The sequence below is a fragment of the Bradyrhizobium diazoefficiens genome, from assembly GCF_016612535.1.
Taxonomy (GTDB): Bacteria; Pseudomonadota; Alphaproteobacteria; order Rhizobiales; family Xanthobacteraceae; genus Bradyrhizobium; species Bradyrhizobium diazoefficiens_C.
In genome coordinates this window covers 3254005-3369347 of the sequence record NZ_JAENXS010000001.1, presented here as the reverse complement: position 1 = coordinate 3369347, position 115343 = coordinate 3254005, and the positions used below count along the sequence as shown (strand labels likewise).

The 115343-nt window shown below is 59.7% G+C and carries 102 protein-coding genes and 5 pseudogenes (1 of these 107 running past the window's edge); 31 read left to right on the top strand and 76 right to left on the bottom strand.

The features are described from left to right. Positions 1-242, bottom strand: the 5' end (the start) of a protein-coding gene (gene nifD / locus JJE66_RS15920) for a nitrogenase molybdenum-iron protein alpha chain (RefSeq protein WP_200515134.1). Its footprint begins 1258 nt before the window's first position; the window shows 242 of its 1500 coding nt (coding positions 1-242); it begins with the start codon at positions 240-242; its stop codon lies off the left edge, out of view. A 475-nt stretch (positions 243-717) separates the two neighbouring features. Here nifD and JJE66_RS15915 point away from each other — a divergent pair, with 475 nt between their 5' ends. After that, the gene (locus JJE66_RS15915) at positions 718-1521 is read left to right on the top strand and encodes a calcium-binding protein (RefSeq protein WP_200515133.1); all 804 of its coding nucleotides are present in this window, start codon (positions 718-720) and stop codon (positions 1519-1521) included. A gap of 1024 nt (positions 1522-2545) precedes the next feature. On the opposite strand, the gene JJE66_RS15910 is transcribed toward JJE66_RS15915, so the two are convergent. From JJE66_RS15910 to JJE66_RS15900, 3 genes are all read right to left on the bottom strand, one after another. Beyond that, a complete protein-coding gene (locus JJE66_RS15910; RefSeq protein WP_200515132.1) occupies positions 2546-2818 on the bottom strand; it encodes a hypothetical protein in 273 nt (90 codons plus the stop codon). A gap of 268 nt (positions 2819-3086) precedes the next feature. Then, a complete protein-coding gene (locus JJE66_RS15905; RefSeq protein ID WP_200515131.1) occupies positions 3087-4289 on the bottom strand; it encodes a methyl-accepting chemotaxis protein in 1203 nt (400 codons plus the stop codon). Between the two features lie 357 nt (positions 4290-4646). Continuing rightward, positions 4647-5084: a NolY gene (locus tag JJE66_RS15900; RefSeq protein WP_200515130.1), complete on the bottom strand. Its 438-nt coding sequence runs from the start codon at positions 5082-5084 to the stop codon at positions 4647-4649. A gap of 734 nt (positions 5085-5818) precedes the next feature. Here JJE66_RS15900 and JJE66_RS15895 point away from each other — a divergent pair. The 3 genes from JJE66_RS15895 to cysN all read left to right on the top strand — a co-directional run bounded on the left by JJE66_RS15895 (position 5819) and on the right by cysN (position 9743). Then, positions 5819-6217, top strand: a complete 399-nt coding sequence (locus JJE66_RS15895) for a hypothetical protein (protein WP_200515129.1) — start codon at positions 5819-5821, stop codon at positions 6215-6217. Positions 6218-6905: 688 nt separating this feature from the next. Then, a complete protein-coding gene (gene cysD, locus JJE66_RS15890; RefSeq protein ID WP_200515387.1) occupies positions 6906-7841 on the top strand; it encodes a sulfate adenylyltransferase subunit CysD in 936 nt (311 codons plus the stop codon). Next, positions 7842-9743 carry a sulfate adenylyltransferase subunit CysN gene (gene cysN, locus JJE66_RS15885; RefSeq protein WP_200515128.1) on the top strand — a complete coding sequence of 634 codons (1902 nt, stop codon included), beginning with the start codon at positions 7842-7844 and terminating at the stop codon, positions 9741-9743. Positions 9744-11628: 1885 nt separating this feature from the next. Here the strand turns inward: cysN and JJE66_RS15880 are convergent. The 14 genes from JJE66_RS15880 to JJE66_RS38040 all read right to left on the bottom strand — a co-directional run bounded on the left by JJE66_RS15880 (position 11629) and on the right by JJE66_RS38040 (position 29845). Beyond that, a complete protein-coding gene (locus tag JJE66_RS15880) occupies positions 11629-16134 on the bottom strand; it encodes a hypothetical protein (protein WP_200515127.1) in 4506 nt (1501 codons plus the stop codon). Between the two features lie 476 nt (positions 16135-16610). Continuing rightward, positions 16611-16793, bottom strand: coding sequence for a hypothetical protein (locus tag JJE66_RS15875; RefSeq protein ID WP_200515126.1), 183 nt, complete (start codon positions 16791-16793; stop codon positions 16611-16613). A gap of 272 nt (positions 16794-17065) precedes the next feature. Then, the gene (locus JJE66_RS15870) at positions 17066-18061 is read right to left on the bottom strand and encodes a hypothetical protein (RefSeq protein ID WP_200515125.1); all 996 of its coding nucleotides are present in this window, start codon (positions 18059-18061) and stop codon (positions 17066-17068) included. Between the two features lie 348 nt (positions 18062-18409). Continuing rightward, the gene (locus tag JJE66_RS15865; RefSeq protein ID WP_200515124.1) at positions 18410-18643 is read right to left on the bottom strand and encodes a hypothetical protein; all 234 of its coding nucleotides are present in this window, start codon (positions 18641-18643) and stop codon (positions 18410-18412) included. Positions 18644-19482: 839 nt separating this feature from the next. After that, positions 19483-21402 carry a methyl-accepting chemotaxis protein gene (locus JJE66_RS15860; RefSeq protein WP_200515123.1) on the bottom strand — a complete coding sequence of 640 codons (1920 nt, stop codon included), beginning with the start codon at positions 21400-21402 and terminating at the stop codon, positions 19483-19485. 393 nt (positions 21403-21795) lie between these two features. Continuing rightward, positions 21796-22077, bottom strand: coding sequence for a hypothetical protein (locus JJE66_RS15855; protein WP_200515122.1), 282 nt, complete (start codon positions 22075-22077; stop codon positions 21796-21798). Positions 22078-22299: 222 nt separating this feature from the next. Then, positions 22300-23151 carry a pantoate--beta-alanine ligase gene (panC, locus tag JJE66_RS15850; RefSeq protein ID WP_200515121.1) on the bottom strand — a complete coding sequence of 284 codons (852 nt, stop codon included), beginning with the start codon at positions 23149-23151 and terminating at the stop codon, positions 22300-22302. 19 nt (positions 23152-23170) lie between these two features. Beyond that, positions 23171-24034 carry a 3-methyl-2-oxobutanoate hydroxymethyltransferase gene (gene panB / locus JJE66_RS15845; RefSeq protein ID WP_200515120.1) on the bottom strand — a complete coding sequence of 288 codons (864 nt, stop codon included), beginning with the start codon at positions 24032-24034 and terminating at the stop codon, positions 23171-23173. A 398-nt stretch (positions 24035-24432) separates the two neighbouring features. After that, on the bottom strand, positions 24433-25635 hold the full coding sequence (locus JJE66_RS15840) for an adenosylmethionine--8-amino-7-oxononanoate transaminase (RefSeq protein ID WP_246756405.1): 1203 nt from the start codon (positions 25633-25635) through the stop codon (positions 24433-24435). A 648-nt stretch (positions 25636-26283) separates the two neighbouring features. Beyond that, positions 26284-26916 carry a dethiobiotin synthase gene (bioD, locus tag JJE66_RS15835; protein WP_200515118.1) on the bottom strand — a complete coding sequence of 211 codons (633 nt, stop codon included), beginning with the start codon at positions 26914-26916 and terminating at the stop codon, positions 26284-26286. Further along, entirely contained in the window at positions 26913-28067 is a 1155-nt protein-coding gene (locus JJE66_RS15830) for an 8-amino-7-oxononanoate synthase (RefSeq protein WP_200515117.1), read from the bottom strand. The genes bioD and JJE66_RS15830 overlap by 4 nt, the downstream gene beginning before the upstream one ends. 82 nt (positions 28068-28149) lie before the next feature. Further along, entirely contained in the window at positions 28150-28503 is a 354-nt protein-coding gene (panD, locus tag JJE66_RS15825) for an aspartate 1-decarboxylase (protein WP_200515116.1), read from the bottom strand. A 49-nt stretch (positions 28504-28552) separates the two neighbouring features. Beyond that, on the bottom strand, positions 28553-29536 hold the full coding sequence (gene bioB / locus JJE66_RS15820) for a biotin synthase BioB (RefSeq protein ID WP_409362813.1): 984 nt from the start codon (positions 29534-29536) through the stop codon (positions 28553-28555). A gap of 99 nt (positions 29537-29635) precedes the next feature. Beyond that, positions 29636-29845, bottom strand: a complete 210-nt coding sequence (locus JJE66_RS38040) for a hypothetical protein (RefSeq protein ID WP_246756434.1) — start codon at positions 29843-29845, stop codon at positions 29636-29638. Here JJE66_RS38040 and JJE66_RS15815 point away from each other — a divergent pair. Further along, entirely contained in the window at positions 29747-30307 is a 561-nt protein-coding gene (locus tag JJE66_RS15815) for a GntR family transcriptional regulator (RefSeq protein ID WP_246756403.1), read from the top strand. The two genes, JJE66_RS38040 and JJE66_RS15815, sit on opposite strands and share 99 nt — an antisense overlap. 154 nt (positions 30308-30461) lie before the next feature. Here the strand turns inward: JJE66_RS15815 and JJE66_RS15810 are convergent, their stop codons facing one another. After that, positions 30462-30896, bottom strand: coding sequence for a nuclear transport factor 2 family protein (locus JJE66_RS15810; protein ID WP_200515386.1), 435 nt, complete (start codon positions 30894-30896; stop codon positions 30462-30464). 1685 nt (positions 30897-32581) lie between these two features. On the opposite strand from JJE66_RS15810, the gene JJE66_RS15805 reads away from it, so the two are divergent. From JJE66_RS15805 to JJE66_RS15790, 4 genes are all read left to right on the top strand, one after another. Then, positions 32582-32941: a Dabb family protein gene (locus JJE66_RS15805; RefSeq protein ID WP_200515114.1), complete on the top strand. Its 360-nt coding sequence runs from the start codon at positions 32582-32584 to the stop codon at positions 32939-32941. Positions 32942-33055: 114 nt separating this feature from the next. After that, on the top strand, positions 33056-34450 hold the full coding sequence (gene pabB, locus JJE66_RS15800; protein ID WP_311979895.1) for an aminodeoxychorismate synthase component I: 1395 nt from the start codon (positions 33056-33058) through the stop codon (positions 34448-34450). Then, a complete protein-coding gene (locus tag JJE66_RS15795) occupies positions 34447-35058 on the top strand; it encodes an aminodeoxychorismate/anthranilate synthase component II (RefSeq protein ID WP_200515112.1) in 612 nt (203 codons plus the stop codon). Before pabB ends, JJE66_RS15795 begins: the two co-directional genes overlap by 4 nt. Positions 35059-35365: 307 nt before the next feature. Further along, positions 35366-35776 (top strand): hypothetical protein, encoded by a 411-nt coding sequence (locus JJE66_RS15790; RefSeq protein ID WP_200515111.1) that lies wholly within the window; start codon positions 35366-35368, stop codon positions 35774-35776. A 163-nt stretch (positions 35777-35939) separates the two neighbouring features. On the opposite strand, the gene JJE66_RS15785 is transcribed toward JJE66_RS15790, so the two are convergent. The 5 genes from JJE66_RS15785 to JJE66_RS15765 are packed head-to-tail and all read right to left on the bottom strand — an operon-like array spanning position 35940 to position 41188. Beyond that, positions 35940-37301, bottom strand: coding sequence for a hypothetical protein (locus JJE66_RS15785; protein WP_200515110.1), 1362 nt, complete (start codon positions 37299-37301; stop codon positions 35940-35942). 22 nt (positions 37302-37323) lie between these two features. Beyond that, positions 37324-38607: a hypothetical protein gene (locus tag JJE66_RS15780; RefSeq protein ID WP_200515109.1), complete on the bottom strand. Its 1284-nt coding sequence runs from the start codon at positions 38605-38607 to the stop codon at positions 37324-37326. 2 nt (positions 38608-38609) lie between these two features. Beyond that, positions 38610-39830, bottom strand: a complete 1221-nt coding sequence (locus tag JJE66_RS15775) for an ATP-binding cassette domain-containing protein (protein WP_200515108.1) — start codon at positions 39828-39830, stop codon at positions 38610-38612. Between the two features lie 3 nt (positions 39831-39833). Next, on the bottom strand, positions 39834-40541 hold the full coding sequence (locus JJE66_RS15770) for a hypothetical protein (RefSeq protein WP_200515107.1): 708 nt from the start codon (positions 40539-40541) through the stop codon (positions 39834-39836). Between the two features lie 8 nt (positions 40542-40549). Then, positions 40550-41188, bottom strand: a complete 639-nt coding sequence (locus JJE66_RS15765) for a hypothetical protein (RefSeq protein WP_200515106.1) — start codon at positions 41186-41188, stop codon at positions 40550-40552. A gap of 291 nt (positions 41189-41479) precedes the next feature. Here JJE66_RS15765 and JJE66_RS15760 point away from each other — a divergent pair, with 291 nt between their 5' ends. The 4 genes from JJE66_RS15760 (at position 41480) to JJE66_RS15745 (ending at position 44764) form a co-directional block, all read left to right on the top strand. Further along, entirely contained in the window at positions 41480-42067 is a 588-nt protein-coding gene (locus JJE66_RS15760; protein ID WP_200515105.1) for an NYN domain-containing protein, read from the top strand. Between the two features lie 71 nt (positions 42068-42138). Next, a complete protein-coding gene (locus JJE66_RS15755; RefSeq protein ID WP_200515104.1) occupies positions 42139-42519 on the top strand; it encodes a hypothetical protein in 381 nt (126 codons plus the stop codon). A gap of 76 nt (positions 42520-42595) precedes the next feature. Continuing rightward, positions 42596-43252 (top strand): hypothetical protein, encoded by a 657-nt coding sequence (locus JJE66_RS15750; protein ID WP_200515103.1) that lies wholly within the window; start codon positions 42596-42598, stop codon positions 43250-43252. A gap of 72 nt (positions 43253-43324) precedes the next feature. Then, positions 43325-44764, top strand: a complete 1440-nt coding sequence (locus JJE66_RS15745; RefSeq protein WP_200515102.1) for a DUF4407 domain-containing protein — start codon at positions 43325-43327, stop codon at positions 44762-44764. Between the two features lie 782 nt (positions 44765-45546). Here JJE66_RS15745 and ald read toward each other — a convergent pair. Continuing rightward, on the bottom strand, positions 45547-46659 hold the full coding sequence (ald, locus tag JJE66_RS15740) for an alanine dehydrogenase (protein ID WP_200515101.1): 1113 nt from the start codon (positions 46657-46659) through the stop codon (positions 45547-45549). A 453-nt stretch (positions 46660-47112) separates the two neighbouring features. Between ald and JJE66_RS15735 the strand changes: the two genes are divergently transcribed. The 3 genes from JJE66_RS15735 to JJE66_RS15725 all read left to right on the top strand — a co-directional run bounded on the left by JJE66_RS15735 (position 47113) and on the right by JJE66_RS15725 (position 50250). Then, positions 47113-47835 carry a LuxR family transcriptional regulator gene (locus JJE66_RS15735; RefSeq protein WP_200515100.1) on the top strand — a complete coding sequence of 241 codons (723 nt, stop codon included), beginning with the start codon at positions 47113-47115 and terminating at the stop codon, positions 47833-47835. A gap of 785 nt (positions 47836-48620) precedes the next feature. Next, positions 48621-49250 (top strand): acyl-homoserine-lactone synthase, encoded by a 630-nt coding sequence (locus JJE66_RS15730; RefSeq protein WP_200515099.1) that lies wholly within the window; start codon positions 48621-48623, stop codon positions 49248-49250. A 10-nt stretch (positions 49251-49260) separates the two neighbouring features. Further along, a complete protein-coding gene (locus JJE66_RS15725; RefSeq protein WP_311979894.1) occupies positions 49261-50250 on the top strand; it encodes a LysR family transcriptional regulator in 990 nt (329 codons plus the stop codon). Here JJE66_RS15725 and JJE66_RS15720 read toward each other — a convergent pair. From JJE66_RS15720 to JJE66_RS15645, 16 genes are all read right to left on the bottom strand, one after another. Beyond that, on the bottom strand, positions 50217-50462 hold the full coding sequence (locus JJE66_RS15720; protein WP_200298289.1) for a DUF2274 domain-containing protein: 246 nt from the start codon (positions 50460-50462) through the stop codon (positions 50217-50219). The genes JJE66_RS15725 and JJE66_RS15720 overlap by 34 nt on opposite strands. A 5-nt stretch (positions 50463-50467) precedes the next feature. Beyond that, positions 50468-51682, bottom strand: a complete 1215-nt coding sequence (locus tag JJE66_RS15715) for a TrbI/VirB10 family protein (RefSeq protein ID WP_200515098.1) — start codon at positions 51680-51682, stop codon at positions 50468-50470. Next, positions 51679-52584 carry a P-type conjugative transfer protein TrbG gene (gene trbG / locus JJE66_RS15710; RefSeq protein ID WP_246756402.1) on the bottom strand — a complete coding sequence of 302 codons (906 nt, stop codon included), beginning with the start codon at positions 52582-52584 and terminating at the stop codon, positions 51679-51681. Before trbG ends, JJE66_RS15715 begins: the two co-directional genes overlap by 4 nt. Positions 52585-52670: 86 nt before the next feature. Then, complete coding sequence (gene trbF / locus JJE66_RS15705; protein ID WP_200515096.1) at positions 52671-53354, bottom strand: conjugal transfer protein TrbF; 684 nt, start codon at positions 53352-53354, stop codon at positions 52671-52673. A gap of 484 nt (positions 53355-53838) precedes the next feature. Continuing rightward, positions 53839-55068, bottom strand: coding sequence for a P-type conjugative transfer protein TrbL (trbL, locus tag JJE66_RS15700; protein WP_200515095.1), 1230 nt, complete (start codon positions 55066-55068; stop codon positions 53839-53841). Continuing rightward, the gene (trbK-alt, locus tag JJE66_RS15695) at positions 55065-55448 is read right to left on the bottom strand and encodes a putative entry exclusion protein TrbK-alt (RefSeq protein ID WP_200515094.1); all 384 of its coding nucleotides are present in this window, start codon (positions 55446-55448) and stop codon (positions 55065-55067) included. The genes trbL and trbK-alt overlap by 4 nt, the downstream gene beginning before the upstream one ends. Beyond that, a complete protein-coding gene (trbJ, locus tag JJE66_RS15690; protein ID WP_200515093.1) occupies positions 55448-56179 on the bottom strand; it encodes a P-type conjugative transfer protein TrbJ in 732 nt (243 codons plus the stop codon). Before trbJ ends, trbK-alt begins: the two co-directional genes overlap by 1 nt. Continuing rightward, on the bottom strand, positions 56176-58617 hold the full coding sequence (gene trbE / locus JJE66_RS15685) for a conjugal transfer protein TrbE (protein ID WP_200515092.1): 2442 nt from the start codon (positions 58615-58617) through the stop codon (positions 56176-56178). Before trbE ends, trbJ begins: the two co-directional genes overlap by 4 nt. A gap of 9 nt (positions 58618-58626) precedes the next feature. Further along, the gene (locus tag JJE66_RS15680; RefSeq protein ID WP_027534830.1) at positions 58627-58890 is read right to left on the bottom strand and encodes a VirB3 family type IV secretion system protein; all 264 of its coding nucleotides are present in this window, start codon (positions 58888-58890) and stop codon (positions 58627-58629) included. Then, complete coding sequence (locus JJE66_RS15675) at positions 58890-59231, bottom strand: TrbC/VirB2 family protein (RefSeq protein ID WP_409362812.1); 342 nt, start codon at positions 59229-59231, stop codon at positions 58890-58892. The genes JJE66_RS15680 and JJE66_RS15675 overlap by 1 nt, the downstream gene beginning before the upstream one ends. Further along, a complete protein-coding gene (trbB, locus tag JJE66_RS15670; protein ID WP_210349681.1) occupies positions 59228-60148 on the bottom strand; it encodes a P-type conjugative transfer ATPase TrbB in 921 nt (306 codons plus the stop codon). The genes JJE66_RS15675 and trbB overlap by 4 nt, the downstream gene beginning before the upstream one ends. Before the next feature lie 199 nt (positions 60149-60347). Continuing rightward, on the bottom strand, positions 60348-60776 hold the full coding sequence (locus JJE66_RS15665; protein ID WP_200515091.1) for a CopG family transcriptional regulator: 429 nt from the start codon (positions 60774-60776) through the stop codon (positions 60348-60350). 6 nt (positions 60777-60782) lie between these two features. Next, positions 60783-62765, bottom strand: coding sequence for a conjugal transfer protein TraG (locus tag JJE66_RS15660; protein WP_200515090.1), 1983 nt, complete (start codon positions 62763-62765; stop codon positions 60783-60785). Between the two features lie 1037 nt (positions 62766-63802). Then, a complete protein-coding gene (locus tag JJE66_RS15655) occupies positions 63803-65650 on the bottom strand; it encodes an NEL-type E3 ubiquitin ligase domain-containing protein (RefSeq protein ID WP_200515089.1) in 1848 nt (615 codons plus the stop codon). 578 nt (positions 65651-66228) lie between these two features. After that, complete coding sequence (locus tag JJE66_RS15650; RefSeq protein WP_200515088.1) at positions 66229-66405, bottom strand: hypothetical protein; 177 nt, start codon at positions 66403-66405, stop codon at positions 66229-66231. A gap of 75 nt (positions 66406-66480) precedes the next feature. Then, positions 66481-68244, bottom strand: coding sequence for a DUF3363 domain-containing protein (locus JJE66_RS15645; RefSeq protein ID WP_200515087.1), 1764 nt, complete (start codon positions 68242-68244; stop codon positions 66481-66483). Positions 68245-68873: 629 nt separating this feature from the next. Between JJE66_RS15645 and tnpA the strand changes: the two genes are divergently transcribed. Both tnpA and JJE66_RS15640 read left to right on the top strand, forming a co-directional pair. Next, positions 68874-69125, top strand: a complete 252-nt coding sequence (gene tnpA / locus JJE66_RS38895; RefSeq protein ID WP_409362811.1) for an IS66 family insertion sequence element accessory protein TnpA — start codon at positions 68874-68876, stop codon at positions 69123-69125. Positions 69126-69130: 5 nt separating this feature from the next. After that, a complete protein-coding gene (locus tag JJE66_RS15640) occupies positions 69131-69439 on the top strand; it encodes a hypothetical protein (protein ID WP_246756401.1) in 309 nt (102 codons plus the stop codon). 162 nt (positions 69440-69601) lie between these two features. On the opposite strand, the gene JJE66_RS15635 is transcribed toward JJE66_RS15640, so the two are convergent. The 8 genes from JJE66_RS15635 to JJE66_RS15600 all read right to left on the bottom strand — a co-directional run bounded on the left by JJE66_RS15635 (position 69602) and on the right by JJE66_RS15600 (position 74312). Then, complete coding sequence (locus JJE66_RS15635; RefSeq protein ID WP_200515086.1) at positions 69602-70378, bottom strand: lytic transglycosylase domain-containing protein; 777 nt, start codon at positions 70376-70378, stop codon at positions 69602-69604. Positions 70379-70520: 142 nt separating this feature from the next. Then, a complete protein-coding gene (locus tag JJE66_RS15630; protein ID WP_200515085.1) occupies positions 70521-71033 on the bottom strand; it encodes a S26 family signal peptidase in 513 nt (170 codons plus the stop codon). Beyond that, complete coding sequence (locus JJE66_RS15625) at positions 71030-71494, bottom strand: DUF2840 domain-containing protein (RefSeq protein ID WP_200515084.1); 465 nt, start codon at positions 71492-71494, stop codon at positions 71030-71032. The genes JJE66_RS15630 and JJE66_RS15625 overlap by 4 nt, the downstream gene beginning before the upstream one ends. A 289-nt stretch (positions 71495-71783) precedes the next feature. Continuing rightward, entirely contained in the window at positions 71784-72665 is an 882-nt protein-coding gene (locus JJE66_RS15620) for a replication initiator protein A (protein WP_200515083.1), read from the bottom strand. A gap of 22 nt (positions 72666-72687) precedes the next feature. Then, positions 72688-72969, bottom strand: coding sequence for an AlpA family transcriptional regulator (locus JJE66_RS15615; RefSeq protein ID WP_008561544.1), 282 nt, complete (start codon positions 72967-72969; stop codon positions 72688-72690). Positions 72970-73100: 131 nt separating this feature from the next. Further along, complete coding sequence (locus JJE66_RS15610) at positions 73101-73610, bottom strand: DUF2285 domain-containing protein (protein WP_311979892.1); 510 nt, start codon at positions 73608-73610, stop codon at positions 73101-73103. 67 nt (positions 73611-73677) lie between these two features. Beyond that, a complete protein-coding gene (locus tag JJE66_RS15605) occupies positions 73678-73872 on the bottom strand; it encodes a transcriptional regulator domain-containing protein (protein ID WP_200515082.1) in 195 nt (64 codons plus the stop codon). A gap of 167 nt (positions 73873-74039) precedes the next feature. After that, a complete protein-coding gene (locus JJE66_RS15600; protein ID WP_200496188.1) occupies positions 74040-74312 on the bottom strand; it encodes a DUF2285 domain-containing protein in 273 nt (90 codons plus the stop codon). A gap of 161 nt (positions 74313-74473) precedes the next feature. Between JJE66_RS15600 and JJE66_RS15595 the strand changes: the two genes are divergently transcribed. Next, positions 74474-74725 (top strand): helix-turn-helix domain-containing protein, encoded by a 252-nt coding sequence (locus tag JJE66_RS15595; RefSeq protein WP_200515081.1) that lies wholly within the window; start codon positions 74474-74476, stop codon positions 74723-74725. Positions 74726-74918: 193 nt separating this feature from the next. On the opposite strand, the gene JJE66_RS38035 is transcribed toward JJE66_RS15595, so the two are convergent. Next, positions 74919-75041 (bottom strand): hypothetical protein, encoded by a 123-nt coding sequence (locus JJE66_RS38035; protein WP_409362810.1) that lies wholly within the window; start codon positions 75039-75041, stop codon positions 74919-74921. A gap of 175 nt (positions 75042-75216) precedes the next feature. Between JJE66_RS38035 and JJE66_RS15590 the strand changes: the two genes are divergently transcribed. Both JJE66_RS15590 and JJE66_RS15585 read left to right on the top strand, forming a co-directional pair. Next, positions 75217-75552 carry a helix-turn-helix domain-containing protein gene (locus JJE66_RS15590; protein WP_200515080.1) on the top strand — a complete coding sequence of 112 codons (336 nt, stop codon included), beginning with the start codon at positions 75217-75219 and terminating at the stop codon, positions 75550-75552. Further along, a pseudogene (locus JJE66_RS15585) lies at positions 75545-76303 on the top strand (type II toxin-antitoxin system HipA family toxin); the annotation flags it as partial. The gene JJE66_RS15590 and the pseudogene JJE66_RS15585, both read left to right, overlap by 8 nt. A 763-nt stretch (positions 76304-77066) precedes the next feature. Here JJE66_RS15585 and JJE66_RS15580 read toward each other — a convergent pair. Both JJE66_RS15580 and JJE66_RS15575 read right to left on the bottom strand, forming a co-directional pair. Beyond that, on the bottom strand, positions 77067-77312 hold the full coding sequence (locus JJE66_RS15580) for a DUF6894 family protein (protein ID WP_200515079.1): 246 nt from the start codon (positions 77310-77312) through the stop codon (positions 77067-77069). 542 nt (positions 77313-77854) lie between these two features. Further along, entirely contained in the window at positions 77855-78130 is a 276-nt protein-coding gene (locus JJE66_RS15575) for a DUF2285 domain-containing protein (protein ID WP_200298268.1), read from the bottom strand. 110 nt (positions 78131-78240) lie between these two features. Here JJE66_RS15575 and JJE66_RS15570 point away from each other — a divergent pair, with 110 nt between their 5' ends. The 3 genes from JJE66_RS15570 (at position 78241) to JJE66_RS15560 (ending at position 81225) form a co-directional block, all read left to right on the top strand. Next, positions 78241-78531 carry a helix-turn-helix domain-containing protein gene (locus JJE66_RS15570; protein ID WP_200298267.1) on the top strand — a complete coding sequence of 97 codons (291 nt, stop codon included), beginning with the start codon at positions 78241-78243 and terminating at the stop codon, positions 78529-78531. Between the two features lie 463 nt (positions 78532-78994). Beyond that, positions 78995-79768, top strand: coding sequence for a class II aldolase/adducin family protein (locus JJE66_RS15565; protein ID WP_200515078.1), 774 nt, complete (start codon positions 78995-78997; stop codon positions 79766-79768). A gap of 290 nt (positions 79769-80058) precedes the next feature. After that, on the top strand, positions 80059-81225 hold the full coding sequence (locus JJE66_RS15560; protein ID WP_200515077.1) for a flavin-dependent monooxygenase: 1167 nt from the start codon (positions 80059-80061) through the stop codon (positions 81223-81225). A gap of 181 nt (positions 81226-81406) precedes the next feature. Here the strand turns inward: JJE66_RS15560 and JJE66_RS15555 are convergent, their stop codons facing one another. The 3 genes from JJE66_RS15555 to JJE66_RS15545 all read right to left on the bottom strand — a co-directional run bounded on the left by JJE66_RS15555 (position 81407) and on the right by JJE66_RS15545 (position 84667). Next, positions 81407-81901 carry a GNAT family N-acetyltransferase gene (locus JJE66_RS15555; protein ID WP_200515076.1) on the bottom strand — a complete coding sequence of 165 codons (495 nt, stop codon included), beginning with the start codon at positions 81899-81901 and terminating at the stop codon, positions 81407-81409. Between the two features lie 79 nt (positions 81902-81980). Further along, positions 81981-83171, bottom strand: a complete 1191-nt coding sequence (locus tag JJE66_RS15550; RefSeq protein ID WP_200515075.1) for a hypothetical protein — start codon at positions 83169-83171, stop codon at positions 81981-81983. Between the two features lie 20 nt (positions 83172-83191). Then, positions 83192-84667 (bottom strand): coproporphyrinogen-III oxidase family protein, encoded by a 1476-nt coding sequence (locus tag JJE66_RS15545; RefSeq protein ID WP_200515074.1) that lies wholly within the window; start codon positions 84665-84667, stop codon positions 83192-83194. Positions 84668-85954: 1287 nt separating this feature from the next. Between JJE66_RS15545 and JJE66_RS15540 the strand changes: the two genes are divergently transcribed. Continuing rightward, entirely contained in the window at positions 85955-86386 is a 432-nt protein-coding gene (locus JJE66_RS15540) for an antitoxin Xre/MbcA/ParS toxin-binding domain-containing protein (protein WP_311979890.1), read from the top strand. Next, the gene (locus JJE66_RS15535; protein WP_200515073.1) at positions 86386-86847 is read left to right on the top strand and encodes an RES family NAD+ phosphorylase; all 462 of its coding nucleotides are present in this window, start codon (positions 86386-86388) and stop codon (positions 86845-86847) included. The genes JJE66_RS15540 and JJE66_RS15535 overlap by 1 nt, the downstream gene beginning before the upstream one ends. A gap of 235 nt (positions 86848-87082) precedes the next feature. Here the strand turns inward: JJE66_RS15535 and JJE66_RS15530 are convergent, their stop codons facing one another. Continuing rightward, positions 87083-87403, bottom strand: coding sequence for a DUF736 domain-containing protein (locus JJE66_RS15530; RefSeq protein ID WP_200515069.1), 321 nt, complete (start codon positions 87401-87403; stop codon positions 87083-87085). Positions 87404-87787: 384 nt separating this feature from the next. Here JJE66_RS15530 and JJE66_RS38655 point away from each other — a divergent pair, with 384 nt between their 5' ends. Together JJE66_RS38655 and JJE66_RS15520 are read left to right on the top strand one after the other, a co-directional pair. Further along, positions 87788-87994, top strand: coding sequence for a type II toxin-antitoxin system ParD family antitoxin (locus JJE66_RS38655; RefSeq protein WP_200515072.1), 207 nt, complete (start codon positions 87788-87790; stop codon positions 87992-87994). Positions 87995-88334: 340 nt separating this feature from the next. Beyond that, positions 88335-89459, top strand: coding sequence for a Fic family protein (locus tag JJE66_RS15520; RefSeq protein WP_200515071.1), 1125 nt, complete (start codon positions 88335-88337; stop codon positions 89457-89459). Positions 89460-89546: 87 nt separating this feature from the next. On the opposite strand, the gene JJE66_RS38650 is transcribed toward JJE66_RS15520, so the two are convergent. The 4 genes and pseudogenes from JJE66_RS38650 to JJE66_RS15505 all read right to left on the bottom strand — a co-directional run. Beyond that, entirely contained in the window at positions 89547-90011 is a 465-nt protein-coding gene (locus JJE66_RS38650; RefSeq protein WP_311979889.1) for a nucleotidyl transferase AbiEii/AbiGii toxin family protein, read from the bottom strand. Then, positions 89956-90414, bottom strand: coding sequence for a nucleotidyl transferase AbiEii/AbiGii toxin family protein (locus JJE66_RS38645; RefSeq protein ID WP_311979888.1), 459 nt, complete (start codon positions 90412-90414; stop codon positions 89956-89958). The genes JJE66_RS38650 and JJE66_RS38645 overlap by 56 nt, the downstream gene beginning before the upstream one ends. Then, complete coding sequence (locus tag JJE66_RS15510; protein WP_246756214.1) at positions 90407-90994, bottom strand: type IV toxin-antitoxin system AbiEi family antitoxin domain-containing protein; 588 nt, start codon at positions 90992-90994, stop codon at positions 90407-90409. Before JJE66_RS15510 ends, JJE66_RS38645 begins: the two co-directional genes overlap by 8 nt. 527 nt (positions 90995-91521) lie before the next feature. Further along, positions 91522-91740: pseudogene (locus tag JJE66_RS15505) on the bottom strand (DUF736 domain-containing protein); the annotation flags it as partial. A gap of 299 nt (positions 91741-92039) precedes the next feature. On the opposite strand from JJE66_RS15505, the gene JJE66_RS15500 reads away from it, so the two are divergent. After that, complete coding sequence (locus JJE66_RS15500; RefSeq protein ID WP_246756212.1) at positions 92040-92489, top strand: hypothetical protein; 450 nt, start codon at positions 92040-92042, stop codon at positions 92487-92489. Positions 92490-92587: 98 nt separating this feature from the next. Beyond that, positions 92588-93664, top strand: a complete 1077-nt coding sequence (ftsZ, locus tag JJE66_RS15495; RefSeq protein ID WP_200515070.1) for a cell division protein FtsZ — start codon at positions 92588-92590, stop codon at positions 93662-93664. Positions 93665-94135: 471 nt separating this feature from the next. Here the strand turns inward: ftsZ and JJE66_RS15490 are convergent, their stop codons facing one another. The 14 genes and pseudogenes from JJE66_RS15490 to JJE66_RS15430 all read right to left on the bottom strand — a co-directional run bounded on the left by JJE66_RS15490 (position 94136) and on the right by JJE66_RS15430 (position 112191). Further along, positions 94136-94456, bottom strand: coding sequence for a DUF736 domain-containing protein (locus JJE66_RS15490; protein WP_200515069.1), 321 nt, complete (start codon positions 94454-94456; stop codon positions 94136-94138). A 568-nt stretch (positions 94457-95024) separates the two neighbouring features. Beyond that, the gene (locus JJE66_RS15485) at positions 95025-95471 is read right to left on the bottom strand and encodes a hypothetical protein (RefSeq protein WP_200515068.1); all 447 of its coding nucleotides are present in this window, start codon (positions 95469-95471) and stop codon (positions 95025-95027) included. A gap of 232 nt (positions 95472-95703) precedes the next feature. Further along, a complete protein-coding gene (locus tag JJE66_RS15480) occupies positions 95704-96633 on the bottom strand; it encodes a DUF2493 domain-containing protein (protein WP_200515380.1) in 930 nt (309 codons plus the stop codon). A gap of 798 nt (positions 96634-97431) precedes the next feature. Beyond that, entirely contained in the window at positions 97432-97749 is a 318-nt protein-coding gene (locus tag JJE66_RS15475) for a multidrug efflux SMR transporter (RefSeq protein WP_200515067.1), read from the bottom strand. Between the two features lie 260 nt (positions 97750-98009). Then, entirely contained in the window at positions 98010-99062 is a 1053-nt protein-coding gene (locus JJE66_RS15470; RefSeq protein ID WP_200515066.1) for a toprim domain-containing protein, read from the bottom strand. Positions 99063-99172: 110 nt separating this feature from the next. Continuing rightward, positions 99173-99361, bottom strand: a pseudogene (locus tag JJE66_RS38025) (DNA primase); the annotation flags it as partial. Beyond that, the gene (locus JJE66_RS15465) at positions 99361-103656 is read right to left on the bottom strand and encodes a bifunctional class I SAM-dependent methyltransferase/DEAD/DEAH box helicase (RefSeq protein ID WP_200515065.1); all 4296 of its coding nucleotides are present in this window, start codon (positions 103654-103656) and stop codon (positions 99361-99363) included. The pseudogene JJE66_RS38025 and the gene JJE66_RS15465, both read right to left, overlap by 1 nt. A 906-nt stretch (positions 103657-104562) precedes the next feature. Further along, complete coding sequence (locus tag JJE66_RS15460; RefSeq protein ID WP_200515064.1) at positions 104563-106674, bottom strand: ParB/RepB/Spo0J family partition protein; 2112 nt, start codon at positions 106672-106674, stop codon at positions 104563-104565. A 101-nt stretch (positions 106675-106775) separates the two neighbouring features. Next, positions 106776-107735 (bottom strand): ArdC family protein, encoded by a 960-nt coding sequence (locus tag JJE66_RS15455; RefSeq protein WP_200515063.1) that lies wholly within the window; start codon positions 107733-107735, stop codon positions 106776-106778. Positions 107736-108152: 417 nt separating this feature from the next. Beyond that, the gene (locus JJE66_RS15450) at positions 108153-108335 is read right to left on the bottom strand and encodes a hypothetical protein (protein WP_200298255.1); all 183 of its coding nucleotides are present in this window, start codon (positions 108333-108335) and stop codon (positions 108153-108155) included. 223 nt (positions 108336-108558) lie between these two features. Next, a pseudogene (locus JJE66_RS15445) lies at positions 108559-109083 on the bottom strand (thermonuclease family protein). Positions 109084-109550: 467 nt separating this feature from the next. After that, positions 109551-110225, bottom strand: coding sequence for a helix-turn-helix domain-containing protein (locus tag JJE66_RS15440; RefSeq protein ID WP_200515062.1), 675 nt, complete (start codon positions 110223-110225; stop codon positions 109551-109553). A gap of 594 nt (positions 110226-110819) precedes the next feature. Beyond that, positions 110820-111161, bottom strand: a pseudogene (locus JJE66_RS38890) (IS5 family transposase); the annotation flags it as partial. A 244-nt stretch (positions 111162-111405) separates the two neighbouring features. Further along, the gene (locus JJE66_RS15430) at positions 111406-112191 is read right to left on the bottom strand and encodes a helix-turn-helix transcriptional regulator (protein WP_200515061.1); all 786 of its coding nucleotides are present in this window, start codon (positions 112189-112191) and stop codon (positions 111406-111408) included. Positions 112192-112346: 155 nt separating this feature from the next. Between JJE66_RS15430 and JJE66_RS15425 the strand changes: the two genes are divergently transcribed. Further along, on the top strand, positions 112347-112538 hold the full coding sequence (locus JJE66_RS15425) for a hypothetical protein (RefSeq protein ID WP_200515060.1): 192 nt from the start codon (positions 112347-112349) through the stop codon (positions 112536-112538). A 436-nt stretch (positions 112539-112974) separates the two neighbouring features. Here JJE66_RS15425 and JJE66_RS15420 read toward each other — a convergent pair whose 3' ends face one another. Together JJE66_RS15420 and JJE66_RS15415 are read right to left on the bottom strand one after the other, a co-directional pair. Continuing rightward, positions 112975-114174, bottom strand: coding sequence for an IS91 family transposase (locus tag JJE66_RS15420; protein ID WP_200515059.1), 1200 nt, complete (start codon positions 114172-114174; stop codon positions 112975-112977). Positions 114175-114184: 10 nt separating this feature from the next. Beyond that, positions 114185-115060, bottom strand: a complete 876-nt coding sequence (locus tag JJE66_RS15415) for a tyrosine-type recombinase/integrase (RefSeq protein WP_200515058.1) — start codon at positions 115058-115060, stop codon at positions 114185-114187. Positions 115061-115343: the final 283 nt, after the last annotated feature.

Here is a 115343-nt window from a genome sequence, read left to right as displayed (position 1 = left end):
TTGATCGGCCCCCAGACCACGCCCTTGGAGCCTGCATAGGCGCAGCCGCGGATCGTCATCACGCCGGGGATGGATTTGAGATTGGACTTAACGCCGCAATCCGCCTTCCCTGCCTCGTGAACGTTCAGGTGCTTGGCGCGCCGTTTTGCCGTCTTCTCGGGATAGACCGTCAGCACCTCCTGGATGAGGTCCTTATTGCGGGCCTTGATCTCCTCGATGCTTTCGGTCCTAACGAAGCTCATGCTGATATCCTTTGAGAGTTAGCGCGACGCGTGCTCAGCGAAGAGTTTAGCAACGAGCGTGCCAGCCGCGCGCAAGCGCAAAAACTAGCGGAATTGGAAGCACATAGCTTTGTGGGCAAGCCCGGCCTGACTGTGTTGCAAACCCGACATCGGAAGCTTCCCATAGACGGCTTCGTTTGCGCCTGTTCGATAGAAAACAAGGACCAGCGCGTGTCATTGACCGCGGCTACTCGAATGCAACGCGTTAGCCTTGGGTGGGCTTGGCGCCCGCTCGCGACTCATCATAGCCCGGCGGGCACCAGCTCAAACCGGTTGCATCAGCTGATGCGCTGAGCTGTTAGGCCAGAGAAGCGTCCTGGATGTATCCGCCAGGTCGATGCGTTCTATCAAAACAATGAATTATTCTATTTGGCTGATGAGCAATATGAACGAGCCAGGTGGCATGGTGGGGGCTGTCTAACAAGGAGTATTCGCGATGGACAAACCAATTGTTGGCGGTCCGGGCAGCAATAGTCTCTTTGGCGGCGACGGTAACGATATCATCATCGACCCCAAGGGCGACGACTGGATCGACGGTCGTGCCGGAAACGACGTCATCTCGGCCGGCGAGGGCAATGACCGAGTCTTCGGCGGCCAGGGCAACGACAACGTCTTCGGCGACGAGGGTAACGACTTCCTCTATGGCGACAACGGCCCCGACAAACCGCGAATTGTCAATGAGGGCAATGATAAGCTCTTCGGCGGCGCCGGCGACGACGTCCTCTTCGCTGGTGACGGCAGGGATTCCCTGACGGGAGGCACCGGCAACGACACCTTTGCGTTCCAGTTCCACGACCCGCACCCCGGATTCGACCAACAGTACGGGCCGGCCCCCGACCACACCACGATCGTGGATTTCGACCCGGCACAGGACACCTTCACGTTCGACGCGGTCGGCTTTGGCAGCGACGGGCTCAACGCGAACTTCCTCAATCACGTCAGCCAGCAGTCTGGCAATCAGGTGGACACCTTCTACAGTGGCCCGGCCTCAGGTGCTCACGGGGAACATGTCGTGGTGATCACCGATCGGGGTTTCTCCAACGGCTCTGACGCAGCCAGCGCCATTTCCGCGGCCCCCGGCGACATTATCGCCTACTTTGGGTACAACAGCATGACTGCGAATCTGGCCTACGTCACCTCCGCGAACCACGTAGACGAGTTCGCCCACCTGAGCAATGTGCACAGCGTGGACGGCCTGGCCAGCTTGGGCCTGAGCGCATCGGACTTCACATTCCACTGACCCGCAACCCATGCCGAACCGCGCCCGCCCTGTTCGGGCGGGCGCTTTCGTTTTCCGCTGCTTGCCAGGGCAATGGGCCCGCAGCGTGTTCAGGATGAAGCTGTGTGCCGCGCGCTGGCCGCGGACCCGAGCCTCCTGAAGCTCGTCGGGCAAACACCCCAAAGTTCAATCAATGAGTTTGCTGGCACCATGTGATCTCGCGGCACGGGCTTGATCTCGAATGGCAGCACGCTCCGACCCTCCGGAAGGTCCGTCCCGAACGACGCATCTCTACCGCTTCTTTGATTTGCTCCTGCTGGAGCGCAGCCTCGACCTCGAGGCCTGTTATCCTGATAACCAACGCAGAGGCGACTCTGGCGCTCCAGGCCAATTCTGCCGACGCGCGACGCCTTGCGCCCGCCACGGTCTTGTTCTCGCTGCTTAAACGGTCCTGTGAATGTCAAGAAATTGCTGAATCTGGGCCGGCGACGGACTTGAATCGTATGTAGCGTCAGATTGTAAGTTTTCCGACACGGCCGCGCGACTCTTCGGTCCCGCCAAAACATCCCGACAGCTAGCAAGAATTGCGAATGTCTCAAGCTCTTAAGGTTGCCTCGCAACCTGGTCACGCGCCTCGCGACAGCCGGCAATTTATCGTTTGCGCGGACATTTGCGGCGGTCCGCCGCCACGCTACGGATCAGGTCCGCGCGCAGCATCCGCTACTCTCTTGAAGAATGGCGCGCATCCGCCCCGCCACGGGTAGAACCTGAAAACAAGACTTCCATCGTTTCTTGAAAATCGCTGGTCAGTTCCTTTTCCCCCGGGGCGTCGTTCGTTCTCGCCTGCCCGATCCTTCTTCCCTCTTTCCGGTCCTTCTGGAAGGTCCACTTACTGCCGCAGCAAGGATCAAGCGAGTTGATCGACTGGCGTAGCCGACCGGCGCCGTGTTCGTTCAAGAGCTTGATGAGCTGCTCTTCCGGGAACTGGCTTTACGCATCGTCTTTCTCTCTCGAGAACAGAAGCCCTACCTTAAAGTCGGGTGGTTCAGGGCAGCAGGTCGCCTAGTTTATCCAGAATGCCGTGCCGGCGCGCGAGGCGATCCATGTCGAGGCGGCATTTTTTCCGCATCCAGCTTCTCGGACCCGCCTTGATGGATGACGAAGGCACTGAATTCGCCAGACCGTTGTGGCCGCACAACCGCGGAACTCGGATCGCGAGTGACATCCGTATGGACGAATGGCACTCGCGCGACGCCGACGTATTGGCGCGGATGCGGGCCGCGTGATCGCACGCCATCCCGGTCATCGCAAACTGCAAAGCAAATTCCCCAACCGGTCGTGCCTCAGAACGAGACCATCAAGATCCGTACCGCCCGCTGGCTGCCAGCTTAGGTGCTTGCAACAGCATCGCCTCGACCGCAAGTCTGTCGAAACAGCATCCGACCTGGCCTACGAACCGCGCCATGCTGAACCAACACGCGTTATCGATCCGACTGATTGAGTTGCGCCTGGCTAACCGACGTCACAGTCGGCAGATCTCATGGTGAGTTGGTTGCTTGACCTGTACTTGAACTGAGGGCGCTGTATTACGCCCTGATCTTGATCAAGAAATCGCTGACCTGCCCCTGCAACGATGCGACATTGTTGCTCAAATACTTCATCTTCCCGACGGCCTGGGCTGCCGATGAGCCAGAGGCTCGCGAAACATCGTTGAGTTGGTCAATATCGCGAGACGCGTCGCGCATATCAGCACTGATGTTGGTAATGCTTCTTGAGATGTCGTTCGTCACGATCGACTGCTCCTCTATCGCCGCCGATATGCTGCTCGATATCTCCTGCAACTTGTCGATTATGCCGGCGATGTCACTCATCGCCGCCGTCGCAAGTTCCGTCCTTTGTTGAATGGCAACAATTTGAGCATCAACCTCGCTCGTCGCTTTTGCTGCCTGCGCGGCAAGATTCTTCACTTCACCCGCCACCACTGCAAAGCCTCGCCCGGCCTCGCCGGCGCGTGCTGCCTCGATGGTTGCGTTGAGCGCCAGCAAATTGGTTTGCGAGGCTATGCTCTCGATCATTTGGACGACAGTGCTGATCTTCGTCACCGAAGCGACGAGCTCACCTAATGTGGCCTCAGCGTGCCCGGTCTTGTCGCGCGCAACCTGCGAAATGTTCGCTGCCGTCGAAACCTGTCGGCTGATTTCCGAAATCGAGGCCGAGAACTCCTGAGCGGCCGAAGAGACCGCGGTCGAGTTTCCTTCGGTCTTTTTCACCATTTCGGTCATGGCTTCGGTGCGAAGACAGACATCGTCCGTTGAAGCTGTAATTTCCGATGCGGCCGCTTGCATGTCGTGCATTGAGCTCACCACAACATCGACGACCCGCGACACGTCGCTATCAAATCTTGTCGCAAGACTTAGCCGCTCTTCTCGCATGCGAACCAGGTCGGTTATATCCTGCCAAACACACACCACGACCGGACGGCCGCTGAATTCCGAAACAACAAGACTTATCCTGACCGGAATTGAGGACTGGTCTTTGCGCCGAAGCCACCATTCGATCGCGACGTGGCCTGACCGGGTCACTGCCTCGTTGGTCTGCTCGAACATCTGCGCAACAGTCTTGCCGTTCGGTTGAGGATCCAGCGAGAGCGAGGCGATACTCAACCCTTTCAGCTCTTCTCCACTGGAAAGCCCGAGCATGTGAGCTGCAGCGTCGTTGCCGAGCACGCATTTGTCAGCATCATAGACGGTGATACCGTCCTTGATCGACTCGAAAGCCTTGATGGCCATCGCTTCGTCCAAGGTCACTGCTGATGGCTTCTGCCCTCTCCTCGACGTCACGATGGAAAGGACCAACATAGATCCGCCAAGTACGAGTCCGCCCCAGAAGTGAAGTGATAGGACGCCTGCATTAGCCGCGGCTGTCGCTGCGGGGACAGACAATGCGAGGGCGAGACTTGATATCCGAGTGTGCCACATGTTTCAAACTGCCGGTTAAATCAAACGAAAGTGGTCGTATCGAACCTCGATTAAGACTTCCCTTACGCAAGTGTCCTGTCGGCAGCATTTGCGCGTTCGTACATTTGTCATCTTCTAAACACCGAAACCGACTTCGATCCAACCCAAAGGGGACGAGACAATATTTGATCAAACGGCAGAGGCGACGGCGACGACAAACCTGATGAGTAAGCCCAGCTCGAACTCAGCTATGATTGCTCGTCCTAGAATGAGTTTGGCGATCTGCTTTCGGTTACGATGCGTTCGCATCTCTTCCGGCAATGCTGCAACGGCATGATCATAAATTCGTCCCAGGACCGACAGCTGTTCCGGATCGCATAGGCTGCGGTAGTCCTGTATGACTGGCTCATCTCCACTACCTATGACCTCGCCGCCGGGTCGCTCGTCGCGTTTTGCCCAGAGAGCGAGCGCTGCGGCTATCAGCTCGATTGTGAGCTCATTCAGCAGTTCGGTGGCCTGGCGTACGTTCTTGCCATCGTCAATCAGGCTCCTGATCTCTTCGATTTGTAGCCCAATCCTCTGCTTGAGCTGCCGGACGCTCGAATTGCAGCGATGAAACTGCGCCATGCGCTCTATAGGGTGAGGATCGGCTGGACTGTGCTGCGGACGTGTCCTCACCGGGACCACGAAAAACGCTTGACGCGCCTGTGCGGGTGAATCGCGGTTAGTCGAAGGGTCGGCGCTCAAAGCGTCTTCACTCGATACGCTCGTTTCAGGCGCTCTACTGGCCGATTCCGTAGACCCGTCCCCACTCATAGTCATGACTGCCTCATGCACCCTTCTTGCACGCGAATTTGGAGATTGAGACCTGCCGGCCCGATTGCGCAGGGCTGCCCGACCGCCTGATCAATCGACAAGCGATCTTGACGACCTGCGGTGTCTCAGATCTAAATTCACCGGCGCGCTGACTATCCAGCGTTTAGGTCGATCGGTAAAATCGATTGTTATGATCGAATGTATCCACGCCGTGGATGGACGACAGGAGTTTCGTTCTTCAACTCCAGCGGCGACCCGTGTGGCCGCTTGTCTCTTGATTGACGGCGGACGAATACCACCGCTCACTCCGACATAGTCTGTTTTGACGGGCCGCCCACGAGGATGCTTCCGCGCGCGAACATTCAACGACGAGCCCCGATCAAAGCGCCGATCCTGACGTGGCATAATCGCCTGGCTCTCTTGCTCAACATGTCTGTTGCTGACGATCATCCGCCGCGCGACAGCCGGTTCGGACAATTTCGAAACCGGCCAATGGCCGCCGTCCGCGACGGCCCACTTTTGAGCGTTTGACACCACGAGCCGACATGAAACGTCTCTTATGTCGGGAATACCTCACGCTGGAGCCAGTGAGTCTGGTGATCTTTCCGGACGATCAGCTTTTGCCTGTGCAGGACATCATCTGCTGGACCGATTTGAGCGGTCCCAACAACATCCTGCGCCATCGGAGTCAATCCGGATCAACGGGCAGGCCCAGGCAGAATGGACAGAAGCGTCCCAAGGGTGTGCTGAAAGACGTTGAGCTCGCTTGCGAACCCTGGCCCGCTAATGCGGATGGATCCGGCCACAGTAAAAAGCGCCCGACCCCTTTGGGGCCGGGCGAAGTTCAGTCTGGGAGGAGCGATGCTACAAAACATCGCACCAGCTTCCGTCGGCAGATGGAGGGCTGCCGGCGGTTCATGTACGGCGAGGGCATTCGCCGCTAACTTTGGCGACGAGCAGGCCGATATCCATTAAGAATACAAAGCGCTGTCGCTTCCGACCTTTCCATTGATGGCGCGAGTCGAACAATTCTTCCGAACACTCGCGCGTAGACAAGTCGACACCGACGTTCATGAGACCTTCAACACGTCAAAATGAAGGCCATTGCCGAATGGCGCCCGCCGCAAAGATGCATGATAAGCCAATCAAGAACCGACAATCGGCATCTGAGACGGCCCTCACATGAAACGAGGCAACCCGGCCTGATGATCTATTTCTCCAACTGAGCTTTTCTATCTGCCATTCCGCACAATTGGTAAAATCGATTCTGTCGATGGCGCACATCCAGACAATGAATAGAGAGAACCGCTCCAGGGTCTCGGTCTTGAAATGGAGTTGATCTTGATCTCCTCATCTCATAACAAACGGCCTTCAAGCACGGGAGTGAGGTGGTCATTGCAGATGCGATCTGTTCCCATCTCTCTGCGTTCTCAACCGTTGCGCTGGCGGGATACGGAAACGAAAGCTGCACGTCCGCAAGGAACGCGGCCTGGATGACTTTCGAGAAGCCCGCGCGAATATTCGCGCGTGATTTCTGTTCACCGTGACGGACTCTGAAAGCGGCTCATGCGCTATGGCAAGCTAGATTATCGAAACGGCGACTTGCCGCGCGGGGACCCGCAGTTGGTTAAAATGAACGCACAAGAGATCACCAAGCCACAGACTCGCACGCTGCCGCGGCACCTGCGGCGGCTCGAGGCCGAGTCCATCGAGATTATGCGCGAAGTCGTTGCCGCATTTCGAAAGCCCGTAATGCTTTATTCGAGCGGCAAGGATTCGAGCGTCATGCTGCACCTGGCGCAGAAGGCCTTCTATCCGGCGAAGGTCCCGTTTCCGCTGTTGCATGTCGACACAACCTGGAAGTTTCGCGAGATGATCAGCTTTCGCGACGAGACGGCCCAACGTCTCGGCATCGACCTGATCGTTCATGTGAACCGGGACGGGATCAAGCGCGGCATCAACCCGATCGATTCCGGATCGACGCTGCATACCCAGGTGATGAAGACAGACGCACTCAAGCAGGCGCTCGACCTCTACGGCTTCGACGCAGCGTTCGGTGGCGCCCGGCGCGACGAGGAAAGGAGCCGGGCGAAGGAGCGCATCTTCTCCTTCCGTTCGCATGGACATGTCTGGGACCCGCGCAACCAGAGGCCGGAGCTGTGGAATCTCTTCAACACCCGCAGCCGCAAAGGCGAGACAATGCGCGTGTTTGCCATTTCAAATTGGACGGAGCTCGATGTCTGGGAATACATCATGCTGGAAAACATTCCCGTAGTTCCGCTTTATTTCGCAAAAATGCGCTGGGTGGTCCATCGCAATGGCGCGCTGATCATGGTGGATGACGAGCGCCTGCCTTTGGCTCCGAACGAGACACCGGAGCTTAAGATGATGCGTTTCCGCACACTTGGTTGCTATCCGCTGAGCGGCGCCATCGAGTCCGACGCCGCCACCATCAAAGACATCGTTGCGGAAATGCAGGTTGCGACACGTTCCGAGCGTCAGGGGCGGCTGATCGATACCGATGAAGCGGCCTCGATGGAGAAAAAGAAGCGGGAAGGCTACTTCTGAATGGATACTGATGCGCTGCGAGAGCTCCCCTTCACCAGCAGCAAGGATCAGCTGTGCTTCATCACCTGCGGCTCGGTGGACGATGGAAAGTCGACGCTAATCGGCCGGCTTCTGCACGACGGCAGGGGGATCTATGAGGATCAGCTGCAGGCGCTTGCGCGCGACAGCGTCAAGCACGGCACAACTGGGGATGCTATCGACTTGGCCCTGCTGGTCGATGGACTTGAGGCTGAACGCGAACAGGGCATCACCATCGATGTCGGCTATCGCTTCTTCACCACGCTGCGCCGATCCTTCATGGTGGCCGATACGCCCGGTCACGAACGATATACGCGTAACATGGCGACCGGCGCTTCCAACGCCCAGCTCGCGGTCATCCTCATCGATGCGCGCAAAGGCGTCCTGGTGCAGACAAAGCGCCACTCCTACATTTGCGCGCTCTTGGGCATCCGGCACGTGGTCGTGGCCCTGAACAAGATGGATCTGGTCGATTACCGCAAGGAGGTTTTTGATCGCATCATGGCCGACTATGTCAGGTTCGCTTCGAACCTTGGCTTTACGTCGATCGCGGCTGTCCCGATCTCCGCGCGATACGGCGACAACATCATCAACCGGTCCCGCAATACCGACTGGTTTCACGGCCCTTGCCTGTTGGACTATCTCGAAAGCATCGACATCCAGTCCAACACGGCTGGCTTGCCCTTCCGTTTTCCGGTACAATGGGTGAGCCGGCCAAATTTGGATTTCCGCGGCTACGCTGGAACCGTGGTCTCTGGCAGCATTGCCGTTGGCGACGAAATCGTCGTTCCAGCATCGGGACGCAATTCGCGCGTCAAGCAGATCGTGACGTACGATGGCGAGCTTGTGCGTGCCGAAGCCGGCGATGCGGTGACCATTACGCTGACCGACGAAATCGACATCGGCCGCGGGGATGTCATCGCCAAGCCCAGGGAACGACCGGAGGTCGCTGATCAGTTTGCCGCCCACGTGATCTGGATGGATCAGGAGGACATAGTGCCAGGCCGGTCCTATGCCTTCCGGATCGGCACGCAATCGATTGCGTCCGGCAGCATCACCGCGATGAAATACAGGATCGACGTCAACACGGGCGCGCATGTGGCGGCCCGAACTTTGCGCCTCAATGAAATCGGCTTCTGCAAGATTGCAACCGTACTGCCGGCAACCTTCGACGCCTATGAAGCGAACCGGCGTACCGGCTCCTTCATCGTGATCGATCGCGACACCAACAGGACCGTCGGCGCCGGCATGATTGCGTTTCCCTTGCGGCGTGCCGCAAAGGCCTGCCAGCCGCTCTCACTCGGGAAGAAGGAGCGCGCCGCTCTCAAGCACCAAAGACCCTGCATCATCTGGCTTACCGGGCTTCCCGGCGCGGGCAAGTCGACCATCGCCAACGTCGTCGACCAGAAGTTATTTGTGATGTCATATCACACCATGCTCTTGGACGGCGACAATCTCAGGCACGGTGTCAATCGAGATCTCGGCTTCACCGAATCCGATCGGATTGAAAACATCCCCCGCGCCGGCGAAGTTGCCAAACTGATGGTCGATAGTGGCTTGCTCGTGATCTGCTCATTCATCTCGCCCTACAAGGCTGAACGAGACATGGTGCGCGATCTCGTGGGCGACGGCGAATTCATCGAGGTCTTTGTCGATACGCCGATCGGCGAATGCGTGCGGCGCGATCCGAAGGGGCTCTACGCCAAGGCGAAATCGGGCATGATCAAGAATTTCACCGGCATCGATGCGCCATACGAGGCGCCGAGCGCGCCGGAGATCCATTTGACAACACTGAACCAGCAGCCGGAACGGTTGGCCGATACGGTGCTAAACTGCCTGGCCGCACGAGGGATCATCGTGCCGACGAACCGGACGGAGAATTAGCCGGCTCGGCTGTGAGAGCTGTTTGCCGTCGGACTGACATTTCTCACCTCCAACCTGACCTGGCTGATCGGACCAAACACCACGCCGTCACATGATGCCAAGCTGCTGCACCATCGGCCGACGTCGAGCTTTGCGGGCTTTACATCGCTAGCGAGCCTGGATCGGTCTAGGCTGGCCCGACATTCTCCAGCATGAAAGGCGCGGTCGGAGGCGGCGCGCTCGCTTTGGCTTCTCTGGTAACGTCATGCCTTTCCTGCGCCAGTCGGCACATTGACCAACAGCTGACTACCGTCGCTGTTGTAAAGGGCGCCTTGGTGTTGTGGTAGAGCTCGTCTCCGGCACTAGCTTTAGCCACACATGCTCGTGTCTCCGGTTCAGACGGCGTTGTGGATCAATCGCGCGGCCTGCGAGCCCGGCTCGCTACATCGGGCCGCGTGGGATAGGTACGCCTTGGCCTTTGCTGCTGAAGTGCGACAAGGTTCTGAGCAGTTCTTGGCAAACGACTCTGCTGCCGAATTAAGCGTCCGCGTGATGTCGCACCTACCAAAACGAGCTGCTTGCATTCGGCGTTACTCCGCCCGTTCGGGTACTTTAGGCGGAACAATGTCGCCGCAGAAAGATTGATTGATCACCTCTAGCACGCGCTCTTGGACGGAGCTGCAGGCCCCACGATCTACGGGGACTCGGTCGGTCGTTACACAACTCCTCTCGACTTCGTTCTGGACAACGCGAACCCACCAAAGAAATCGCATTCCAAGCTTCAGTGTCACCTCCGCTAAACATGTTTCCTATATGTGTCGGGCGTGACGGCAAACAAGCCGATTGCACCAATCACTAGACGAAACGGGCTTATCGAACGATGGGTTTCGGCGGATCTTCTCAGGAACACTGGGTGAGAGCCGAAGCCAACGCGCACAGATTTGATCCGTTGGATGAGCCTCATGACAGCTGCGAATTCAGATGCTCACCTGCGTGCCGTGTTGAGGCGCGTCCTGGACAATGCTGTCCAAATGATGCCGGAACCGGCGCGGACGTCTTCCTTAAAAGCATGCCTTGCCGAAAAGATTTTAAATCTAGCCGCGGCCGGCGAAACAAATCCAAAAACTCTAACGCGGCTTGCCGTTCGGCTGATTCACGACTCATGTCCGAGCTGTTCGGGATGTGAAGGCTGGCGACCGGCCGTCACCGCGACGGAGCGAACCGACCACCCACATGCCACACATCCAGTCTCATCAGACTAGCGCGAGCCGAGGCGAACGACGTATGCACGCTGTGGCCTTCATAGATGGCGTCGTCTTTCCTAGGGCACCGATCGCTTGCCAGTATTTGTTCTCACCGGACTTGGTGACCGCGAAGATGCGGTGCATCGGACGCGACTTGGTTTCGGTTTTCATGATCTTATTCTTTCGCCAATGAGCCCGCCGGGATGGCGGCCTCGATGCGCGTTTCCGGCCGAGGCGCACAATCGGGGCTGTCAAAACGCCCGTAGGGCACCGTCAGGCGCGCTGCTGCACAAGCGCAGCGCGGAAGCGAGCGGCTTTGACGGCGCCGCGCGTCTCGGCAGAAGTCGCGCACTTGGAGAGGCCGACATTCCCGCGGACCCGAAAAGATAAGATCCTCAAAGCCGAAACCCCGGGAATCGCGGCCGATGCATCGCACGCGGTCAGCAAGTCCGGCGCGAGAAACTTGCGGTAGGCAAGTGAGCGTTGCCCTTTGGGTGTGCCGGGTGGCAGATTCATTCCGTCAAGGGGACTAGCCGCTGACCGGCGCCGAAATTGCACTCGCAGGGTGCGACGAAGACGGGGACGAAAACGGGTCTAGCGCCTGCGCGCCCTCTTGTGCTATCGCCGGGCCTTCTTGCCTGTGGGCGACGCTTTCCGGGTTCTCATCGAGGCGTTCTTCTGGTCTTCTTGGTCTTCTTGGTCTTCTTGGTCTTCTTGGTCTTCTTGGTCTTCTTGGTCTTCTTGGTCTTCTTCGTAGTTTTCTTAGCCGCGGTGGTCCGCTTGGCGGGCGCCTTGGGTTTCGGTGCCGATAGCTTTCGCGGGCTCGGTTCGGCCTTCCAGGCATCGAGCCCGACGCACTTTGCCGCTATTTGGCCTACGGCGTTCTCGGTGATCGTCGCGGCGATCCCGGAGAGCCAGTCGATGAGATCTGCGAACGGGATCGACTTATTGTCGCTGATGCGCAGCCAGCGGCGGTTCCTATGATGAGTGACAACAAGGACGCCGTGCCGCCGGTTGTCAGGCTTCAGGTAGTCTTCGGCAAGCTGAGTCTTCAATGCGTTTTCAAGGTCGCGTGCGCTCCAGTCTTTACCGCCGTGTTTGACCTCGATCGAGACCTGGGCGGGCGAAGACGTGGACGCAATAATGATGTCAGGCTTATCGCGAATGGCGACCTCTGGCTCCCGGAACGCATGGAAGCGGCCACGTGCGCGGGAGTTCATCTGCTCGGCGAGCCATTGTTGCACTTCTTCCTCGTCTTTCGCACGCTCGAGCAGCGCGCGGGAATTGAAGTCACCTTTCGTCAGATTTAGGGCAATGTCGGCAAGCACGCCGAGGACGATACGCAAGAGATCCGCCCCGGTCTTGGCTGGAGCGGTGGCTTCACGTTCAAATGTGAGCACTTCGGAAGCGGTCCAGGCGGGAATCTCCGCGTCGCGTTCGGCCTTACCGCGCGCAAGCTCAAGGAACCGATGTGCGCGGAGAGCGAAGATAGGATCATTCGCCAGCCGCTTCATGGCTTCGTAGGCATCGCCGCCGGGCTTCTCAAGCAAGACAGACAAGATGACGTTGCGCGCAGACTCGGCATTGTCCCTTGGTCCGGGCGAATACATCCCGTGATGAACGAGATCGTTCTTCGGGTGAATGTGGCTATAGGCAAGATGCAAAAGCGCCTCTAGGCCTTTCGTGGAGGTGGCGGCAAGCGCATCAGAAGTGAGCGGATCATGCCGATCGAACAGCATGCTGAACGTCGTTTCCGCACGCGCCTTTCGGTCCGCCCTGGAAGACGGAGCATCGAGCCATTGCCGCAGTATCGGCAAGGACGCATCGGGATCAAGCATCACAAGCACCAGCAAATAGGACGATGCGAAATCGTCACGATTGGCCTTTGTGTGCGCATTGAAGCGTGCGATAGCCGTCTTGAAAAGTTCTGCGCGCTGCGTGGTGTCTAGAGAGAGATTGCGAATGATCCGGATGCCCGTATGGAGAACCGCAACCGTCTTGGCCTCCGTTTGCAGGAATGCCGCACGCAGGAGCGGCTGAACAGACTGCTGGATCGAATGAGCTGAGGCGCCGTAGCGGTGCAGGAAGCTTGTGATACCGTCAGGCAGCAATGTCCATTCGCGAATGATCTGGTCCTTGAGAACCGGCAGGACAGCTTTTGGCCATGACATTGTCAGGCCGTCAATCCAATCGGGACAGCCTTCTTCGGCGCGGCAACCATGCCGAGCCGCAATAACTGCTTCCTTTTCGGTAAGACGAAGTGCCCAGTCGGCATCTTCCGCAGCTTCGAGTCCGATGCCTGCAAAAGCAAGAATCGATGGCGACTTCTTGGTGATCGTCCCGTCGCGATTTCGACGTGGCCGCACAGGCGCAATGGAGCGCCAAAGCCGCCTCATACCGTCGCGGTAGGCTTCTGCAATGGTGCGATTGAAGCCTTCTTCCAGAAGCCGCCATTCGAGAACCGCTCGCGGTATGTCTGAACCGGTACGCCTCCGAAGCCAATTTGTAAGATAGTGGAGGCGGAAAACGCCTGTCTTCCAGGACTTGAGATTTTTGGGATCGGATAGGACGGTTGGGTCCTTCAGGAGATCGTTCTGGAACTTGATCCAGGATTTCCGATCAGCCTTGGTTTGGGCTTCGGCCTCACGATCATGCGCCTCGCGCCTTAAGCGATGTGCGCGTATCGTGACGCCCTCGGCCGGCGGTTCAAGCGCTTTTTGCAGCGCGTCGAGCAGCACTGCTTCCTTCCCGATTGCAGCGCGTATGGTGCCTGCCTCCGCCGCCAAGCGACCGGCACGATGGAGGAGGTTCAATATTACGCTGAGGGCGACTTGCTTGTCTTCGATGTTGGGGCGCGATTTCAGGTCGTCGTAAAGCCACGAAATGTCGGCCTCTGTGAAGCCCCACAAGGCTTCGCTGCCGCTGCCGAAATGCACGTGCCAATAATCGACAATTGGGCCCTTCGTATTCGCGCGATGCTCGGCAACGTCTGCCCAGAAGAGAGCACGATTCAAGGGTGGATTTTTTCGCACCAGTTCGTGAAGCGATGGCTTTGCTTCGCTGCTGTAGCTATCGCGGCCGCCGCGTTCAGCGGCGACGAGCAGACGCACAATGTGGGTCGGCGGTTCGACTTTGGCTAACCCGGCGACTTCGCGGCGCGCGACGTTGTACAGATGTTTGGCAATTTCGCCGAAGTTCTTCGCGATGCGATGATGCTCGTCCACGAAAGGTTTGGACAGGCAGAGATCGGCGAGACCGCCAAGGAGGGCGACACGGGCTGCGGCGTTCGGAGCCTTGTCATACAGCTTTTCAAGTTCGTAGCCGAAATCCTCGGCCGCATGTTCCGCTGGATTCTTTGATTTGGCAATGATTTTCAGCAAGTCCGCTGTGGAAAGAAAGCTGGGATAGAGGATCAGCGACAACGATGCGGCCAGGCCAGGGCTCGCTTTCGCCGCATCCCTAACGAGCTCGTTGGATAGCGCAGTTAACGTCGCTCGATCATCGCAGGCTTCGGCTGCTTTCGCGGCGACAATGCGGTGGTTGTCATCGGCCTTCTTGTCCAGCGCAACCGCGCGCGCCAGGCTGGAGGCACCTTTAATTCCGCCCTCGCGAATAAGCCGTAACAAGTCGTAGCGGAACTGTTCCCGCGTGTTAGCCTGCCAAGCCTTCACCACCGTTGGTGCGAGCTGCTCATCGGCGAACATCCAGAGCTCGCGAGCATCGAGGCGGTCATCGGAAATGTCGCCCGTGGCCTGCTTGGAGGCGTATTGCATCAGGAGCTGCTCCCGAACCGGCAAGGGGAGCGAGCCGGGATCGCCCTGCGTTACGAGGATCAACGGTTCTCGGCGAATAACTTCATCGCGAATATCAGGCTGCCGGAGTGATAACCAAGCCGCTTCGGCTCGCAGCGAAGGCACGACAGTTTCGACACCGTAGCGCTCTGTAAAGAGAAGATTGAATATCTCAGTACGCGGGCAGTTATTGCGGATCAGGCGATCGAGCCAGCCTGCGGCAAGATATTCTTGGGTCGAACGGTGATGAAATCGTACGCGGCCATAGGTGGCTGGCGCAAAGATGGCGCGCCGCAGCAAAGCGTTCCGCTTGGCGTCGGTCCACTCGGGAAGAATCTCCCTCGGGTTGAGTGCGCCCGACGCGAGGCTCGGGTCGGAGTCGTCTCCTGGCGCTCGTAGCGTGAAGGACTTGCCCAGGGTTAGGGCTGCTGCCAAGCGTTCGGCGCCTTCACGCGCCTCTTCCGGTGAAAGGGCTTCGTTGTCCGCGCGATGTGGATTTGGTTCGCCGAGTTTGCCGGTGATGCCGTGTTCCAGCATTTTGGCAAACGTGCCGAACTTCTTATATGTTTTCCAGTAGTCGGCGAGGTCGAGTAAATCCCGAGAGCGCTCGGTAGATGCTTCGAGGCCATGTCTTGCGATCGCAGCGACGAACGCATCGACGTCAGGGACGCCCCGCTTCGTTGCGAGCTTTCGGTACTGCTCTGGAGAAAGCGGTACAAGCTGCACGACGAGAAGTTCATTGAGCAGTTTCTCGCCTTTGGCGGCCTGATCGTCGCGCGGAGATCGCTTGTCCTTGAAGATTGGATCAAGAAGGGCGCTATAATCGTCCGGTTTCGCGACAGGTGCGATTATCGGCTGGTTCCAGGCGGGGAGATAGCGCGAAAAGATTGTGCGATCTTCTGCGCCCCGCCAGTCGGTTACGCGGCAAGAGACGTAAACGTGCGCCCGCTCGAGGCCGGCTCCGAGGTCTCTTGCGAAGTGTCTGAGCGCTGAATCGAAGCTCTTTCTGTTCAGATGCGCTTCATCGACGGCATCGAGAAAGAACCAGGCTTCGCCGGAGCCGCTCAGCCATGATTGAAAAAGCTCGACGCTTGCGCCATCGAGGATCGCTTCAACTGCGTTTTCGGCAAGCTCCTCGATGCGTAGAAAGAAGGCGGGGTTGCCGTCCGCGCGCAAGGTTTCGCGCTGATGCCGGAATTCTTCCGTTTTGCCGCTGGCGGCTTCAGCCAACAAGATGACACGTCGGCGTCGGCGAAGCTCTTCCCAATTGAGCCAGCCTGCTGCGCGTGGCCCCCAGAAGCGGCCAATATCGAGACTTGGTTCCTGATCTTTGTTCAGCGGTACGAAATAACGATCAAGGTCAACGAATTCCATCATGGCTCGCTGGGGCGATAGGGCTGCTCGCGGGCAGCCTCAAGCTGTTTAAAGCGGCGAAGTAACGGCTACCGAGCTATTGTGATTCTGAACATAGGAAAAATGGATTGGTGCGGGCGGCCGGGGTCGAACGGGCACAGCTCTTTCGAGCCGAGGGATTTTCTTACCAGCTGCGGCTTTCGCCGCCGGGCCTTGGCGCGTTCGCGCTGTCGGCTCGTTTCTGGTCTGGACTATACCTTCATCCTAGCGCGTTCGCGCTTTAGGTGCTGCTCGTCTAGTCTCTACACCTTCGCTTCGGCCGTTCGGCCGAGGCGCTTGGCTCGGGATTGCTTGTTACCGGTTTCCCCGAATTTGGGCAGTTCTGCACCTCGGGTTTCCCGGGGGCACTCAAATCCTTAAGTCCCTTGCGTCTACCAATTTCGCCACGCCCGCGTAGCGCTATCCTAGCGGGCGACTGCCCACAGGCCAACGAAGAATTGCTATAGCGGATTCTGTGCGGATTGCAGCGATTTTTTGCCTTTGGCGCGCTTCTTCGGCTTGGGGCGGCGCACGTTTACAACAGCTGCATCGAGCATGCTCATGTGCGAGGCATAGAAGTCCTCGATCATCTCCATGCTGGTCCGGCAGTTCTTGGCGATTTGATAAACGTCGGCGCCCTCCATCAGGCGGAAGCAGATGTAGCTGTGCCTGAGGCTGTAGCAGTCCGGCGTTGGCCCTCGCGGTCCAGTTTGAGATTTTGTTCTTTGAGGATGATGTTGAATAGATCGCGGTGCTTAAGGTTGCGATGTGCGCGCGTTTACTTTGGGATTTTGTCGTCAATGGTTGACCGGTACGGCCTCCATCGCGGCGACCGCAATCATCTGGCGATGGCTTAAAGCATCCTGCAACGATCCATAAAGACATCCAGAACGCAGCCTCTCCTTTCCGGCTAAAATCAATGAATGCTCACATACATCTGTCTGTCTTGTACGACCGCGCTAACGTTGTGCGTTTCTACAAGAACCAGAACAATCGTACCGAGCCCGTCAAAATCCTCGTAGCTCGTCCATTTCCCGTAATTTGCCCAGAGTTCATCGAAAGTGTTATCGAGCTCGATGATGTACTGACCAAGCCAATGTTCTGACTCCAGGAATTCTTTAAACTTGGGCGCCACATCGACCTCCCCACCCAAACCGTCGATGTGGCCAAGCAGATATGATACGAACCTCATGATCCGTTCGTACTCCGCGCACAACGATCTGAAGCACTGCAAACCGTCGTTGTCTTCAGCGAACTTCGCCATAATCGCCGTGGTGCGCTCGTCGAGACCTTCCAATGTTGCTATGAAGACTTCTTCGTAGTGGGCAACTTGGCCAGCATAAAATTCCGCACTCAAACGAGATGCGGCATACTCCGACCAGCAGTTGTCTCCGAGCTCGTAGCGGGTTTTGTTCAAGTCGTCGCCGAAGTCATGCAGGGTTAGCAGTAAATCCGGCAGGGCCTTATCAAATGCGTGCCGGTCATGGACGTGGCCGCATTCGTGCGCCAACTGATAGTAAATCCACAGCCATTGTTCGTCGTCTGTATCCATGAAACGAACGAAGACATTCGCATCGAAGACAATGTGGGTCTTGATGACGCCATCGCGTTTTACGGCTGGCGCCATGGCGACGCCCTGTGCGAACTCACTGGATGGGGTGAGGACGAACTTCGTTGCGTAGCCTCGATCCAATTCGGCCAAGGCTTTCGGATAATCGAAGGCAATCGTTATGCCGTCTAATCGCTCCAGATTGAGCTTGGCGCCAATGATTTTAAGGAAACTGTAGGTCCAGTCCGCAAGTTCTTTGGCTTTTTCTTCGGTCTGGAAGCCCTTCAGGCAAAAATTCAGATTGGGAGGGACCGTGGTGTTCCTGGTCATCTCATCATAATCAAACTCGGGCTCCTCGCTCACGAATCACCTCTCGCTTGGGCACCGACGCGTGAGTCTATCCCACACATGTTCTCCCATTCCTCGTAGGCAATCAATGGACCTGCGGAAACGGTCGACAGCTTGGGGACGGGTAACCCTTTTTAGGCAGATCGGCGTTATATGCGTCGGAGAAGGCCGATTCGCCCCTTTTAGAGGGAGCCGATTTCGGACTCTTGTGCGCTTTTCTAGCACAATATTGCACATTGCTCTCAAACCAAGAATTTTTACCCTAAATTTCAATTGCTTAATTGATACCGCGGGACTTGTTGTCTCGTTGTAACCTTGGTCATTCCCAGCTGACCGGCCGAGTTCACCGATAAAGACGTCCGATCACGCCGCCGCATGCGCAAAGGCACGAACCCAAAGCCGGCGCACTGGCTTTAGATCAAGAAAGGCAAGCAGGCTCGAGCAGAGCAGCGCAACGCCGACCGCGGTCAGTGCGTACCCGAGACGAATCGTGATTGGGCATACATCGCTTTCAGTTACGGCGAAGACCATCAGCCCCATTGCTGCCTTCGCGGTTTTAACGACGAACGCAAAAATGATTATTCGAATCGCGTGCACTATTCCTGCTGTTGTTAGGAAGACATGCTTTTTTCCAGTGCGTCGACGTAATCGCACGCCGTTTTGCAACGAACAGGGCGCTGAGGATCCAGAAGGACGAGCTTAAGCCGGTCTGTCTCTACGGCCCAACATGCCCGTCTGATTTAGCGGTCGCCGTGTTTGCACGCCGATTCTCGAATGCTCCGGAGTGCGAGGTGTTTCATAAATCCGATACTGCTACCGGAGTAAGCTTTTTGCCATGCGTGGACTCATCATTCTCCTTGTGACCTTTGCAATTGCGCTGACTGTCCATGGCCGACACCAGGATGATTTCGTGCCGGGACCGACAGCGTCCATCCCACCCGTCAACGTGCCCTAGCGAGCGAAATGGCGCGGGCGCAGATTGCGCTGCCGACATGCTAGAGATCTGCGGCTGCCGTCTTTCTGAGTCCGGGCACGAGTGCCGTTGGGCCAACCCCAGGGACGTGCGATATGGATGCGTGTAGATCGATCAAAATGACGATGACAGAGCGGGAATTATCGCGATTGGAGAAGCAAGCTGCAGATGCGCTTCGTCGCGCACGGCGACTGCCCATTGGTACGAGCCGAAACGATCTCCGTCAGCTCGCAAGGGCGCTTCTTTGGCTGCATCGAAACGGTATGGAAGCTCTGGAGCAGGAGCGATCAAACATGGAACATGGACGAAGATGAGAGGAGTTGCGGGTCATCGAAAGAACAGGACACTTTCGTCACGCACGTGAAGACGCTTTCGTCCGCTCCACTGTCTTAAGCAACTGGAGCAACCTTCGAAAATGCATCGATGTTCCGGCTCCGGCGGCTCGTGACGTTGAGATGCCAGCTTAAGCCGCCCGGACCCGCCCGAGAAAGCTGCCGAGCTCCCGCCTCAGCCGAGCGCTTTCCCCGGACAGAAGTTCGGCAGACGTCAGCACCTGCATCGAAGCCCCTCCTGTCTCCTTTGCGCCGTTGGTCACTTCAACGGCGCTCGCCGCCACCTGGCTGGTTCTGGCGGCCGCTTCCTGCAAATTGGAGGCGATATTCTTGCTCGTTGCTCCCTGCTCCGCGATGGAGTTGACCACGGTCACGGCGATCTCCGAAATGCGGCCGATAATGACGCCGATATCGGCAATCGCGCCGACCGAGTCAGTCGTTGCCGTCTGAATGCCATGAATGTGCTCGCTGATCTCGGCGGTCGCATGCGCCGTTTGCGTTGCGAGAGACTTCACTTCGTCAGCGACAACGGCGAAACCTTTGCCGAGATCGCCGGCGCGCACAGCTTCAATTGTCGCGTTCAGCGCGAGCAAATTGGTCTGCCGCGCAATCGCGGCGATCAGCTGGACCACGCTGCCGATCCGGTCCGCTGCAGCCGCCAAACCGACCATGCGCTGATCGCTGAGTTCGGCCCTGCAAACCGCTTCGCGCGCCATATCGGCAGCCTCTTCGACCTGCCGGCCGATGCTCGCGATCGTCGCCGCCATTTCGGCCGTCGCTGTCGCAACAAGCTGAACATTGGCAGACGCTTGCTGCGATGAGCTGGCGACTTCGACCGAGAGTTGCCGGCCCTGATCAGCCGTGCAGGTAAGGCTGCGGGCGGAGGCTTCAAGGTCCGAGGAGGCAGAGGAGACCGTATCGATAACATTGCCCACAGCGGCTTCGAATTCGCCGGCGAGCTGAGCGATATCGGCCTGCCGCTGCTCGGCGGCGGCACGATCCTGTTCGGCCTTTGCATCGATTTCGGCTTGCGCTTTCTCGCGCGCTTTCAGCTTGAACAGTTCGACCGCTGCGGCCATCTCGCCAAGTTCATCGTTACGGCCAAGGCCTGGCAGAACGACGTCGAACCGGCCCTCGCCGAGCTGGCGCATGGCCGCCGTCATCGAAGCGACTGTTTTTGCAACGCGCCGTCCGAACAGCAACGCAAGCAGGCCAACGAGCAACGTTGCCAACCCGATCAGCCAGATCAACTTCCGCCGAATTTGTTCAGCTTGCATTTCCGCAGCCCGCGAGTGCATGTCAGCAGCGGCCATGATCTTTGCCAGCGCCGGCCTGATGCGGTCGTAGATTTGCCCGAGATCCTCGGCCTGATCGCTCAGCGCCTGCTGCGTCACCATGAACGACACAAAGCTCGACTTATATGCGCGGATCAGTTCGAGGAGCTGGGATCTCGTCTCCGGAGGTAGGCTCGCCTGAGCAAGCGCGGTTTCGAATTCCGCTTTCCGGTCAGCCAGTTGATCGCCATCCTTGTCTTCGCCACGAAGCATGAAGTCTTTCTCGTGCTGGCGCATCGTCAGCATCAAGATCGTAAGGCGTGGCTGGTTCAGGTCGGCTAGACGTTGCTCGATGGCATGCACGGCCTTACGCAGCTTGCCCTGAAATCCATCGTCTTCGTTGAAGCCGAGATTGCGTTGCGCCGACACCACGTTTCGAAAGCGGGTCGCATAGAGATTGATCACGGACCGCAACGCGGTCGCTTCCTTGCGTGGGTCGTCGTCGGGCAGGGCCGACACAAATGCCTCGACCCGGCTCAGGTCTGCGAGCTGCTCCTCATGACTCTTCGCATGCTTCGCGATTGCCATTTCGCTCGGCTTGCGCTGGAAGTCGCTCGTGACTTGTCGTGACTCCAGGAAGCTTTGTGACAAAGATGCGACATGATCTTTGAACCTGCTGCTGTCATTCGCCTCGCTCTGGACCAGGCTCGCGTAGTTCAGGGCGGCTGCGCAGAGTGCACCTGTGACAAGAACTCCCGAGATCCCGAGCAGTGCCATTTGGCCGCGCAACCCGATGCGGAAGGCCCGGCAACTCCGCAGCTGCCCGATAAGTCTGCTCGCTACTCCGGTCATTGTACCCCGTGATGAGTTTTAAGCCCCCGGTGCGCGCTGGTTGTCGCGGGTCCCACGGGCGTGATCAGTATCGAGCAGAACGGGAGCTGGCCTGCTCTGCTCGCCGATGAGTGGCTTGCTAATTGAGATTGATTTCGGAATTCTGAATTCGCATTTATTAGGCGCAACTTTCCTTCAGCCCAGCAGCACGGGCAACGACGCAGCCGTTCGCGTTACAAATCTCTGCATGATCGTTTTGCGTCGGAGGACATGAAGACGTTGCGGTTTCGCCCATTGGACAGCCGACCGCGATGTTCAGAGAACCAAACTGGCTATCGTTCACGCCTGCCGCCACATGGTCGGCGCTTCGGGAAACGCTTCGCGGCCGATTTGTTTCAGGTCGCCGAGCGTCGTCTCACCTCTGGCGATTTTGGCCGCGCCGTGTTCATGCCGAACTGGCTGGTCCGCCGAGATGGACCAGTGCTCGGATCGTATGACCTCATTCCCGAGCCGCATCAAATTGCACTGCAGCCAGACCATTTGCAGCTTCTCGCGCTTGTTGCACCGAAACAATGTCTCGGCATACGCGCCCATACGGAGTCGATAGAAATGGCTGGCCATGTCCTGCTCCTATGCCGTGCCGACAAACTGAGACGGATTTGACCACGTTATTCTTGCCACCCCGCCCAACGGTCGGCTCGTGAAACAGGGCTGCGCCTAACCCTGCATCGTAATGGCAACTTGATCTTGATTAATGCAATCTATCCCAACAGAACGCTCAAATTCCGCGCTCACGTGACATTAGCGACGGATTTCACCGCAGCTAATCCGCTCGAGCTGGTGCTAGGAAGTCGGTGACGCCAGTATCATATTGTCGATCAGCCGGGTCGAGCCGACGTAGGCTGCGGCACACAGGGCCGCCGGGTGGCTTAGCGGACTGTCGGCGGCCTTGAGCGTATCATGGTCGACAAGCTCAAGGTATTGCAGCCGATCGACCTCGTTCAAATGCCCTTTGGCGATTGCAAGCAGCCTTTCGACGTCGCGTTCTCCTGAGCGGAACTTGTCCGCGGCGGCGAACAGTCCACGGCTGATGGCACCAGCCCGCCGACGTTCGTCCTCGCTGAGATGGCGGTTGCGACTGCTCATCGCGAGCCCATCCGCTTCCCGGACCGTCGGCACGGTCACGATCTCGATCGGAAGATCGAGATCACGTGCCATGTGACGCACGACCGCGCATTGCTGAAAATCTTTCTGTCCGAAAAACGCGACATCCGGCTGCACCATGTTGAACAGTTTGCAGACGACCGTCGCGACACCGCGAAAGTGCCCGGGTCTGAACGCTCCGCAGAGCGGCTTTGCCAGGTCGCCCGGCTCGACGAAGGTCTCAAATTGTGCCGGATAGACCTCCCTGGCATCCGGCGCAAAGACGATGGCAACATCCGCATCGCGGCACAGTTTCTCATCGCGCGTGAAGTCACGCGGATAGGTGCTGAGATCCTCGTTCGGCCCGAATTGAGTGGGGTTCACGAAGATGCTGAGAACGGTGAGGTCAGATTGCGCCCGGCTTGCCTCGACCAGGGCTAGATGGCCGTCGTGCAGATAGCCCATGGTCGGCACGAATCCGACGCGTTGACCGGCCCTGCGGGCGTTTGAAAGAGCGCGACGAAGTTCGGCGACTGTCGTGATGGTCTGCATTGCTTTGCTGTACCTCAGGTTAGGCGGGAGCCCAGTTTGCGATCGTTTCGCCAAGACCTTGCGGAAGCCCGTAGGACTCCTTCGGCCCCGGGAATACGCCGCTGCGGACATCTGCGGCCCAGCGCGACAGCGCCTCCTGCAGCAGCTGAAAACCATCTGCATAGGCACGAGCGAATTTCGGCCGATGACCTTCAGTCAATCCCAGGACATCATGGAATACGAGCACCTGGCCCGAGCAACTGGGACCCGCGCCAATTCCAATGGTCGGTATCGTCAGGACCTCGGTCGCGCGCGCGGCGAGCTCGGCCGGCACGCCCTCCAGGACCAGAGCGAAGCATCCGGCCTCTTGCAGACGGTGGGCGTCGTCGAGCAGGCGGAGAGCGTCATCGGCGTTCCGGCCCTGCACCTTGAAACCACCCATGACATTGACGCTCTGCGGAGTGAGGCCCAGATGCCCCATCACAGGAATTTCGCAATCGACCAGGGCACGGACCATTTCGATGCGCTTCGCCCCGCCTTCGAGCTTAACCGCTGCCGCGCCTCGCTGCAGAAAGCCCCCGGCGTTGCGTATCGTCTCCTCGATGCTGAGGTGAAAACTGAGAAAGGGCATATCGGCAACGAGCAAGGCACGCGCTCTCGTGCGCGCAACAGCATCCAGGTGATGGTTCATCATGGCCATGCTGACCGGCAGCGTGTTGTCGAATCCGAGGCAGACGTTGCCAACACTGTCCCCGATGAGGATGACATCGACAATGGGATCGGCTATGCGCGCCGTAACCGCGTCGTAAGCGGTGGTCATTACGATACGGCGTCCCTCCTCCTTGCACCGCTGCAGAACTGGAATCGTGGCACGTTCAACAGGCTGCTCTGAAATGTGGCTCATCCTAGATCCCGACCGCTCCACTGTCCGCATCCCGGACTCGGGGCTACGTACGGAAGCTGAGAGAAGACTGTCAATGGTGCAGGCGATATGGAAAGGCACATTTCCAAAGCCAGCGGCGGACAGATAGAAACGTCTAATGATTGCGCAATCATCAGAAGCGGAAACTTTGCTGCCACCATTTCGTCGCGCGGACCGGCTTTGCAACGCGCCGGGCACCGCCATGTCGGCACGCTACCGCTCTCCGCACATCCTGCGAGTTTGCGCCGGGGTACGACGTCGGCCATCTCTGCGACAGCGGCTCGGATGCTTTGCCAAAGCCTCCGGCAGGTTCAGGTTCGGCCAGCATATTCACCTTACGGCCGCAGCTGGGTTCCGTCAGACGCGCTCGAGCCGCGCCCTCACTCCAGCGCATCGGCAGCATCCCTGATACCAGCGTAGATTTGATCAAGATCTGCCGCCGTGACGCAATAAGGCGGCATCACGTAGATCGTGTTGCCGAGTGGGCGGAGCAAGAGATTTCGACCCTCGAAGAAGGCCAGAAGCTTCGGACCGATGCCTGCGAGATAGCCCGGATCGCTGGTTTTCAGATCGAGCGCTGTAATGGTGCCGGTCCGCCGGACGTTTGCAAAGCGCGGGTCGGCATGGAATGGCTCAATTGCATGCGCTTGCATCGTGGCGACAGACGCGACGCGCTGGCGTGATTCCTGATCTTGCCAGAGATCCAGATTCGCTTTTGCGGCGGCGCAGGCCACCGGATTCGCGGTATATGAACTCGAATGAAAGAACGTGCGGGTACGATCCCTTGAGTAATGCGCGTCGAATATCTCCGCGCGGCAGAGCGTCACTGCCAGTGGGAGCGCCCCGCCGGTGAGGCCTTTCGAATAACAGGCGATATCTGGAGTGATATTGGCCTGCTCGCAGGCGAATAGCGTTCCGGTCCGGCCCCAGCCGGTCATGACCTCATCGGCGATGAACAGGACGTCAGAGGCCTCGCAGATCCGCTTCATGTCCCTTAGCACCCAAGCGGGGTACATCAGCATCCCGCCCGCCCCCAAAATCAGAGGCTCCACAATAAAGGCTGCGGGAGTTTCGTTTCGGCATGCCGACTCGAGCGCATCGAGGGTTGCCTGCTCACGGCCTTCCACAGGAAACGGAATTGCGGTCACGTCAAACAGCAAGGGCCCGTATGCGTCATTGAACACGCCCCTAGCCCCCACTGACATCGCTCCAATTGTATCGCCGTGATAGGAATGTTGCATCACGACAATGCGTGTCCGCGGCTCGCCGACATTATTCCAATAGCCGATCGCCATTTTTAACGAGACTTCCACGCTCATGGAGCCGCTGTCGGAGAAGAAGACATGGTCAAGCCCACGGGGTGCGAGCTTCAAGAGTTGCGCCGCAACCTCCTCAGCCGGATCGTGGGTATAGCCGGCAAAGATGATCTGGTTGAGCTTGCCCACCTGTTCCTGAATCGCCCTGACAATGTGCGGTTGGCAATGACCGTGGGTCACGACCCACCAGGATGAGATTGCATCGATGATGCGGCGGTTATCCGCGGTGTAGAGATAAGCACCATCGCCACGCAGAACCTTTGTCATCTCGCCCTGAAGCGCGTGTTGCGTGAACGGGTGCCAGATCGCGGGCTTCTTCTTCGGCGTCACAGCTTGAACTCACCAGCACGCAATGAGGCCTTGAACGCGGCCCGCGGCGTCTTTGCAATGAGAGAGGGTGGCCCGAGCACTCGCCCTAGCCAACGGACTGCCGATCGCTCTCGCCAATTGTGCTCATTCTTTCCTTCGATGAAGGCACTGGCCTGGTCGATGCAGAAGCGGCGCATTGTTGCTCGTCTAGTAGCTTCCTACATATGTCTTGCGAAGCTAGCGCTGATACTCGACATCCATCTGGCTGCCCCGAACCCATGCTCGCTTGCATCGTCGAAAAGCCGGCCTTGCCGCCGAAGTGAAGATCAAAAAGAACTCATCCAGCGTTGGCGGAATATTTTCAAGGAGAGCGCCATACTCGCCCGTGTTCAGAACGAGGCAGTTACCTGCGAAACAGCCGTCAACGGACATGTATCTTGCTTCGAGCGGCGGATTGAAGGGGACGCGACGAGCTTCACCATTTGCAGGGTCTATGACCATGAGCCGAGACTCAAACTAGCATTTTTGAACCCATGACGTTGGTGATGTCATCCAGAAGCGCGTGTTGCATGAACCGACGCCAGATCTGGGTTTTCTTGTTCGGCATCATGACCTGAACGTATCAGCGCGAAACGACGCCTTGAACGCGACCTGCAGCGTGTCTGGCGTGAGGGGAGCAAGCCAGGGCAATCGCCCCAACCAACGCACGCGGCCAATCTCACAAACCGCGCTCTCAGCCTCAGCATTCCGCTCCCCAATGAATGCAATCCCGAGGATGTCGATATGGCGCCTCCGCAGAGCTTCTATCGACAGCAGCGAGTGATTAATGGTGCCCAGCGCCGTCCGAGCGCAGAGCACTGCTGGAAGACGCCATCGCTCAAACACGTCAGCATAAACTGTGCCGAGACTCAGCGGCACCATCAGCCCGCCGGCGCCCTCGATGACCAACGGTCGTCCGCCGGTGTCTGGCACAGCGAGCGAGTCCGCATCGATGCGAACACCGTCAATTTCCGCGGAGTGATAGGGCGAAGCCGGCGTTCGAAGGCGGTGAACCTCCGGCACGATGCGATCGCCTGAAAGACTACCCAGCCGCGCGACGACTTCGGTGTCGGTTTCTCCTTCGAGGCCCGCCTGAATCGGTTTCCAATAGTGCGCGCCGAGGAGATGAGCGAGCCCTGCGGAAAAGACCGTCTTTCCGATCCCGGTATCTGTGCCTGTCACGACGATCTGCTGTCTCATCGGGCTTCACCTCTCGTCTCCTCGAACAGCGCATCGAGCATTGCACGCACGTCCTCCTCCCCGATGTTGAGGGTCAGTGAAATTCGCAATCGGGCCGTACCCACGGGAACGGTTGGCGGTCGGATTCCGCGGATATCGAAGCCACGAGCCTGCAGTCGCGCTGCGAGCCGCATCGCACGCCCATTGTCGCCGACGATATAGGGCACGATCTGCGAGGCCGAAGAACTTCGCCCGCCGCGCACGCCGATCTCCCGATGCGTGAACGCGACCAGCTTGGCCAAACGCTGCTGCCGCTCGGGTTCCTGCTGCAGGATGAACAGGGCCTCCCGCACGGCAACGGCCATCAATGGCGAGGGTGCTGTGGCGAAGATAAACGGGCGACAGCGATTGACCATGAAATCGCGCATGGCCGTTGAGGCAGTGACGAGCGCGCCTGCGGCGCCCAGCGCCTTGCCGCAGGTATGAACGACCAACAGATTTCCTTGCCCCTCATAGGAGGCGGTGAGTCCTCGTCCCAGCTCCCCGTAGACGCCTGTGGCGTGGGCCTCATCGACCATCAGGAACCCGTCGTGCCGGCCCGCGATAGCGAGGAGGTCTTCGAGCGGCGCGAAGTCGCCATCCATGCTGTAGAGACTTTCAACCACGATCCAGACGCGGCCCACTCCGCCCTGGGTACGCCAGTCGCGGATTGTGTCTTCGACCGACTGAGGATCGTTGTGGGCGCTTATGCGAAAGTCGGCCCGGCCAGCTCGCGCACCTTCATGGATGCTCGCGTGCACGAGAGCATCGAGAACGAGTAGATCGCCGCGCTGCGGCAATGTTGTCAGAAGAGCGAAATTTGCAACATAACCGCCGCCGAAGAAGAGCGCCGTCTCCGCCCCAAAAAACTGAGCCGCTTCTGCTTCGAGACGTTCGTGCTCCTCGCAATTGCCGCGAAGAAGCCGCGACCCACCGGCTCCGATCGGAGTGCCGGCCTCGAGCGCCGCAAAAACTGCCTTTTTCATGCGCGGTGCGCTCGCAAGCGCAAGATAGTCGTTCGATACAAAATCGATGCCTTCGCGCGGCCTAAGGCGGCGCAGCCGGTCATCCTCTTTCAGGGCATGCAACGCCGCGACATAGTCGGCGACCTTGGCCGTATGGATCGAGCTCATTCACCCCTCCCAGGGTCGCCATCAATCATGCAAATTTCATCGGCCGCCAGGACAACGGCTCCGGCGTCGGGGTCGTCTGCTTTCAACCCGGTAGGATGCGGTTCTCCCGGTCAACCCGCACAACGCGTGGCCTGAACGTCTTTGCTTCCGCCTCATCAAAGGAGGCATATGCAACGATGATGACCTTATCTCCGGGCATCGCAAGTCGCGCGGCCGCACCATTGAGGCCTATCATGCCGGACCCCCTGGGTGCCTCGAGCACATAGGTGGCAAAGCGTGCGCCGGTGTCGATGTTAAAGATTTCGACGCGCTCGTTGATCAGGAGTCCCGCAGCGTCCAACAGCAACCGATCAATCGAAATCGAGCCTTCATAGTGCAGATCGGCTTCAGTGACCGACGCGCGATGGATTTTGCCTTTCATCAACGTAATCTGCATTTTTTACCTACATTGGAGTTTGCGCGCTGCGCTCGCGACCCTGTTTCACTCAAGACAGCCCGGACGTAATGCCGAGCCGGTGCAGCAAATTGGCGTCGCGGTCGGCTTTCGGATTCTTCGTCGTCAACAGCACGTCGCCGAGGAAGATTGAGTTCGCGCCAGCCAAAAAGCACAGCGCCTGCAGTTCATCGCTCATGTATTGACGTCCAGCGGACAACCGCACCACGCTCTTGGGCATCATGATGCGGGTCGTTGCGACCAGACGCACCAGCGCGATCGGATCGGGGCGCTCTGCGGTGTCATTGACCGGCACGCCCTTGACCTGGTTCCACAGGTTGATTGGCACGCTTTCCGGATGACGGGGGAGATTGGCGAGCAGGACGAGCATGGAAAGGCGGTCCTCGACGAACTCACCCATGCCGATAATGCCGCCACAGCAGACCTTGATGCCCGCCTCGCGCACATGTGCAAGCGTGTCGATCCGGTCCTGTAAGGTGCGCGTGGTGATGATCTTGCCGTAGAACCGCGCGGAGGTATCGACGTTGTGATTGTAGAAGTCGAGACCGGCCTCTGAGAGCCGCGCAGCCTGCTTCGGCATCAGCATCCCGAGCGTGACGCAGGTCTCCATGCCGAGAGCCTTGACCGCACTGACCATGTCGCAGACCTGATCAAGATCGCGGTCTTTTGGACTGCGCCAGGCCGCGGCCATGCAGAAGCGGGTCGCTCCCGCATCCTTGACACGCTGCGCGGTCGCGACCACATCGGCGCGATTCATCAGGCGGGTGGCTTTCAGCCCAGTATCGTAGTGCGCGCTCTGCGAGCAGTAGCCGCAGCCCTCCGGACAGCCGCCGGTCTTGATGCTGAGCAGGCTTGCGGTTTCGACGTGGTTTGGATCGAAGTTGGCGCGATGAACGCTCTGCGCCTGAAGCATCAACTCGGCAAACGGCAGTCCATAGAGTGCTTCAGCCTCGGCGCGGTTCCAGCTTCTGCAGACCTGCGCGCTGTTGTTTCCGTCGTTTCGCTTCACGTCCATAGCAGCAACCATAAGAGCCGCGCTCCCATCCGCGGTTAATCATAGATAATGCGAGCGATTATCTATGATAACGAGTCTCGACCAATGCTAGAGGATGTCCTAAGTGAACGCATTCGTTTTTCTGGTAGATAATCTATGGTGATGAACGAGAACACGACGGTTGCCGGCCGCATCGCCGACTCGATCGGTGAGCGCATTATCACCGGCGCGCTGCAGCCAGACGCTCCGCTCCGGCAGGATCATGTCGCGCGGCAATTCAATTCCAGTCACGTTCCTGTCCGCGAGGCGTTTCGGCAGCTGGAAGCCCAACACCTTGTCGTAGCTCGGCCCCGTCGCGGCGTGCGGGTTGCTCCTCTCGACACCAAGTCGGTGAAGGAGATCGCCGAGATGCGCGCCGCGCTCGAGGTGGTCGCATTGCGCAATGCCGTTCCAAAGCTGACGTCGGCCCATTTGGCACGGATCGAGCTCGCTCTCATTGAAGGAGACAATGCCGAGACAATCGAGGATTTTGAAATGGCCAACCGCGCCTTTCACCGCGCGCTGGTTTCGCCCTGCGCGATGCCGCGCCTGCTCGCCAACCTCGATGGACTGCAGCTTGCAAATTCGCGCTTGGTGTTCGCAATGGCGCGAAGTGCCGGCTGGCGACCGCGGTCCAACCAGGATCACCGGCTGATTCTGCAGGCATTGCGATCCCGCAACGTCGATCAAGCCTGCAACCTGCTCGCGCGTCACATTCAAACCATTGAGCGCCTTGCCCTTCCCGCCTCCTGACTGGAAGAGGCTTCCGGTCCGTCTACGAAGTTGTCTACGTTGACGCCGATCGTCATCATCACCATGCGATGAAGACGCGATCGCGTCCGGCGTAAGCATCGCGCACCCGCCATCGTCGACCCCAAGAGGGAGAGACCCGCTGACGCGTCTCACCTCAGTTTGTCATCTTCGGGAGATGAATTTGTCGGCCCAGTGCCTGCTCGACGAGATCAAAGGTGTCGACGAGCACACGCATGCTGATGAGCCGGCCAGCCTTGAACTGGGCGAACTGCGCCACGCGCAGCGAGATGGATTTGTCGGATTGGCGCGCCGTCAGGGAACAGCGCAGCATGGAGGCTGCGGAATCGACGCCGAGCATGGTGGTGTCGCGTTCGAAACGGCGAATCTGGACATTGTCAGAGATCTTCCGGATGACGTCGAGCACGGCGCGCTTGCCGTACCGAGTGCCGAGAAAAGGAAACATGTCGATCGGACCGTAGATCGTCCAGTCGACCTCCTCGTCGAGGAGGGCCTCGATGTCCTCAAGATGCCGGTCGTTGATCGCGCGATGCAACGTTCGCGAGAAGCGCCAGAAGCTATGCTCCGCCATTTTGGTTGTTCCTGACACCAGCTTGCAATAACGGAGCTGCTTCTCTGTCGTCTGTATCGACCCATGAAGCTCGGCGGACCTCATTGCGGTGGGCTGGGGCCACCTCCGTAGCGCCGCCACAGGGGCGAGCCAAACGTCCATGTCCCCGCGCGGACAGTATTGGACAACTCTACGGCCATGAGCTCCCCCATCCGCAAGGCTGCAAGTGACATCGAATACCAGTAGGATGGTGCAAACGACGTCATGAATTCGAGCGGCAAAGCGTGAAGCGTCGGGGCATCCACTTCGGCACATGACGTTTTCAGCCAAGGCATCAACAGGCTCCTGGCTTCGTAGCGAAGGTAGCAATCGTAACCACAGTACGGCCTCTGCGTCGACACGTCCCGCAGGTACCCGGTGCCGAGAACTTTCGCGCATGCGGTGCAGGCCGCCCTGTTAAGCGGGGCCCTGTGATTGACCAATACGAACTTCATAATGGAGATCCACGCCTTCCCTGCGGTCGGTGCGCAGTTCGCGAGATTATCGCGCGCTGTTCGACGTCAATGATTTCGGCGCCGCAGTAAACGTGAGGCAGTCCGGGCCGCAGTAGGAGGCGCGTCCTCAGCCGCCGGTGACCGCTCAGGCGGCGGGTAATCGCCGTAACCAATTGCTATCCGCTTCGCAACGGGACTTGAAGTGCTCAACGCACCTCTTTGAGCAGAGGGCGGTTCGCGAAGAGTAGTAACGAATAAGGCCAAACTTTCCGGCGCAAATGGCGCACCGTTTGACGGTGTTGCGCTGACGTTTTTGATGGTCTTTGGACATGTCCGCCTCCAATTCCTGCCTCTCCCATTGCGCGTCGGAGGGCTCAGGCTTGCGACGCGTGGTCGGGCGGGACGCAGCTCAGTCCCGCGTCGCGCTTCGGTATCCCGCTTGCACTCGTCGCTTTGACCTTGGCTGCGCCCCCCTTCCGATCGGGCACCGTGGATAAGCGCGAAATTTATCGCTTTATTTAGAAGAAATTCGCCAATCTCCTTCCTGTCAGCGCATACGTCGCGCGACGTTCCCCTATTTGGCGCAGAAATTCATCGTCGAAATCGATTATTGGGTCGGGCATAGCGGCCGTACTGCAGACGATCGGGTGACGTCCGACCAGCTGAGTCCCGTCGTAAGCTGTTTCTGGAACCTCTAGAGTGGCTGCGCGCGACGGCCTATCGAGGACGAGGTCTCGAGCGTGTCGCCCAGGCCGTGACCGCCCCGCTCGCGATTGGTCTCGACAAAGCTGGAGCGCTCACGTGCCGCGATCAGTTGCACCTCATGAGCGGCTATTGCGTCCCGGAGAGTCGGTTGTGCTGGTGACTACCGCGAAGCGCATGGAGGAAGGATGCATTCACGCGGCAGCTTCGTCCACGGAGACCCCAACAAGAGGAGCTGCAGGGCCGATGGCGTTTGGCTTGGCTTGAGACCGCTTCACCCGGACACCGAGGCAACCATGACCGCCTGAGCGCCGGCGGCTAACGTCATGGCATCTGGAGCGCGCACGCTCGCCACTGGGCCTGGACTGCGTACCGCAAATGGAGCCCCACGGGCAGAAGCTCCAGCAGCGAAGCCATGGCGGCGATTGCGACGCGCTGCGGTAGTGTTGCAGCGGGCTCAATGCCAAGATAATTATGCGCCTACTTGCGATATCAACCCCGGGGCCATCCATGATTCGTCACATCGTTTTGTTTACCGCCAAGGATAAGGCCCTGATCGACGAAATGATCGAAGGCCTGTCAATTCTCACCACAATTCCACATGCACGCCTGCTGGAGGTTGGTCGCAATCGCAAGGCCGACCAGTTCGGCAACGATATCGACGTTGTGGTCTACGGTGAGTTCGACAACGAGAGGGAACTCGCAGCCTACAAGGCTCATGAGCTATACCAGGAATCGATTAGCCGGGTGCGACCCCTCCGCGAGCTGCGGTTTGCGGCCGATTACACCGTATCAACGGATGTGCGCTTCGCCTCAATGGCAGCAACAGGTCAAGTCGCTCGGCGCCTCGAGCCGACTGGCGGGGCCTAACCTGGCAATCGGCCTCGATGGTCTCCGGGTCCCAGACGAGCGCCTCTCGGTCGAGCCGGGATCACAATCTGAGCACATCTCACAGCACGCAAGTCATCGGTGATTGACAGACCAGTGCACGTCCGCGAGCTGCAGTGGATCGAGCCCGTCACGGCGATGCGACGTTTGGCGCATCGACCGCATCTGACGTTTCTCGATAGCGCGGCAACGCACGAATTGCTCGGCCGCTATTCATATCTGAGCTGCGACCCGTTCGGTACCTTTATGGTCGCGGACGGACAGGCGAGTTGGAACGGAGAGGCTCTTGAGGGCGATCCGTGGGAAGCTCTTCGTGCCCTTCTCGCCAACTATTCGCAAGAGCATCGCTCCGATCTCCCCCCGTTCCAGGGAGGCGCGGCCGGCTTCCTTGCTTACGATCTAAACAGGACGTTAGAGCACTTGCCGACGTCCGTAATTCCCGGCCAGGGATTGCCCCAATCGCTCCTGCATTTCTATGACGTAGTCGTGAGCTACGACCACCGGCACAACAAATGCTGGATCGTTTCGACCGGATGGCCGGAGGAGGATCCTATACGCCGCGCAGAGCGTGCACACCGCCGAGCTGACGAATTTGCATCTCTCCTTGCCCGCGCAGAGACGCCGCGGGATGCATCCTCCGGCAGCGTGGGCGTGTGGCATTCGAACTTCAGCCGCGACGACTATATTACTGCGGTCAAGCGCGTCATCGGCTTGATTCTGGCCGGAGACGTCTTCCAAGCCAACATTGCGCAGCGCTTCAGCGCCAAGGTATCGACTTCCTTCGATCCCCTCACCTTTTACTGCCAACTACGATTATCAAACCCGGCACCCTTTGGAGCGCTCCTGCGCTATGGCAAGCTGACCGTCGCATCGAGCTCACCGGAGCGCTTCCTAAGGCTTGGCGGAGGTCGGGTCGAGACGCGTCCCATTAAGGGCACGATCGCGCGTTCCGCTGACTGGAAGGAAGACAGATGTCGAGCTCAAATCCTCCTTACGTCTGAAAAGGACCGCGCCGAGAACGTTATGATCGTCGACCTCCTGCGCAATGATCTGTCTCGCGTTTGCACTGCGCCTTCGGTCGAGGTTCCGGCATTGTGCAGGCTCGAATCCTATGCCTCGGTGCACCACCTCGTGTCGGTCGTTACGGGTGAACTTGCAGGAGACCAGGACGCCGTTACCTTACTTCGCGCTTGCTTTCCCGGCGGCTCCATTACCGGAGCACCAAAGGTGCGCTCGATGGAAATAATAGCGGAAATCGAGCGTGTGGGACGCGAGCTCTATTGCGGAGCGATCGGCTTCATCGGCTTTAACGGCCACATGGATACAAACATTGCGATTCGCACTGTAACGATCGACGGCGATGTGGCTGTCTTTCATGCAGGCAGCGGGATAACGGCGATGTCGGACCCAGAGGCCGAATACGAGGAGACGCTCGCCAAGGCGAAGTGCATCTTCGATGCGTTTCGTGCTGAACGAACGGGTGCAGTTTGATTGTCATCATCGACAACTACGACTCCTTCGTCTTCAACATCGGCCGCTATTTCCGCAACCTTGGTGAGGAGGCGCAGGTGGTCCGGAACGACGTGATCAGCGTCACCGACCTTGTTGGCCTGAAGCCGCGCGCAGTGGTCATCTCGCCCGGTCCCTGCACTCCCCTTGAGGCCGGCATATCCACTGCCGTCGTTCGCGAGCTTTCAGGTCGCGTACCGCTTCTGGGCATTTGCCTCGGACACCAATGTATCGGGAGCGTTTTCGGCGGAGGCGTGGCGCGTGCACGTCGCCCTATGCATGGTCGGTCCTCGTATGTCACGCATAATGGTCGAGGGCTGTTCAAGGAGATCCCATCCCCATTTCGCGTTGGCCGCTACCATTCTCTTGTTGTTGAGCTCGATGAGGCTTGCGCCCCGGATCTTATGGTGACGGCGCGTTCGGAGGAAGGCGAGGTCATGGCGCTCGCACATCGTTTCCAACCAACATTTGGCGTGCAGTTTCATCCGGAATCGATACTCACGGAACAAGGGTACGTGCTGCTTATGAACTTCCTACGCCTGACGGAGGCTTCCTGGGCGAGCATCGAGCCAGCTGCCGGATCGCAATGACAGTCTCGGCCGCGACTCGATCTCGCCGCAACCCGCGCGGCGCGAAGTGGTACACGTCTTCAGGCCTGATGCCGACGCACGGCGTTCGCATCAGCGATGATGGGTGTGTGAAATAGCAGCCTGGGGGCAACGCTCGCAATCTTGCCATGGGCCGCATTACCGCTCTTTCGGTCGGGTGAACCTATTCGTAAGGGGTAATCCGCCTCACCTGGCAAGAAGGTAACAATGCAAAAAGTTCAAGCGTTTTGAGATAGGAGAGCCAGCTCGATTCTGACTAAATTGGGGGTTGTGCTCGCCGAAGGGTTGCATGATGCTTGCCTCCATCATGGCGAAACTCTCAACGAGAGTCGCTACGCGGATCACTAGTCAACTCAAGAGGTATCAAAGCGTATTAACAGGGCTATTGAAGCGCGATGTCAGCGAAGCCGACACGGTCGCCGTCGTCAACGATATGCTTTTCGATATCTGCGGCTATGACAAATACTTACACGTCACTAGCCAGTATGCGATCCGCGGGACTTATGTTGATCTTGCTGTGAAGGTTGACGATCACATCCGGTTCATTATCGACGTCAAGGCCATCTGGATCGATCTCAAGGACGCCCATGTCAAGCAGGCCATCGATTACCCTCTTCTCAATATCGCCAAACACCCAGTCTCCGCGGAGCACGGCATATCGCCTAGCGGATTTCAAAAAAGTCGTCAGCCAGCGTCTTAGTGCTATGCCCAGGATGGCGCCGCAGTTCGAGCAGCAATTCATAAAGGTATTTTTCTTCATTCGCTCGCGGCACGAGCAGCAGTTAACGATATCCCGCGCTGCAGAATCGAGGTGAAGCATAAGGCGCGACCTATTTCGCGTTATGAACGAGCACCCGCTTTTCTCACAGATGAGCGTCAGTCCACAGGCCAAACGCAGGAGCGACTTGCGCACTTTTCGGTTGCGTCCGCTCAGCTGAAAGCCGACCAATTTCATCTAGATCTAACATTCGCTCGTCTTGAGCGGAACCCAAATACGGTCGCCAGCTGCGATACAGCCAGCGCTGGAAATTCGAATCTAGCATTGTCCTTTGCGCCAGATTGTCTCCGACACCAGATCGTCGAGCGATCTGAAATGCTTGGCACGATGCACCGATTAGCGCCGCAATTGTTCCTTGAATCGTGTACAGCGGAGCGGACACGGCACTGTTATCAAAATTGATTGGGAACCCATTGCGTAAGATTCGAAAGCGAGTACCCCGACGCTCTCCCCAAACATCAGGAATTTGCCCCATGCGGTAGCTGCGAGATTGCTTCGAATTAGCCAGCAATTCGTTCTTGAGCGTAAAGAATTCATCATCTCCCGATGAGAGCGAGACCAACAGTTTCTCTGCCTTACCCCCCACAATATCTTGACCGCTCGATATCAAATCTCGAGTCACATCTACGCCGGTACATCCAAATATCACATCACATCGATTGAAGAGAGCCTGCAGATCCGCGCCTCTTGTAAATGAATCGCTGGACCGTAGATCAAATCGAAGGGCTTCAACCCCGTACTTCAGAAGTTCATCGTAGAGGGCGCTACCAATATAGCCGAGGCCGATGATCCCAGCTCGCCGCCCTAATGTCGCAGTATCGATCAAATTCCTGATTCTTTGCATGGCAGCATCCGCGACTATGGCTGGCTCGCAAATCCGCTTAACCGCACTGCCGCCAACGTCCACGACAGGAAACGAAACTGTGTGAAATCCTGGTTGCCAAAACCCGCTAGCCGTTTGCTCGACACCGGCGAGACGATATGGGAGAGGAACGAATTGCACGAAGTGAGAAAGCGCCTGGCCGCCGTCGTCAATCACAAGAGCAGTTGGATTAAGATACTTCATCTTCGTGCTGGAGAATCGTACCGAAAGCCGACGAATATCATCAATCAATTCGTGCGATTGGGTTCTCGTTAGATCGTAGTCTCTCGGCTCCTGCACCGTCACGCCGAATGAATGGAGCTGATCCACTACATCCGGGTTTGTGGAGTATGGCTTTCCTGCTAACGCAATCCGATCATAGCTCAGTCCAAGCTCGTTCAATGCCCAGCAAAGCACGAGCGACTGCTGCATGAGATGCTGCACGCCGAAAAGAAGCGTACTTCCGTCAAAACGAAAGCCGTCGGCCTTAAGGGATTCGACGAGATGAACGACAATTGGCATCTGTTCTACAGCAGATCGAGTAGCGCTCTCCGCTGATTGATTACTTTTGTTAGACCGATTCATCGTCACTCTTTGCTGAACCGTGTCAATCGTTAATCGGCGTGATCGCAATGCAGCCCCCAGTGAGAAATGCCGAACTTCCAAGACAAATCTTGGCTTGTTCGGCTCCGGGGTGTTGCTCTTTGAGCATCGTCTGCAATTGCTGTCCGTTTAAAGACCGGAAGCCCGCTTTGCGCTTCGTGTGCTCGTGACATTGTGAAATTATCTCGTCCAATTTTTCCTGAACAGACGATCTGTCATTTGAGGGAAGAAAATGGGGGCGCTTCAAGAAGTATAGCGATGGTTCAAGTGCGAAAGACGGTCGGAAGATCGAAGGAAAGAATCGCGAGCCGGTCGCGGCGCTACCGCTCTGAGCCAAAGTGATAGGTTCGAACACGTCCAGGTCGTACATTAGCTGATGGATGTGCTTTGAGGGCAGCACAGCTTCATCGAGTTCCGATTCCACGACGCCGACAAAGCCGGGACGATAGCCGTGAGCGATCATGCTGACCCCGAGAACGTGATTTTTCTCGGTTTGCCGAACCTTCTTGTCCAATTCCTTCTCTAAGCCCATTCGAACGCACGTCAGGCTCAGTTGAGCAATAGTCGCCTCGAGTAGGGCTTGATGGGCCGCTGCCTTCCGGCGGATACCATCGACGAAACGCGTCGGAAACAGAATTAGTTGTGCGCGCCAAGGACAATCGATCTGTGCAAGCAGACCTGAAAACAGTTGACCAAAAGCAAGACTGCTTCCTTCGATGATTTGAAGGTGATCAATATCTGAGTTCTTGATAGAAAATTTCTGATTGTTGTTCTTACCCTGTCGATACATTCCCGTATCAGTGTTCTTTAGAGTAGAGAACTTTTCCTTGTCACCGATGTGCGGCAGCACCACTAACGTGGTCCCGCCGGCGTCTCCGTTCAGTTCCGGCTGAGAGAACGATGTTGCAAACGTCTCAAATAGACCGAAGAACTCTCCGGCGCCCAACATAAACATTGGCACAGTTCGCTGAACGCCTCTATCGTGACGTCGGACTGTCACCGTCGATGCGCTTATCGTATACAGCTCGATTGCACCCGAAATGACGAGACCAAGCGGAACTAGGCCACCTCTGTACTCGTCGCGGATGCCGCCGTCAGGACCCAACGCCGGCCAGTTGAACATTCCATGGCGGATCAACCTCGTTCCGTAAGGCGCGCTTACAAGATGAACCGGCTCGTTCGCAAATTCCTTGAGCACGTCAAAAGCAGGCAAAAAGCGCTCCGACAGCGAATTGCGCCTCTCACCCACGTCCCCCCATCTTATGGATTGCACCGCAACATCGATCATGTTCAGACTCCCTCCCTAATCTTGCCACCCTGTATTGTCACTGGTGTGGAGTGAGGCAGTCCATCAAATTCTTCGCCGTGCGATACAATGATTGTCCCGAAACCAGCCTCGCAGAGCGCTTGAACCAAATGCCTCAAGCCCGCGCGCCCGTCAGCGTCCGAGCTCAGCGCCGGTTCATCCAGGAAAATCCAAGGCGATCGTGCCAACAAAGCTCCAGCCAGAGACAGCCGCTTGGCAACCACGAAAGGCAATTCAAAGGGTTCAGCTTCGGCGAATGGGGTTATGCCCAATCCCGCTAATACATCGTCCGTTGTGAGTCCGATTTTGCCGGCTAGAAACGTCTTCCTTTGAGCCGCAACATTCGACAGAGCGTCCAAATAGGCGCGGGTTGTTGTACCAAAGATTTGATCCAACGGATTTTGAAAGGCATAGAATATCAAGTTGTCTCGGCTTCTATGGGGCGAGAAAGATTGGCCGGCGACATCCAGTCGACCACTTTGTGGTGCGAGGACACCGCAAAGCAGACGTGCCAGCGTGGATTTCCCTGCACCGTTTGGTGCTTTGAGGATGTATGGCCTACCGGGCTGGAACGAGTAGTCTGCCCGATCAAACACTGGGCGATTAGAGCTCGGATAGCTGAAGCACAAACCCTCAAGCCCTAGGGAGGGAGCAGACACCCTTTGCTGCGAGACCCTTTCGGACAGAGCCAATAGTCGAGAGTTTAAGTCGACTGAGTTTGCGCCCCGTTCAAATTTGATATGCCTATCGAATAACGTCGTTATAGCCTGAGGGTCGTTATCGGAGACATGAAACTCTATGCCTAGCTTGGAAGACGATAGTACATCGCCGATTGCTGGCCGCGACCGACGATCCAACTGCTCCAAGAGACCGTCGATTGCGATGCGCTCTGGCTGCAATGCGATAGCGCACGCAATCAAGAGGCGGACCGTCTCGCCGCCCGACAGGGACATGATAGTTTGGTCCGGCGACAGGTATCCAATCAACTCCTGTATTGCGGTGCTCGATTCGATTCGTCCAAGCTTTTGCGCGCGATGAAGACGAAGCTCCCCCCGCACAGATCGAGCTAGTCCCGACAAATTGTTGTCGAGCAATGAATTCAAATACTGCCCGCTGCCTGAGGTCGTACCTGCGTTCCAGGCGAAATTTCGTAACGCGTCGGACCGGCCTGAAAAATTGGGACCTTCATATAAAACGACGGTCATAGGTCACAGACCCACCGAGACAATAATGAGAGCTCCGGCAATTATGGCTGCGATAATTGTATCCGCTCTGGATATACTCAGCACATCAATCCCGTGCGCCCGCATGGCGCCGAGGAATGCATTTCCGTTCCACTTCGACTCGGCTCGTCCGAGAGATGTGCTTAGGGTCGAAACCCACGTCAGACCTATCAACTTTCCCAACGAGCTGACCTTCGAACCCAAAGACGGACCGAGCAGCCCTTGAGCTCGAAGTGCAACGACGCTGCGTTCGAACGACTCTCGCACGGTTGTAGCCAACGATAATCCCGAAGCGAATATGATGGCGAGACCCTGGGGCAACCCTAGTTTGCGCAGGACCGTATCGAATTCACCGTCTGGAACCGTGCCAAATGCTAGCACTATCGCCGACGTCGTCACCAGCATTCGAACTAAAAGAAAAAATCTGGAATTAGAATCGAAAATCGCCGTCAAGGTTGCCGAAGGATCCGGCCTGCCAAAATCGAAAAGTACCAGGGTCCAAAGCACGGCAGAAGTAAAGACAAATGGTGAGACCAGAACGATGTAACGAACGAGCAATCGTTGTTGTCTTAACAGAAAAAAGCCCAGGATCGCGCAAGCCGCAGTCGCCGCGAGCGCTACGCGCCCCGAGTTAAGGGACGCGCAGAGTGCGGCAATTGCGAGAAAGAGCCTACCGAACGGATGTGCTTGCACATTGCGTCTCAAATAAACAAGCGCCGCACGCGTGACGGCGTAGCTCTTACCAGTGCGCCGGCCACGAATAGCTGGATGGTCTTGTCGATGGGTTCGGAAGCGAAACCCGAAGCAAGCACTGACTGAAACAAATTCGCCCCGGTCTTCAACAGCGCTGCGACAATTAATGACGCTCCGGCTCCGGTGATACCGCCAAACACATAAGCAATGATGGGAGCACTGACGGCCCCCGCGACTATCCCTAACCCAACGCCGACGGCGACCATCAGTAGAATTTGCTTTAGGCCAAATCTCACCTCCGAGACGAAACCGCCAATCAAGGGACGCGCAACATAAAACGAATAGGCGGCAATCGCGACTTGAGTGGGAATGAACCAAAACACCACGGGATTGAAGACGAGCCCCGTCAATACGAATGCCGCCGCTCCTACGAAGGCGGAAAGTAGGAAGCCTCTGAAGCCCATGCGACCTGCGAGCAAAGCAAAAGCGATCGTTCCAACTGCGTCAAGATAGACGGGCAACTTGACCAAATTCACAATTGCACCAAGACCGACGTCGATTGCGACGCAAAGCCCCGCGATCGCATAGAGAAAGGTCTCGCTTTCGCGGGCAAGAGGGATGGCCGAAGTTGAGGCGGGCTCGGACATTTTAGTCTCCAAAGGATGGCGTCTAGGCGCATAATACCGCTCCCAACTACCTGAAAACACGGTCATTTCGAGCGCAGGATTCGGCCCACAGTTTCTGTGTACCGATTCCGAGCGATGTCCCGGCGCGGAGAATTGAGCCGCCAGTCCACTCATCACGATCGGCCAACTCCGACGATTTGCAAAATTGGGAAGCAATTTCGGGACGCTGAAGAAATTAATGTAAACGGCAGACAACAGTTTAATTGCGAAGGCTCCTCGCGGAATCAGCCGCGAATGCAAGGAGGAGCCCAAATGCAAACGTCCCTGCAGATCAATACTGCCCCGGCATACAAGGCGGAACTCAGCGCGCTGAATGACACACACTGCCGCACGGCCATTGTAATAGATACGGATAGTTTGCTTCACCGAGGAATTGACAAGAAGACGGGACGTGCGCGGCCCCAGCGATCGTTCAACTATTTTGCCCTTGCCGCGGCGCTGCGCGAGCGGCGGGTTTGCGATGGATCCTTCTGCCGAAATCGCGACTTCCCGGCGCGCGCGGTGCACATGATCCGCGCTATAGGGCTCAAGCCTATCGCTGTTCGTGAAAATGTAGATCGGGTCGCGATGCTTGAAGCTATTGAGTACGCGTTCGCGGGATTTGAGAGGGTCATCCTCGTGACCCATGATGGCGACTATCTCAACGTGATGCGGGCGATCCAAGCGTGCGGCATCGCAGTTGAGGTCTGGGGACTTCGGCAAGGCGCTTCGAAGAAGTTAACCCAAGCTGCCGATCGCGTCGTCTGGATCGACTATCTTATGCTGCCGCCGTCTGACTTGCCTGGTCGCATTGGCCCCTTCGGTGTCATTCGAGAGCTGAGCCTCAGCCAAGCTGCTTAATCCAGCAAGCTGAGAGTCCGTAATCGACCCGTCAAATCCGTCCCGACTTCTGATCGTAAAGGAGAACAGACATGTTTAGGCGAGCGCTTTCCACGATCCTGATTATTATTGCCCCCTTGGCGACGGCCGCTTTTTTCGCGAGCAATCGAATTAAGCCCACAGCCATACGTGGCGTAATGGCGCCTACGGTGCCAATCGCAACGCTATTGGCGAACAAAGATGCTTACGCCAACAGCACAATCAAGGTGTCAGGAACCGTTACGTCGCAGGGGCGGGTTGGTCTGCTCGGATACAGCATTTTCCGAATTCAAGATCCCGTTGGATCAGCCATTATGGTTGTAAGCAGCAGCAACAATGCTCCACCAGTCGGCGCAGAGATAGCGGTCGTCGGACAATTAAAGAGCGCGATTCAGCTCGGATCCTACGATCTGCCCGTCCTCATCCAACAATAGGTATTTGCAGCAAATCTTGCTGCCACCACGGCGTCAACACCGGCGTCGAAACCCTTCGATCTACGCGGAGATCTCCATGTCCGACAAATCAGCGATGACCTTTTGGAGTGTTGCGCAAGGTAACTCCAGCGCGGGCGGTCACAGCTTTTTCTCGTCACCTGGGCTGCCGGTCCGGAAAGAGGAAGTCGCCGTGACGTTTGGTACGAGCAATCAACAGGTCGGCAAGATGCGAAACAACCTCGGTTTCTTCGACCGACTGGCCGTCGATCGAGCGTCTCGAGACGAAACGCGACGAATAGCCGGCGAATTGATTGTTCAAATGCTGGCCGTTCAGAAAGAGAAAATCATCTTCCAAATTAGCCTTGAGCTCGATGCGGACAAGAAGCGCTTATTCGCCGAATCGATGCGCGAAGGATCCCGCATGGAGAAGGAAATCGCAGAGCGATCGACCGAATTTGAGCGCCAATTGATCGACCTTGCCCTAGATCAGGGCCTCGCAGGTCACGAACAGAAGAAGTCGAGGCTTGATCGACTTGAGCATTGGAAGTCAACCGGTAGGCTGGACGAACAAAGCTACATAGTCGAACGAGAGAATATCGAAACGTGGGCTCGAATCTTCGGCAACAATTTAAACGCCAAGGTCGAGATCATCCTCCGTAACCATGCGCAACAGATCGAGAGGACACTGGCTCTCTTTCGCGAGAGGGCGGTACCCGGCCACTCGTCGGGTTAGGTCGTGTGGTGCGCTCTTGAAGCCTATTTGTTCTGATCCATCCATACAAATGCAACACTAAGGAGAATAAACATGTTTGACCGTACCTTCCGCTTGCTTTGCAATCTTGCCGGCGTCGACCATGAACGTCTACGCAAATGTCAGCTCGGTGACGGACAATTCGCCGTGAGGATCGGTTTGCAGCTTTTGCTTTCGTCAGTATTTCTCTTCGTGATCTTCGGAACCTCGCTTCTCATCGGCTTCGGAGACTCCTCAAGCTCAGATATCGTCGTACTAGCAATGGCCTTTGTCACCGCCTGCGTGGTGCTGCTGGTCGACATTCAGATCGTCCAATCGGACTTCTACCACCACGGGCTAGAGTTAGCGCGCGACCGCGGCTACGGGAACGCCAAGAACCTGCTTTGGACGAAGGTCAAACGCCCCGCTACCGTATCTCTACGATTGCTACTCTCTGTCACCATCGCGTTCGCGTTCGCCACTTTTTTCGAGCTGCGTTTGTTTGGCGCCGATATTGAACGCCAGATCGATGCAGACTATCGAACGGCTAACTCCAAGCTGTTCCAAGAGATTGAAGCGGAATATGACGCCGGCGTCGAATCGATGGCGACCGAAATATCGCGCCAAACTCATGAACTCTCCGAACTCCGCGAACAAGAAGTCGCATTACGACGCAAATTTCTCCTCGAAACCGAGCCAAACCAAGAAGTTGAGGTCCTGACAGAGCGCCTAAACCAACTGTCTGCCGCAAAGCGTGCCGCGGACGCAGAGATGGTGCGGCGTCAGGGGGATGCGATCAACGAACGAAACGGAGTCAAGGAGTCGACGGAAAACTCGGGCAAGCGCGGCGAGGGCAATCTCTACAGGAATGCAACCGAAAAGGCGCAACTGGCCTCCGTCGAATCGGAGCGGCTTCGGGGGGAAATGACGCGCCTACAGTCTACGATTGCAGAGATGCGTGAAAAGCGCGATCGCCGAAGTGAAAAGGCAAATGAGCTCGTCGTCGGCGGCTTGAAGACGCTCGATGAGGCAATGGCGTCTGTTCGATCTCGACGGGACGAACTCGACAAAAGGCGTGACCAGGCAATTCGCGATCGGGAGGTAAAACTAATCGCCATTGCACAACAGAGACCGGGCTATGCGGCGAAAGCTCATGGATTTCTGGCGCGTGTCGAGGCACTTGAAGTTTTGAAAGAACGGCCGGCGGTCGCAAGGGTAACGTTCTGGACCACTCTCGTGATCATGGCCGTTGAAGTGAGCGCGGTACTTGGCAAGGTGTTTTTCTCAACACCAACTCTTTACGCTGTACGCACCGCAGTGGACTTCGAAAATGCAGCCCAAGAGTTGCTTCGTGCAAACGACGTCTCTCGGTTTGATGCGGAGTCCGCCAGTATCAATCGCGAAATTGACATCGAAGAAATGCGTCAAGCCCTTGCAGAGAAGCGAGCCGCACGTCGAACGAAGGAGGTCGCCATGAATCAACTTTATCCGGATGACCAAGACAGAGCCGCTTGAATTTCGTTAGGCGGACACAATCACCGAATCACGAAAGGAACAGAAAATGAGACACATTGTAGGTCTTTGGACAAAGTCCGCTTGTTTAATCGTCGTCTTGTTGCTCTCGGGTACGGCATCACCACAAGCGCAGGATATTGAACTGGATTTTCATTTTTTAAAGTTCGGATTGTCGCGAAAAGCCGTTATTAGCATGCTCGGTGAACCGGAGGGGATCGTAGAGTCGCGAACGATCGCCATTAGATATTATCGAATGACGTGGGCTAGCCAGGACGGAGCACGATACAATGCGTACTTTTTCAACGATCGACTGTTCCGATGGAAGAAATGTAACTCCGTGTCAGCGTCCGTCTGTTGACTGCCGCTAGGTGCGTAGCGACGAGCGCCATCTTCACAGCAAGCTTCTTCTCCAAAGTGCGGCGGCTTGCGGCGTGTCGGCGGTGCGCGCGCCTATGCGCAAGATCGTAAGCTGCTTCGTCTATTGCCCAAGCCTCAAGACGCAACCTGTGACGTAGCCGCCGACCGCTATGCGCTTTTGCCGAAAAAGTCGAGCTGAGCTGTGTGCTAGCTATCTGCTAGCTTGTCGAGATATCGCTGCTTCTAAGAACGCGCTAAGTATTTGAACTTATGGGCGCACCCGACACGATTCGAACGTGTGACCTTTGCCTTGAGGGCACGTCACACTGTCTTGTGTAGAGCTGTGCCATCCCCCCAAAAAAGGGCCACTCCGAAGGAGTGGCCCAAGTGAGGGAGGAAAACGCCCCCTAAGGAGCCTCTGGGGATCAGGCCGCGGCCTGTTCGATCGGTGAGAAGGGTAGGCCGAGACTCTCGGCCACGGCCTTGTAAGTTAGCCGGCCCCGATAGACATTGAGGCCGGCGCGCAGATGCGGATTCTCGAGCACGGCTGCAAATCCCTTGTTGGCGAGAGCCAAACCGAAGGGAAGCGTTGCGTTGTTCAATGCTTGGCTTGAGGTGAGCGGGACAGCTCCGGGCATATTGGCGACGCAGTAGTGAATGACACCGTCCACCTCGTAGGTTGGATCCGCATGCGTCGTCGGACGCGATGTCTCGAAGCAACCGCCCTGATCGATGGCGACGTCCACGATGACGGAGCCCTTGCGCATCGAGCTCAGCATGCCGCGACTGACCAGCTTCGGCGCGCTGGCGCCGGGAACGAGCACGGCACCAATGACAACATCCGCGGCAAATACTTCGTCCTCGACGGCGTCTATGGTCGAGAACCTGGTGCGAACGCGCCCCTCGAATAGTTCGTCCAGTTCGCGAAGCCGGGGAATCGAACGATCGAGGATCGTGACCTCGGCGCCCAATCCCGCCGCCATCCGCGCCGCATGCGCACCAACAACCCCGCCTCCGATCACAACGATACGAGCCGGCTGGACGCCGGGCACGCCGCCGATCAACAGCCCCCGCCCGCCGGTGTACCGCCTGAGCGCCACGCCTGCAGCTTCAATCGCAAGCCTGCCCGCAACCTCGCTCATCGGCGCAAGCAGCGGAAGCCCGCCAGCCGCCCCCGTCACCGTCTCATACGCAATGGCGGTACACCCGGACTTCATGAGGCCCTTAGCCTGCTCCGGGTCCGGCGCCAAATGCAGATACGTGAACAGAATCTGGTTCTCTCGCAGCTGGGTCCATTCCGAAGGCTGGGGCTCCTTGACCTTTACGATCATCTCGCTCGACGCAAAGACCTCGCGAGCGGAGTCCAGAATCGTCGCGCCAGCCTTCCGGTATTGGTCGTCTGTTGCGCCGATGCCAGCACCGGCCGCGGTCTCGATCAGAACGCTATGGCCTGCGGCCACATATTCGCGGACGGCCCCAGGGGTCAGGCCCACCCGGTATTCGTGCGTCTTGATCTCCTTGGGAACACCGACCTTCATTAGCAATCTCCTCTTGAGCGGCCTCTTCTAGTGGGAATCGCGGTGCAAACTTACGAAAGTGGAGCCAAGTCGCGCGGAAATCCCCCGATTTTCTGGGCAACCACGCAGGATTTCAAAGAAGCGAGCGAGACCGATACCGCAATGTCGATGAGCAGCCGCAAGCGGCGGATTGCTAACCGAACTCTCGTGTCGAGCGGACACTATTTGCCGCCACGCTCGCGCAACCATGGGACGCTGATCACAACATCACAGCATATCAAGCATGACTTGACCTCAACCGACTTGACCTCATCATTGGAGGCAAGCAATTAGGTTTCATCTTGGTTCGCGCATTATCCTGAAACACACCACAGGCGTTCTCCGTGCGCCACGAAGTGACAATGCGAATGAACCCGATATGTGAAATTTCTGATCGAGGCAAAAGTCATACGGGTGTCTGCAGCGAGAAGGATAATGCGTTACGTTTTCCAAGCCTTTGTCGATCAACTCATTGAAAGTACCGACGTCGATGACCTTAGGTTGGGGATGGCCGAAACTGCTGCCGCGCTCGATCTGTGTTGTTTCGCCTACCTCGTTTTGCCGTCCAGACCAGGCGCGCCGCCGCTTCTGATTTCGACCTATCCGTCAACTTGGACTTCGCATTACGTCGAGCAGCAGTACCATCGGTTCGATCCTGTGATTATTCAATCTGTTCGCCGGGACAAGGCCTTTGAGTGGGGCCTTGGTCTCGGACCAGAAGCAGATTCGGAGCCTGCGCATCAGCTTTTCGAGGAGGCCGCCCGATTTGGCATTCGCTGCGGCTTCACCGTTCCGATTCACGAGAGCGGCGTCGCTATTGCCGCGGTCACATTTGCTGCCAGCGAACGAGGTGCGTCCTTCGGACGTTCCGTACGCCGGCACGCGCGTATACTTCCCTTGATAGCAACGACTTTCCACGCGCATGCACAACGTAAGCTGCGTGCCCGCGATCAGATTGATGGTGTCGCGCTTTCTCCGCGGGAAATCCAATGTCTGAATTGGGCCGCTCAGGGCAAGTCTTCCTGGGAGATTGGCCGCATAGTGGGCATCTCTCACCATACGGTCGCATTTCACCTGGACAACGCCAAGGCCAAGCTGGGCGTTCGGTCGACTATCCAGGCAGTCGCGCGTTTTGTTGCCGCTGGCGGAAAGACCTAGGTGAGGGCGGCCGGCGCGCCGCGACCATGCACACCCTCATCGCGTCCGCAAAGCCCAACAACGTCGATCCCCGGGCCTGCCTCGCGGGACATACTGCCCCGCCTGCGGGGTCATCCCGCCAAGCCCACTAGGCACTTCTGCCTTGGAATTGGCGCCCTCAGAGCGTCGCCCATGCGGCTTGAGCCATCAGCGCGCCGACCAGATGAGCAAACGAGGGTAAACGATGTTCCGGCATCAGCCCCGAGTTGCCAAACCGCGATTAATTCCCGGCGATTTGATCTTGGGCGGCAGCCAGACGTTCGGCTTCTTTTAATGCTGCAGCTTTTGTCCTGAATGGTCCGATGTCGTTTTCTTCAGTGTCAGGCAACCAGGCAGGGAGGAACCACCAGCCTCCTGGTCGTCCGTAGCTGGCCGTGCTTCGGACTGATCCGATGCCCTCAGCGATGAACCAGCCAGGATCGACCCCGTCCTGTCGCCATGAGATTTCTGACATAGTGCGTGTCATCCTCGATAGAATGTACCCTCAAACTCTAGGTCTCGTTTCCGAGTTCTAGCCACTCCATATAGGCCGACAGCAAAAACGCGTCGATAGTGGTCTGAGGATTTTCGGCGACGCTACGGGCGAAGACCGACCAAATATGCTTGCGCGGCTCGGTCCTGCCAATCCGGGTCGTTGCCGGATGCGTGCGTCGGCTCTCGATATCACACCCTCCTTAACTGAGGAGGCTGCACATCCCCAGCAATTCCCCTTCAATACCCGCCCTGCGGCTTTGGAGGCACAATCGATGATGCAGATTATTACACAGCAATTCTATGGAGCCTTTGCTGAAGAGCTTTGTGAGATGCACCGACTTAGATACAGGGTTTTCAAGGAACGACTCGCATGGGACGTTCAGACCAGCGGGGACATGGAAGTCGATGAATTCGATGCACTCGGTCCTGTCTACCTGATTCAGCGATCGAGCAACTATAGCGTTCAGGGCTGCGTACGGCTGCTTCCATCTACCGGACCGACGATGTTGCGCGATACCTTCCCTGTGCTGCTCGATGGACAGCCCTTTAACGCGAATCATTCGGTCTGGGAAAGCAGCCGTTTCGCGCTGGATGTTGACGCTGAAGCGCGGGGAACAATGCGCGGGCTGACCAGCGCGACCTACGAGCTCTTCGCTGGCATGATCGAATTCGGCCTTTCGAGGCAGCTCACCGAAATCATCACGGTGACCGACGCCCGGATGGAGCGCATCTTGCGTCGCGCCGGGTGGCCTCTGCGGCGGGTCGGCCAAGCAAGGACATTGGGAAACACCCAAGCCGTTGCCGGCTATCTCGAAATTTCAGCGGCCGCACTATCCCGGGTCCGCGACACCGGAACACTCCGCTCACCTGTGCTCTGGGAGCCGGCGCTGAAAGCTGCGTAGAGGGTACCGTATGTCAGCCCGCTCAACTTCCCAACCATTAGCGATCGCGATCTCAACAGACATGTCTCACCCTGCCCAATCGACCAATATCAGTCTACATCACTTGCGATCCGCGGTTGCTGCGGCCGATTGCGGAAGCTTTCGACAGGCGGCCGAATTCCTGTCCGTGCAGCATTCGGTGCTCAGTCGCTCGATCAGTCAATTTGAGCACCTGGTCGGAGTGGCTCTCTTTGACCGTTCGACTGGCGGGGTTGTGCCAACGCGGGCCGGGCGAACGATCCTGCAAATGTCGCGAATGATCCTTGAGCAGCTCGACACGCTGGTCGCAACGGGCCGCTCGAGCGGCCGCGGCGAGGCGGGCCACCTTTCCGTAGGTTTCTGCACCTCAATATCTGCAGGCAATCTGCGCGCCACTCTCGCGGAATTCAGGAAGCGAGCTCCCATGGTCGCGCTCACCACAGCCGAACAGTCGCGCACGCGCCTGATGGATTCTGTTCGCATTGGCACGACCGATGTCGCCGTTGTGCCTGGAGGACGTACGCTGGCCGGTCAGAAGAGTCTACCGGTTTGGAGCGAACGCATTCTCGTTGTGCTTCCAAAAGATCATCCGCTGCTCACCCGCAACGTTATCTACTGGACCGATCTTCTCAACGAGACGGTTCTTCTAAGCCAACGTGATCCGGGAAGCGATATAAAGGAGCTGCTGGTTTCAAAGCTGGTTGCCAATGAGAGGCGACCAAAGATCGAGCGGCATGATGTCAGTCGAGGCATCATCAAGAGCCTCGTCAGCTTGGGGCTTGGAATAAGTCTGGTGCTCGAAGCTGACGTCGGAGCCAACTTCACCGGCGTGGTCTATCGGGAAATCCAGGACGGCTCTGGACCAAGCCGTATGGGCTTCAACGCGTACTGGCGAAAGGACAATGAGAACCCGGCGCTTATGCGCTTCCTGGATCTCCTGGCCGAACGCTATCCCTCGCCGCCTTCAACGGCAGAGGGGTGACTTGAACGCCTAAGCTTTCTGAAACCGCGATCGGTGCCCATGAACCGTGCCAGCATCGGCGCAATCAGCTTGGTGGGATCCACTGACTGGTTCGATTCACGCGAGAGGGTCTCGGCATAGGCAACAAGATCTCGATGCACGGACGCCGGCAGATCGACACTGATCTTGACGGGTTTTTCATCTGGGATCGCTGCGATTTTGAGTTTTGGCATGTGCATCACCCTTTATATGGCTCCAGAACGAGATCACGGTTGATATTGACGCGGATCGGAAACCCGGGTCGGACAGTGAGTGTGGGCTGGATGTTGAGACTGCGCCGAACCACTTGCTGTCCGGTTTGGTTGAGCGAGTCCGCCGCGCCATGCCGCAACGCCTGAATGATCGCACTATCGTTGCTGTTGGTATCGGAGCCAGCTCCCAATTCTGTGCCGACGGCCAGGAAGGTTGAAAGTGCGGCTGCCTTGAAGAGTTCACCCCAGTGGTTGTCGACCTCGTCTTCAAGCCCTGCATACCCTGATGGGTCCGCGCCGGGTTGCCGCTCGAGGACGATGGAGCGCCCGTTCGGCATGATCAGCCGGGTCCAGACCAGCAACACACGTGACTGGCCGAAGCTGATCTGGCTGTCATAGATACCGATGAGACGCGCGCCCTGCGGGATCAGCAGAAAGCGGCCCGTCGGCGTGTCGTACACGTGCTCGGTGACTTGAGCCGTGATTTGTCCCGGCAGATCGGAGCGGATCCCCGTGATCAAAGCTCCGGGAATGACGGTTCCTGCCTGCACCACATAAGGTGAAGCAGCTTTCGTAATCCGATCCGGACTCGTGGTCCGCTTGTCCACGGCAGCATTCACGAATGCAAGCTTCCGGTCCTGCGCATTCTGCGCAGATCCCTCCTCGCTATTGAATGCCGGCGCAGCCACGTTCGCGCGATCAACTGCTTGCCCGGTGCCTATCGGATTTGGGGCCTCTCGCGCATTGAGGGTGGCAAACAAGCGGCTGATGCGCGCAGCCTCTGCCTCCTGGTTCTCTCGCTGCCGCTCCTGATCGGGCGAAGCTCCAGCGGCACCAGCTGGCTGCCCCTGAGCAGCGAGGATCGGGCGGCCAAGATCGCCTGGAAGCGGCGGGCCCAGCTGCGGCACCTGGCGTGGCACCTTCGTATAATCCTGCGGAAGCGCGGTGATACTTTCCGCAACGTTGTGATGATCAGTGCTGTAGAGCTCTTCTGGCCTCGGACCGCGGGCCTGATTTTTCTGCAGCGCCCAGAAGGTCGCCCCAGCCACAAGGAATACTGCGAGGGAGCTTCCGGTCAACAGGACCTTGCGCGAAAGGCGGGTCACGCGCGGGTATTCCGGCCGGAGCCGAAACAGCTCTGCCTGGTCCGGAGACGTCCGCTGCGTGCCGGCCGGTTGTTCTTCTTCCTGACGGTCGGTCATGTCGAGCTCCCGTCGGTCCGAACAATTCTGACCTTCTGCTGGTGCTCTCCGCCGAGGCGAAGTTCGGCGGCTGCGAACAGCCGATCGACAATCAGCAGATTGCCATAGGCCCGATAATTGACGATCTCGGTCTTGCCGTCAGGGCCGAGGGCAAACAGGGGCGGCATTTCGCCCTGTACGATGCCTTGCGGAAATTCGATGTAGACCTTGCGACCATCATCATAGGCCGCAATGGGACGCCAGGGCGCGTTGTCACCTTCGATACGGTAACGGAAGCGGCGCTGCGCGATGTCGGGCAAAGCAGGCGTCAAAGGTGCTGATTGTCTTTTGCCCTGCCGATCTTGCGGGTAGTACCACGCAACGAGCGGCATGTAGGGCTTTTCGCGCGAACGAAGCTCAATCAGATAGGTGCGCCGATCCGTGTTGATGACGAGGTTCGTTTCGATCGACGCGCGCGTCGGCTTGACCAGGACATGGACGCGGCGGGTGTCCCCGCTTCCGTTCTCGGTGTCACCGACGACCCAACGCACCGTGTCACCGGCCGCGATCGGGCCGGACCCGACCAGCTGTTCGCCCTCTTCCAGCGCGATGTCCGTGATTTGACCCGGCGCTGCGTAGATCTGGTACAGGGCACCGGGACTGAAGCTGTAGATCTGCGCGGCGTTGAAATACCCGCTTTTGCGTGGCTGGACGCGAGCTGCGCTGTTGGCCGCTTCGACCCTGTCGACCGGCTCGGTTTCCTCCTTTGTCCCCGATTTGCCGCCGAGCGCCGGCTTCCAGGCGGGCGGGACGTGAAGTGGCCGGCTCCGATCATCGACATCGGCTGGTCCCGGCGGCACTGGCGGCACGTCGGAGTCATAGGTGATTTGGGGCGGAATATAGGTCGAGCAGCCGCCAAGCATGCACGCGAGGACCGCGAGCACTGAAACGGCCGCCCTGGCCGATGCCCCTGGAGAGACGCCGGTCGCCACTTGAGAGGATGGCGGCTTCATTGCCCGAGCTCCTTCGACCAGCTGATTGCATTGACGTAGACGCCGAGCGGATTCTTGCGCAACCGATCGGCATCGCGAGGCGGCTGAATGACGATCGTCAGAATGGCGGTCCAGCGCTCGGTTGAACCAAGCGATCCGTTCTCGTAGCCGCGCTCGACCCAGGCGACACGGAAGCTTTCCGTTGAGGCGCGGATCACGCTCGAGACCTCGACTGAGACTTGCGTCTTCCCGAGCCTTGCGAAGGGATCATTGCTCCTGGCGTATTCGTTGAGCGCAGCGGCCCCGCGGTCGGTGGTGAAGTCGTAGGCCCTGAGCCAGTTCTGGCGCAGGACAATGCCATCTGCCGGCAGACCGCGAACGTCCTCGATAAAGCGAGCCAAGTGATAGGCAATCTGAGCATCGCTGGGTTCGAAATCAGCTGTCGCGGGAGCCACTCTTTGCGCCTGGCCGAGACGATCGACTTCGACGACCCACGGCGTGATCGTTCCTTGGCTGGCTTGCCAGGCCAGCCCTGCTGCGAGGCCACACGAGAGGGCCAGGCAGCTGAATGCCATCAGCCGCCAATTTTTGGCCTGCACACGTGCCGAACCGATGCGCTCGTCCCACGCTTGCGCCGCCTTCTGGTAGGGCGTCACCGGCGCGGGCGTTCGCCCGTAGTGAACCGAAGACCTCTTGAACATCAGTCATTTCCCCAAGAAACGGAATTGAGACTTACATTTTGCTCATTGGCCAAGCGACGAGTGCGGAGGGGCGCAATCACGTCGCTTGCTCGACACGCACGAGCTGTCTGAACACGCACAGGCAACGCGAGACACGGCAGGCCCTGCATTGCCGTCTACGAACGCTTGAGCACAAACCGCGGAGGTCAGGCAGCAAATGCCCGAGCGGCAGCGTAACGAGGGCGTCCCGCCGATCCTGCATGGTCGGCATCTCGAACACTTGTTGCGTTTCGTGCAGTGGCGCTCTCACTGCGGCGGACTGGTCATGCGTAGCCTGCCAGAGAAGCGCGGGCGTAAGGCTCAACGAGAGTGCTTGAGAAGCCAGCACCAGAGCTTGCCAGGCCGGGCCATGCCAGGCGCGCCCCCCAGGGCGCGCGCTTGAACTTGGCTGGTCAGTCCTGTGGCCATATTCGCGCAGCTTCTCAGCAAACGGGCACTTTGACATCTAGCGCCCTCCATCGGACAGATCGATCGAGCTGCCACTTCCACCATGGTCTCCCGACCGAACGGCATGAGTTGCCGCCGAAACTCCATGGCTGATTGTCTGCGCGCGCTTCATGCGCCGCGCCCAATCCGGCGGACCTTCCCCCGAGCTGGCAGAGGTCGTGCCGCTCGACTGGCTGCCGCTATGGATCGATGCGGAGGCTCTGCGGAGCGGACTGACAGAAGCGGAAGCAGCAGCCTCGGCAACACCACCGATGCCGCCGCTCCGGTAGGCGGCCGCCGCGCCGCTTGCGATCGCGCTGCCGCCCCGCGCCGCACCTGCGATCGCTCCGCCGGCGAGGCCGACAGCGCCGGCAGCCAGACCGGCTCCTGCTGCAGCCATCCCGCCGGCCGCAAGTCCCGTACCGACCGCGCTGCCCGCTCCGAGTTGGGGACCACCGGATACCAGTCCGTTCGCGATTCCGGGTCCAAAGATTCCAAGACCCAAAAGCGACAATGCGGCCAAGACCAGAGTCATGGCATCTTCGATTGTCGGCTGACCGCCATTGAAGCCGGAGGTGAACTGGGAAAACAAGGTCGAGCCGATACCGACGATCACGGCCAGCACCAGCACCTTGATGCCGGACGACACGACATTGCCAAGGACGCGTTCGGCCGCAAACGCCGTCTTGCCGAACAGGCCGAACGGAAGCAGCACGAACCCTGCCAGCGTCGTCAGCTTGAACTCGATCAGCGTGACGAAGAGCTGGATCGCCAGAATGAAGAAGGCGAGCAGGACGACGGCCCAGGCGAACAGCAGGACGACGATCTGGACAAAGTTCTCAAAAAAGCTGATGTAGCCCATCAGGTTCGAGATCGAATCCAGGATCGGCCGGCCGGCATCGAGTCCGACTTGTGCGATTTTTCCGGGGTGAACAAAATCGCCTGCCGAAAGGCCTGTCCCTGAGGCCTTCAATCCGAGACCGGCGAAGCTTTCGAAGACGATACGGGCGAGATGATTCCAATTGCCGATCAGGTAGGCGAAGACAGCGACGAACAGGGTTTTCTTGACGAGCCGCGCGACGATGTCCTCATCCGTGCCCCAGCTCCAGAACAGGGCGGCCAGGGTGATGTCGATCGCAGCCAGTGTTGTCGCAAGATAACCCACCTCGTCGCCAAGAAGCCCAAAGCCATTGTCGATGTAGCGGGTGAAGGTCTCGAGGAACTGATCGATAATTCCCGTGCCCGTCATTGATTACCTCCCTCGGGTGACGCGACGGAGGAATCGCCTTGAGGCATTCGGCTCTGATCTTTCGGCGCCGACAGCACCGGCGAGCCGGCTCGATCGTTGGCAGCGGGACTGATCGAGCTCATTCCTGGACGGAAGAACCGGCGCCGGTTCTCCGCCCAGATCCTCTGGCAATCCTGATACGCCGGAGAATGCTCTGACGTCACGGTACGGCAGCGGGTGAGATCGGATTCCATGGGACGGCTGGCCGCTATGCTCGATGGCTTCGAACCCATGATTTTGTCCGGTCCGCGTAGCTGGATCGTGCATGCGACGATGAGTGCCGCTCCGGCGATCACCGTGATAGTGAGCGACACTGCCTGGAATGCCTTTTGATCGCTCATCAGTGAAACATCTGCACGTTGGAGGATTGATAGCCCTGACCACTCGTCAGAAAGCGCCGAAGCTGCTCGCGCGCTTGGTCCTGAGCCGCGGCGCGCCGGGCGGATTCGAGCGATTGAGCTCTGCCCTGCGCCGCCACGGTCGCGGTCAAGTCGGCGAGCTGCGCTGCCTGTAGTGCCAGGATCTGGTTGCCGGCTTGCGTGGCCTGCAGGGCCCCGCTTGCACCCTGGCTTGAGCTCACCAGTGCCGAGGTCTGAATGCGGTTTGTGTCGAGATTTCCGACAACGCCGGCTTGCACACGGAGCGCGTCCTGAAATGCCGCGACCGAATTCTGCCAGCGCGATTGCGCACCTGCGATCAACGCTGAATCGGATTGGCCGCTGGTTGCCGGTCCGTAGCTGGTGGCAAAGGCCCGATCGATCTGCTGCACGTCATAGGCGATGCGCTGGGCCTGGTTGAGAAGCTGCTGGGTGCGCTGAATGGAGCTCTGGAGCTGCTGCAGCGAGGTATATGGCAGGCTTGCGAGGTTCTTCGCCTGGTTGATCAACATTTGCGCCTCGTTCTGCAACGAGGTGATCTGATTGTTGATCTGCTGCAGCTCTCGTGCTGCGGTCAGGACATTCTGGACGTAGTTGTTGGGATCAAAGACGATCCATTGCGCCCCGCTGGGCGCGGTTGTCAGAAGCGAGACAGCAACGATGCTGATCGCCAGAGCGAGACGACGAGGGCTCATTGCGATTTCTCCAGATTGCCAAGATTGGGAATAAGGTCCACGGCCCAACCGGCTCCGCTGTGCTGGAGCCAAGCAGGCACAAAGGCCTCGCGCCCGTGCTCTATGACCAATCGATCGATCGCGGCCTGGTCCGTCTTGGAGGATGCAGCCGCAAAGGCGAGCGCGACTTCACCGAGCCCGAGCTCGAACATGCGGTTGCCGCGGCGGGACTGGCAGTAATAGTCCCGTTTCGGCGTCGCGCGGCTCAAGAGCTCGATCTGGCGATCGTTGAGCCCAAAGCGGCGGTAGATCGCGGTGATCTGAGGCTCGATCGCCCGCTCATTCGGCAGAAGCAATCGAGTCGGGCAGCTCTCAATGATGGCAGGAGCGATGTCAGATCCATCGATGTCCGACAAAGACTGTGTGGCGAACACCACAGACGCGTTCTTCTTGCGCAGCGTCTTCAACCATTCGCGCAGCTGGCCGGCAAAATCCGCATCATCAAGCGCAAGCCAGCCTTCGTCGACGATCATGAGCGTCGGCCTGCCGTCGAGGCGGTTGCCAATGCGGTGGAACAGATAGGCCAGCACCGCGGGTGCCGCGCCCGTTCCAATCAGTCCTTCGGTTTCGAACGCCTGAACCGACGCCTCACCAATTCGCTCGAATTCTGCATCGAGCAGCCGGCCATAGGGTCCACCGAGGCAATAGGGTTGCAAAGCGCGTTTCAGGGTCGTCGACTGGAGCAGAACGGACAGCCCTGTCAGGGTCCGCTCCGGCAGGCGCGCTGAAGCAAGGGAGGTCAGCGCCGACCATAGATGATCCTTTGCCTCCGGCGTGATTTCGATCTTCTCGCGGGCAAGGATCGAGGCGACCCAGTCCGTGGCCCAGGCCCGTTCCGCCGTATCGTCGATCCAGGCCAATGGCTGCAACGCGACCGGCTCGGACGCATCTTGCGACAGCGCGCCGCCGAGATCGTGCCAATCGCCACCCATCGCGAGGGCTGCCGCTCGGATTGAGCCTCCAAAATCGAAGGCGAACACCTGAGACTGGGGATACCGGCGGAACTGGAGCGCCATCAGCGCCAGCAGGACCGACTTGCCGGCCCCGGTCGGACCAACCACAAGCGTGTGTCCGACGTCCCCGACATGAAGCGCGAAACGGAAGGGAGTTGACCCTTCTGTCTTGCCAAAAAGCAGGGGCGGAGCCTTGAAATGATGATCTCGCGCCTCGCCGGACCAGACGGCCGACAGCGGAATCATGTGCGCAAGGTTGAGGGTCGAAATGGGCGGTTGCCGGATGTTGGCGTAGACGTGTCCAGGCAGGCTGCCGAGCCATGCTTCGACGGCATTCACCGTCTCGATCATGCAGGTGAAGTCGCGCCCCTGAATGACCTTCTCGACGAGCCGCAATCTGTCGTCGGCCGAGCGCGCATCTCGTCCCCAAACGGTAACGCTCGCCGTCACGAACGCTTCGCCGATCTGGTCCGACCCGAGCTCCTGAAGCGCCGCGTCCGCATCCATCGCCTTGTTGTGGGCGTCGGTATCGAGAAGCGAGGAGGCCTCGTTGGTCATCACCTCCTTCAGGATCGCAGCAATCGACTTCCGCTTGGCGAACCACTGGCGCCGGATTTTCGTCAGGAGCTTTGTCGCATCCGTCTTGTCGAGCATGATCGCCCGGGTCGACCAGCGGTACGGGAAAGCGAGACGATTGAGGTCATCGAGAATTCCGGGCGTGGTCGCTGTCGGAAACCCGACGATGGTCAGAACGCGCAGATGTGCCGCGCCCAACATCGGCTCAAGACCACCGGTCAAGGGCTGGTCGGCGAGCAATGCGTCGAGATACATGGGAATCTCGGGCACACGAACCCGATGCCGTTTGATCGAGATCGTCGAATGCAGGTAGGTCAGCGTCGCCTCGTCGCCGAGCCAGGCGCATTCGGGCATAAAGCCCTCGATAAGCTGCAGCACGCGGTCGGTTCGGTCGGCAAAACCGCTGAGAACTTCGCGCGCGTCGGCACTTGGCGTGCGAGTGCCGCCTTCATAAAGAAGCCGCTCCGCCCTCGCCGCATCCTCCGCCGGCGGCAGGTAGACGAAAGTCAGGTAATAGCTCGAGTCGTAATGGGCGCCCTCTTCTTCAAACTGCGCGCGGCGCTCGGCATCAACCAGCGCCGATGCAACGTCCGGAAATGTGTCCGGCGGATACGCTCCTGCGGAATGGCGCTGCGCCTCCACGAAGACGGCCCAGCCGGATCCCAGGCGGCGCAGAGCGTTTTTGAGACGACCGGCCACGGCCACGAGTTCGGCCGGGACCGCGCTGTCCAGATCCGGTCCGCGGAATCTGGCCGTTCGCTGAAACGAGCCGTCCTTGTTCAGGATGATGCCCGCGTCGACCAGAGCCGCCCACGGCAGGAAATCGGCAAGCCGCGTGCTCGATCGGCGGTATTCCGCGAGATTCATCATGGGGGAGCTCTAGATGTTGAGATGGGCTGGGACGCGCAGGTGACGGCGCACCACTTCGACGAATGCGGGGTCTCGCTTGGCAGCCCAGACAGCTGCCGCGTGACCAATGGCCCAGAGCAGGAGACCGGCGATCCACAAGCGCAGTCCGAGCCCAAGGGCTGCGGCGAGCGTGCCGTTAACGATGGCGACCGACCGGGGTGCTCCGCCCATCAGGATCGGCTCCGTCAGCGCCCGATGCACCGGCGCGATAAATCCTGCGACAGGCTCGTCCATCACACCACCACCCCGCCGCCGAATGAGAAAAACGACAAGAAGAAGCTCGAAGCTGCAAACGCAATCGAAAGCCCGAACACGATCTGAATCAGCCTGCGAAAGCCGCCCGAGCTATCGCCGAATGCCAGCGTCAGGCCCGTGACGACGATGATGATGACGGCGATGATTTTGGCGACCGGTCCTTCGACCGACTGCAGGATCTGATTGAGCGGCTGCTCCCAGGGCATGTTGGAGCCGGCGGCCCAGGCGGGCGGACTCATGAACAGGACCGCACCGAGTAGCGCGATGGAAACGCTCCAATGCGGCACTCGGTTTCGATGGCTCATGTTTCGGTTGCTCATGTGAAGTCTCCTGCTGGTGAAAGGCTGTAATCCCCGGCCGCTCCGAGGCCGTTGACGCGCGCAAGTTCGGCAAGCCGGCGCTCGGCACCGCGCCCGGACAGGACCGCAACGACGTTGATGGTTTCGGCGATCAGGGCGCGCGGCACGGTCATCACGGCCTCCTGGATGAGCTGCTCGAGCCGGCGTAGTGCGCCGAGCGCAGTGCCCGCATGGATGGTGCCGATCCCGCCGGGATGACCGGTGCCCCACGCCTTGAGGAGATCAAGAGCCTCAGCGCCCCGCACCTCGCCAATGGGAATGCGGTCCGGACGCAGCCGAAGTGAGGAGCGCACGAGATCCGAGAGCGAGACCACGCCATCCTTGGTGCGCAGCGCGACCAGATTCGGCGCTTTGCATTGCAACTCGCGCGTGTCCTCGATCAGCACGACCCGGTCACTGGTCTTCGCGACCTCGGCAAGCAATGCATTTGTGAGCGTGGTCTTGCCCGTTGATGTACCGCCAGCGACCAGGATGTTTTTGCGCGAGGCCACGGCCTGGCGCAGTGCCGCGGCGTGATCGGCCGTCATGATGCCTACCCTGGCATAGTCGTCGAGCGTGAAGACCGCGACGGCGGGCTTGCGAATGGCGAATGCTGGTGCCGTGACGACAGGCGGCAATAGGCCTTCAAACCGCTCTCCGGTCTCGGGGAGTTCGGCAGAAATACGGGGCGCGGCGGCGTGGACCTCGGCCCCGACATGATGCGCCACCAGGCGAATGATGCGCTCGCCATCGGCGGCGGAGAGTTGTTCACCTGTGTCAGTCAATCCGCTGGAGAGCCGGTCGACCCACAATCGGCCGTCAGGGTTCAGCATCACCTCGACGATCGCATCGTCTTCGAGGTAGCGCGCGATAGCGAGCCCCAGCGCGCTGCGGAGCATCCGCGCGCCGCGCGAGATCGCCTCCGACTGAAGAGAATGGATTGCCACTGCTTGCCCCACCGATCGAGGGCTAAAACAGCGCCCTCGGATGGGGATCATTAGAAAAACCACCAATGACCTTCCTGCAACCAGGCGATCATCTTCGTCGTAGCCTGGCGTAGAAAGAGAAAGGCCGGAGCAGGCAGCAAGGCCGGCGCAATCAGTTGGTGGACTCCTCGGGCGCTCCACGAACGATATCGTCGGGAATCTCCCGCAGGAAGCTTTGGCCCTTTTGCAGGCGGCGGCCCAATGTCTCGACGAAACCTTCAAAGCGCTCACGTCCCTTGATCTGAGCGGCGGCCTGGGCTTCGTTCGGCAAGGGAGGCGTGATCGTCAGCCAAAACCGAACAAACAGAGCCAACGTCTCCGCCGTCAGCCCGACATCCCGCTCAAGTCGCTGCACTTGCCGGGACAACCGGTCGAGACGGCGGGCGAAGGCCGCCTCTTTGCGATCGACTCCATCCGGTGACAGAAACGAGGCGACAGCCGCCTCGACGATGGCCGATCGCGAGAGGTTTTTGCGATCGGCAAGGTCGGAGATCTGCTTCAGAAGCTCCGGGGGGAAATACACGTTCATGCGGTTGCGCATGGGACCTCAGAGATCAATGCCGTCGTTTGGGTCAAGCGCCGCCTGGCGGGCCACGCCCCGCATCTGCTGGCGAAGAAGCCGGGCTTGACGCACGGCCTCATCGTCGTCGTCGAGCACGGCGAACTCTTCTGCCGGCGTCACATCGGTTGTCTCTTTGACGATGGCGACGTGGTCGGGAAGCTCGGGTTCCCGGCGCAGACCGCTGTTGGCGACATCGGTTTCGGACTCTTCGGTCTGGACGGTTGCGTCATTCCGCACGGGGAGCTTGAGGCTGGACCAACTATCTTCCCGGGAAGACCGCCCCAGTCTGGCCGGCTCTGGCGGTGAGAGAATGCGCTCGGCAAAGCGCCTATCTTCGTAGTAGCGCACCTTCTTGGCTCGGATCGGCGCCGTCCCGGCGACCATGACGATTTCGTCGGCGGGAGGAAGCTGCATCACCTCGCCGGGCGTGAGCAAGGCGCGTGCAGTCTCCTGCCGCGACACCATCAGATGGCCAAGCCACGGGTTCAGCCGATGACCGGCATAGTTCTTCATGGCTCGCATCTCGGTCGCAGTCCCAAGCGCGTCCGAAACGCGCCTCGCGGTTCGCTCGTCGTTTGTTGCGAAGCTCACGCGGACATGGCAATTGTCCAAAATCGCGTTGTTGGGCCCGTACGCCTTCTCGATCTGGTTCAACGACTGCGCGATCAGGAAGGCCTTGATCCCATATCCGGCCATGAACGCGAGCGCCGACTCGAAAAAATCCAGACGCCCCAGAGCCGGGAACTCGTCCAGCATCATCAGGACGCGGTGGCGCCGGTTCTTGGCTTGCAGATCTTCGGTGATGCGACGGCCAATTTGATTGAGCACGAGACGTATGAGCGGCTTCGTCCGGGAGATGTCGGACGGAGGCACGACAAGGTAGAGCGTCGTCGAACGAGCATCGGCAATCAGGTCCGAGATCCGCCAGTCGCATCGGCTTGTCACCTGCGCCACCACCGGATCCCGATAGAGTCCAAGAAACGACATCGCGGTCGAGAGCACGCCGGAGCGCTCGTTCTCGGATTTGTTCAGCAGTTCTCGCGCGGTTGAGGCGACAACCGGATGTGGACCCTGCTCACCAAGGTGCGAGCTTGTCATCATCGCCTTCAGCGTAACCTCGATCGGGCGCCTCGGGTCTGACAAAAAGGCCGCGACCCCGGCGAGCGTCTTGTCGGGTTCTGCATAGAGGACGTGCAGGATGGCACCGACAAGCAGGGAGTGGCTGGTCTTCTCCCAGTGGTTCCGCTTGTCGAGCGACCCTTCCGGATCGACCAGCACGTCCGCAACATTCTGGACGTCCCGAACCTCCCATTCGCCGCGGCGTACTTCGAGAAGGGGGTTGTAGGCAGACGATTTTGGATTGGTCGGATCGAACAGCAACACCCGGCCATGTCGGGACCGAAACCCGGCCGTGAGCTGCCAGTTCTCGCCCTTGATGTCGTGCACGATTGCCGAGTCTGGCCACGTCAGGAGGGAAGGAACAACAAGGCCAACGCCCTTGCCGGACCGGGTCGGCGCAAAGCAGAGCACATGCTCCGGTCCGTTGTGGCGGAGGTAATCCTGCGCCAACCTGCCAAGCACGACCCCGTCCCCACCCAAAAGTCCGGCCGCCTGCACCTCCCGCGCATCGGCCCACCGCGCCGAGCCGTAGGTCTGGACATTCTTGGCCTCGCGCGCCCGCCACACCGACATGCCGATCGCGACCGCGATTGAAACGAAGGTCCCGGAGGCCACGATGAATGCACCCTCGACAAAGATCTGAGGGGCGTAGGCGTCGTAGACGAACCACCACCAGAAGAAGACGGGCGGGTAATAAATCTTGAAACCCGAGAACGCGAACCACGGTCGCCCTAGCTCCGGCTGATAGGCGAGCCGCCAAGCCGTCCACTCCGTTGCTCCCCAGATGGCCAGCAAGACGATCAGGCCGACGACAATCACCTGTCCCCAGAGGATTTTGGTTCCGGACATCCCGAGCCCCTTTCGAAAATTGACGATCGGAGATCGACGATTCTGCCGGCGGAAGGGACACGTTCGACGCCCGCGATTCCACGGAAGCGAAGCTGTTGCGCGCGACTGTCCATCGCGTCGATCAGGGCGTACCCCTCGCCAGCCGGTTCGTCATGCAGTCCAAGATCGACTCCTCGCCCAACGATGCTGTTTCTTCCTCTGCCGCGAGGATGCCTCTTCTGCGGGGCAGGGGAAAAGGCGCGGGCGCAGCCGTTGCGGTAAGGCGATCGAGGCCTTGGTCGTCCGTCGCCTTTGATCAGCCCATTCGAGGTTAGGGTCGCGAGCCATCAACGAACTGACCGAGAGAATGACTGCCACCGGCACCTACGCAATACAAGGACGCAACTCCGTCGATCGGACATATGGGGACGGAAGAGCATCATTGATGAGGAAAGCGCACGTTGGCAAACGGGAGCGCCCCCAATCGCATTCCGGCGCACGGGATCGGGCTTTGTGTTCGCCCGCGGGTCGGAGCACTCTGCGGTATCCTAAGATCACAAGATCAATCACTATCTCACGCTCAGTCCAATGCTGGAGCGGTACGATCACCGTGATCCCGGCTTCAACCGGGTACACTGAATGAAATGGTGATACGCTGTTTGAACGCGTGAAGCACCTCGCTGCTCTTCAGGAAGCCAAGCAATCAATCACAGGAGATTCATCCATTGCAAGTTTTCGATCGAGAGCGTGGAATTGTGAAGCGCACTTGTGAGCAGTTGAAAGCGAGGCCAGTGCGGGGAGCATCTCTCACATAAATGCGCTTACGCGGCGGCGACGCGCCTGCGCTAGCTTCCCATGCTGGCGCTGATGCGCCGCGGGGGCCTATCATTGAATCACGAGCCGTTTCGTCGTCTTTCTCCGGCCGCAAATCCGACGGAGTCGGATCAAGACAGGTCTGTTCATGCAGCCATCGTAGAGTCGAGTACCCCGCGTAAGGTGGGGCACGTCAACGACCAGAGCAGGGTCGAGCGTCGCCGGCGTCTCCTAAAGAGCACGCTTCACAGCGCGAGGCCGCGGTCTGCGAGCACCTGATGCGTGAGCGCGCCCTTGATCTTGCAGGCGATTTCCTTGCTGATCTGGGCGCCGAGCATCCGTTCGGCATCGGCGTCGGCAGCCAGGCCATGCTCGGCAAGCCGACGCGCCAAGCGGCTGTCGAACTCCATGCCCATCGCATCGAGGAGCCGCTCCTGCATTGCTTCATGGGCTTGTGGCGCGATGCGGCTTACCACTGTTTCCCAAGGTTGCCAGCGGGTTGCCAGGTAATCCACGAATCCTGTCGCCTCCTGGTTTCGCACCGAAGTCTCGGCCGCGGCAATGTCGCGCTCGGTGACGTGGGAGACGGCGAAATAGCGCATGTCCGGAGCGATGTGCCACAGCTGAAGCGGCTCGCGCAGCTTGACCTGATAGGCGAGATAGACCTCGATCTCGTCGACGAAGCGGAGTGATCTGACCTTGTTGCGGGCAATCTCCTGCAACGCGTCCAGGCGGAACATGACGCGGCCCTGCTGCAGCAGCTCGTCGAGCCGCTCATCATAGGCCCCGTCCTCCACATCAGCATTCAGGCGTGCGGTCTGCATGTTGTTCCAGGTCAAAGTGATGCGATCCTCGCAGCTCTCACTCGCTCCGATGGCCAGCTGAAAGTACTGCTCGCGCAACCGTGGCCTGGTCGTCGTTTGCCGCAGATCCTCTGCGACCGTCTCCCGAAACGCATCATTGGCATAGCTCACGGTGTCCCGCAGCCGGTCGAGGAAACGTGAATATTCCTGGGCACCCGGCTCGGCAGCGAAGCTCTGCCAGGCGGCCACGGCGGCCGGTTCATCAGAAAGCCAGTCCGCGACGGCCTCGGCCAGGGGCCGCGCCGGACCGTGCGCCACTCCTTGGCCCATAGAGAAGTAGACCTGGGGGCCGGCATAGTCCGCAGCATTGATGACTGCGGCCAGATGGGTCCGGACCCGATCGGGCAGCGGATTCTCGTCCAGATCAATGGTGCCCTCAGAGCGAAACTGTGTCAGCAGTGTCTCAGGCAGGCTGGTCAGCTGGTTGTGGTCGGCGTAGAGAGTCACGAGTCCAGCCGGGAAGGCGTTGGGCAGACTTGTCAGCTCGTTCGCGCTGACGCTAAGGAAACTGAGCTCGCTTGGGAGGCGGGCGGGCAGCGCGGTTAGCCGATTGCGGGCAGCATCGAGCTGCCGGATTCCAGCCGGGAGGGTCTCGGGCAAACTACTCAGCCGGTTGCTGCGGGCGTTGAGCTCTTCAAGCGACGCCGGAAGGTTATCGGGCAGGCTGTCCAGCTGATTGTCATCGACGTTCAGGCGCCGAATCCCGGCCGGGAGGTCGGGCAAGCTGCTAAGACGGTTGTCGCTGGCGTCGAGCTCCCGAAGCGTTGGCGGAAGTGAGTTGGGCAAACTGGTCAGCCGGTTGCCGTTGGCGTTGAGCTCTCGAAGCGTCGCCGGAAGGTTATCGGGCAGACTGTCCAGCCGATTGAATCCGACGTGTAGACCCCGGAGATAGAGTCCGGTGGGGAGCACAGCGGGCAAGCTAGTCAAAGACAGCACCGAAATCTCCAGCGACTGCGGCACCCCCGCATTGGCTGTCGCCTCCTGCAAAGCTCTCATTCGTCTGACTGCCTCTTGCCGGTCTTCGTGTTCGCCCTGGCCCGCTTCGGCAGCCCAGCCCTCCAGGAGTTGGTCCGACGACGGCTCTCCGGCATCAGAGGCCCGCGCTCTGGTCAATGCTCCGACCCACTCCGCTGCGGTCCGAGCGAGACCGCACAGGCAACCTTGCCGGTGGGGGCGCTCGGAAGCTTCGGGAGTGATGCCAATGTCCCGTTGGGTCCGCCCTGCGTCCATTAATGTCGCCTCTTTCGCCAAATCAGGAAAATGCGCCGGAACAGCCGATAGCTGTCAGCGTGGAGGGTGATTATCGTCGAATGGTGTTGCGGGTGATCAAGAAGCGGCTTGCCACCAGATGCCGAACACGATGCACATTCGTTCGGCGGGCAGTTGCAGCCAGGCACAGTACGCCCGCACGGGGTCGCTGACTCGTTTGGTATGTAAAGGAATCCATTCCATTATCCGCCACCAGATCAAGGAGAGATCAAGCAAACCGCGTTAGTGTGAACAGATGCGTGCTGACTTATGAGGCTTGGCTGTCGATAAGCTGACGAGGCTCGGAAAAATTCCTTGGCCGAACAGCCACGCTTATGTCGAGGGATTCGTGGATGGAAGCTGCCGCGATGGGGGGTGCCCCCAGTGCACATTGAGGAAGCAATGGCTCGTTGCCGAGAGCTGCGGCGGGCCATGATTGGTGTCTATAGTGGCGCGACGCAACGGGCGCGCGAAACGCGTCGTTGAGACGCTTCGCTAACATTTGATGCCACCACGGAGTCGCCCCCTGATCAACGCGGACGTGGATGCATGGAGCGACCTCACGTCATCACCTCAGTCGCCAGTGAAGCGCCGTAGATTGTGCTCGCTTCATCAACACGGAATCGTTGGCTTGCGGATGGGGTCGAGCGTTCCAGGCGGTAACGCTCCTCCAGCAGACGCAGCCGCATTTTTCGAATAGGCTCAAAGGGCGCCGCGTTGAAACCATAGGAGATCACCAGCCAGGCTGGTCCGTGATCTTGAGATGGCGTGCAAACCGCAATCAGCCTCGCGGTGGCGGGCGGACAAGATCGCTACAGGCCGAGGTCGCGCTTCCGGCCGAAGCTCCATTCGATCCCGCCGCCCTCCTTCATGGTGCCGGCAACGTGCTGGCCGAACCGTTTCTCGAGCTCGCGCGACCAGGGCACCAGCTGAAATCCGAGCCCGTCGTCGATCATGGCAAAACGCCCCGAGGCGAGCGTCAAGCGCTGACGATACGTGCCCGCCACGTGCTCGCCGGTGGCGCCCTTCACGTGAGGCAGGCCGGTCTCGGCCGAGATTCTTGCTGCCACCTCGTCCAGCTCGCGTCGGCGCAACGTATTCAGGAGATCACGCTGGAAGGTGATGCGCTGGCCCTGCCGTACCGCCAGACCTTCCCGAACCAGATGCTCAGTGCGAGCTTGGAGAGCCTCGCGCGTCTGGCGACCAAAGCCGCCCATGGCGAGCGGCATGGGGCTGGATTCAACCAGCCGGTGGTCGAGCCAGGTGGCGCCTTTCGCGGTGACCTGCTCACCAAGATCGAGATCAGAACGGGCCGCAAGGACCAAGGTGGGACGCGGATCGTCGGGTTGACCGAAGCGTCGGACTTCAACGATGCCGCCGAGGGGCGGCGCATGTTCGAAGGCCTCGATCCCGCGGAAGCGGACATGATGCGCGCGCCCATCTGTTCCGTCGATCAGGACGTAGGCCTCGCCGGTCAGTTCGTCATGTAATCCACGATCGACCAGCCGTCCGATGATCGGGGAGGTCGGCTGTCCACCTTCGATGACATAGTCGGCAACGCCGCGCGCCTCCCCACGCTCGGTAAAGGCGCGATGCATAGTCTTGATGATGTCGCCGCGCATGCCGAGGTCGCGGAGATGACGTTCAGCCTCGAGCCCGACCATCCACTCCCCTGGCGCAGCTGACGCAGCAAGGCCCATCTTCTCCAGATGCTGAAGGCGGCCGACCATCAGGCGCCGGATTTCGGGATCGGAGCTGCGCGGATTCTCAGGGCGAAGATCGACATAGCCGGTTTCGTCGGCTGACAGCCGAATCTCCCGATCGAGCCGCGTCCATCGCTCTGCGGTGACTTCCCTCTCCAGCGCGCTGCGAATCTCATGCTCCGGTTTTGGACCCAACTCGATGGCGGCCAGTTCCTCGGCGCGTGAGCGCAGGCCCCGGCTGATGTAGTCGCGCGAGATCACGAGGTCGGCACCTTCGTCATCGACGCCTCGGACGAGAAGATGGACATGGGGGTTGTCCGTGTTCCAGTGATCGACGGCCACCCAATCGAGCCGCGTGCCAAGATCGGTCTCCATCTGTTTGGCGAGGTCGCGGGTGAAGGCCTTGAGGTCAGTCATGTCGCCGGCGTCCTCGGGCGAGACGATGAACCGGAAATGATGACGGTCGTCGTGGCACCGTTCCGCGAAGGCCACGCCATCAGCACGGTCGCTGCCGGCATCGAACATCTCGGCTCGCTCGCCGCTCCGCGTCACCCCGTCGCGCTTCAGGTATGAAAGATGAGCGGTCAGCGGCGCCGAGCGGAATGAACGTCCCTTGTGACGTACGACGCGCGCCTTCACCACGACGCGCCGTGTCGGGCTGAACAGCCGGCTGCGGCCAAAACCGAGCCGGCCGCGGCCAAACGTCGAGTGCCCATAGCCCGCGGAAGAATGCTTGGCCGCAACGTGAGCCGAGGAGTGTCCGGCTTTCTTCGCGGCCCGCAGCACCTGATTGATGAAGCTCTTCGGCTTGGGAGCCGGGGTGCTGCGTATGCGCCCGGGCCGAATCCGCAGATCGCTGTCGCCATTGCTCACTGCCAGGCCTCCGGGCCATCAAAAGCAGCCACAGTGCCGATATTGTTATTGATTGCATTCATAAAAATGCACGGCGCGGCACGCGCCCCGACCGACCGGCACGCCAGGACCCAAGCCATGTCAATGGCTTGCGGTCCGACAGGCGAGCCCCTTTTATCTCGCCGTCCTGCCCTCGTGTTCTCCCGGTCGCTGCTTCCAAGCCAACAGACTCTCGGTACTCGCGGCGATTTGCGACAAAATGCAGTTCGGGTCATTGAGGTAGATCCTCGAATAGCGCCGGCCCGAACACGTCGGCTGGTGGCCGATTGATTGCGAAAGAGCCGCCGCGGCTTGGCAGTTGACCTGCGAAGCCCCCACTGTTTCCGAGCGTTTGCGATAGCGATCGTTACCCGAAGGGCCGAGACACCCGTAGGGTGGCTCGGTGAGGAGCGAAGCGACTAGTAGAGCGCGGGCCGAAGGCATCGCCCATATGGCATCAGCGCGTCATTATCGCACTCCTTCGCGAACTCTTGCCCGCGTGAGCGAGGGTCCTTTAGTAGCAAACCCTGGTCCACGCTGAGACGTTGAAGACACGTGCGGAATTGCGTCGTGAGGAACGTCGGGAGCGGCTCCGCAACAAGCGGACTCCAGTGTCGAAGGCCCTCCGCTGCAGAGCCGTCCAAGCGATCTGGGCGATGCACGTTGAAGCGATGCAGTTGTGCGGTCTGAGCATGCAAGCCTATGCCCGCGCACATGGCATATCGCAGCATACCCTGAGGCGATGGCGCGATTTGATCGACGCCAACGAGGTTGAAATCGACTGGCGGACGCACCTTCATCCGGGTGCCCGCCCGCTAGTGCTAAGACTAGTGCTAAGGATGGCGCAGGTTGATTCCGGTTGACAGCGATGACGAGCGGGCAATTGCAACTGGCGTCGTTTGTAACGATACTGCATGGCGGTCCAAAATTGCGATGTGATGGGGTTATAGAGGTGACGCAGTCTTCCCGAAACGGAGCGGACGCCAAGCTGTTCGCCGAGGCCATTGCGGCGCTTCGTGAGTTGGTCTCGCGTGCGCAAGACGCCACAGACGAGTCGTTCGACGACGGCCATTCGGTCGATACTTGGAAGAGCGAGGAATTCCGCGCCGCGATAGAGCGCGCCGAAGCAGTGATCGCGAAGGCGGAAGCGGCCATAGCTGAGCGCCGCAAAGAGTAGAAGCTCGCCGACTCGGCCCATTGCCTCCCGGGGCCGCTAGGCTCGTCAAGGCCCGACGTCATGTGCAGCCCACGGACGCATACGTCGTGCCTTCCCCCTGCCCTCGCCCTACCGTCCATTCTTCTCCAGGGTACGCCAATGTATGAGAGCTAACGCGTTCGCTCATCGCCGAACTTCCGCATCAGATCTCGTGACGAACAGCCCCATCGCCGTGGGCGCAATGGCCGAAATGGCGTGGCCGAAGACTGCGATCGGTCCGCGATCTGGCACACGGCGGGGCGGCGACGAGGCGAAGTTTTCTGAGGTTTCGGAGAGCACGGCAAAGAGCGTCGCTGCCGACGGCCGCAAGTTGGCGATGGCCCTGGAAACCGACATGTCGCCGCCGATCCTTGGCGCGAGCTTGTCCAAGTAGGCGAGAGTTTCAATGGGCAATGGGCGGCCAGCGAGATGCTCTTTGTAGCGAGCAGGTCCGGCATTGTAGGCCGCCAGGAAACCCGGCGAACCGTAACGGTCGTGCAGCTCGCGCAGATACCCCGAACCAGCAAGAATGTTGTCGTGAGGATCGTAGGGATCATTGCCAAGACCGTATCGCAGACGTAGTTCGGCCCACGTTTCCGGCATGATCTGCATCAGCCCCATGGCACCTTTCGGGGACTTGGCCCGCGCATCTCCAGCGCTTTCGAACTCCAAGACTGCGCGTATCCAGTACGCCGGTACGCCGAAGCGACGCGAGGCCTCGTCAATGAACTCCGCAAACCGGTCGTGAGTACGAAATCCCGCCATGTGCTCTGCGGATCGTGTCGCGGCGGAGGCAGCGGCGTCACCCACCGTCAGCGCCAAGAACCACACAACAACAACGCAAATGCCGGTCCCGACCGAACGCCAGCATGCCGCCGTGTTCGTGCTCCTCCCGGGTAAGGTCGCGTGGCGCCGGCCCATCGGCCGCCCGCGGACAACGTCCGGGGCAGGCTTTGGACCGGCCCTGCGCGCGACGGTTCCGCGATGGTTGGCCGGGACGGAGGAATGATGCAACATTCGGCCGAACAGCCGAATGGCAGATCGGAGTCCTAACACGTGCACGTCAGTCCTCCCAGGTCCACACGGGGAGCGCACGACCAAGGACGGCGGATGCCGGCAGAAAGCCGAAGTATCTTCCGTCCAGCGAGTCGGCGGACTGCCAGTTCATGACAAAGAGTTCGCCCTCGCCAACGACGCGGCAGCCTTGCCATTTCGGCAGGGGACGACCGCGGCCATCGCGATCTCGTGCCTCGCCCATTGCGATCGCGTCGACGGTCACTGCGAGCCCGGTTCTACAGACGGTCTGCCCCGGAAGCGCCAGCACGCGCTTGAGCATCGGTATCCCGGCCGGCAGATAGCCGCCCACGTCAAGAAAGGTTGCAAGCGGCTCCGGCGGCTGGACCGCGAGAAGCTCCGTCACGAACAGCTTTTCCGCAGGCTGCAAACGATACAGGCCGATCGGCACGCTGTCAGATGCATTCCAGACGTAGAGTGGTGTCTGGTCGAGCCCCATCGGTGCGAGAAGGGCAGCAGCGCCGGCGAACATCATTGCCAAGGTCTTCCACGGACTTGTCATCGCATGGTCCTTTGCCGCTGAAGCCACGCCTGGTGTCTCGCTTTCGTATATGGACGCGGGTTTTCGTTGACGGACAAACGGTTATGAACGTGATGCCAATGATCAGGCGCGACGTCGGCGGGATCGATGCCGAGTGCCTCAACGGCATCGGTCATTTGCAGCACTCGCTCGACCTTCGGCCAGCCGGACAGACGCAGCAGAATCTCTCCGCCGGGTGTCACATAAGGGACGGTCGAGCAGCGCTGTCCAGGCGCGACCGCGCGCAGGATGTCGATCCGCGAAATGACCGTTCCAAAGTCATTGGATGTCCAGCGAACGAAGGCAAAGATGCTGCCTGGCGCGAATGACAGGACGCGCCGGTGGCGATCAAGCTTCCGTTCCTTGACGATGCGACCGAACCGAATGCGGTTTTCGATGCGCTTCTCGAGCCACAGCACTTCCACTTCGGTGAGATCGCTCATGCCGCCGCTCCTGGAGACCGGAATGAGGAGCCGTAAGCTTGGGCGACGGTGAAGCGCCTGTACGGCTTCTGCCGACAAGGAGGATTGACGGCCTGCGGTTGCCAGTCGCCTGAGATGCGGTTTCCAGCTCGGTCCGTTAGAAGAAATCCGAAGGATTTCTGGTTAGTAAAGTTAGAGCGGCTGGAAAGCGCGGAGAAACAAGCTCTTAAGCTCGATTCCGGTCCCCGATAGCACGAGGATCGGGTCCCCGATAGCACGAGGGTTGCGGTCCCCGATAGCACGAGCTGATTCACAGGTTGTCCTCCGAATTTGAGATGAAACCGCGCCGGCGCAGGCGTGCCGTTAAGGGATCAACAGGAGTAGGCGCGAAGTTCAGTCGCTCGGTGCCGTTCGGATCGCGCGTGAGCACGAGCTGATAGCCGGGCAATGTCTGGCGCTGGACGATCTGACGTACGTCGTAGGCAAAGTGCTTGAGCGGCGAGAGGATGCCGGACTTGGCATGGAGATGCACAAGATCAAAGCTCCAGCCGCCATCCTGGCGGCCGCCGTGCTTGCGCACGAGCCGGTAGAGCCAGCGCTCAAGTCCGCCGGTTAGATCGAAATACGCGCGATCAATCGTGAGCACGAGCGCGTCATCGATGACGCCGGAATAGAACCAATCCGGCAAGATCAGTTCGAGCCCGAACGGGCGTCCGTTTGCGTCGGCTGTCTCCTTCCATTCGTTGATCCAGGAAAAACGATGCCGCCGTCGTTCCGCAATCTGGCGGATCGACGTCAACACGGTCGTTGATTGCAACCTGTCGAGGCCAGCCTTCAGCCGATCGTAGTCACGTGCGCTGGTGCTGCGGCCGACGAACGTCAGAATCTCGTATGGGGTTGCAGCCATCAGCCGCGAGGTCTTCAGCCCTGCGTCTCGCGCCTCGACGATCTGCGACGCGGCCCAGATCAGAACGTCTGCATCCCAGATGGTCGCCATGCCGTGTTCCGGCACGGCTTCAACACGAATTGCGATTGCACCCGCGCGGAAATCGATCGGTACGATCCGCTTAGTCTTTGCCAGCGAAAAGAACGGATAAGCCATCAGATCCTGCGCATCGCGGGGCGCGAGATCACCGGGCAGCGCCCGAAAGAGCTCAAGCTGCTCGCGCTCGGAATGGTGCTTGCGTCGCATGGTCGTTGCTCTCACGCGGCAATCAGCGACGTTCCTGGCCGGCATAGGGGCGCAGCGCGGGGTGCTTCTTCGCCGGCAGAACGGTCCCCTTCCCGGGGTCGGAGGTCGACGTCTTGGCGCCCCGGTCGGCCCACGCTTTCAGATCATCGACGGCGTAGACGACACGTCCACCAATCTTCCGATAGGTCGGTCCAGTACCGTACGTGCGGTGCTTCTCGAGCGTGCGACCGGACAGGCCAAGATAGCGCGCGGCCTCAGGTGTACGCAGGAAGCGCGGGGGAAGACCGGCCATTGGATCGGGCATTTGAGAACTCCAGGACGACAACGCACCGCGAGTGGCGGCATCGGCGTGTGTGCGGTCATCATGGAGGAGCAAGTTCTCGGAGGGGGATGCCGAATATTGAGGGGGTGATTTTCGGCCCCCCTGGGACGGCGCTACTCGTCCCTGCGCTTGGGTCCCAGAAGTTTGCGATAGTCCCCGCGAACGAATGCGAGGCCGCTTTTTACGAGGCGGATGATTCGGCTGCGCAGATGGTCTGTTTTCCAGGCGCGATCGGGGATGCGCTTTTCGCCGAACAGAGCCTCTGCGATGCTGCGATAGGACGCGCCGGCGAAATGCGCAGCGACCGCGCGAAGGGCCGCGCATAATCGCTCGCGCCGCTGTTTCGATAGGCGGTGGAAGGCAGGTCCTGGCGCGCGTCCATTCATGGCGCGCCATAGCCGCGTGGCAGCGTACGCCCGCGCCTCGAAACTGCTGTCGAGCGGTAATTCGGCTGCATAGTGGGCGCCCGCGGTCAGCGGCTGTTTCGACCAGATGCGATGCTCAACCGAGCCGATGCGCAGCACCGCATGCCAACCGTCGGCGGCGTGGCATACCTGTCCGGCAGCAAAGTCGAGCAGCGGCTGAGATGCTGCTTCGTGAGAAACAGGCGGCGCGGTTGTCACGGGGACAACGGACGCTAGAACCTCAGGTGTCCAGAAGATGACCTGTTCTTTGGAGGACTTTTGCGGGTCATGGGCGAAAGCAGATACCCCACCTCCTCCTGGATTCCTCGGTCACTTCGCCATCTGGGCTATTCGCAATCATCGCTTCGTAGTCGCGTTGATAGTCCACGTTCATACGAAGGCCTTCCCAGGCGATGTGAGTGATCTCAGCATTCTCCAGGTTCTTAAACGAATCTGGCGATCGCCAGTCGAATTCAGGCATTGCTTCCGTCCCATTGCACGCAGCCAACAAGGATTGCGGCGCAATAGTTATGAACGAAGCGGTTGTAGGAAGTCCCTAGTTTGGCACCACGTGGTGCATGAGAATGACCGCCGGTTAGCGCGAGAAAATAGCTTTGGCTGCAAGCCTCCCGTCAGCAATCTTTTTGTCTATTTTGAGCCGGCGCCGCGTAAGAGGCGCCCCTGCTCGGTCACCCATTTGGCGCGCGCAAGATGACTCTGGTATGCGTTCAGCGCACGGTCCGGCTCTCGCTCCGGATCGATATGGAGGACGATACGAGCCACCTCCCGCCAGTCCGCTCCCTGACCCTCCGCCTGCAGAAGGCGAATGTACGTGACAACATGCTGTTCGTCATAGGCGGTCAGCGCCAGCTCGTTCGGCGCGACATCCGCGACGTCAGGATCTAGCTGCGGTTTTGTCATGACCACCCCAATAAACAGCGAACGATTCTAATCTCCCTAGCAGCAGAGATTGTCCCGACGTCTCATTTTAGCCCAATTGGGACCTTGCCGACCAGCGAGCCGCTCGAAATACATACTATAGGAGATAAACCTCATAGTATGTAAAGACGCAACTTGCGCTGATGGACATGCGCAAGCTGGTCGGCCGGAATTTCGCAAGACTGCGGAAGCAGAAGCGCTTCACGCAGGAGAAATTCGCTGAAATGTCCGGCTTCACTCAGCAATATATCAGTGACCTGGAGCGCGGCCGTCGTAACCCAACTGTCGTAACCCTTTTTGAGCTCGCCAGCACGTTAGGTGTCAGTCACGTTGAATTGGTAGTTCCTGACGAAGACGTGCGAAGCGATCGATCAAAGCCGGCTAAACGGAAATGATCGGGTCGGCGAAATCATTTTAAGTCATCGTAACTCGCGACAGCCGGGCCGGGGCCCGGCGAGCGCCGGAGGCGGACACGCGTCATTGCCGCCGATCCGGCTTGCCGGATTTGGGGGCGATGCATAGGGCCTCGAAGCGAGACCGCACAAACATTCCCGATTGCGCGGCTCATGTCATCAGTGGCCCGTTCCATCAAGCGCTTGCTTTGCCCTCCAGTTCGAAGCAACGCATCTTGATGAGCCTGCCGCGGGCAAATGCGGTAATGGCCTGCAAGAAATCAAAGATGCTTTCCGGCTTGCGATGTTCTTCGCCCAAAACGGTTTCGATTATGTTCGACCGTCAGACGTCAGATCGCCATCGCGATAGACCTGCATCAGTTTCGGAGAAACGCTTAGCCGTCCCCACACGGAGGTACCGACCCCTGCTGGGATAAGGAAATTTGGAGTCTTCGTGCTACATATTCGCGAGATATGTAGCATGAAGGGCGCAAATGCCTACCCCCCACAATCCCCCTGCCGCCGTTCGGCGGGCCCTGCGCAAGCTCGGCGCGGACATCCATGACGCCCGGCGGCATCGGCGGCTGCCGATGGCCGTCGTCGCCGAGCGCGCCTTCACGTCCCGCTCGACGCTGCAGAGAGTCGAAGCCGGCGACACCAACGTCAGCATCGGCATCTATGCCGGCGTTCTCCAGGCGCTCGGCCTGCTCGACGGCCTGATCAAGGTCGCCGACATCAGCAACGACAGCGTCGGCCAAGCGCTCGCCAGCGCCGAACTCCCCAAGCACGTCCATCTCAAACACAAGACCGGAGCCTCACGCGATGGCTGACTTCGAGGTGCATATCGATCTCGGTGGCCGCACGCGCCGCATCGGACTGGCGAGGAGCAACCGTGCTCGAGGCCAGGAGACCATCCTCTTCGAGTACGATGGCGCATGGCTTGATGACTCGGACCGGTTCTCCCTGGAACCCGCCCTCGCCCTGACGCGCGGCGCCTTTGCTCCCTGCCGGACTGGCGACTTTCGGCTCCATTGGCGACTCCGCGCCTGACACCTGGGGTCGCCGTTTCGTGCAGCGCACCGAACGCCGCCTCGCCGACCGCGAAGGCCGCGCCGTTCGCACGCTTGCAGAAAGCGACTATTTGCTCGGCGTCGCCGACGAAACGCGGCTTGGTGCACTTCGCTTCCGCTGGGTCGGCGACGAAACTTTCCAGGCGCCGGCCCGCGCCGGGTGCCGGCTCTCATCGAGCTCGGGCAGCTGCTGCAGATCACCGAGCGCATTCTCCGCGACGAGGAAACGGACGAAGATCTCCAGCTCATCTTCGCGCCCGGCTGCTCCCTCGGTGGCGGGCGGCCGAAGACCTCGGTCATCGACCAACACGGCAGTCTCTCGATCGCCAAGTTTCCAAAAGAAACCCGCGACTACAGTATTGAGACCTGGGAGGAGATTGCGCTGCGGCTCGCCAGAAGGGCTGGCATCGCCCCCCGCAACACGAACTGATCGAGGTGGCCGGCAAGGCCGTCATGCTGTCGCGCCGCTTCGATCGCAATGACCGTTCGCGTCCCGTTCCTGTCCGCCATGGGGTACTGTCCGTATTTAACCCTCAGTGTCCTAAGCTGAATTTCGCAGCGTCCTGATTTGGATTCAGTCGATGGGGCTGCCCATCCGAATAAACCTCCGTATACCCTAAGTTCCGCGCCATCCCGTGCTAAAGGTGCCTCTCTGATTTCACGGGTGGCGTATGAAAAAGGGTGACGTAACGTGTTCGGAGTGCGGGGCTGGCTTCCGGCGCCTAGAGCTTGAACTTCCGACGCAGCGCGGCACCGAGGGCGAGTATCATTGCTCGGCATGTGGCGAGCTCTTGGAGAGGTTCGATGGAAGCACGATGATTGCTTACCGTCTGACGATTCAGCCATCAATTAAGGGCATTCGAGATTAAGCCCGTCTCAGTGGGCGGCCTCTTTCATTTCTGATCGTCGCTCCACGGCATCTTGTTAGCAGCTTCCAAGAGACCACTATCGACTGGCTCAGGCCGTACTTGAGAGGTAGGAGCATCCTTATAAATCAGCCAAAAGCTGCCTCTAGCAGCTGTAGCCATGGCTTGCGCTCCGCAACTGGCCAGATCTCGCCCGACTTAGGGAGGCGCGCCAATACTCCTGCGATGATGGGAAAAATTGGCGGCTGCTTGCCACCCCCTCCGTTGGGTACTGAGACGGAAAAACTTGTCTACGTCGTCAATCAAAACTCGCTGGAAAGGGCTGCGTTGGGGGGCTACGGAGCCAGTTGGAGTACCGAGGGAGGATGTTTTGGAGGGGGTGGCGAGAGGCCGCCAACTGAGGGCGCCTTACTGCAAGCGCTCGATATCGAACTGGAATCGAGCCCGCATCACGGGGCCGTTCTCGTCCCGAGCCTCAATTACCAAGCCGCGCGCCGCTCCGAACGAGCGGCTCGTTCGGATGGTGTCTCGTGCCAAATCCGCAAGCGCGCGGGCGGCCTCGTTTTGCAGGGCGACCAGATCGGGAAAGTCAACCCCCTCTTCATCCGGGGCCAGATAGTCGCCGTCTCTCAGGTTGAAATAATAGCGTGGCATGCCGACTAAGCGCCGACTTTGCTCGGTGTTCCTAACGAATTAGGACACTGCGGTCCTCAACTGAGGGTAAAAATGCGGACATCCATAGCAATCAACTTTGGAATTCTCGCGCAGTATGGGCACTGTCCTAATTCCCTCCGCGAGTGTCTCGCCGCGGGGCATTGAACCTTGGCACGACACCTGCAGACACACCGGTATCGGGATTTTACAATCTCCCTCCCGGGGCTGGAAGCCGCCGCTCGCGCGCCATTTAAGCGGGCGGCGTTTTTGCTTCTCCGCCCCTAAATTTCCTAGCGTTCTAATTCCCCTCTGCGGGGTAACAAAATGCGGGCACAGGATCTGATCCAAAAAAGAGGCCCCAGCTCGCAAGGGGGCGAGGAGCCGGGGCCGATCGGGGTTGCCCTTGGGGAAGGGCATCGGGAAAACTTGGCAAGTCCAGGAACGTTCCTGCGTTCCTGTCCTAGTTTCAAATTGCGGGTGTCCTAATTAGGACAGCACCCGCCATGTGTGGTCGGGAAAGGCGGGATGTCGCTCTCTCCGGCTTACGATCTCAATCCGGTGCCTCGTAAGAGGCGTCCCTGCTCGGTCACCCATTTGGCGCGCGCAAGATGACTCTGATATGCGTTGCGCGCACGGTCCGGCTCCCGCTCCGGATCGATATGCAAGACGATTCGAGCTACTTCCCGCCAGTCCGCCCCCTCACCCTGCGCCTGCAGAAGGCGAATGTACGTGACGACATGCTGTTCGTCATAGGCTGTCAGCGCTGTCTCGTTCGGCGCCACATCGGCGACATCGGGATCTACTGGCGGTTCTTTCATATGGGTGTACAGCAGCCGTTGGAGCCTATGCCTGTCTCATCGAGCAATCTAACGAAATAGGTCGGTTATAGCCAGTGGTTTGATGGCCCGCCCAATGGCTGCTTTTGCGCATGAAAGCTCGTGCGCTTGTTGCCTGGAATGTCCGCCGGATACGCGTTGATCGCGGCATTCCGCAAGAGCAATTGGCATACGATGCTGGGATCGATCGCTCATACATGGGCGGCCTTGAGCGACAATCGGAGAACCCGACGATTGATCTGCTCGATCGACTGGCCGAAACGCTAGATGTTGAACTATCAGAGTTCTTTGTTCAGCCACCCAAAGGAGCCGCGCCCCCCAAGACGCTACCTAAGGGTCGAAAGCCGGTCCGAACGAAGCGCAAGAAGCGGGAGAGGGCTTAGGCCCAGGACATCAGATATCCAATCGCCCCGCGACAACAGAGACGCTGTCCCTGCTCAATACGAGAACGATGATCTGATCCGAAAGGCTAGGTTCTGCTGCATTGCTTCAGTTGCGCAGTGCAGCGACCATATGTGAAGTCCGGATCGCAGTTGGAGACATCATCCTCGAACGAACGTTCGAGTTCGGGCTAAGAGGCGACGTTATCGTTCAACATCCGCGCTGTCGTGTTCAGCTCACCAACGTTTATGTCCGGAACCAGACACTCAGCCACGAGCATTCTGTCGATGCGGCAGGAATCACGTGACCTTTGCTCAGTTAAGCAAGGCTCGCACAACACCTTTGCTGGCACGTCGATTGCTATAGCACGGCCAACCGTTCGTACGATCGGGGCGATCGAACACTCATCGGCCGAGGAATCCATTGATCCGGTCCTATCGTCAGAACGGAAAGCTTTGACAAGCCATGACAAGAGACGCGCCATTGCCCCCAGTCAGAGATGTAGTGCAGGAGAGGCGGATCGACCTGGCCGCAGCCTATCGGCTGGTACACCGGCTCGGTCTCGATGACGGCATCTACACCCACATTTCGGTCAGCCTTCCCGACGCTCATGATCGGTTTTTGATCAATCCGTTCGGTCTGCGCTTCGAAGAGGTGACCGCCTCCAATCTTGTCACGGTCGATATAGACGGCAACATTGCCGACGATCCCCTCCGGCTCGGAATCAATCCGGCCGGCTTCACCATTCACAGCGCGATCCACTCAGCGCGCAAAGATGCGATTTGCGTGCTGCACACCCACACGATCGCGGGCGTTGCAGTCTCATCGCTGAAGGAGGGTCTGCTGCCGCTCAATCAATGGTCATTGCAGTTCACCGAACGTGTCGCCTATCATGATTACGAAGGAGTCGCGCTCGATCTCGATGAGCGCGCTCGTCTGGTCGCCGATCTCGGCGACAAGTTCGTGATGGTGTTGCGCAACCACGGCATGGTGACCTGCGGACGCTCGGTCGCCGAGGCCTTCAAATTGATGCACAATCTCGAGCGGTCCTGCCGCGCGCAGCTGGCGATCCAGGGTACGGGCGCCGAAATTGCGCCTGTCACCGAAGGAGTCGCCCGTCACACCGCCCAGCAATACGCCAATCTTTACGACAGCATCGAAGTGCAGGGGATGGCTGATATCGAATGGGCTGCGTTCAGACGGATGCTGGAGCGGAACGATCCTGACTTCATGAACTAGCACCAATCGAGGAAGCGGAAATGCATTCATTGGCCTAGGTGGGGATCTGACGAAATTCGATTTAGGCGGGATTGTTGACTGGTTAATATTGCCCACGGTCAAATTGAGCGCGGCATGTCATTCCGTCGGATCCGAGGACACCAAAGGAGTCTAGCTCCCTAGTTGTCTTCATGAGGCGACAAAGGCGTGACGCGCACAAATCGGCTCGGCAACGGCTTGGCACAAGATTTCTATGCTCGGCAACAACGCGGAACGTTTTCTCGGAAACGTCTAGCAGGCGGAGTGCCGTTATGAGCGGCCAGGAAACAGAGCCGGATAAGCGTGCGCCGACAAGCACGTCAGCTGGGATAACTCTGTCGAGCCTACTCGCCGAGATCCGGGCGCGCCGGTCTGAGTTCGTCATCGCGCAGAAGATCCCAGACGACATCATCCACGGTTTTCAGCGGCTTGGCGTCTATCGAGCAATGGTCGCCAAGTGTTTCGGCGGCGAGGAGCGAGCGCCGGCGGAGTTTTGCCGCATGATCGAGCGCATTTCCGCGGCGGACGGCTCCGCAGGTTGGGTGGCAAGCTTCGGCAGCGCCGCTTGCTATCTCGCCGCGCTCCCCATTGAGACGCTGTGCAAGATCTATGCGGACGGACCCGACGTGGTCTACGCAGGCGGGCTTTTCCCGCTGCAGCCGGCCCAGCGCAGCACCGACGGCTTTGTCGTCAACGGGGTGTGGCCGTTCGGCAGCGGCTCGCCCGGCGCGGACCTGATCGGGGTCGGCATCACGGCGGAAGGCGACGCAACGGTGGCCCTTCCGCGTGTTGCCGTGATGCCGGCCGACAAAGTGACGATCCGCTCCAATTGGGACGTGATCGGACTGCAGGGCACCGGCAGCCACGAACTCGTCGTCAGGGATGTCGTCGTGCCCGAGGAATGGACCCTGATCCGCGGCGGCCCGGCGTCGCTCGATGCAGCGATCTATCGCTATCCGTCCGTGGCGTTCGCCGCGCAGGTGCTTGCGATCGTCGGCATCGGTATTGCTCGCTCCGCGCTGGACGATGTCATCGCCATGGCGGGGAGCGGCCCCTCGATCACTGGAGCACCCGCTATGGCCGAGCGCGGCTACATCCAGCTGGAGATCGCCAGAGCTGAGGCCATGCTGCGCTCCGCCCGTTCCTTCTTCTATGAGGCCACCGAAGAGCTGTGGAACGAAGCGCTCAATGGCCCGGCAAATCCGACCACGGTGATGCTGATGCGGCTCGCTGCGACGAATGCCGCACGATGCAGCGCCGAAGTCGCCAAGATCGCCTGCGGTCTCGCCGGAGCCAGATTAGTCTACGCCACGCACAATCTGGCGCGGGCGATGTGCGACAGCTTTGTGGTAGCCCAGCACGCCTTTTTCAGCGGGGGAACGCTGCAGAGCGCGGGCCGGCTCCTGCTCGGGCTTCCCGCGCAACCAGGTTTTCCATGAAGTGGGTCCAATTCATGATCCTTTCCGCACGACCTCCGCAACAGGAAGGTTGCGAGATGGCCAAGGCAGCCGAACCTACTCCAGTTGTCCATCCACTCACTCGAGTGCCTTGATGGGCGAATCTGCGTTTAGAGCCATCTGCAGCGCTAGAGGATTGCGCAGCCTGCCAACCCTTGTTTGGTCATCCAGAAGGATCATCATGGCCCGTGAGCCGCTTGTCGTAAAAGATCACCGCGTATCCGTGTAGCATCCCCTGCTTGCGTCGAACATAGCCAGAGCTCTCATAAAGTCTTTGAGCACCGACTTGGATCGTTGTCGTGTCGAGCACGATCGACTTGAATTGCAGCACAACGGCTCGCGCCTCCAATGCGCCAAGAATCCTTCTACCAAGTCCTCGTCGTTGGAGGGCGGGATCGACCCGCATACGCTTCAACTCTGCGACGTCATCATCAACAGGTCTCAGCCCGCCCATGGCAACGAGACGGGAACCAATATGCGCCACTATGAAGTCACCGCCTGATGCAATGTAGACCTCCCCGATGTTGCGTAAATCATCCGCCCACCCACCTTCCGGGCCACACACACCAACATCCTGCGATGCGGTTCTATGCAGATGCCACACGTCATCGGTATCGGTTGGATCGAAGCGACGAACGACCACTTCGTCCTGGAACATTGAGCAATCACCTTCCGAATAGCACGGAGCCCTTAACTGCGGCACCCTCTGCCTCTGCCAGGACAATACAACGTCCGGCTTACGGACGCGCTGGAGTCAACAACCGCTGAGAAAGCACAGCCTCGACAGTTTCCGACGCCTCAATACCGACAAGTGATCGGCCTGGCCCAACCGTGTATTTTAAAGCCGCACCACGGTGCATCCGCGTAAACCGGTCCCACGCACAAACGCAAGACGCGCGCAACTTTCCGATTTCATCGTGAGCATGCTCCGTCACGGGCGAAATGGTTGCCGAGGCAGGAAAGTTCATTTTCCCTTCTAGCCAACCTGGCTGGAGCCAGGGGCTCTCCTTGTCTGGCGACAGCCAACGGAATACCTCGCGAATGTATTCCTGCGGGTAATATTTGGACAGCCGATATACGTCCTTATAAAATTGGCGCTTTTGGTGGAATAGCTCTTCGCCGATCAGCAGCACCGAGACTGCCACAACGCGGGCTGAGAAACGGCCGCTTGGGCCAAGTGTATTTTTGTAAGGATTTTTTTCGTAGAACACGCGAAACTGGCCAAACAGGTCCGGCGACATATGTTGATCAAAACGCGTCAGTACACAGTTTGCTGACTCAAGGCGATCGAGACATCGCGAAAGACATTGAGCTGCATCCGCATCGGCAACATCACGCAACTCAACCAGCGCCTCAATTGCCGACTGCAAGTCGGTCTCGATCAATTGATGGCCCAAGCAAAAGTCGCGCTCCTCGACCCCGGCTGCGCCAAGGCAATATACGCGAGGGTCGCTTTGCATGGGATTCGTAAGGATCATATCTTCATAGGAGAGGACGCCGATGCTGGGCTGTCGTTCACAAGTCAAGCGCGCCAGACGCCCCAATGCCACGCCTACCGTCTGTTCGGCGTCCCAGGGATGGAGGCCGGCAACCGCGGACAGCTGATAAGCAGAATTGACGAGATACTGGACGTCTGTCTTGGCGACCTCGAAATCGGACTGCGGTAAACTGAGCAGCAGCGCATCATAGTCCATCTCCGCCGTCATTGCGTTTATGGTACGACCAAGGGCCTTAACCGCTTCGCTCGGTCGTTCACTGCATTTGATGTCCGCAATACGGTGGGGCAGTTGATCGACGACAAAATCACTGAACAATCCAAGCGGGCGTTTTCGCTGCTTGCGATCGATCGTATCGGTCAGATGAGAAAATATGTCCCGCGAAACCAGGAGCGGCGGTTCTGGGGCTGCAAACGAACCAGTATCGATCATAGCCGAGGATACCTACGACTTCATTGAAAAACAGCCTTCATCTCGGCGCTTGACCCGTATCTTGCAGCCGGCGAGTAGTCGTGCTTTTCGAGAGGATCGGTTCGTTTGTCCTTTATCCTGCTGTCATTGTACGCGACCTGCTCAAGCACACTGGCCGAGAAAAACCGCAACGACACTGCGCCTGAATTGACAATGCCCGAAGCAGTTAGCGAAAGCAGGCCATCATTTGAAATGCAGATGAGTCCTGCTTCATTCAAGATTTTAAGCTCGTGAGCAAAGTATTCCTCAAGGGCTACCCCAAATTCCTGCTTGAAGCGGGAGAGCAACACGCCGCTGCTGCGCAAGGCGAAGATCACCGTTCTGCGCATGAGATCGTCTCGCGACAGGACGGCACCCTTCCACACCGGTTTCTCGCCGGCCTCAACCCTGTCCAAGTAGCGATCCAGATCGACCTCGTTGTAGAACTGGCACTCACTCATATAACCAAATCCGCTAACCCCGAACGGGACCAGGTTATTGTCGTTCCAGGAATCGTATTTGCGGGCCTGTTGAACGGAGTGCGGCTGCGACCTCCTCGTCCAATAGAAAATCGGCCCATGGCGATAGCCGAGGCTCGTCAGGATGTGCTCCGCCATGAAATGCATGATGATGCGCTCCTTAGCCCCGGCGAATTGATATCGACCGTTAGCCAAATGGCGGGCTATGGGGTCCGTTGATTTAAACATCAATGGGAATACGTTGAACTTCTCTATTCCCATGCCCACAAGGCCGATGAGGGAGTCGTACCAGCTTCTGAGCGTTTGCTGCGGCAACCCGTACATGAGATCAAGCGATAGATTCTCAACGCCCATGTCGTTCAGCAATTTTACGGTCTGCATCACCTCATCTACACCGTGCCCGCGGTTTAGGATGCGCAGGATACTTGGATCTAGAGTTTGAACACCGAGGACCAAGCGATTTACGCCGCCTGCCAGTAAGCTCGATACGCGATCTGCCGCATCCACGTGCTTCCCAAGAGAGGGATGCAATTCGAAACTCACTTCGGACTTGGATAGATCAAAGTGCTGCCTCATCATACCAAACAGCGTTTTGATTTGATCGTTCGTCAAAAGTGAAGGGGTGCCGCCTCCAATGAAGGCCGTCTCAACGGTTCTGCCGGCAAGCGCATTGTCCGACCAACTCATCTCCTTCTCCAGAGCCGCTAAATAGCGTTCGATGCGCCCGGGAGGCGGATTGATCTCCTTGCCGAAGTGGCAGAAGGTGCAATTTTGATGACAAAAGGGAATGTGGAAATACAGATCGATTGACGACGCAATCCGATTCAACAACTTTTCGGGATTGAGGTCCCCCATCGCCTTAAGAGGCGGATATGTACCGACGAGATAGTCGTTAAACGTATCCAGGTGCAGATTTCGTGACCTCAACATGTCAATGTTGATGTCGTACGACCGGTCGATCGCGAACTCCAGGGCTTCGGAATAGCTTGGCGCGAGCACTTTTTGGACTCCTTGAGCGTTTGCGTGCAGCCAGGGCACGATACCGGCTGAGTTCGTTCGATGACGACAATCAGAACTCGCAGCCGAGGCGAACATTGTTCGTCTGTCGCGAAGCGGCACCCAAGAATGCTTCAAGCAGGGCGCTGAAGGATTCCTCCAAAAACGATGCGCGAACTCCGGGATGTGACGAAAGCGCAATCGCTGGGCGAACTCGGGCCGGTCCAGCGGGCTCGCGCACATCTTCTGTCTGGCCCCCCTCACCCCCGGGGAGCCATCGAAGTTCGAAACGGACATCGAGCTTCATCTGGTTTCCTCTTAATCGCGGCCGACATTGGCGCGCCGCTGCATGCTTGCGCTGCGCGACCCAACAAACTCCATCACTGTGTAGTAGCAATTGGTGTGCCACCAAAAGCAGCGCGCCTTGCTTGGAGAGAGCCTAAAAACATATGCTGCGAGCGCCGAAGACGGAAGACTTGCGCCTCGGCGTCCGATTAGGGACATAAACGTCTTCGAGTGGACACGACCGAACACGACAAGCCGAGTATTGAGGCGGCTATTTCTGAACCTAACGCGTACATGCGTTGAAGGATGATGTTCGTAATGCCGACCTTAGGGCTGCAGCGCTTTTGGCGCAGTTCTAGTTGGCTGATCCATCGATCGTCTCGACTTTGAAGCCTCTTTAACCGCCGACAGTATGCGACGAGATGCTACCGTGATCATCGTGATTGCATTGATCGCTGCACAAGTAACCCGATCAGACGCGGCAGAGTGCAAGCGCTCTCCCGTTATGCATCCCAGTTGATGCCGAGTTGGCCATCAGCGGATGAACCGTTGGAGCGCTCAACGAATCCTGCCGCATTGTTCCGCGACGAGAGGCGTCGGAGGAGTCGAACCGGCACGGTGCTTCCTCGCCGGATGAAAGATTGTCGACGATCCGCAGATCGTTCACGGATAGGATGGCGAAAATCGATCAGCGCGAGGCGCTGAAGCGCAGTGGCCTCGGGACCGTTCTTTGATGCCGGCGAGAGAAACGCCCCGCCCGGCGGACCGGACGGGGCTTGTTGCCAGGCGACCTCGGTCGCCGTCCTTGCGGGGCCGCGACCAGATCCGGCTGAAGCCGTCGCCGTCCTCGTCCCTGAACAGGTTCGCGTAGCATCGAAAGTCCCTGCCCCCACGGCGCCGTCCCCAGTCCGGCTCCTCACAGGCGGGCCTGTGTGGACCACTTGCAAGTTCGGCAATATGCCGCTATCTATACGGCATATTGCCGCCACGTTCGGGGAGGCCCCTGTGTCCATCGTCGAAATCGTAGCAAGGAAGCTGGGTGGACGCTCGGTCCTTGGAGGGGTCATACGCTCGCAGGCGGACCTCGCCCTGGCAGTACGAAAGCGGCTTCCCCTGACCGCGCTGCATGGGCTGGCGAAGGCGGGACTTAGTGATCAGGAAATCGAATTGTTCGTCATTCCGCAACGAACGCGCCGGCATCGCGCGGAGAAAAAGCAACCGCTCACCGTGGAAGAATCCGATCGGGCAGTGCGACTGCTGCGGGTGCAGACGCTTGCCGAGGAGACTTTCGGCGATGCCAACAAGGCCAATATATGGCTCCGGCGTTCGCTAGCAGAACTTCGTGGCGAGTCGCCGTTGGCGGTGGCACAAACCGAAATTGGCGCCCGCGTGGTCGAATCCATTCTCGGCAAGATCGCGTGGGGCGCCGCCGCCTGATGCTGCTTTGGCGTTTGTCGGGCATACAGCATGCCAAGACGTTCGATGGTGGCTATGGCCTGCTTTTTGACGGACGCTGGAATACGGTCGGACGGCCTGTCACCTACTGCAGCACGTCACCTGCGCTGTGCGTATTGGAAAAACTGGTCCATATCGAGGACCCAGCTCTCATGCCCGCGCTTATGATGGTGCGCTACGATGGGCCAGATGACCTTGCCGTCGAGACGCTGGGCTTAAGCGATCTGCCCGCCGATTGGCGGCGCCAGGAAGTTTGGACGCAGCAACGAGGTGATCAATGGCACGCCTCGCTCGCGACACCCCTCCTCCGCGTTCCCTCTGCCATCGTCCCTGTAGATCAGTCCCCCGACGTCAACATCCTGATCAACCACACTCACAAGGACGCGGCGCGGATCTCCGTGATTTCTGTAGAGCCATTCGTTCTCGACCCACGTCTGTTCTGAGGCAGAGACGACTAGAGATCGGTAGTCTTCCGCGACGAGAGGCGTCGGAGGAATCGAACCGGCGCGGTGCTTCCCCGCAAGACGGAAGGATGCCGACGATCCACAAACGTTCACGGAAATGACCGCGAAAGTCGATCAGCGCGAGGCGCTGAAGCGCAGTGGCCTCAACAATGCTTTGATGCCCCAGTGAGAGAAACGCCCCGCCCGGCGGACCGGGCGGGGCTCCTTGGCGACCTCAGTCGCCGTTCTTACGGGGCCGCGACCAGATCAGGCTGAAGCCGTCGCCGCCCTCGTCACTGAACAGGTTCGCGTAGATCGGTGCGTTGAACGAGGGGTCGTCGAGCTTGAGCGAGAGATAGTCGCGGCCCTCCTCGGAGCGCTTCGACCAGGCGGCCCCGATCTCGGCCCGGCCGACGAAGACGCGGTGGCTCGGGGCATTCTCGTTGCTGCCTTTGGCCTCGGGCACGATGCGGACGCCCTTGGTCTGGAGGCTGAGGGTGACGATCTCGCCCTGGAAGTCGCTGCCGACCTTCTTGAAAGAACCGATGGTAGCCATGTTACTTCTCCTTTGCTGTTTCGAGCCGCGACCACCGCGGCCTCGATGGCGATCTACAGGCCGAAGACGATCGACGACGCACCCGCCTGCGGGCCGCAGCGCAGCGGAGGACGCCAGCGGCGCGACTTTCTTGCCTCGCGAGGAATGGGCGTAGCCCAGGGGAAGAAAGTCGCGCTGCTGGCGTTGCGTTCAGGCGATCGAGGCGCAGCCGCTCTTCGGCCAGATCGAGCCATCAAGAGGCCAGGTGGTCCGTGCGCTGAACAGCACCTCGGAAGAAGTCGTGGCGCCGCTCGGTTGGGCTGCACAAGAGGTCGCTGCGTTCAGGCGTAGAGTTGGAAACAAAAGCGAAGAAAGGGCGAACGCGCTTGCCGTGAACCAGCCAAGATGAGATGCCCCTGGCTATGCGCACAGGAGAACGTGTGGCAACCGGCTAGCGGCCGATACGCCACGGCCAGCGAAGTCATGCGTGAAGGGCTGCGGATTGTCGAAGAACGCGAGCAGTTTTGCGCGGCGAAACTCGAATCGTTGCGAGCGGCCGATCAGGACGGTCAAAACAGGCGTCCGGCCGAGCCGTTGAGGCCGGTGAACTGATCGATCGGGTCATGGCCCGCGGACGCGAGCGGCTGAGAGCCGGTAAGCCTAGCGGGCAATCTCGCCAGCTCCCGGGTCGAAACCGCCCTGCGGATATCTGCTCATTCATCACATCCGAAGGGTCGCGGCCGGCAGATCGGGTGCTCGATCTATCGGCCAGGCCTGAAGATCAAGCGCTCGGCCATTCGGGGCGGTATGGCTTCCACCAAAATCGATCACCCTTAACGCGTTGATTTTCCTCATATGCGGAGAATGCCGCCGCTTTTCACCGCACATCGCGCGAAGAATAATGTGGCATTGCGGCGAATAGACGCTATATTCTCCGCAAAGGATACGGCGAATGACAAGCTATATTCACGAACGGAAGGCTTGGCCCCACTTCAATTGGGATGCAGCGAAGATCGCCCAAAGGCTGGGATCTGTCCGCCACCGGCAGGGACGCCTCACCGGGCGCATGGAAGAGTTCGGCTTCAGGCTGAAAACAGAAGCCAATCTTGAGGCGCTGACCGAGGAGGTCACCAAATCGAGCGAGATCGAGGGTGAGGTTCTCAGCCGCGACCAGGTTCGCTCGTCCTTGGCGCGCCGCCTCGGTGTCGACATCGGCGCGTTGACGCCCGCCGAACGCAATGTGGAAGGCGTGGTCGAAATGATCCTCGACGCGACGAGCAAATACAACGCCCCCCTCACCTCCGAACGGCTCTTTGGCTGGCACGCTGCTCTCTTTCCGACGGGACGAAGCGGCATGACGAAGATCAAGGTTGGAGACTGGCGGACTGAAGAGTCCGGACCCATGCAGATCGTCTCGGGGCCGATGGGACGCGAGCGCGTCCATTACGAGGCACCCAAGGCCGCGTTGATACCCGATGGCATGAAGGCCTTCATTAACTGGTACAACGGCCCGCAGGATATCGATCCGGTGCTGAAGGCAGCGATAGCACACCTGTGGTTTGTCACCATCCATCCATTTGAGGATGGCAACGGCCGTATTGCCCGCGCGATTGCCGATATGGCGCTGGCACGATCGGAAAACAGTTCACAGCGTTTCTATAGTATGTCGGCTCAGATCCGGCAGGAGCGCAACGCCTATTACGACATCCTGGAAGCGACGCAGAAAGGTGATCTCGACATAACCGAATGGCTGGCATGGTTTCTCGATTGCCTTGACCGCGCCTTCGATCGCGCCGACACCATCCTTGCGTCCGTCCTCAGGAAGGCGCGCTTCTGGAAGAAGCACGCCAACCAAAAGTTCAACGATCGCCAGCGGGCGATGGTCGAGCGCCTGCTCGAGGGTTTTGATGGCAAGCTTAACTCATCGAAATGGGCCAAGCTTACCAAAGCCTCGCAAGATACCGCCCTGCGCGACATCGAAGATCTTGTTGCCAAGGGTATACTGGCGAAAGACGCGGCTGGCGGTCGCAGCACGAGTTATTCCTTAATCGACGTGGCGACGATCACAGATCCGTAGTCCTGCGAGGAGAGGCCTCGGAACAATCGAACTCGCACATCGGCGCTCCGCCGGGCTATGTTGATCCAGGCAATCATGCGAGCTCCATCAATTGTCCTGCAACTTCCGCGCCTTTTCTGCATGCGGCATCAGGAGAGTGCCAAGCGTGGTGACAACGTCGGCAAGCGGTCCAGGATCGATAGCGACGTCCTGAACGAACGCGTTCCATTGCTGAACCTTGGTCGCGTCGTCGGTGAAAGCCTTCGTGAGAGCATCCGGCCGGTCTTCGGGGATGTTGGTCTTGCGTCGCGTGAAGGTCGCTTTGATTGCGCGTGAAAGCCGGTCGTCCTTAAATTCATAGGTTCGGGTCAGCACCCGGATATCGTAGAAATCCTTCAGGCGCGTATTTGCCAACCCGAGATGCACCATTGCTTGAAACTTCTCGGCGATGACGGTTTCGGGTGGATAGGCGCGCAGCTTCGGGACTGGGTGATCGAGCAGTGTCAGCAGTTCGATCTCATTCAGTCCAGGTTCGGTAGCGTCGCCATAGCCGATATCTATAACGATGCGCAAACGAGCCCCGTCGATCGTCGCGTAGCATTTGAGGCGCAGCCCGCCACAGCCTGACGCGGACCCTATCGACTTCAAGGCTGCCGGTATCGAACGTCACGCCGTCGACAGCCTGAGCTTCATAAATTTCCTTGAAGAAGCCACGCGTCAGCTGTGGGTCACTCTCGCCGAAGCCGAGCAGGTCGAGATCGCGGGTTGGCCGATGCGGATCATGGAGCCAGTAGCGCAGCAACATCGCACCTTTGAGTGCAAACTGTTCCTTGTACTTGCTGATGCTGAGCCGGTACAGCAACCTTTCAAGCGCGTATTGCGTAAGCAGAAGATCGTATGGCTCGTTGCGTTCTTTCGAAAGGTTGAGGAGGCGGGCGCGGACGGAAGCGCCGACGTTCTTCAGCGGCTTACGCATCGATTGTGAGTGTCTCAAGACGCGGTTGAACGAGTTTTTGCCATATGCCCGCATCGACGGCGTATTTTGCGATTTCGGAAGGCGTCGCCTTGTGCAGTCGAAGAGCGTCTTTCATCGCTTGCGTGGCATGCGTGATGCCTGCGGGTGTGTTATAGAACGCCTTTTGGCGCTGGCCGCTCTTGAATAGATCGACGATGGTTTTTGCCGGGGTATAGATAGGCACTGAGACACCTTCGATGGTGTGATGCTCAACGCCCCTGTCGAACTCCTTAGGACCGAAGCGCACGATTTCAATACGGGGACGTGTAATCTTGGGCCGCCAATCGCGCGGGCCGATCGCCATCCAAACAGAGCGCGGGATACGGTCTGTCAGTTCATGAAAGGCGAGTGCAGAGTCATAACAAACGACTCCAATAGGAACGAGTTTCGCGGCAACGGCGAGCGTGTGATTGCCGTCCAGGAGCGCGTCAGGGAGTTGGTAGAGGCCGCGAGCAAGTTGATTGAGTGCACCCTTTCGCTCCATCCGGGAAATGGTTGCTGCCGTGATACCTTCGTTGAGGAATTCGGAAAGGCGCATCATGCCTCGCGCCCGGAGAAGCGAAGTCGCTCTATCCTCCTGGCGTTGCGGTTCCACTCTCATGAATTCTATATGATAGAAAACCTTGCAAATGTCAAGATATTGCGCAAGGTAATCTATCATGCAGGAGATTGAAACAATTGAACAATTTCCAAGGTCCTTAGAACTGGAAGTGCTCCAATTGCTTCGTAATTTGCGGGGCTTCTAGGAAGGCCATGCCGGGTGCCTCGTGCTGATCGTCTGGATCTCCTCCTGCCGATATGCGGGCGAAGCGGAAGACCGTCCAACGAATTCAAACGCATCCACGCAACAGCAAAGCGGCGGCCATCGACGTCGTCAATCGACTGGCGCGCAGTTTGGGAGTTGAGATGGCGGAGCTTTGGAGCCCCGCCGTCTGGCACGGGTGCCAACAAAAGACGCGCGGCAGACTGAATAGCCAGTGGGGAACCCGAGCGGCTCGGCGGTCCGAACTAGCACTACCTCGAATTGAGAAGCCCCGCCCTGCTGAGCAGGTGGGGCTTTTCGCGACCTCAGTCGCCGTTCTTGCGGGGCCGCGACCAGATCAGGCTGAAGCCGTCGCCGTCCTCGTCGCTGAACAGGTTCGCGTAGATCGGTGCGTTGAACGAGGGGTCGTCGAGCTTGAGCGAGAGATAGTCGCGGCCCTCCTCGGAGCGCTTCGACCAAGCGGCCCCGATCTCGGCCCGGCCGACGAAGACGCGGTGGCTCGGGGCGTTCTCGTTGGTGCGGTTGACTACCGATCAAGCATACGCCTCCAACCGTGCGCCTCCCGAAAGCTGTCGCGTCGCCAGCAATCGCTCTTCGAGAAGGCAATGTGTAAATTGGCGTGCGGTCCACAATCGGCGCACCAACGCTTGATCGAGTTAGCTTTGATGAGGGCGACGCTCGGCCGCCTTGGCCTGGACCCGCGCGTACTCAAGTGGCAATCGGCACTGAGCCGTTAACGACTTATTAACCAGCCCAGCCTACCTTGCGGTTACTTTTCGGTTAACAGCCGATTGCCTCCCAGCTCGTTCTAGGAGAACAGTCGATGCCCATTGAGGCCCAGACATATATCGCACTTGGTGCCCGGCCGAAAATCTCACCCGAGGCCGCCCGATCGGTTGCCAAGCGGCTCAAATTGCCGCGCTCACTTTCGGATAATGGCAAAGCACTCCTGAGCGTTGATCTCGCTGAAGTCAGGCATACTCCCTGCCCACGAGGTGGTCGTCGCGCGGGCGACATCGTCCCATTCGTGGAAAACATTGAGACGTCGCAGACGGAAATTGTGCAGCTCGAAGCAAGGACGGCCGGTTACGGCGCGAATTTCGAGCGCGAACGCGAGCGCGCCGAGCGCCTGATGGTTGAAGTGCTGCAGGCGACCGCAGACGCCATGCCGCTAGAGAGGCGACGACGCGGCTTGAGGACGAGGTGGCGGCTCTACGGACCGGCGACCGAGTCGGCACGATCGACAGCCACGGACAGGCCGCACGTGGACTAGGATATCTAGCTGCGATCCTGGTGGAGACAGACTGCAAGGTTCCTCGGTAGCAATCCGGGTCCGCCATTCCAACGTGCCGAAGAAATCATGAGGTAAAAGTGACCGACATCAGCGACATTCGCGAGATGAAAGCGCGTATTATTGTGTTTGGAGTCGGTGGCGCCGGAGGCAATGCCGTCAACAACATGATCGCGGCCGGGCTGGAAGGCGTCGACTTCGTCGTCGCCAATACCGACGCACAAGCGCTCACCATGTCCAAGGCCAAGCGCCTCATCCAGTTGGGCACAAAGGTGACCGAAGGGCTTGGCGCCGGCTCGAACTCCAAAGTAGGATGCGCCGCGGCCGAAGAGGCAATTCATGCGATCCGGGATCATTTAACCGGTGCAAACATGGTGTTCGTTACCGCTGGCATGGGCGGCGGTACGGGAACTGGGGCGGCTCCTGTTATAGCCAGGATCGCGCGTGAACTTGGCATTCTCACCGTCGGCGTCGTCAGCAAGCCCTTTCACTTCGAGGGCCAGCGCCGTATGCGCGTTGCTGAAGCGGGCATCGCGGAACTGCTGAACGCGGTTGACACCCTGCTGATCATCCCAAATCAGAATCTGCTCCGCGTGGCCAACGAGAAGACCACATTCAACGATTCCTTCGCCATCGCCGATCAAGTGCTCTATTCGGGTGTGGCCTGCATCAGCGACCTTATCGTCAAAGAAGGTCTGATCAATCTCGATTTTGCCGACGTTCTCTCCGTCATGCGCGAGAAGGGCAAAGCCATGATGGGCGGGGGTGAGGCTTCTGGCGAGAAGCGCGTGCTCACCGCCGCCATGGCCGCGATCTCCAATCCATTGATCGAGGCCCCCTCGATCAAGCGCGCTAGTGGCCTCATCATCTCGATCACCGGCGGCAAGGACCTGACGTTATTCGAGGTCGACGAAGCTGCTAGCTGCATTCGCGAAGGGGCCGACCCGGACGCCAACGTCATCGTCGGCGCCACTTTCGATGAACGCCTGGAGGGTCTCGTCCGTGTCTCGGTCGTGGCGACTGGCATCGATAATCTGGACTCGGCGAATAAGTCCATTGCGGGGATAAGCACCTTCCAACTACCAAATGATTCGAAGTCGCAGTTCGATGCAGCAATGTCGAATCCAACGAGGATGCGGCAAGCGGTTCAGGCTTGAATGATTCTGACCGAGCTGTACTGCGTGAGTTTCTGCTCACGTCGACTACCGACTGCAGGAGGATTTCGGAATCAAGTTTCGATCCCATGCGGAATGGAATCGCAGGGATCCCCAGATGGACGCTGTATCGACGGCCCCGCGTTGACGCTAAGCCAGAACGGCAATCGGAAACGTCCAGTTTTCGTCATGTACCTCAAATCGACAGACAACGAGTGCGCCGATCGCAGGGTCTTGTCGATCGCAACGTACGCCGTCCTTCTTCAAGTCGACCGTGTGCTGGATAGATTCACGATGGAGCCAATCGCGACGACAGCCAAAATTCCGACGACATAAGCCGGACAGACGTTCACGGACAAGACCGCGAAAGTCGATCAGCGCGAGGCGCCGAAGCGCAGTGGCCTCAACAATGCTTTGATGCCCCTGTGAGAGAAACGCCCCGCCCGGCGGACCGGGCGGGGCTCCTTGGCGACCTCAGTCGCCGTTCTTACGGGGCCGCGACCAGATCAGGCTGAAGCCGTCGCCGCCCTCGTCACTGAACAGGTTCGCGTAGATCGGTGCGTTGAACGAGGGGTCGTCGAGCTTGAGCGAGAGATAGTCGCGGCCCTCCTCGGAGCGCTTCGACCAGGCGGCCCCGATCTCGGCCCGGCCGACGAAGACGCGGTGGCTCGGGGCATTCTCGTTGCTGCCTTTGGCCTCGGGCACGATGCGGACGCCCTTGGTCTGGAGGCTGAGGGTGACGATCTCGCCCTGGAAGTCGCTGCCGACCTTCTTGAAAGAACCGATGGTAGCCATGTTACTTCTCCTTTGCTGTTTCGAGCCGCGACCACCGCGGCCTCGATGGCGATCTACAGGCCGAAGACGATCGACGACGCACCCGCCTGCGGGCCGCAGCGCAGCGGAGGACGCCAGCGGCGCGACTTTCTTGCCTCGCGAGGAATGGGCGTAGCCCAGGGGAAGAAAGTCGCGCTGCTGGCGTTGCGTTCAGGCGATCGAGGCGCAGCCGCTCTTCGGCCAGATCGAGCCATCAAGAGGCCAGGTGGTCCGTGCGCTGAACAGCACCTCGGAAGAAGTCGTGGCGCCGCTCGGTTGGGCTGCACAAGAGGTCGCTGCGGTCAGGCGTAGAGTTGGAAACAAAAGCGAAGAAAGGGCGAACGCGCTTGCCGTGAACCAGCCGCGATGAGATGCCCCTGGCTGGGCTGCCTTCCGCCGGGAGGTTAGGTGCCAAGTGCCAGGTGCCAAGCGCTCGGAGAACGCCGCGACTATCGCTCGCTCGAGCTCGTTGACCCATCAACGCTTGGACCGCACGTACTCAGCCGTCGAGATCCAAGGCTCATGCTTGTCGCGTCGTGGCCGAGAGGGGCTACTGATGTTCCTCCAACAAAGCCTCGCCCGATGCCGGAGTCCCGGCAAAGCTGGTGATCCGTCTCCAAGCCATGCCGGCGATGGCAAAGGCGCCGGTCCAGCTGAAGATAGCCTGCCAAAATGAGGATGGCATCGCGATTTGCGACAGGCCATGGGCGAGGTGATAGCCCGCGACAGCCGCCGGGACGGTGAAAGCTGCGGCAATCACCGCGCGCACGAACGTGGATCGCGCCCAGATCAAGGCGCTTTGACCGATGAGAACGGTCGCGGCGCCGGCAAGAATTGCGACCAGAGCGGCGGAGGCAATGCCCGCGCCAGCGTGAACAGCCGCCAGACCTGCGGAAAGCGCAACGAAACAGGGCAGCGCGTAGACAGCAAGAGTGAGAATCAGCCAGCAGAGCAGGCCGATGCCAAGCATATTGAGGACGAGTGCGATGATAAGCATGGTGGTGGCTCCGCGACAAAAGACATGACGCTCGCGCCTTCCACCACCACCACGGCGCGAAGAGAAGAATAGCGCAGAATGCGCCGCTGTGCGAGTGCGTGGCCTCGTTCGTCGAATCGGACAAGAAACGAAGCGTTCTGCTCGAGCGCTATATCGGTCGCGTCAGAGAATTTGCACTGATCAGCGCTGGCGACTTGGTCTTCGATCAAGAAGCGCCGATGGATGACGGCGCTTACGCGCCGCCGAACTTCCAGACGGGAATGCCGAGCTTCCTGGCCTTGTCGGCAAGGTTGTCCTGTATCCCGGTGCCCGGAAAGTGCATGAGACCGATCGGCAGCACTGCAAGCATGGCGTCGTTACGCTTGAACGGAGCTGCCTTGCCGTGCTTGGTCCAGTCCGGCTTGAAGGCGATCTGAGGAACCTTGCGGCTGGTCGCCCATTTGGCGGCGATCAGCTCGGCGCCCTTCGGCGAGCCACCGTGCAGCAGCACCATGTCCGGGTGCTTGGCGTGGACCTTGTCGAGGCGACCCCAGATCAGGGAGACGTCATTACAATCGAGCCCACCAGTGAGCGCGATCTTGGGTCCCGCGGGCAGCAACGCCTCGGTGTCCGCGCGACGTTTGGCGGCCAGGAAATCGCGGCTGTCGATCATCGCAGAGGTGAGCGTGCGGTGATTGATGAGTGACCCGGAACGGGGGCGCCAGGGCGAGCCGGCATGAAGCTCGAATTGATCAGTCGCCAGATCGCGGAACAGCTCCATGGCGTTGCGGCGTTCGATCAATGTGACGCCTTCGGCGGTAAGCCTTTCCAGTTCGACGGATCGCACCTCCGATCCATTCTGCTCGCGCTGGCTCTTTTGCTGGGCCTTTTCGTTGTCGTCGAGTTCGCGCTCGATGCGGCCCGTGGCGCGATGGAAGAGATTGACGGTCGACCAGAGGAGATCTTCGAGGTCGGGTTCAAGCCGTGTGTCGCTCAGGCTCGCCACGAGCGCATCAAAGATGTCGGCGATCGCGCCTGTGATGGCCTTGACGTCGGGAAGCGGCCGTGGGTCAGGCTCCTCGTGAAAGGGGCGATGGCCATAGAGCTGAAGCTCGTTGAGGATATGATCGGTCGGTGATGAGCCGTGCGGCGGTTCGAACTGCTTGTCGTCGTGTTCGGTCATCATGGCTTGGGTCCTTTGCCGTTCGGCCGCGCCCATCGCGGCCTTCGTGGCGATCACCAGACGGCGGGCGGAACGGACCAGAACCCGGAGCGATCAATCCGCCGAAGCCCGGAAGGGCGCAGGTGGAAGCGCAGGGCCGCAGCGAAGCGGAGGATGGCAGAGGTGCGGCTATTTTGTTTCGCGATGCAAAGGCGCGTGAGCGCCGGCGGAAAATAGCCGCACCGGAGCCATTGCCGGGCCGGGCCGCTTGCCGTCCGATCGCCCTCTAGAAGGCCGTGGGCGCGGCGCTGTCTGGCACAGGCACCGCACGCAATGATCGGTCATGACGATAGCGCGTTCAAATTGCCTGGCGCGTTCCCGTCGACCTCGGACGCGCCAAAATGCCGGCGATATCCTCAGGCACGAGTTGCGCACCCAAGGCTGAGTTGGATTCGACCACCTGGAGATGACTTTGACGCAGCCGATATCGTAAGTTGCTCTTCGGCAGCAGCAATGAGCGCCAGCGCTATCGCTTTTCCGGCGAGACTTCAGCAGCGACCCGAAAGATCCCGCCTCGATGTCATCGTATCCAGCCCTGACGGAATCAACGACCAGTTTCGTCGAGTCCAGCGACATGAGAGCCGGCTGGAAGCGGATCTTGTGCGGGGTGTCTGCGGGAGCGACATTCCAAATCTTGTCATCAGGAATGCGTTTTTCCATAGCGCACCAACTGCGGCAAAATGCGCGCTTCCATCGCACACGACAGCCGCATTCGGTTCTCCATTGGCTTGATCCGTTCACGAACGGTGCAAGTGCACACTATTCCGAAAAGAGCTTCACGCCGAGTAGACCGACAACAACCAGCATGACAGAACAGAGGCGAGCAAGATTTGCACTCTCACCGAAAAACGCAATGCCGACAATCGCTGTCCCCACGGTCGCAATTCCGGCGAAGGCCGCATAAACCGTCGAAGCGGGCAAGCACTTCACGGATTCACCCAATAGAAAAAAAATAGGAAGAGCGAAGACCACCCCCGATAAAACTGTTGTCCATTTCGAAAGCCCGACCGAGCGCTTCAAAACGAAGGGCCAAGCGATCTCGAACACGTCCGCCAGAAGTATGTATAGCCACGCCATCAGATATCCCTTTCATCAGGCGTCGCGTAGCACAAGCCGCATGTCGATCGCGACCGTCAACTGATCCGCTTTGGTCAAAGGCGACCTACCAAATTCGGTAGTGGCACGGTCGCTGTAGCTCAGATCGCTGCCGAGTGACTGCGCGCGCATCTCGGCAGAGATGGGCAAGGCCGGCTGTAGCGCCCTTCCAAACCCGACTGCGGTCCGCAACATCATCGACAACACAACATGATCTGCCGGCGGCGCCGCAGGTCGATCGGTCAAACCGCCCCGGCATCGGCGAACAGCATAAAGCGAAGGATATCCTGCGGCGCGAGTTGGATGCGCAGTGCCGCCCACAGGGCGCCGAGGCCGTATGCATGCAGGTCCTCGTTGAAGTCGCCCGTCCGCGGAGACAGGACGAGCGCCTCGATGCCCGCGGCTTCCGCGCGTTGCGTCAATGCCGCGACCGCCGTGTCACCCGCGGCATCGGCGTCGCGGGCGATGTAGAGCCGACGCAGCGTCGGCGGAAGCAGAAGGGCGGCAAGGTGGTTGGCCGAGAGCGCGGCGGCCATGGGCATGGCAGGCAGCGCACAGCGCAGCGACAGCATCGTCTCAATGCCTTCGCCGGCAGCGAGGACGTCGTCGGCCGCGCCAAAGCGCACGGCATGGCCGAGAAGACCGCCCATGGCCCGACGCGGCGTGTCGACCGGCGCCTTGCCAGAGCCGTCCGGCGCGAGCCAGGTGCGATGTGCGCCAGTGATGCGGCCGGCAAGATCGGTGACGGCGGCGATCATCGCCGGCCAGGTCTCAGTCGGCGAACCGTCGTCCGGGCGATAGTAGCTGCGCGGATGAAACCGCAGCGCGCCCGCATCGTGGACCGCCTTGATGCCGCGATTGCCGAGGTAAGTCTCGACCAGCGTTCGGCGGATCGGCTGCGACATGGCGATGAACCGCCGTGCCGCTTCCACCGATCCGGCGGGGACGGGTATGCGAACGGGCTTTGGGCTGCGGCGGGGTTCGGCGCGCGGCAGACGCAGAAAGCGTCGTGCCTCCCCGGCGACATCGCGAAACTCGACGAAACCGCAGCTCTCGCGGATCACGTCGAGGAGATCGCCATGTTCGCCGGAGGCAGCATCGGTCCAATGCCCGGCAGCGCCGGGACCACACTCCGGTCCGCTGAGCCGGACGAACATAGAGCGGCCGGGCGTATTGCGGACGTCGCCGACGATCCAATAGCGGCCCTGGCGCCGTCCATTGGACAGGTAATGGCGGCAGACCGCCTCGGCCTCACGGGCGAGGCGCCGCGCCAGTTCAGAAGCATCGCGGGACATCACGCAACCTCCCGCAGTGTGTTGGCAGCAGGCCGCGGAGACGCTGTCGATCGTCTGTGAGACAGCACCCAGGCGCAAACGCGCACCATCATCCGCCGCGCACCCTGCCCGGTCCACTTGCCGGCCGGTCCTTTGGGTGACTCGTGGAGCCGTACGAGCAAGGAGCGGCCGGGCCGGTTGGGGACATCGCCCAGCAGCCAGTGGCCTCTCTCGGGCTTGCGGTTGGAGAGAGAGTAGCGGCACACAGCCTCGGCCTCGCGCGCGAGACGGCATGCCCGTTCGAAAGCATCGCGCCGCATCAGGCGGCCTCGCGCTCGCAGATGCGCTCGACCGGGTAGCATTCGAGCACCTTGCCAAGCACGACGGGCCCGCTTGCATCCGTGGGCACGAACATGCGCAGCTTCCAGGAGATGATCTCACTGAACAGTCCGTAAGTCCGTAAGCGCTCGCGCATGGCGTCGTTGAAGTCCGCGAGCTCGATGCGATGCGCACCCATGACGCGGACGCGCCGTAGTGTCAGGCCTTGCGCAAGCTCGACGAGCGCGCGGCCTTCGAGCAAGGCGGCGAAGACGTCCTCGGGTTTGAGCGTCGGCCGCTCACCCAACAGCGCGTTGGCCACCCAGGCGGACGAGACCTTCCGCCCAATGATCCGCTCGCCGGCGTCGGTCTGGAGGCGGTAGACGCGGGTCGACTCGTTTGGCAGCCGTTTCCAGATCGGCAGGAGGAGCCCGGCGACGACATGGATCGTGCTCTCGGTGAACTCCGGCAGGTCTGCAAGCTCAGCTGTCCAGGCTGCACTGAATTGCTCACGGTCTGTCTCGATCCAATAGCTTTCGCCCATGGCCTTGGACGGGACATTGTGGCTTTCCATCGGCCGGACCAATTTGACGCGCTGCTCGATGTCGCCATCGTCCAGCATCAGGCTTGGAGCGGGGACTTGCACGGCCGCGCGGCCGGATCGTTCGTTCACCAGCAGGACCGCGCGGCGGTCCGACAGAAGGCCGAGGGCATCAACGAGAGTGAGCGGCCGGTTGCGTTCGCGCTGGACGATCGTGAGCAGCCGTGTCTCGGCGCTGGTCGCGGGATGGGTGTAGATGGTGCGCCGAGCCGTGACGACGAAGCTTCCGGCACGAAGGGTCTCGAGGCCCGCATCATAGAGTCCGGACGCGATTGCGCCTTCGATCCGCGCCGTCAGCAGCTGCTCGAAGGCGGTGAACAGCACGTTTTGCAGCTCGATGGTCAGCGCCAGCAGACGGTTGAGAAAGGTCGTGATCGGCGGCAGGTCATCCCTGATGCCATTGGAATCGACGAGTTTCAGCCCGGTCGCATTCTCGAACATCTCAAGGGAGCAACCATCCACCTTGCCCCGAGCCAGGAGCAGATAGAGTTGGCGCAGAGCATCACGGCCGTAGATGCTTTCGAGATTGTCCTCGGGCCGAAACAGCCCCTGGCCTCCGGTCTGACGCTGACCGCGGGTAATCGCGCCGAGCGTGTCGAGGCGGCGCGCGATCGTGCTGAGAAAGCGCTTCTCGGCCTTCACGTCGGTGGCAATGGGACGAAACAGCGGCGGCTGGGCCTGATTGGTCCTGTTGGTCCGGCCGAGCCCCTGGATGGCCGCATCGGCCTTCCAGCCGGGTTCGAGCAGATAGTGCACCCGCAGACGGCGATTCCGCGCCGACAGCTCGGCATGGTAACTCCGCCCCGTGCCGCCGGCATCCGAGAAGACGAGGATGCGCTTGAGATCGTCCATGAAGGCCGCGGTTTCGGCGAGGTTCGCCGAACCGGCGCGGTTCTCGACCATCAGGCGGTCGTGTTTGCGGATGATCCGGCGTGAGCGCCCGGTGACCTCGGCGACGCTGTCGGTGCCAAAGCGCTGGACGATCTGGTCGAGCGCGCCGGGCACGGGCGCAAGCGAGGCAAGCTTCTCGATCAGCCGGTCGCGCCGCGCAACGGCGTCCCGGCTCTCCACGGGCTGACCATCACGGTACACGGGCCGGGACGAGAGATTGCCTTCGCCGTCGGTGAAAGGCTCGTAAAGCTGGACCGGGAAGGAATGGGCGAGGTAGTCGAGCACGTATTCGCGCGGCGTGATGTCAACCTGGACATCCCCCCATTCCTCGGTCGGGATTTCCGCGAGCCGGCGCTCCATCAGGGCTTCGCCGGTCGAGACGATCTGGATGACCGCGGCATGCCCTTCGCGGAGATCGCGCTCGATCGCGCAGATCAAGGACGGCGTCTTCATCGATGTCAGCAAATGGCCGAAGAAGCGCTGCTTGGCGGACTCGAAGGCCGACCGGGCGGCCGACTTTGCCTGGGCGTTCAAGGTCCCGGTCTCGCCGGTGATATTGGCCGCCCGCATCGCGGCATCGAGATTGTTGTGAATGATGCTGAACGCGGCCGCATAGGCATCATAGATGCGGATCTGTTCGGGGGTGAGCTCATGCTCGATCAGTTCATATTCGACGCCTTCGTAGGAAAGGGAACGCGCCGCGTATAGACCCAGCGCCTTGAGGTCGCGTGCCAGCACCTCCATGGCCGCGACGCCGCCGGCCTCGATCGCCTCGACGAACTCGGCGCGCGTGGCGAACGGAAAGTCCTCGCCGCCCCACAAGCCGAGCCGCTGGGCATAAGCCAGGTTGTGAACGGTCGTGGCGCCGGTCGCGGACACGTAGACCACCCTGGCATTGGGCAGGGCGTGCTGCAGCCGCAGGCCTGCGCGTCCCTGCTGCGAGGCGGCCTGCTCGCCGCGCTCGCCCCTGCCGCCCACGGCGTTTTGCATGGCGTGGCTCTCGTCGAACACCACCACTCCGTCGAAATCGGAGCCCAACCATTCGACGATCTGCCGGACACGCGAAAGCTTTTCGCCGCGCTCATCGCTGCGCAGCGTAGCGTAGGTGGTAAATAGGATGCCTTCCGACAGCCGGATCGGCGTGCCCTGGCGGAAGCGTGAGAGCGGCGTGACGAGGAGCCGCTCCATGCCGAGCGACGACCAGTCGCGCTGCGCGTCCTCGATCAGCTTGTCGCTCTTGGAGATCCAGACCGCCCGGCGCCGGCCCTTCAGCCAGTTGTCGAGCAGGATACCGGCGACCTGCCGGCCCTTGCCCGCGCCGGTGCCGTCGCCCAGAAACCAGCCGCGGCGGAAGCGGACCGCATCTGAAGCGTCGTCACGGGCGGCTGCCACAACGTCGAAGGTCGCATCGACCGTCCATGCGCCTGCAAGGAATGCCGCGTGTGCTTCGCCGGCGTAGATCACGCTTTCAAGCTGGGCTTCCGACAACAGCCCGTCTGCGACAACGTTTTCCGGAAGACGGGGCCGGTATGACGGCTTCGGCGGAGCAACCGAGGCCATCGCGGCCGACTGCACCAGTTTGGTCGGATGCGGCTGCGATCCGTCAATGCGGATCGATTGCAGGATGTAGTCCTCATAGAGGGCATCCGTCAGATAAGCTCCGTCCGGAGGAGTCCAGTCGACCGTCTGGTAGCTGAGCTCTACGCTTTGCGGATCGTCGAGCTGCTGGCCGGGTGAGGGCCGCATGGCGAAGGCGCGAACGGGTCGCCGAACCGGCACGGTCGAGCTGACCGGAGCGAGCACAGGTGACGTGATTGGAAGCCGCGGCGGCACATGTTCGAGGACCCATGCCAGCAGCGTGGCTGCGTCCGGCGCCATGCCCGGACATGCTGGAAAGACGCTTCTGTCCGGCGCGGGCTGCTTGTCGATGACGGTGAGCCGCGTCTCGATGGCCGTGCCGTGCCTGGCAAAAACCGCCCCTGCAATCGCTGCCGAAAATACCACGCGGCCGCGCTCCTGGAGACGGATGAAGGCGTCGGTCCACGCTGGATTGTCGGGCGCGAGATTTGCGCCGGTGATCGCGACGAGGCGACCGCCGTCGCGAAGCCTGGCCAAGGCCGAGGAGAGATGGCGCAGTGCTGCGTCCGCCATCCGCCGATCCACATTGGGCAGAGCCGAAAATGGCGGATTCATCAGCACGACGCTCGGGGCGACAGCAGCCTTGAGATGATCGTCGATCTGCGCCGCATCGTAGCGCGTGACGGTCACGTTTGGAAACAGGAGCTCGAGCAGCCCGGCGCGCGTTTCGGCGAGCTCGTTCAGGGCGAGCGAACCGCCGGAGATCTCGGCGAGGATGGCGAGAAGACCGGTGCCGGCCGAGGGCTCCAGCACCAGGTCTGTGTTGGTGGTCGCCGCCGCGGTGCAGGCGACGAAGCCAAGCGGGATCGGCGTCGAGAATTGCTGAAGTGCCTCGCTTTCTTCCGACCTGCGCGTATGGGTTGGAAGCAGGCTGGCAACCTTGGCCAGCATCGAGAGCTGCGCTGCCGGCGATGCCGCCTTAGTCCGCATGGCGGCGCCGTGCTTGCGCAGGAAAAGAACGGTTGCGGCTTCACAGGCCTCATAGGCGGCTTTCCAATGCCAGGCACCGGCGGCATCCGAGCCGCCGAAGGCGCTTTCCATCGCGGAACGCAGAACATTCGCTGCATCGACGCGCCGCCCCTGTTCGAGGTCGCAGAGGATAAGCCGCGCGGCTTGGGCGATAGAGGACGCAGCCGCGGCGGTCGCGGAGCAGGACAGATTGATCATGACAGTTGAGCTTTCGAGGAGAGCGGGAAGGATCGGGCCGATGGGCGCTCTCTAAGGCCCGACCGGCTCAAACCTGTCCCGGCCGATCTCTCACTCTGCTCACCTCTTGCCTCCACCGCGGGCGGAGGACGCGGGCCACGCCGCGCGCAAGGCTCAGCGCGACGGAGCCGCATTCCAATCGGGATAGGGGGGAGTCTCGCGACTCCTCCCCTCCCACACCACCGTACGTACGGGTCCGTATACGGCGGTTCGCTGGATTAAGCGGCAAGAGTTGTTCTGTTGCCGCCGTAGTTTGGATGTCAGCGATCGTCGCGCTAGCTTCGACTCCTCCGATCAGCGCCAGTCAGGGCTTCACCCGTTCCCGCCGTTCCGAAGCCGGTTGCCCGGAATTCAGTCGCATGGCCGATGCGATACCACTGCATCTACTCGTCGCTTCCAGCGTTCAGGCCTTCAGCGAAACTCGTTCCGCCTACTATGCCCTCTGCTGACTTCTGCGCCGCGGTCAGGCCGCCTTACGACGACCTCAGTCCCGTTGCCGGAACACTGCACAGATCTCCCGAGGTAAGACCGACCGCTTTCGCCGCACGCCCGCCGGATTTACCACCCCGACCCTTGATGACCGTGGACTTCGCGATCACTTGCTCGCTCGTCCGGCCGGGTAGGCCTCGTTATCCGGTTCTTGTCCATCGGGCCGCGACTTTGCTCCACGCTGTCTTCAGACCCCACCTCGCGATGACGCCCTTGCGCTTCGCTAATCCTTCGCCGTCACCAGGCTGGATAGAGGACTTCCACCTCCAAGCTGTCGTTCATACTCGGCACACAAATGAGAAGCCCGGCGCGATGCCGGGCTTCGGAAGCAAGTTCGAATGAAGCGCACGGCGGGATTGCCGCGCTACGCCCGGACCTTCATTCAGCGGCAATGCCGTGTGGCTGAACGTCGTCTGCGGTGCCGCTAGCGTCCTCATCGCCAGCGAGGAACTCGGGAAGCGGACCCGCGTCTGCATCCTGGTCTGCCGATTGGATAGCGTCAGTGAGGCGCAGTGGCTCCGGCAGCCATCCCGTGCCCTCGAGAAGGCGCTCGGCTTCGCGGGCCATATCGGCCTTCTTCAGATGGTCGATCAGTTCTGCGGAGGCATCGCCCTTTGCTTGCCTCACCGCCTCCAGAATACGTGGCTTGGTGACGCGGCCGAGGTAATTATCCACGGTCGGCCTCCAGCCGGCCTGCACCATGTCGAGCCCGACCGCCCGCGCCAGCACGTCGGCCTGGCCGAGCCTGCGCGCGAGCCCATCAGCGGATACCCGCCCCTGAGCGTAGCGGTTCACCGGTTCATAGAGGGCGTTGACCGAGAACGACGCGCAATGGGCGAACAGGGCTGCTTGCGCGTTGCCGTCCAATGCGCAGAGCGTATCCCAAAGCGCCTTTGCATCGTTCGGGAGCCGCGCTTTCCAGGCTTCGTGCCTGCTGTCGATGGCCTTGGCCGGCGCGCTGTCCTTCAATCCCGGAGCCTGGGCCGGGAATGTCGGCGTGTGCACCGCGATCTCGAGGCAACTGCCGGATGATGCAAACCTGTAGAAGCTCGCCAGCACGAAATTGTGCAGCACCGCCAAAAACGCGAGCGAGGGATGCTCGGCGAGCGCGTCGCGTAGCGCCAGCGTTCGATAGGCTGTCAGCTCGGTGATCAGCCGGTCCGGCAGCGGTCTTGCAGCATCGTCCTCATCCTCTTCGGCCGGCTCGGTTGGAGCGCCACCGACGCTGATGGCGGTCCGCTGCACCGGAGCAACGGCATCCGTCCCGTCAACGGTTGCGCTGGCCTGTCCGGGGTCGGTATCGACGACTGCAGGTTCATCCTCGGGGCGGACGTAGCCGCGATCCACCGAGAGCCGTCCGTCGGAATCGATGCTGATGAAGACCCCGGCGCGGGCGATGTCGGCCGGATCGTAGATCATTGGCCGCTCCTCGAGCGCGAGCAATGCCGCCTCGATCTCGCCAAGGCGCTGGTCGACCTCCTCGGGAAGTTCGTCAGCATCCTGATACTCGGCTTCGAGCCTGTCATGCTCGGCATTGAGCGCATCGATCGTGGCCTGCTCCTCGATGCTGAGCGCGGCCGGCGTTCCCTCCAATTCCCGCCAGCCGCTGGTGTGGCCGAATGGAAAATCGACGGCCACAGAGATCCACTTCCAGCCCTCCGCCGCGATCACCTCGGCGTCCTGCTTGAGTTTCTCCGTGACAAGACGGTCGAGCAGGGCGACGTCCTGGAGCCAGCCGCCGTCGTCGTGCTCGAACAGATCGTGCAGGACCGGACCACCGGCCCGCTCATACGCCTCGATGCCGACATATTGCGCACGGCGATCGGACCCGCGTACGGTGTTCTCGGTCAGCATGCGGCGGATCTGGTACGGCTCATCATAGCCGGAGCGGCTGACATTGTCCCAGACCTGCTCCTGGCGCGCGTGATCGCCGCTCACCGAGAACGCCATCAGCTGCTCCAGCGTCATGCCGTCCTCGGCATAGACCTCATGCAGCTTCGGCGAGACCGAGGCGAGGCGCAGGCGCTGCTTGACGATTGCCGGCGCCACGAAATGCCGTGCGGCAATGTCCTCTTCGCTCATGCCGAGGTCGCGCAGCGTCTGGAATGCGCGAAACTGGTCGAGCGGATGCAGGCCGACGCGCTCATCGTTCTCTGCGATCGAATCGTCTTCCGCGATGCCTCCCTCGCGAACGACACAGGGCACGGGCTGCGACTTCGACATGCGCTTCTGCTTGACCAGGAGCTCGAGAGCACGGTAGCGCCTGCCGCCGGCCGGCACCTCGAACATGCCTGTCTCATTGCCGTCGGCGTCCACGATGGCGCGGACATTGAGGCTTTGCAGCAGCGTGCGCTGGGCGATGCTCTCGGCAAGCTGCTCGATCGAGACGCCCGCCTTGACGCGCCGAACGTTGGACTGGCTCAGCACCAGCTTGTTGAAGGGAATATCACGCGAGGGCGACAGCGTGATCTTTTGGACTGCCTTGGTCATTTTTCGTCTCCACGACGGGCGGCCGAAAGCCTCTCTCTCGACCTCAACCCGTCGTGGCGCTCGGCGCCGCCCTCTTCCTCTATTTCGCAGCCAAGCTCCGCTCACGCCGCCTCCTGATCTGCCTCGGCAGCATGGGCCGAAGCAGTTGGATTATCTGCCGGCAGGAAGCCAACCAGATAATCTGCGGCTTTGCTGGCCTGCGAGGCCGCCCGCACGATCGCGCGGTTGTCCTCCCGCAGGACTTCCAGCCAGGAACCGATATAGTCGGCGTGCCGCACGGTCGGCACGATGCCGAGTGATGCGCAGGAAAACGCGGCACACAATTCGGCGATCAATTCCTCGAACGCGTATTTTTTCGTGCCGTACGAACCGCCGAGATCGCGGTTGAGGCGCGAAGGATGACCGCTGGCATGACCAAGCTCGTGCAGCGCGGTCCGGTGCCAATTGATCGGTTCGAAATAGGCCGCCGGCGGCGGCACCTGCACATAATCTTCTGCCGGCATATAGAAGGCGCGATTGCCGCCGATGCGAAAGTCGATGCCGGTTGCCTTGATCAGGGCCTCGACCTGCGGCTCGATCATGCCCGGCAGCGGCATTGGCGCGGTGGTCGCGATGTCGGCGGAGAGTCCGTCACATTGATCGGTGTTGAAGACGGTGAACCGCTTCAGGAATGGAACGGCCTGCGCCTCCTCGCCCGTCTCACGCGCACGGCGCCGTTCGTCGGCCGGCACGAAGCGGTCGGCATAGACCACGGTTGTGCCGCGCTCGCCCTTGCGGACATGACCGCCGAGCGCAAGCGCCTGGCGGAAGGTCAGCCAGCTCTGGCCCGCAAAACCGCGCTCGATCACCGCCCCCCAGAGGATGAGAACGTTGATGCCGCTATAGGGCCGGGCGGACGCGGCGTTCCTTGGCATCGACAGCGGCGCCTTTGCCGCCTCCGTTCCCCAGGGTTGAACCCAGGGCACGCGGCCGGCCTCCAGCTCGGCGATGATCTTGTCGGTGATTTCGTCATAAAGGGTGGCCCGGTCCTGTCCGGTGCGCGCGCGAGGATGTCTGGACATCGCGGATCTTTCGCGACGGGCGCTGCAAGCCTCTCTCGCAGCTCCAACCCGTCGCGGCCGAACCGGCCAGCCCTCTCACTCTCAATGTTTGTTGCGGAAGCACTACGTCTGTTGCAGGCGTGGCGTGGTGCGAGTCTCTCAGACGAGCCAGGCCTTCGCGTCAGGGATGGAAGCCCGAATGGGTGAAAACCCGGCCGAAGGTCGGGGTTTCAGCGCAGCCGACAGCCCGGTCCCGCAGGAAGACGCACGGCAAATCCCATGCAGATGGAACGACCAGGCGCCTGGAAAAACCAGAGCATGACCCGAAAAAAGTGTACAGCGGTTTTCTCCCGCGACAAACGCGAAGCGCGTTTGCGCAGAGATCATGCTCAAACAAAACCTGAAGTGCGATGACGATTCGTCCCGATCAATCGCGCTTTAGATCTCCTCGCGAGTCTTCGTCTCTGCGTCATAGATTCTGATCCGAAGCATTGGAAAACGCTTCTTCAGCTCTTCCGCACCGCTCTTGGCCCCATCCCTGGTCGCAAATTCGGCCTTGAGTCGGCCATCTACTTCGAGCGCATATCCTGAAGCTGGCAATTCACCGGCAGCTGCAACCATCTTATACCTTTGCTCAACAGTGGGATCGAGGACATGGCTTACCCCGAGTCGCCCGATTTGCGCCAGCTAGAGCCATTTCCGCTCCGGAATCGGAAGGGGCCCTAGATTGTTGTTTTGACGCGTTTTCTTGACGCGAACCGGCATCCACTTCGCTCGAAAACGCTCTGCCAACAATTTTGATTTGCGGTCAAGCTGCGCAGGCTTTGATTCGCCCCGAGAAGACTCAAGGATGTGCGTTCGCGCCATCCGAACAATTGGACGGCGCGCCGCCCGACCGAATGCACGCACGGTACAGCCAGGGCTCCACATAGCTGCCAGCCCACATCCCTCGGCCTGAACGATCCGCATCGCGCTGCGCGGCGGAATAGCGGCCGTGGGAATAGCGCGGTCAATCGAGTGCAAGACCGTTGCTGACCAGCCATTCCCCGAGGTCGGCAGTCCCGACAAGACATGTCGCGACCGTACGCCCATACTGGTCTGCGGAAACCGGCGTGCAACTCACTGGACGTCGGGCGATGAAAACATCGAGTTCGTTGGCCGCCTTGGCGCCGCAGCGATACAAATTGCTGTCGGCACCCCGGCACAGCTGATTGCTTTCCGGCGCGTCGACACCCCAAAGCCGGATCCGGGTTCCATGTATGTCCAGCGTATCACCATCGATGACACTGGCCTGTCCGACAAAATCTGCAGCGGAGGCCGCCCCGGACAGGAGCAGGAACGTGAGGATGAGGGCTCTGCGCTTGCTCATGATCATGTGTCCAGTGGTCAGCGCAGATTGCGCGGATCAAATTGGGGCCAATTCTCGAGCCGCTCTTACGACGGCAGACGAGCCGGCGCCCGGGCAGTCATGCGCGTGGAGCATAATCCGGAAAGCTGTGCAGCGGATTTCCCGACAAACGCGGAACGCGTTTGCGCGGAGACCATCCTCAAACGATAATCTAAAGCGCGATGCTGATTCATCTTAAATCTCGTCGCGCTCGAGAGTGAAGAATGACCAGCGCGTGAGCGCTGGCGCCCTGTTCTGTTCGATTTGCCGGGTGACCGGCCAGAAGGTCCAAGGGCTGATTGCGGAGGTCCCCGGCACGCATGAGATGGTAACTACGTCGCCTTTTCGAGCCATTCACCGCGTCGATCCCATTGATGACGCGGTGCTCAGGGCCAACCCCAACAAGGCGAAAGAGCTGGTAGCAAACGCCGCGGACGGAGCTTCGATTGTCAGGCATTGATCCGGCTCAGCTCCACGCGGTTGCGGAGGACGATACAGCGCGAGGTTTCCAGCGCGATTGTTCCGGACTGCGCCAGCTGGCTGAGCGTCCGCGACACCGTCTCGATCGTCAAGCCGAGATAGTCGGCAATGTCCTGACGCGGCATCGGCAGTTCGATCGAAGGAGCGGCGGCATTGCGGCCCGCCATTTCCAGCAGAAACCCGGCCACCCGTTCTTCGGCGCTCTTCATCAGCACCATTGCGTGCTCGTGCATACGCTGCAGCTCGCGGACCGCAAGGGACCAGAGCTGTTTGGCAACATCCTTTTCGTACTCGGCCTGGACCATCACGGCGCTGCGCTCGGCGACCACGACATGCGCCTCCCTGATCGCTTCCGCGGAGGCAAGATGCACCTCGCTGGCTTCGACGTCAAAGATATCGCCCGGCAGATAGAAGCTGCCGATCTGGCGACGGCCGTCATCCAGCGTGCGACAGGTTCGCACCGCGCCGGAGATGACCTGGTAGAGGTATTCAGCCGGATCGTCTTCGGCGTAAATTTCAGCGTTGCGCGCAAAGCGCGTCGATGCGCCGATCAAGCCCAGCGGGCCTTCGGGCAAGGAGTTCGACCGAACCGCAGCGGCCGGACGCGCGTGGGTTGAGGACCCGGCGGCTGCGGCGGTGAGCATGGCAGATCTCCGGTTTCGATTGTCGGTGACGGCAGTCTGCGCGCTTCCCCGGGTTTCAAAACTCGTGTCATTCCCCTAAGTATAAATCCGGAGGCACCCGCACTCTTCGGGTTGCTTGCCGGATCGTGCGCCCGTGGGTAAAATCGACGGTTGCAGCCCCATCTTTAGCGGTTTTCGGTGCAGTGGTCGCGCTGCAACTAAGAATCCGCCTTACGGCAAGAGAAATGCCAGACCAACGTTTTGCCTTCGGTCTTTTTGCTTGTGCACCCCCCAAGTTGCGAAATGATCCGCTGCCTTCAGGCGAAAGTGCAAAAATTCTTAGTAGCCATTTTGACAATCGTAAGCGTCGCCTTGAGCGTGACCCTTGGGGTCGTACTTCAAGAGCCCGAGGTCTCAATCATTGAAATCGATCGAGACAGGGCCGCTCTCAGCTCACGGATATCGACTACGCAAGAGGAGAGCGAAAAGTACGGACAGGGACTTCTCAGATCTCCAATCGAGGTTCGGCTCGCAATCGCGCGAAATACGCTGGCCATGCTCGACAAAAAACGAGCTTCTTTCGTCAGACGCATCACGTTGGATTATCGGCTGGACGGTCAACGCCAACCGTACCGGCAAACCATTGCTATCGACCACCGCGTGGATTTTATTCGTCAAAGCCGCCGCGTGACCTTCCCATCGATTGGCACCGATCCTGATGATGCAGCCTCCATGTTGATGCACGCGGACAATCGAGGTGTCGATCATTTGGACAGCGGCATCTTGGGCAGCAGCAAGTGTGTCTATGATGCGGCCTCAGACATCAGCGCGCCGCCAACGGACGAAGCGGTTGTAGCATGTGGTGGACGGAACCAAATATCTCGGGCAGATCACGCCAAGGTGCTCCAGAGCGCAAGACCCAGAAGATGCCATGAGGACACGACGGTCGTTAATCCGTGCCCCCAGTTTCGAAGCTTGATGACAGGGGGCTGACCGGACGCAACGCCTCTGCGCAGGTCCCGGTCGGACGCTTACTGGGTCAAAGCGGACATCAGCCAGCCGACAATCTCCGCTGAAACCGTCGAAAGTGATCCGTTGCGGAATTGCCGCGCCTCGACCAAAGCCTGCTTTTGACTTAACAGACCTGCCAACGAGTAAAGCTCTTGAGAGTTCTCCTCTCACGACGGTTACGGCCCGATGTTCAGCGGAAGAGCAATTCCGCTATCTGGGTATCGACCTTCACTCGCTCGACGAGTCCTAGTTTGCTCAACAACGACTTTGGGTCGATCGGCATGCCTCCTCTGAACGCAGCTACAGCTTTGCTTCCAGCGGGTCTTCTCATTTCGTCAGTTACACCTACTGCCAACATATAGCCAACAAGATAAGGCGGTGGCTTGAGCTGTGGCAGATTAGTTATCATGACGAATGGTTCGTCATGACTGACCTCTTCAGCAAAAAATATCAACGTATCAAGTATCGGAAACATCAAGCCGTCGTACCGATAGACGCGGGCAGGCTGGTATCGATTATCGACATTGTGAATGTCAAACGGAATGCCGCGCTCGTTCTCGTCAAATACGCGCAACAGCGATCTAGCAACAAGTGCGGAGTTCGTAAGAACGCGCGTGTTGAGAATATAGGTTCCTCTGAGTCGCAGGGCGCAATCTGCCCATAGATGCCTATGCTTTTCGATAGATCCAAGTTGGATGAATGGCTTGATGTGCGCGTGATCCACAACGGTGTGTAAGCGTTTTACACCCGAAAGGAATTCATCGTGAGAGAGGTAAAAGAGCCTCAAATCTACAATGCCGACGACCTTTGCCAGTTGTTCAAGATGTGTTGGCCTGGGTTCGGTGCCGGATAACCATCGCGAGATGGTCGAGGCGTTGACACCCAGTCGGTTAGCTTGGGCTTTTTGGCTAAGACCCTTAAGCGGTGTGAGCTGGAAGCAATAAGTGACATTTTGACAGACGGGTTTTAGGACCATCGTGATTGGCGAGCAGAAGAGCTCCCTCCATTGGGAAAGCCGCCATTTTCACGACTATGCATTCAAACGCAACTGTCGGATGCACGAGGGGCCGCTAAGCTACAGACCAGGTTGGCCAATGGTGGCCAACTGATCTAGATAGAGGAGAGTGTCCAATGGCAGTTAAAACTATCGAAGACGCGAATGGCGACGTGTGGACCGGCAAAGCTGAGCCGGAAAGCTACTCGCCAATCGACTTCGTGTTTGACCTCATGACGGCTGGTGGTTACAGCGTCTCTGGTGCGACCGAGTCAACCAAGACGACGGTGACGCATAACGGGGTAAAGCATACCGGCAAAGAAATCTAGCGCGGGTGTTTGCGTGGTGCCAAAAGGGTCCGCCTTAGGGCGGGCCCCGATGCTCACTGGCTCCGTAGCAACGCCGGTTAGCCCATGTCAGGTTCTGTGAAGGGTTTCGGATGCCGGCCGCATGAGGGGACGGCACCGCGTGTTCGGCGGCCGGCGTCCGAAAGCCTCCAAGGGAGGAAACCGCGCTTGGGGAACGTAGAGCGGTGCGGCAGGCGCTATGGTGATTTGAGTGCCGCGGGCGGGCTGTCTGATTTGGATCGAGCCGATCCAACGAGTCGTACGACGGTGAAGCGGCAGACGAATGAGCGGCGGTTGGTGTCGAACGCCATGAGTTGTCTGACGGTTTGCGACGGCTGGCGGGTATGTGAGCGCACCTTGCCGTGGCCGGTCGGGAGCCGGCGATCACGACGAGCAGATTTGCAGGACTGTGGCGCGGTCACGAGGTATCGATCCTGATGCGGTTCGTTGGAGGCTTCGGCTGATGCCGTGGCGTTGCTCCGCGCGCGAACACCTCGATGATGATCATGCGACCGCCGCAGCAGGGGCAGGCCGGCTTGCTGGGATCGGCGGCGGCCGCGGTGGGTTGGTCTTCAGGCTTTGCAACAGCGAGCAGCTTGCGGGCACGTGCGATGTTGCCGGCGCAAGCGCCTTTGGCGAACAGGCCGTAGTGGCGGATGCGGTGCAGGCCTTTTGGCAGCACGTGGATGAGGAAGCGGCGAATGAACTCGTCGGTGGCGAGCGTCATCTGCTTGAAGCGATCGCGGCCCTCGCTGCGGTAGTCCTTCCACTTGAAGGTGACGCCTCGCCGGTCGACGGCGATCAAGCGGCTGTTGGCGATGGCGACGCGGTGGGTGTAGCGCGACAGATAGGCCAACACCGCCTCGGGCCCGCCGAACGGGCGCTTTGCGTAAACGATCCATTCCGCTTTGCGCAGCGGCGCGAGATAAGCCGCGAAGGATTGCGCATCGGCGAGCCGGCTGTTGTCGCCGAAGAAGCTCAGGCGGCCGGCTTGATGGACGGCGACGAGCTTTTGAAGGAACAGTCGCCGGAACAGGCGGGAGAGCACGCGCACGGGGAGGAAGAAGCCGGGCCGGCACGAAACCCAGCGCTGGCCGTCGGGCGAGATGCCGCCGCCCGGCACGATCATGTGCACATGCGGGTGATGGGTCAGGGCCGAGCCCCAGGTGTGCAGCACGGAGGTGATGCCGATCCTGGCCCCCAGATGCTTGGGATCGGCGGCGATCGTCAGCATGGTCTCGGCCGAGATCTTGAACAGGAGGTCGTAGACCACGGCCTTGTTCTGGTAGGCGATGTCGGCGATGGCCGCAGGCAGCGTGAACACGACGTGATAGTACGGCACCGGCAACAGTTCGGCTTCGCGGTCGGCAAGCCAGTCCTTCGCCGCGGCGCCCTGGCACTTCGGACAATGCCGGTTACGGCAGGAGTTGTAGGCGATCGACGTATAGGCGCAGTCCGCGCAGCGCGCGACATGCCCGCCAAGCGCCGCCGTGCGGCAACGCTCGATCGCCGACATCACCTTCAGCTGGTCGAGGCTGACATGGCCGGCATGAGCTTGACGCCATGCCGGACCATGGCTGCGGAAGATATCCGCAACCTCCAAAACCGGGCGCGACACGCGCGCCGCGTCAACCGGGCGGCCTGATCTCCTTGAGCTTGAGCGCGATGTGCTCCAGCGGGCTCATGACCTCGCTGATCGTCTTGGTGGCGACGCGGGTATAGAGCGCGGTGGTGTCGAGCTTGGCGTGACCGAGCAACACCTGGATGACGCGGACATCGATGTTCTGCTCCAAGAGGTGGGTGGCGAAGCTGTGCCGCAAGGTGTGCAGCGAGACGCGCTTGCTGATCTCCGCCATCTGGGCGGCGGCGTGACAGGCGCGATTGAGTTGGCGCGTGGTCATCGGCTGGGCCGGATCGCGGCCCGGAAACAACCAGCCCTGCGGCCGCGCCGCCTTCCACCAAGCGCGCAGCAGATTGAGCAGGCTCGGCGACAGCATGACGTTACGGTCCTTGCCGCCCTTGCCCTGCTCGACGCGGATGATCATGCGCTTGCTGTCGATGTCGGCGACCTTGAGCGAGACCACCTCGGCGGCGCGCAGGCCGGCGCCATAGGCTACGCTCAGCGCCGCCTTGTACTTCAGCCCCGGCGCGGCATCGAGCAGCCTTGCCACTTCCTCGGGGCTGAGCACCACCGGCAGCTTGCGCGGCTCGTGAATGACATGCGTGTGCTCGACGATCTCGTGGCACCTGAGCGTGACCCTAAAAAAGAACCGCAGCGTCGAAACGGTCTGATTGATGGTCGGCACGCCAACACCGCTTGCCGCCAGATGCAGCTGGTAGCGGCGCACGTCCTCGAAGCTCGCCGTATCCGGGGATCGCCCGAGAAACGCGGCGAAGTTCTTGACCCTTTGCACATAGTCATGTTGGGTCTTCGGCGCCAACTTGCGGATCGTCATGTCTTCGATCATGCGCCGGCGCAACGGGCTCATTGCCTCGTCGGTCATGGGGATGCTCCTGTCTTGAGTGAGGTTGTCGAACCCCTCGATCTCAAGACAGGACGCCCCGTTGCGCTATCCTCTTGGCCGTGCCGCCAGCCGCAGCGCCCTACCGCGCGAGCGGTTTAGTCCGTTGGCCCGTCGCGACATATTGCGCTGCCGCACGAACTTGGTCGTTATAGGAGCAAAGCGGACGTAGTTACCAGTCACATGACGCCGCCGGGTTTATGGGTACACGGCCTAGTTCGCAGTGGCTACGTTCGCGTCCTTACGACGGGATAATTAAGCGAGA

Excerpts from the sequence above, each read along its gene's own strand:
- JJE66_RS15620 (WP_200515083.1), bottom strand. The coding sequence starts at position 72,665 with ATGCGACGCAAGCACCATTCCGAGCGCGAGCAGCTTGAGCTCTTTCGG.
- JJE66_RS15485 (WP_200515068.1), bottom strand. The coding sequence starts at position 95,471 with ATGCTTATCATCGCACTCGTCCTCAATATGCTTGGCATCGGCCTGCTC.
- JJE66_RS15790 (WP_200515111.1), top strand. The coding sequence starts at position 35,366 with ATGATGCTTGCCTCCATCATGGCGAAACTCTCAACGAGAGTCGCTACG.
- JJE66_RS15730 (WP_200515099.1), top strand. The coding sequence starts at position 48,621 with ATGATGCAGATTATTACACAGCAATTCTATGGAGCCTTTGCTGAAGAG.
- JJE66_RS15530 (WP_200515069.1), bottom strand. The coding sequence starts at position 87,403 with ATGGCTACCATCGGTTCTTTCAAGAAGGTCGGCAGCGACTTCCAGGGC.
- JJE66_RS15715 (WP_200515098.1), bottom strand. The coding sequence starts at position 51,682 with ATGACCGACCGTCAGGAAGAAGAACAACCGGCCGGCACGCAGCGGACG.
- JJE66_RS15425 (WP_200515060.1), top strand. The coding sequence starts at position 112,347 with ATGGCAGTTAAAACTATCGAAGACGCGAATGGCGACGTGTGGACCGGC.
- JJE66_RS15895 (WP_200515129.1), top strand. The coding sequence starts at position 5,819 with ATGAAACGTCTCTTATGTCGGGAATACCTCACGCTGGAGCCAGTGAGT.
- JJE66_RS38645 (WP_311979888.1), bottom strand. The coding sequence starts at position 90,414 with ATGCGTAAGCCGCTGAAGAACGTCGGCGCTTCCGTCCGCGCCCGCCTC.
- JJE66_RS15745 (WP_200515102.1), top strand. The coding sequence starts at position 43,325 with ATGTTTGACCGTACCTTCCGCTTGCTTTGCAATCTTGCCGGCGTCGAC.
- ald (WP_200515101.1), bottom strand. The coding sequence starts at position 46,659 with ATGAAGGTCGGTGTTCCCAAGGAGATCAAGACGCACGAATACCGGGTG.
- JJE66_RS15810 (WP_200515386.1), bottom strand. The coding sequence starts at position 30,896 with ATGGCGGAGCATAGCTTCTGGCGCTTCTCGCGAACGTTGCATCGCGCG.
- JJE66_RS15640 (WP_246756401.1), top strand. The coding sequence starts at position 69,131 with ATGACGAGCGGGCAATTGCAACTGGCGTCGTTTGTAACGATACTGCAT.
- JJE66_RS15460 (WP_200515064.1), bottom strand. The coding sequence starts at position 106,674 with ATGACCAAGGCAGTCCAAAAGATCACGCTGTCGCCCTCGCGTGATATT.
- panD (WP_200515116.1), bottom strand. The coding sequence starts at position 28,503 with ATGCAGATTACGTTGATGAAAGGCAAAATCCATCGCGCGTCGGTCACT.
- JJE66_RS15855 (WP_200515122.1), bottom strand. The coding sequence starts at position 22,077 with ATGGCCAGCCATTTCTATCGACTCCGTATGGGCGCGTATGCCGAGACA.
- JJE66_RS15635 (WP_200515086.1), bottom strand. The coding sequence starts at position 70,378 with ATGGGCCGGCGCCACGCGACCTTACCCGGGAGGAGCACGAACACGGCG.
- JJE66_RS15680 (WP_027534830.1), bottom strand. The coding sequence starts at position 58,890 with ATGGACGAGCCTGTCGCAGGATTTATCGCGCCGGTGCATCGGGCGCTG.
- JJE66_RS15490 (WP_200515069.1), bottom strand. The coding sequence starts at position 94,456 with ATGGCTACCATCGGTTCTTTCAAGAAGGTCGGCAGCGACTTCCAGGGC.
- trbF (WP_200515096.1), bottom strand. The coding sequence starts at position 53,354 with ATGTTCAAGAGGTCTTCGGTTCACTACGGGCGAACGCCCGCGCCGGTG.
- JJE66_RS15560 (WP_200515077.1), top strand. The coding sequence starts at position 80,059 with ATGAGCGGCCAGGAAACAGAGCCGGATAAGCGTGCGCCGACAAGCACG.
- JJE66_RS15465 (WP_200515065.1), bottom strand. The coding sequence starts at position 103,656 with ATGATCAATCTGTCCTGCTCCGCGACCGCCGCGGCTGCGTCCTCTATC.
- trbE (WP_200515092.1), bottom strand. The coding sequence starts at position 58,617 with ATGATGAATCTCGCGGAATACCGCCGATCGAGCACGCGGCTTGCCGAT.
- trbK-alt (WP_200515094.1), bottom strand. The coding sequence starts at position 55,448 with ATGAGCGATCAAAAGGCATTCCAGGCAGTGTCGCTCACTATCACGGTG.
- JJE66_RS15590 (WP_200515080.1), top strand. The coding sequence starts at position 75,217 with ATGCCTACCCCCCACAATCCCCCTGCCGCCGTTCGGCGGGCCCTGCGC.
- JJE66_RS15785 (WP_200515110.1), bottom strand. The coding sequence starts at position 37,301 with ATGAATCGGTCTAACAAAAGTAATCAATCAGCGGAGAGCGCTACTCGA.
- JJE66_RS15725 (WP_311979894.1), top strand. The coding sequence starts at position 49,261 with ATGTCAGCCCGCTCAACTTCCCAACCATTAGCGATCGCGATCTCAACA.
- JJE66_RS15720 (WP_200298289.1), bottom strand. The coding sequence starts at position 50,462 with ATGCCAAAACTCAAAATCGCAGCGATCCCAGATGAAAAACCCGTCAAG.
- JJE66_RS15470 (WP_200515066.1), bottom strand. The coding sequence starts at position 99,062 with ATGTCCCGCGATGCTTCTGAACTGGCGCGGCGCCTCGCCCGTGAGGCC.
- JJE66_RS15755 (WP_200515104.1), top strand. The coding sequence starts at position 42,139 with ATGTTTAGGCGAGCGCTTTCCACGATCCTGATTATTATTGCCCCCTTG.
- JJE66_RS15675 (WP_409362812.1), bottom strand. The coding sequence starts at position 59,231 with ATGAGCAACCGAAACATGAGCCATCGAAACCGAGTGCCGCATTGGAGC.
- JJE66_RS15480 (WP_200515380.1), bottom strand. The coding sequence starts at position 96,633 with ATGACCGAACACGACGACAAGCAGTTCGAACCGCCGCACGGCTCATCA.
- JJE66_RS15765 (WP_200515106.1), bottom strand. The coding sequence starts at position 41,188 with ATGTCCGAGCCCGCCTCAACTTCGGCCATCCCTCTTGCCCGCGAAAGC.
- JJE66_RS15860 (WP_200515123.1), bottom strand. The coding sequence starts at position 21,402 with ATGGCACTGCTCGGGATCTCGGGAGTTCTTGTCACAGGTGCACTCTGC.
- bioD (WP_200515118.1), bottom strand. The coding sequence starts at position 26,916 with ATGAGACAGCAGATCGTCGTGACAGGCACAGATACCGGGATCGGAAAG.
- bioB (WP_409362813.1), bottom strand. The coding sequence starts at position 29,536 with ATGGACGTGAAGCGAAACGACGGAAACAACAGCGCGCAGGTCTGCAGA.
- JJE66_RS15570 (WP_200298267.1), top strand. The coding sequence starts at position 78,241 with ATGAAAGCTCGTGCGCTTGTTGCCTGGAATGTCCGCCGGATACGCGTT.
- JJE66_RS15595 (WP_200515081.1), top strand. The coding sequence starts at position 74,474 with ATGGACATGCGCAAGCTGGTCGGCCGGAATTTCGCAAGACTGCGGAAG.
- JJE66_RS15475 (WP_200515067.1), bottom strand. The coding sequence starts at position 97,749 with ATGGCGTGGCTATACATACTTCTGGCGGACGTGTTCGAGATCGCTTGG.
- JJE66_RS15580 (WP_200515079.1), bottom strand. The coding sequence starts at position 77,312 with ATGCCACGCTATTATTTCAACCTGAGAGACGGCGACTATCTGGCCCCG.
- JJE66_RS15605 (WP_200515082.1), bottom strand. The coding sequence starts at position 73,872 with ATGCCTGAATTCGACTGGCGATCGCCAGATTCGTTTAAGAACCTGGAG.
- JJE66_RS15880 (WP_200515127.1), bottom strand. The coding sequence starts at position 16,134 with ATGATGGAATTCGTTGACCTTGATCGTTATTTCGTACCGCTGAACAAA.
- trbL (WP_200515095.1), bottom strand. The coding sequence starts at position 55,068 with ATGACGGGCACGGGAATTATCGATCAGTTCCTCGAGACCTTCACCCGC.
- JJE66_RS15415 (WP_200515058.1), bottom strand. The coding sequence starts at position 115,060 with ATGACCGACGAGGCAATGAGCCCGTTGCGCCGGCGCATGATCGAAGAC.
- JJE66_RS15775 (WP_200515108.1), bottom strand. The coding sequence starts at position 39,830 with ATGACCGTCGTTTTATATGAAGGTCCCAATTTTTCAGGCCGGTCCGAC.
- JJE66_RS15630 (WP_200515085.1), bottom strand. The coding sequence starts at position 71,033 with ATGACAAGTCCGTGGAAGACCTTGGCAATGATGTTCGCCGGCGCTGCT.
- JJE66_RS15665 (WP_200515091.1), bottom strand. The coding sequence starts at position 60,776 with ATGCGCAACCGCATGAACGTGTATTTCCCCCCGGAGCTTCTGAAGCAG.
- JJE66_RS15555 (WP_200515076.1), bottom strand. The coding sequence starts at position 81,901 with ATGTTCCAGGACGAAGTGGTCGTTCGTCGCTTCGATCCAACCGATACC.
- JJE66_RS15875 (WP_200515126.1), bottom strand. The coding sequence starts at position 16,793 with ATGGAGGGCGCCGACGTTTATCAAATCGCCAAGAACTGCCGGACCAGC.
- JJE66_RS15840 (WP_246756405.1), bottom strand. The coding sequence starts at position 25,635 with ATGACAAAGGTTCTGCGTGGCGATGGTGCTTATCTCTACACCGCGGAT.
- JJE66_RS15535 (WP_200515073.1), top strand. The coding sequence starts at position 86,386 with ATGCTGCTTTGGCGTTTGTCGGGCATACAGCATGCCAAGACGTTCGAT.
- JJE66_RS15900 (WP_200515130.1), bottom strand. The coding sequence starts at position 5,084 with ATGGCGCAGTTTCATCGCTGCAATTCGAGCGTCCGGCAGCTCAAGCAG.
- JJE66_RS15615 (WP_008561544.1), bottom strand. The coding sequence starts at position 72,969 with ATGCCCGATCCAATGGCCGGTCTTCCCCCGCGCTTCCTGCGTACACCT.
- JJE66_RS15660 (WP_200515090.1), bottom strand. The coding sequence starts at position 62,765 with ATGTCCGGAACCAAAATCCTCTGGGGACAGGTGATTGTCGTCGGCCTG.
- JJE66_RS15600 (WP_200496188.1), bottom strand. The coding sequence starts at position 74,312 with ATGACAAAACCGCAGCTAGATCCTGACGTCGCGGATGTCGCGCCGAAC.
- JJE66_RS15455 (WP_200515063.1), bottom strand. The coding sequence starts at position 107,735 with ATGTCCAGACATCCTCGCGCGCGCACCGGACAGGACCGGGCCACCCTT.
- JJE66_RS15780 (WP_200515109.1), bottom strand. The coding sequence starts at position 38,607 with ATGATCGATGTTGCGGTGCAATCCATAAGATGGGGGGACGTGGGTGAG.
- JJE66_RS15915 (WP_200515133.1), top strand. The coding sequence starts at position 718 with ATGGACAAACCAATTGTTGGCGGTCCGGGCAGCAATAGTCTCTTTGGC.
- JJE66_RS15830 (WP_200515117.1), bottom strand. The coding sequence starts at position 28,067 with ATGAGCTCGATCCATACGGCCAAGGTCGCCGACTATGTCGCGGCGTTG.
- JJE66_RS15625 (WP_200515084.1), bottom strand. The coding sequence starts at position 71,494 with ATGAGCGATCTCACCGAAGTGGAAGTGCTGTGGCTCGAGAAGCGCATC.
- JJE66_RS15750 (WP_200515103.1), top strand. The coding sequence starts at position 42,596 with ATGTCCGACAAATCAGCGATGACCTTTTGGAGTGTTGCGCAAGGTAAC.
- trbG (WP_246756402.1), bottom strand. The coding sequence starts at position 52,584 with ATGCTTGGCGGCTGCTCGACCTATATTCCGCCCCAAATCACCTATGAC.
- JJE66_RS15430 (WP_200515061.1), bottom strand. The coding sequence starts at position 112,191 with ATGGTCCTAAAACCCGTCTGTCAAAATGTCACTTATTGCTTCCAGCTC.
- cysD (WP_200515387.1), top strand. The coding sequence starts at position 6,906 with ATGAACGCACAAGAGATCACCAAGCCACAGACTCGCACGCTGCCGCGG.
- JJE66_RS15500 (WP_246756212.1), top strand. The coding sequence starts at position 92,040 with ATGCCCATTGAGGCCCAGACATATATCGCACTTGGTGCCCGGCCGAAA.
- JJE66_RS15805 (WP_200515114.1), top strand. The coding sequence starts at position 32,582 with ATGATTCGTCACATCGTTTTGTTTACCGCCAAGGATAAGGCCCTGATC.
- JJE66_RS15450 (WP_200298255.1), bottom strand. The coding sequence starts at position 108,335 with ATGGTTGCAGCTGCCGGTGAATTGCCAGCTTCAGGATATGCGCTCGAA.
- JJE66_RS15655 (WP_200515089.1), bottom strand. The coding sequence starts at position 65,650 with ATGGACGCAGGGCGGACCCAACGGGACATTGGCATCACTCCCGAAGCT.
- trbJ (WP_200515093.1), bottom strand. The coding sequence starts at position 56,179 with ATGAGCCCTCGTCGTCTCGCTCTGGCGATCAGCATCGTTGCTGTCTCG.
- trbB (WP_210349681.1), bottom strand. The coding sequence starts at position 60,148 with ATGCTCCGCAGCGCGCTGGGGCTCGCTATCGCGCGCTACCTCGAAGAC.
- JJE66_RS15520 (WP_200515071.1), top strand. The coding sequence starts at position 88,335 with ATGACAAGCTATATTCACGAACGGAAGGCTTGGCCCCACTTCAATTGG.
- cysN (WP_200515128.1), top strand. The coding sequence starts at position 7,842 with ATGGATACTGATGCGCTGCGAGAGCTCCCCTTCACCAGCAGCAAGGAT.
- JJE66_RS15550 (WP_200515075.1), bottom strand. The coding sequence starts at position 83,171 with ATGATCGATACTGGTTCGTTTGCAGCCCCAGAACCGCCGCTCCTGGTT.
- panC (WP_200515121.1), bottom strand. The coding sequence starts at position 23,151 with ATGCAGACCATCACGACAGTCGCCGAACTTCGTCGCGCTCTTTCAAAC.
- JJE66_RS15905 (WP_200515131.1), bottom strand. The coding sequence starts at position 4,289 with ATGGCCATCAAGGCTTTCGAGTCGATCAAGGACGGTATCACCGTCTAT.
- JJE66_RS15510 (WP_246756214.1), bottom strand. The coding sequence starts at position 90,994 with ATGATGCGCCTTTCCGAATTCCTCAACGAAGGTATCACGGCAGCAACC.
- JJE66_RS15735 (WP_200515100.1), top strand. The coding sequence starts at position 47,113 with ATGCGTTACGTTTTCCAAGCCTTTGTCGATCAACTCATTGAAAGTACC.
- JJE66_RS15440 (WP_200515062.1), bottom strand. The coding sequence starts at position 110,225 with ATGCTCACCGCCGCAGCCGCCGGGTCCTCAACCCACGCGCGTCCGGCC.
- JJE66_RS38655 (WP_200515072.1), top strand. The coding sequence starts at position 87,788 with ATGAGATGCCCCTGGCTATGCGCACAGGAGAACGTGTGGCAACCGGCT.
- JJE66_RS15575 (WP_200298268.1), bottom strand. The coding sequence starts at position 78,130 with ATGAAAGAACCGCCAGTAGATCCCGATGTCGCCGATGTGGCGCCGAAC.
- JJE66_RS15565 (WP_200515078.1), top strand. The coding sequence starts at position 78,995 with ATGACAAGAGACGCGCCATTGCCCCCAGTCAGAGATGTAGTGCAGGAG.
- panB (WP_200515120.1), bottom strand. The coding sequence starts at position 24,034 with ATGAGCCACATTTCAGAGCAGCCTGTTGAACGTGCCACGATTCCAGTT.
- JJE66_RS15760 (WP_200515105.1), top strand. The coding sequence starts at position 41,480 with ATGCAAACGTCCCTGCAGATCAATACTGCCCCGGCATACAAGGCGGAA.